Consider the following 113,995-nt stretch of genomic DNA (forward strand, 5'->3'; position numbering starts at 1 on the left):
GCAGCCGGTGAAGCGCCTGCTGACGTTGCGAAATCCGACGCGACCTATCTGACCGAGCAGGCAAGCGAGCAGATCGCCGCCAGCACCTATATCGGACAGAGCGTTTATAACGCGAGTGACGAGAGCATCGGCGAGATCAACGACCTGATCATCAAGAAGGATGGCGGTGTCGAAGCAGCGGTTATCGGTGTCGGTGGCTTCCTGGGTCTCGGTGAAAAGGACGTGGCCGTTCCGTTCGATCGCATCGCGATCGCCGAGCAGCCGAACACGGATGCCCTCAAGCTGACGACGACAGAGACGGTCGACACGCTGAAGGCGGCTCCGGAATTCAAGACCAAGTCGCAGAAGATCGCCGAGCAGAACGCCAACCAGCCGGTTGACACGTCGACGACCTCTTCGACCGGCACGGCACCGGCTCAGCCGCAGCAGTAATCGGTATCAGGTTCTAGCTGATTGCACAGGGAGCGGCGGTACATACCGCCGCTCTTGCCGTGTTCAGACGAGCACTTCATAGCGCAGGGCATCGTAGATGCCCGCATGAATGTTGCGGCTGGCGACGGTATCGCCATGCGGAACATGTCGAAGCTGCCAGCGGGATTTCTCTACCGGATCGGGTTTTCACCACGAAGCAGCGCCTTGTAATCGACCGCGCCCAGATTGCGCGAGAGCGGTTTCAGTTCACGATAGAGGTCGTCTATCGGCAAGGTGCCATGCTCGACCACCACTTGCGCCACACGCATCGCCTGCCCTTTCGGAGAAATCCGAGCCGGGTCTCAGGCGATAGGGTCCCGATCAGTACCGATCAGTACCAGGCATCCGCCATGCTCTCCTTGCGGCGCGTGACGTAGTCGACCAGGGCCTCGTCGATCGCCACATCCAAAGGCGGCGCTTCGTATTCGGCGAGCGTTTTCTTCCAGGCGCGGTTCGCCCGCGTCGCCATGTCCGTCTCGCCCTCCTCGACCCACTTCTCGAAGGGCTCGTTGTCGGAGAGTGCCGAATCCCAGAAGGCGGTCTGATAGTTGCGCATGGTGTGGTCGCAGCCGAGGAAGTGGCTGCCGGGACCGACCTGCAGGAAGGCGTCCATCGCCAGGGTGTTGTCATCGACGACGACGCCGGCGAGGTAGGAATGCAGCGCGCCGCAGAAGTCGGTGTCCATCACGAACTTCTCGTAGGACATGGCCAGCAGCCCATCGACGAAACCGGCCGAATGCAGGATGAAATTGGCGCCGCAATGCACCGCCGACAGCATCGACATCGCGCCTTCCTGCATCGCCTGCGCGTCCGGCCGCTTGGAGTTGGAAAAGTTGCCGGCGCAGCGCAACGGCAGGCCGAGCCGGCGCGCAAGCTGGCCGACGACCATGCTGCCGATCGCCGGTTCCGGCGTGCCGAAAGTCGGCGAGCCCGAGCGCAGCGACATGGACGACAAAAAGTTACCGAAGATAACCGGCGCGCCCTTGCGTTCGAGCTGTGTCAGCGCACAGCCGGCGAGTGTTTCGGCATAGGACTGGGCAATCGCGCCGGCATTGGTGACCGGCCCCATGGCGCCGCCGAGGATGAAGGGCACGATGACGGCGGCCTGGTTTGCCCGCGCATAGGCGCGCAGCGATTTCGTCATGGTTCCGTCCCAAACGAGCGGCGAGTTGACGTTGACGTTGCCGAGGATGACGCAATTTCGGTCGACGAAATCACGGCAGAAAAGAATGCGGGCCATCTCGATCGAATCTTCGGCCCGGTCTTCCGCCGTGATCGAGCCCATGAAGGCACGGTCGGAATACTTGATGTGGCTGTAGACCATGTCGAGGTGGCGCTTGTTGACGGGCACGTCGACCGGCTCGCAGATCGTGCCGCCGGAATGGTGCAGCCAGGGGCTCGACTGCGCCAGTTTGATCAGGTTGCGGAAGTCCTCGATCGTGCCGTAGCGCCGACCCTTGTCGAGGTCCATGACAAAGGGAGAGCCATAGGCCGGCGAGAAGACGACGTTGTTGCCGCCGATCTCAATGTTGCGCGCGGCATTGCGGGCATGCTGGGTGAACTGCCGTGGCGCCGAGGAGACGATCTCCTTGAGCATGCCCGGCTCGAAGGTCACCCGCACACCATCGACCTTTGCGCCGGCCGTTCGCCAGTGATCGAGCGAAACCGGGTCGTCGCGAAACTCGATGCCGACTTCCGAGAGGATGCGATCGGCGACGGCCTCGATGCGCAACAGGCTTTCCTCGCCGAGGATGTCGTAGGTCGGAATGTTTCTGATGATGTAGGGAACGCCGAGGCTGCGTCCTGCGCCCTCGCGCCGGTTCGGCCGTGCGCCGCGCGTCCGTCTCGGCGCCGCCTCGCCTGCTGCCAGTGCCGTATCCATGTCCGTTTCCTCCCATGATCTGAGATGATGCTATGGGCGAAAAATTACGCTGTAACGCTGGAAAAATTCGATCCATGCTATAAGCATGATTTATGGAAAATCTGCGCCGCCTGCTTCCTTCCGCCGCAAGCCTCATCGTGTTCGAGGCCGCCGGCCGCCACCAGAACTTCACCCGCGCCGCCAACGAGCTCGGCATGACCCAGGCGGCGGTCTCCTACGCCGTGCGCGGCCTCGAGGAGCAGCTGGGCGTGCCGCTGTTTCATCGCGTGCACCGGGCGGTGGAACTCACCGAAGCAGGTGAGAAATTTCATGCCGACGTGTCGGTGGGCCTGTCACGTATCCAGAAGTCGGCGGAGGACATTCGCGCCAAGGGTCGCGAAACCAATGTCACGCTAGCGGCGTCGACCGCCTTTGCCTCGATGTGGATGCTGCCACGGCTCAACCGCATGCGCGAGGACCTGCCGGAGATCGACCTCAGGATCCAGACCAGCGTGCGCGACCTCGATCTCGAGGAGGAGCCGATCCCGCTCGGCATTCGCGGCGGCGACCCCAGCCATTGGCCGCGCTACCATGCCGCCCTGCTCGCCGAGGAGGTGGTCAACGCGGTCGCCACGCCCGCCTATATCGCGCGGCACGGCCTGCCGAAAACAGCCGCCGACCTGCCGGGGCACAATCTCATCCACCTGGAAGAGCCGGTTCGCCGCGCCTGCGACTGGACCGAGTGGTTTTCAAGCGCCGGCCTTGCCTATCCGAAACAGGCGCGGCGGCTCTCGATCAACGACTATGTCCTGGTGATCCAGGCAGTGCTTTCCGGCGAAGGCGTGGCGCTCGGATGGGAACATCTGATCTATCCGCAGATCCGCTCGGGCACGCTGGTTCCGGTCGCCGAACACGTGCTGAGGACGGGTCTTGCCTTCTACGTCGTTTGGCCGCGATCGCGCGAACTGAATGCGCAGGCCAAAAGGGTGCGTGACTGGCTGCTGGATGAAGGACGGCGCGACCGCGCGGCAATGTCTGGAACCGAGGGTTAGCCCCAGTCAGGCCTGGGCGGGCAGATCGCGGTAGCGATCGGCGAGGTAGCGCATCGTCGCCACCGCATCGGCGGGCTTTCCATAGAAGTAACCCTGGCCCAGCCCGCAGCCGAGCGCCTTTAATTTCAAGGCTTCGGAAAAGTCCTCGATGCCTTCGGCCACGACCTCGAGCTCAAGTCCCTCGCACATCGACACGATCGCCTTGATGATGTGCTCCGAGGCGCGATCGGCAGAGATACGCGAGACGAAGGCGCGGTCGATCTTGACCTTGTCGAAGGAGAAGTCGCGCAGGCGGCCGAGGCTCGACTGGCCCGTGCCGAAGTCGTCGAGCGAGACGCGAACGCCGGCGGCGCGCAGTTCCGCGACGATCTTCTGGGCGATATCCGCGTCGGCCATGACGGCAGTCTCGGTGATCTCCAGCTCCAGGCGCCGCGGATCGAGGCCGATCTGGCTGATGATCGACAGAAGGCGCCGGCTGGTCGTCGGGTCCATCAGCTGCGCCGAGGAGAGATTGAAGGAGAGGAAGAGCTCCTTCGGCCAGGAAAGTGCTGCGTGGGCCGCCTTGCGCAGCAGCACCTCGGCGAGCGAATCGATAAAACCGCGCTCCTCGGCGAGCGGCACGAACACCGCCGGCGAGACATAGCCGAGATCGGCATCGCACCAGCGCGCCAGGGCCTCGAAGCCGACGACCGCGTCGTTGCGCAGATCGACGATCGGCTGGAAATGCACGTCGACCTCGTTGGCGATGATGGCATTGCGCAGCGCCTGCTCAAGCTGCGTCGCGCGCTTCATCTCCTGGGCGATCTCCTGCGAATAGACGGTGATCTGCCCGCGGCCGCGGCGCTTCGAACGATAGAGCGCGGTATCGGCGCTCTTGAGGAGATCCTCGAACACCTCGCCCGCGAAGGGATAAACGGCAAAACCGAAGGAGGCGGAAAGGCGAACGTGGCGGTCGCCGAGATCGAAGGGAGCCGACAGCACCTCCTTCAGCATCTGCCCGATCTTTTCCGCACCCTTGCGCTCGAAGATGAGCGGCAGCACGAAGGCAAATTCATCGCTGTCGAAACGGGTGATCGTGGCGCCCTCGGGCGCACAGGCTTTCAGGCGATACGCCACCTGGCAGAGGATCTCGTCGCCCGCCTCCGGCCCGAACAGGTCATTGATCGGCTTGAAACCGTCAATATTGGCAAGGCCGATGGTGAACGGGGCCGGATCGCTGGCCCGTTCCTCGGCAAGATCAAGCACGCTTTTGCGCAGGCAACGGGCGTTGCCGAGCCCGGTCAGCGGATCGACGTCGCCCCAGGCGGCGGGCACATCGCGGCCAATGCGATGGTAAGGCGTTTCCGCTGTCATCATCGCCATCCCCCATGCACTCGGCAGGAACGGCACCCGACGGCCCCTGCCGCCGACGCTTGTCCGCACCACGGCGCAGACCGGCTGTGCCTTTCCGACACGACCGGGGCTTGGGCAGCGAGGTGGATGCGATGCATACGGATGAGGCTCTACACTTTAGCGGCAATTCGGTGCAGACGATCGCAATCGGCGGTTAATAATCCGATATCGCGCCGCTCCAAGATTTGCCATAGGCCTCCCCAATTCTAGCGAGTTGACACGCTTCTCACTCAACCTGCCGTTCGTATCGCCTTCACGGGCATGAACTTGCGCAGCACCGCCTCGATCATGTCGGGGCTCACCGGCTTCATGATATGGTCGTCCATGCCGGATGTCTTGCATTGCTGCAGGTCGATGTCCAAAGCCTGAGCGGTAACCCCGATGATCGGCGTTTTCTGTCCGCGCCCCTTCTCGGCCGCCCGGATCGCGACGGTGGCGTCAAATCCGTTCATGACCGGCATCGACACATCCATCAGCACCAGGGCCGGCTGCAGCTCGTGCCAGAGTTCGACGGCCTCCCGGCCGTTGGCGGCGATCCGGTGCGAAACGCCGAGCCCTTCGAGGATCTGGGTGAAGACGAACTGGTTGATCTGGTTGTCCTCGGCGACGAGCACATCGACCTGGGGCGCCGGCGGCGGCGGCGCGATCTCCTCGGCCTCGAACGACAGCGACCACTCCGATTGCTGAGGCGAGGCTACGCCTGCCCGCTCGGAGCAGACGCGAAAGACGTCCGCAAGCACCGCGGCGCCGTCGTGTTCCACGGATACCGGCAGGATCGGACTATCGCGCCAGGCGTTGGCGATCTTCTGCCGCTCCGGAAAGGCCGTGTCGAGCAACAGGATATCGAGCTTCAGCCCCGCCTCGTCGATGGCAGCGCAGAAGGCCTGCAATTCGTCGGCATCGCGAACGGCGCAGGCGTCGAGCCCTGAGCCGCGCAGCCGGGCGACAAGCCGTTCCTCCAGTGACCGGTCGTCCGTCGCGAGAAGGACCCGAAGGCCGCGCGCGGGCAAGGTTTCGATCATCGAGCCCGCCTCGACCAGCTGCTGCACATTCAGCGCCCGGAAGGGATCGTAGAAATTCTGCGCCGCGGCGAAGATGCTGTAGTCGCGGATCTGCAGGCTGGCTGCGGCCGGAGGCTCCTCGCCGCTCTGGTACCAGACGGCGATATCGGTCACGTCGTTCATGCAGGTCACGACGAAATGGCGGCCGGGCATGCCGACGCGGTATTTGCGGGTCAGCACCCAGAGATCGCTGCCATCGGCGCGCACGATGTGCTCGGCCTGCGAATGCGGCTTGCCGCTTTCAAGCACCATCCGGTCGGACTGTTCGAACCGCTCCGCCAGCTCGCTTTCGACCAGATCCCAGGCCGACCGGCCGAGGATGGCGTCCTGCGCCAGGTCATGGATCAGGCAGAAGGCCTTGTTGACGGCGATATAGTTGAGGTTGCGGTCCTTGACGCAGATGGGATTGGGCTGGGCGTCGAGGATCTGTTCGGTCAGTTCGACCCGTTCCAGGTCCGTCTGCAGCTGTTCGTCACGCTTCTTCTGGTCGGAGACGTCGCTGATCGACAGGATGCCCATGCCGCTCGACAGCCGCCGCTTGCGCATCGAGACCCAGCGGGTGCGGCCGGCGCGCTCGACGCTCTCGTAGCGCTCGCGCCAGTGCAGCGCCATGTGTTCGGCAATCCAATCCTCTCGGTTGGTGCGCCGACGGCTGCTCTCCGGAACGGTGCCCGGACGCACACCGGTATCATAGACGGCACCGAGAAAATCTCTCAGCCGCGTGCCCGGCATCAAGGCCTCCGCCGGCACTGGGAAAAACTGCAGCATCGTGCGGCTGGCAAAGAGAATGGTATCGTCCCGACCGCAGACAAGCACAGCCATGCCGAGCGCGTCGCAACTCGACTCAAGAATGACCCTGTTGATGTCCGCGCCGCTCGGCGCCCCATCGCTCATCGCACTGTCCTCACTCGCCTAGCGCATGTATCCCTGGATCGCCTTGGATTTTTGGGGGGAACAGGCAGCCATTCAAAGTGCCGCAACGGCCTGCCGCGTCTTGACTGGACGCGCGGCGCTGCAGCGGCGGTTTCATTTCGGGACATGCTGGGGAGCCTTGGCAGGCGTCTCTTCGAGCGGTGAGAGTGCGGCGTCCAGCTACGCCGCAAGGCTCAAAAGACAAAACCCATGATCATTCAGGTTGTTGTGGAAAATCGCAGCAGAGTGTTAAGGGCTGATTAAACCCTTGCTCCTTTTTCAAGGACGACGGCCGCACGCGCTCGTGATCGGGGACGAGGTACCGTTCCCTCTTCCGTTTCCGTGGCGAATCCCGGAAAATGGGCCATGGCCATCAAGCAGCTTTCAGAAACCCTCATCAACCAGATCGCCGCCGGCGAAGTGATCGAACGTCCCGCCAGCGCCGCCAAGGAGCTGATCGAGAATGCGCTCGACGCCGGCGCGACCCGCATCGAGATCGCGACCGCCGGCGGCGGCAAGACGCTGCTGCGCGTCACCGACAACGGCTCGGGCATGACGCCTGGCGACCTTGAGCTTGCGGTCCGCCGGCATTGCACGTCGAAGCTCGACAACAGCCTGTTCGACATCCGCACCCTCGGCTTCCGCGGCGAGGCGCTGCCGTCGATCGGTTCGGTCGCCCGGCTGTCGATCACGACGCGCACGGCCGGCGCCGGCGAGGGCGCGGTCATTGCCGTCACCGGCGGCAAGACCGAGGCGGTCCGCCCGTCGCCGGCCAACACCGGCACGGTCGTCGAAGTGCGCGACCTCTTCTTCGCCACCCCTGCCCGACTGAAGTTCATGAAGACCGAGAAGGCGGAAGCGGCGGCCATTTCGGAAGTGGTGCGCCGCATGGCGATCGCCTTCCCGGCAGTCCGTTTCGTGATCTCCGGCAGCGACCGCTCGACGCTCGAATTCCCGGCGACCGGCGACGACCGGCTGGCGCGCATGGCGCAGGTGCTCGGCAAGGATTTCCGCGACAATGCGATCGAGATCGACGCGGCGCGGGAAGACGTGGAACTGACCGGCTTTGCCGGCGTGCCGACCTACAATCGCGGCAACTCGCTGCAGCAATACGTCTTCGTCAACGGCCGTCCGGTGCAGGACAAAATGCTGCTGTCGGCGATCCGGGCCGCCTATTCCGAGACGATCCCGAGCGGCCGCTACCCTGTCGCCGTGCTGTCGATCACCCTCGACCCGGCGCTCGTCGACGTCAACGTGCATCCGGCCAAGTCTGACGTGCGCTTCCGCGACCCCGGCCTCATCCGCGGGCTGATCATCGGCGCGATCCGCCAAGCCTTGACACGGGAAGGCGACCGGGCCGCGACCACGGGCGCGCGCGGCATGATGCAGGCCTTCCGTTCCGGCGATTACCGACCGCAGCCCTGGAGCGCCGAGACGTCCCCTTCGCGGCCGACACAGTTCGACACCATGCTGCGCCATCTCGGCGAACCCCCACAGGCGAGCTTTGCGGCGTTTTCCGCCCCTTCAGCGCGCGTCGCCACCCCGTTCGAGCGGGAGACGCCGGTGCCGGCACCGGAAGCCCCGCAACCGGCAGTGCCGCAATCCTTCCCGCTCGGCGCCGTGCGTGCGCAGCTGCATGAAAACTACATCGTCGCCCAGACCGACGACGGCCTCGTCATCGTCGACCAGCATGCCGCCCACGAGCGACTGGTGTTCGAGGCGATGCGCACGGCGCTGCATTCGCGGCCGGTTGCCGCCCAGGCGCTGCTGATCCCGGAGATCGTCGATCTTCCCGAGGACGACTGCGACCGGCTGATGGCGCACGCGGACGAGTTCTCCCGCCTTGGCCTGGCGATCGAGCGCTTCGGCCCCGGCGCGATCGCCGTGCGTGAAACGCCGGCGATGCTTGGCGAAATGGACGCCGTCGGCCTCGTGCGCCAGCTCGCCGACGAGCTTGCCGAATGGGATACGGCAAACGGACTGACGAGCCGGCTCGAATATCTCGCCGCGACCATGGCCTGCCACGGATCGGTGCGCTCTGGGCGCCGCATGCGCACAGAAGAGATGAACGCGCTTCTGAGGCAAATGGAGGCGACGCCCGGCTCCGGCCAGTGCAATCACGGCCGGCCAACCTATATCGAACTCAAGCTCTCCGATATCGAACGGCTGTTCGGCCGGAGCTGATCTTCCGCCGCCTGGCGAAATGCGACTGGCATTTTTCCGGATGGCAAGCTAGACCAGAGAACCATCCACGAAGACGGAAATAGGCGCCGAGCATGATGAACCGGTTTGAAGGAAGTGCTTCGCGCGAAGCGAAGATCCGTTATCTCGACGGCGACTTTCAGATCGTGCTTGCGGGCTCGCACGTGATCTGCGCGATGACCGGCAACACCATCCCTGTCGATGAGCTGCGCTACTGGAGCGTCGCCCGGCAGGAACCCTATGTCGACGCGGAAGCCTCGCTCGAGGCGGAAAAACGCGCAGGCGCCCTGCCCAACCAGCGTCGCTAGCCACACCCTTCGAACGCGAGCACCGGTCCACTCAACAGCACGGCGCGACTGGCGCCGCTACTTCCCTATGCCTTCGCGCAGCTTGCGAGCGCGCGCAGCGGCAAGCGCCGTCTCGATGATCTTGCGGGGCGCCATGGGGTCGTCGAAGCGCACGTCGATCTCGATCACCCGGCTGGCCTCAGCGAGCTCGGCGGCGCGGCCATGGCCAGGCTCCAGACGAACCAGATCCTTGGAGGTGGTGACGAGCCGGCAGCCGAGGGCCGCCGCCCGGTCGAGCAGATCGGCGATTTCGTCCTCGGAGAAATGGTGGTGATCGGGAAAGCTGCGGGTTTCTTCGATCACGGCACCCGTCTCCCTGACGGTGCGATAGAACTTCTCGGGATCGGCAATGCCCGCCCAGGCCAGCACCTTGACGCCGGCGAGCGATCCGTCGTCGCGTCTTTCAACCTCCGCTTCGTAGATCTGCTTGCCGGCGCGGGCGGCGCGCCGGATCAGGGCGTCGGCCTCGGTTCCGTCGCCGATCTTGAGCAGGGCCGTGGCGTGGCGGAGCTGGTTGGAAAGCGGCGCTCGCACCGGACCTGCCGGCACCAGATAGCCGTTGCCGATGCCGCGGCGAGAATCGATCACCAGCAGCGCAAAATCGAAAGCCAGCCGCGCGCTCTGGAAGCCGTCGTCCATGATGATGATGTCGACGCCTTCCTTCACCAGCCGGCGGGCACCATCGACGCGGCGGCGGCAGACGACGGTCAGTGCCTCCTTCGCCAGCAGCAACGGCTCGTCGCCGACATCGCGGGCGCGGTGATGTTCCAGATCGACGACGGTCGTCACGTCGAGCGAGCCGCCATAGCCGCGGCTCAGGAAGCCGGGCTTCAGCCCCTTCTCTCGGATGACGCGGGCAAGCGCGATGGAGGTCGGCGTCTTGCCGGCACCACCGACGGTGAAGTTGCCGATGCAGATGACCGGCACCGGCACCGAGACCCGTCGCGCGCGATCCATGCGCATGCCGGCAATCCGCCCGTAAACCCATGAGAACGGCCACAAGGCGCGCGCACGCCAATCCGCCTTGGTCCACCAGAATGGCGGCGCTTCCGATACCATCTTCGTTCCGTGGCCTCCCGGCCGCTCAGGTCCTTCCTTTTCCGGGAGGGACGGTTTGTTCGCCGGCCCCAGCCGACGGATTGCGACAAAAAACGTCAGAACGGAAAAAAACGCAAGCTATGGAGATGTCCCGGGCAAGCCAACGCCGAGCTTGGCCGCTGCAGCCTGCGAGCGCTGAGGCAAAATCCCTAGAGGACAGCCTCGAGTTCGGTGATATCAGAGAGGCAATGATCCGAGGCGGCCGCAAGCAACTGGCGCGAGCCGGTGCCCGTGAGGACCGCGACCGTCATGCCGACGCCGGCATTGCGCCCCATGTGCATGTCGTGATTGTTGTCGCCGACGACAACCACCTGCTGCGGCTCAAGACCGGTGGCGGCGCAAAAGCCAAGCACCATGCCCGGCTCCGGCTTGACGCCGTAACCGCTGTCATAGCCCGCCACATAGTGCAGGTAGGCTTCGAAACCGAAGCGCTTCGCCGTTTCGCGGATCGAACGCTCGTTGTCGCTGGAGGCGACACCGAGACGATAGCCCTTGGCGTGCAGCCCCGCGAAAAAGGCGCCGAGGTCGGTCACCGGAACGGCATATTCCGCCGAGCGCGCGAACAGACCGTCGAGCAGCGCCGTCAATTCGGCAATCGTGAAGGGCGCTCCTGCGCCAACGAAGCCGGTCGCGATCTCGACCGTGTTGCCGGCGGCAAGCAGGCTGTCGGGCAGTACGTGGCCGGAATCGGCATCCATGCCGCCGGCCGCAAGCAGCGTGCGCGCCAATGCCTCGTCACCCTTTGCCGCGATCCGCGCCAGTTCGTAGTTCACCGGCACCCAGCTCTTTGCGTAGTCGAGCAGGGTTCCATCCTTGTCGAACAGGATGCCGGCGATGGCTTTGGCTGCGGTCATGACGAGGCTTCGTCTCCTGCTGGATCAGTTATCGGTCGGCGGGTTGAGGCGCGCCTTGACGACGAGCGGATTGATGTAGGGCTCGAGCCCCTTCATCGTCGCCGACAGGGCGCCGCGCATCTCTTGCACGGTTTCAAGGCCGGCATCGATCATCGAGCGACGCATGTCGTCGTTGGCGAGCAGATAGTTGACGCCCTTGGCCAGCATCTCGACGTCGCGCACGATCTTGGCGCTGCCGTTCTTGGCCAGCGTCTGATAGGTCTCGCGAAAGTTCTGGACGTTGCCGCCCGAAAGGATGGCGCAGCCGAGCATCGCCGGCTCCAGCGGGTTCTGGCCGCCTTCGGCGAACAGCGAACGGCCGACAAAGGCTACCTCGGTCAGGCGAAGATAGAGGCCCATTTCGCCGATCGTGTCGCCGAGGAAGATATCGACGTCAGGGGTCAGCGCGTCGCGGCGCGTGCGCCGGGCGACCTTCAGTCCCTTGGCCGTCAGCGCCGCCTCGATGGCGTCGCTGCGATCGGGATGGCGCGGAACGATGATCGTCAGAAGGCCGGTACGCTCCTTGAGCGCACGGTGCACGACGCCGGCGGCTGCCTCTTCTCCGTCGAAGGTCGAGATCGCCGCCCAGGTTTTGCGCGCGCCGATCTGCTGGCGATACTCTTTCAGCGCCTGCGGATCGTGCGGCGGCGCGTCGGTGTCGACCTTGAGGTTGCCCGACACCATGACCGGCAAGGCCCCGAGCGTGCGGAAACGTTCGGCATCGACATCGGACTGGGCAATGACGAGCGCGAGATTTTCGAACAGCGCGTCGGCAAGCGCCGGCCGGCGCTTCCAGCGCGCGAAGGTCCGGTCGGACATGCGCCCGTTCACCAGGACCTGCGGGATATGGCGACGGCCGAGTTCCAGGATGGTCATCGGCCAGATTTCCGACTCGGCGATGATCGCCAGATCGGGCTCCCAGTAGTTCAGGAACCGGCTGACGGCCGGCTTGAAATCGAGCGGGACATACTGGTGGATGACCGCCGAACCCAGGCGCTCGGCAACGACCCGCGCCGAGGTCATCGTCCCTGTCGTCAGGACGACATGGATGCCGCGCCGCCTGATTTCCTTGATCATCGGGATGACGGCGTTGGTCTCGCCGACGCTTGCCGCGTGGAACCAGACGAGGGGGCCCTGCGGCCGCGGCTCGCTGGCATGGCCGTAACGCTCGCGACGGCGTGCAGGATCCTCCTTGCCCTTCGCGGCGCGGATGGCAAGGTAGGACCAAACGAGGGGATAGATGGCCGAGCCTATCCAGCGGTAGCTGGAGAGCGCCAGGCGCGCGCGAAAGCTGCTCATGACAGGCCACCTTCCCCAGCCGTTCCGGCCTGGAGAGACTTAAGGGCGACTGGCATGCGGGTAAGTACCGCGCATCCCGACCTCATCGGCATCAGCCGTTTTCCGGATCGAGCAGACGGTGCATGTGGACGATGAAGTAACGCATGTGGGCGTTGTCGACGGTCATCTGCGCCTTGGATTTCCAGGCAGTCAGGGCGCTTTCGTAGTCCGGGTAGATGCCGACGATATCGAGCTTGTCCAGGTCGCGGAAATGCACGTCAGTCAGCGTGGTGAGTTCGCCGCCGAAGACGAGGTGCAGACGTTGTTTTTTCTCGGTGTCGTGAGCCATCGGACTTCCATTTATTCTTGTTGGGTGTGGGCGTTGATTTGAGGCATTCAGCCTCAAAGGTCAATGGGGCTCCATGGACCGCGATGCGGCGATCAGGCCCGGCAAGAGCGGCTTTGCCGCCGCGCAGAGAACCCCGTGAACGACAGTGGATCGATTGTAAGAGAGCGGCTGCGCATCGAGATCGACCAGCGCGCCGCCGGCGCTCGCTAGAACGAGATCTACTGCAGCCAGGTCCCAGTCGTGGGAGTTCTTCTTCACCAGCGTGCCGTCGATCCGCCCGTCGGCAACCATGGCCAGCCGATAGGCAAGCGACGGCACATGCGGGATACGGGTAACGGCGCTGCGATAAGGCGCCGGAAGCTTGCCGATCGTGTCCTCGGCAGCCGCCAGATGCAGTGTTTCCCCGGGTTTTGCCTCGCGCACCGAGATTTGGGCACCGTTTTTCAGCGCACTGCCGCCTGCGACCGCCTCGAAGAGTTCATCGAGCGCCGGGGCATAGAGCACGCCGGCAACGGGCTGGCCACGGTGAACGACAGCGACACTGACACACCAGAGTTCCTTGCCGGCGATGAAGGCACGCGTACCATCGATCGGGTCGACGACGAAGACCGTTTCGCGCGAGAGCCGGCTCAGGTCGTCGTCCGTCTCCTCCGACAGCCAACCGTAACCGGGCCGAGCCGCAAGCAGGCGCGTCTTCAGCACGTCGTTTGCGGCAAGATCCGCCTCGCTGACCGGCGAGCGGCCTTCGTTCTTCCAGCGGACGTCCGGGCTCTTGCGGAAATAGCCGAGTGCCGTTTGCCCCGCGGCGACCGCGGCGGTCTTGATCAACTGAAGATCGGCCTCCCAATCCGCGATCAATCGTGCTTCATCAGACATTGAGAAACCTCTTCAGCCCGCTCCCATGACCATGGAAGCGGGGCGTGGACGCAAAGCCGCACGCTTCGTCTCGTTCCTTGAATACGCCGCCTCAGATGCCGGCGAGCGTCATGCCCTCGATGGCGATCGTCGGTGCTGCGACGCCAAACTTGCGGTCGATGTCGTCTGCCGGCGTCAGCGCCATGAACATGTCCTTGAGATTGGACGCGATCGTGACTTCAGAGACGGCAAAGGTCAGCTCGCCGTTCTCGATCCAGAAGCCGGAGGCGCCGCGGCTGTATTCGCCGGTCACCATGTTGACGCCCTGGCCGATGAGCTCGGTGACGTAGAAGCCGGTGCCGACGCTGCGGATCAGATCCTCGCGCGAAATCGCGCCGGGCTCGAGCGCAAGGTTCGTCGAGGCGGGGCTGACACTCGGGCCGCCACGCACGCCGCGGCCGTTGGTCTCGAGCCCGAGTTCGGCCGCTGCCGAGGTCGACAGGAACCAATGCTTCAGCATGCCATCCTCGACCATCACGAGCTTTTCGCCGCTGACGCCTTCGCCGTCGAAGGGACGCGAAGAGGAGCCGCGCACGATCAGCGGGTCGTCCGTCACCGAAAGGCCAGACTTCAGGATCTGCTTGCCCATCATGTCGCGCAGGAAACTCGTCTTGCGGGCGACGGCCGCGCCATTGATCGCGCCGGCCAGGTGGCCGACAAAACCGCGCGCCATGCGCGGATCGAAGACGACAGTGACGTTCTTGGCGGTTGGAACCTGACGCGGGTTAAGGCGCGCGACGGCTCGCTCGCCGGCCAGGCGGCCGATCTCATCAGAAGCGCGCAGGTCGGCGACGTAGAGGCGGCTGTCGTAATCGTAGTCGCGCTCCATCTTCGTGCCCCCACCGGCAATCGCGCTGACCGAACGGCCGAAGCGCGTCGCCATGTAGGAGCCGGAAAAACCATGCGAGGTGACGAGTACCAGCCCGCCCATGCCGGCCGAAGCACCGCCGCCACTGGAGTTCGTGACACCCGATACGCCAAGGGCGGCCTCTTCCGCCGCAAGGGCCTCCTCGGTCAGGCTTTCGGTTGAGACTTCGGTCGGATCGAAAAGATCAAGGTCCGGATAGGATTTCGCCAGCCGGCCGGCGTCCGCGAGCGATGCGAAGGGATCCTCCGGCGAAGCCTTGGCCATGGCGACGGCGCGCTCGGCGAGCAGCTTCAGGTCAAAACCAGGATTGGCCGAAACGCTGGCGACGCGCCGCCCGACGAAAACGCGAAGGGAGAAATCGTCACTTTCGGAGGCTTCCGTCGCCTCCACTTTGCCGAGGCGCACGGAGACGGAACGGGAGCGCCCGCGCACCACCACGGCGTCCGCCGCATCGGCGCCGGCCTTTCGGGCAAGATCCACGAGTTCGGAGGCGCGTTTTTCGAGGTCGGCGGAATCGATCGTGTCTGACATGATGTAGCCTTTCATTCCTGCCCCATTTATTGTGCAGTGACGCAGGCATCAAGGGCATCGGCCTGATTCCCGCCCACACACCGCAAATGACCGCTCTCGAAAACTCCCAAATCGGGGGCCGGGTGCCCAATAGTGAAAGCCTGAGGCATGGCAACGACACCGATCATCTATTCTCAAGCGCTGATGCTGCTTGGCGGCGCGGTGGTGGCCGCCCCGATCTTCAAGCGGCTCGGCCTCGGCACCATCCTCGGCTATCTCTCAGCCGGCGTGCTCATCGGTCCGGTCGCCCAGAGCATCACCGAGGGCGAGCAGATCCTGCATGTCTCCGAACTTGGCGTCGTCTTCCTTCTGTTCATCATCGGGCTCGAACTCAAACCCTCGCGTCTCTGGCAGATGCGGCGCGATATCTTCGGTCTCGGCACGGCACAGGTGGTGTTGACCGGCATCGTGCTTTCTTCCGTCATCTATGCCCTCGGGCTTCTCGGCCAGGGCGGCAGCATCATCGCCGGCTTCGGCCTGGCGCTCTCGTCGACCGCCTTTGCCATGCAGATCCTCGACGAAGGCAATGATCGCAATACGCGCTTCGGGCAACGATCCTTCTCGATCCTGCTTCTCCAGGATCTGGCGATCGTGCCGCTCCTGGCGCTGATCCCGCTTCTTGCAGCGCAGGCGCCGGAGGATACGACGCCGCCGCTCGAGGATTTCGCGATCGCCACCACGGCGATCGTCGTCCTCTTCGCCGCCGGCCGCTATCTCGTTAATCCGCTGTTCCAGATCATCGGCCGCACGGGCGCGCGCGACGTCATGATCGCGGCGGCGCTGCTCGTCGTCATGGGGGCTGCGACGATGATGCAGCTTGCCGGCCTGTCGATGGCCATGGGTGCCTTCCTCGCCGGCGTGCTCCTGGCGGAATCCTCCTATCGCCACGAACTCGAAGCGGATATCGAGCCGTTCCGCGGTATCCTGCAGGCGCTGTTCTTCATGGCGGTCGGCCTGTCGCTGGAGCTGGGCATCATCGTCGAGCGCTACCAGTTGATCATCATCGCCGTGCCGCTGCTGATGGCGGTGAAGAGCCTGATCCTCTACTGGCTTTGCCGGCTCACCGGCTCGCAGCACAACGACGCGGTCCGCATCAGCCTGCTCTTGCCGCAGGGCGGCGAATTCGGCTTCGTGCTGTTCACGGCGGCGGCTACTGCAGGCGTCTTTTCCGATGGGGACGCCTCCCTGCTCGTGGCGATCGTCACCTTGTCGATGGCGCTGACGCCGCTTGCCTCGATGCTGGCGCCGAGGCTGATGCGCGAACAGGACGAACTGGACGAGGAGATCGACGAGGATTTCGAGGGCGCCGGCGCCGATGTGCTGATGATCGGCTTCTCCCGCTTCGGCCAGATCGCCGCGCAGATCCTGCTTGCCGGCGGGCGCGACGTGACGATCATCGATCATTCCGCCGCGCGCGTGCGTCAGGCCGCGACCTTCGGGTTCCGCATCTATTTCGGCGACGGCAACCGTCTGGACGTGCTGCGCGCCGCCGGTATCGAACGCGCCAAGATCGTCGCCGTCTGCACGCAGAAGAAGGAAACCACCGACCACATCATCGACCTCGTGCAATCCGAATATCCGAACGCGCGTATCTACGCCCGCTCCTACGACCGTCTGCACACGCTGGAACTGCGCGCCAAGGGCGTCGACTACGAGCTGCGCGAGACATTCGAGTCCGGCCTGCTCTTCGGCCGCAAGACGCTGGAGGCGCTGGGGGTCGGCGACGACGAGGCGATCGCGATCATGGACGACATCCGCAAGCGCGACGAGGCCCGCCTCGTGCTGCAGGAGGCGGAAGGCATCACCGCCGGCCGCGACATGCTGCACTCGAGGCCGGTCCGTCCGGAGCCGCTGGTCAAGCCGAAGCGCGAGGTGGACCACTCCCAGGAAACGGGCGAACGAATCCTCCCGGGCCTGCCCGAGGACGAGCGCGAAAGCGCCTAATCTCTCATGCCGCCAAGGGGCGCGCTGTCACCGGCCAAGGTTCACATGAGCCTTGGCGCGGTCATCCGCTCTTCGAGCGCGCGCTTCAATTCGTCCTTGATGGCGGCCGTTCCGTTCAGCACGTCCTGGGCGCGCAGAAAATCCATCACGCGGTAGCGGCCGACATCCGGACGCAACAGGATATCCGGCGCCCCCTCCTTCAGCTTCATGGCGATAATCGACTGCATCATCAGCTGGCTCGCGCCAAACAGGCTGTCGATCCGGCTCGGGATCGCCTTGCCGTCGCCATCCGGTCCGCCGACGACATCGACCGCAATGACGATATCGGCAAGGCCGCGCAGGTGATCGAAGGGAATGGGATTGTAGATGCCGCCGTCGATCATGACCCGCCCGTCGATCCGGACCGGCGTGAAGATCGCCGGCAGCGCCGCGGAGGCCGCCAGGGCCTTGCGGAGGTCGCCCTTCTCGCAGATCTTCTCCGTCTGGCCGTAATAGTCGGTGGCGACGACCTTCAGCGGGATTTCGAGGTCGGAGAATTTTTGCGGGATGGCCTCAGGCAGGAAGGCCTTCAGCACCCGTTCGACATTGAACTGGCCAAAACGGAAGCCGCTCGCCATGGCTTCGGAAAGGCTCGACGGCCGCAATTGCCACAGGCGGTTGACCACTTCGCGCCGGTGGCCGACGGTCGAGAGCGTATGGGCCCGGATCTCTTCGCCGCGCAGGCCGGCCGCCATGCCGGCGCCCATGATCGCGCCGATCGACGAGCCCGCGATCGCGACCGGCCGAATGCCCAGTTCATCCAGCGCCTCGATGACGTGAATATGCGCAAGCCCGCGGGCGCCGCCACCGCCAAGCGCCAACGCCACGGTGGGCCGCGCGGGCGCTTCCGCCGATCCATGCGTCATCGAAAGGTCCTGCTTCATCGGCATGCCTCCGCGCTGGGCGGTTGAGAAAGTGGCGTCATCCGGCTGAGCCTATCCCGGCAAAGCAACCGAAATTACGGCATCAGGCTCCACGAAAGCGATAGAAGTGCATGCGCGTATCGCCGAACACCCGGACGTCGAGGTTTTCGAAGACGGCAGCCGGTGCCGGCTGGACGTCCGCCCGCTCTTCAAGGATCACCAGGGCACCGGCGACCAGCCAGTTGCCGGCGGCTGCCGACTGCAAGGCCCTTTCGCCGAGGCCCTTCGCGTAGGGCGGATCGGCAAAGACGAGGTGAAACGGCTCCATCGTGCCGACCGAGCCAAGACTGGTCGCATCGCGGCGGAAAACCTTCGCCCGCCCCTGAAGCGCGAGCGTCTCGATGTTGGTCTGCAGCAGTCCCCTGCCCTCGACGCTCTGTTCGACGAACAGCGCCTGCCGGCACCCGCGCGACAGCGCCTCGATGCCGACTGCGCCGGTGCCGGCAAAGAGGTCGAGCATACGGGTGCCGTCGAGCGCATCCGGATAGGAGTGGCTCAGGATGTTGAACAGGCTTTCGCGCGTCCGGTCCGTGGTCGGCCGGATATCGTTGGACCTGGGGGTCGCGAGACTGCGACCCCGAAACTCTCCGCCCACGATCCGCACGGCAGTTTAGTTTCCTCTGCCGCGTGGCTTGCCGCCGCCAGCCGGGCGCCCGCCACCACCGGGACGGCCAGCGCCACCGGGACGTCCACCGCCGGGCTTGCCGCCACCGGGCTTGCCGCCGCGCGGGCCGCCGGAGCGCTCACCGAACGATTTTCCGCCAGATGGCTTGCCGCCGAACGACTTGCCGCGAGGCTTGTCACCAAACGGACGGTCGCCGCCTTCGCGACGCTGAGGGCGATCGCCCTCAGCGCGTGGTGCTCTTGGCTTGTCGGAATAGCCGCGCGGCCCACCCTCGGCACGTGCGGGGCGATCGCCGAACGAACGATCGCCGCCTTCGCGACGCGGCGGACGGTCACCATCGGCGCGTGGAGTGCGCGGCTTGTCGAACCGGCGGTCGCCGCCCTCGCTGCGGGCCGGACGGTCGCCACGCGGACGATCACCTCCCTCGCGGCGCGGCGGGCGATCGCCATCCGCGCGGGGGAACCGAGGCTTGTCGGAGAAGCTGCGCTGTCCGCCTTCGGAACGGGCCGGACGGTCGCCGCCGTCACGGCGCGCAGGACGGTCACCGTGATCGCGCGACCTGCGGTCACCCGCATCGCCCGACTTGCGCCGGCCGAAACCGCCATCCCGGCCCTCGTCCTTGCCGCGACGGGCAGGCTCGCTGGCGCTGATCCATTCGCCCTCGTCGTCGCGACGCTTCACAGGCGCGACTGACGCCGGACGATCGGCGCGATCGAAGTCCCTGTGCGCGCCGCCCTTGCGGTCGGGGTCGAACTTGCTCGTGGTCTTCGTTGCAAACCCGTCCTTGTTGCGGCCGTAGCGCTTGGACTTCGGTGCGCCTTCCGGGCGTTCGCGACGGGCGAGCTTTTCGGTGGCGTCGCCTTCGGCGGGTTTCGCCTTCTTGTCGTTCAGCGGACGGGCGCCCGGCGCCATCCAGACGTTGGCCGTGCGGGCACGCTGCGCCGGCGCGCGCTTCGGCCGGTCCTCGAACTTGTCGCCGCGGTCTTCACGCGGAGCACCCTTGCCGCGAGGGCCTTCCTTGCGGCCGCCGTCACGGCGATCGTCGCGACGGGTGTCGAGCCGCGACAGCGCACGCTCGCGCTTGTCCTCGGGCTTTTCCCAGCGGTTGGCACGTTCAGGCCGGCGCGTGTCGCCGGCATCATCGTCCGACGCATCGCCGGCAACGGTCGCTGCCTGGTCGTTGTAGAGCGGCGCGTCGAAGTTCGCCTTGGCGTCCTCGATCAGGCGCGGTCCCAATTGGTCGCGCAGCGTGCGTCCGCGAATTTCCTGGACATGTCCCTCCGGCAGTTCGCCGAGCTGGAACGGGCCGTAGGAGATGCGGATCAGGCGGTTGACGTCGAGGCCGAGCGCGCCGAGCACGTTCTTGATTTCGCGGTTCTTGCCTTCGCGCAGCCCCATCGTGATCCAGACGTTCGAACCCTGGACGCGGTCGAGCGTCGCTTCGATGGCGCCGTAGAGCACGCCGTCGACGGCGATGCCGTCCTTCAGCTTGTCGAGCGCTTCCTGATCGATCTCGCCATGGGCGCGCACGCGGTAGCGGCGCAGCCAGCCGGTCGACGGCAGTTCGAGCACGCGGGCAAGGCCGCCGTCGTTGGTCAGGAGCAGCAGGCCCTCGGTGTTGATGTCGAGGCGGCCGATCGACAGAACCCGCGGCAGCTCGTCCGGCAGGTTCTCGAATACGGTCGGCCGTCCCTCCGGGTCGGCATTGGTGGTCACCAGACCGGCCGGCTTATGGTAGAGCCAGAGGCGCGTGCGCTCGATGCCGCGGATCGGCTGGCCATCGACCTCGATCGCATCGGCGAGCGTGGCGTTGACCACGGGCGTGTCGAGGATGACGCCGTTGAGCCTGATGCGGCCTTCCATGATCATGCGCTCGACGTCGCGACGCGAGGCAACGCCGGCGCGCGCCAGGATCTTCGAGATACGCTGCGGCTCGTCGCCCGCCGCTGCAGCCGCAGCCGGGCGCTCCCGGGCCGGACGCGAAGCGCCGGCCTTGGGATCAGACGCCTTTGCGTCGAAGCTCCTGCCGGGGCCCTTGGCGCCGAAAGACTTCGGGCCGGAAGCCTTGGCTCCTGCAGCCTTTTTCGGCGCAGCGCCCTTCTTGTCGGCGAAATGCGATTTCTTGTCCCGGCCGGCGGACTTGCCGCCAGGCCGCGTGGGCTTGTCTTTGGATGTCATTTGTGTTGCCTGCCTTTTGCGGCTGTCCTATCAGGTCGCGGCCCGTGGGTTAAGAGAAATTATTGTTTGAGCGATGGCTGAGACGACACGCTTCATGGATGTGGCCCTTGAAGAGGCCCGGATGGCGGCCGAACGCGGCGAAGTGCCGATCGGCGCCGTAGTGGTTTTCGACGGCCGGATCATTTCGCGCGCCGGCAACCGCACCCGCGAACTCAACGACGTGACCGCGCATGCCGAGATCGTCGCGATCCGTGAAGCCTCCGCTGTGCTCGACGACGAGCGGCTGACGGGCGCTGATCTCTACGTCACGCTCGAGCCCTGCACCATGTGCGCGGCGGCGATTTCGTTTGCGCGCATCCGTCGCCTCTACTATGGCGCCGACGATCCGAAAGGCGGTGCCGTCGACAGCGGCGTACGCTTCTTCGGCTCGCCCACCTGCCACCATGCGCCCGATGTCTATTCAGGCCTCGCCGAGCGGGAAGCCGCCGATATCCTCAGGGATTTCTTTGCCGGGAAACGGTGAGACGACCCTGGCGCCTGCGGCGGCGTGATTTCCTGAAATCGCTTCAGTCGGCGGCAAAGCTTTCGAGGGCCGCGCCGGAGAGACGGTAGCGCGTCCATTCGGACATTGGCTCGGCGCCGACGGATTCATAGACGCGGATCGCCGGCTCATTCCAGTCGAGCACGCTCCATTCGAAGCGGCCGCAGCCTTCTTCGACGGCAATCCTTGCCAGGTGCTTCAAGAGCATCTTGCCGGCGCCGGAGCCGCGGCAATCCGGGGTGACGTAAAGGTCCTCGAGGTAAAGACCCTTGCGCGCCTGCCAGGTCGAATAGTTGTAGAACCACATGGCAAAGCCCGCCGGCTTGCCATCCTTTTCGCAGATCACCGCGCGGGTGATCGCACCGGGACCGAAGAGCGAGGCCTGCAGCATCTCGACCGTCGCCTCGACGGCGTCGGGCTCCTTCTCGTAGATGGCAAGTTCGGTGATGAAGCGCAGAATGGTTTCGGCGTCTTGCGGGCGGGCGTCGCGAATGCTGATGGTCATGGCTAACGCGCTTCTCAAACAGTTCCAGCAGCCAAGCAAACGCGCTTTCGACCGGAACTGCATAGATCCAAGGGAGAGAGGCATTTCGCCGTTCAATGGAACGGCGAAAACGAGTTTAGAAAGGCCAATACCACTTGGAGCCGGAGTTCTTGATCTGCGCTTCCTTCTTGCGGCGGCGCTCCTTGTCCTTCTCCGGCTCGCCGAGATCGGTCTCGGTACCCTCGGGCAAGCGACGGTAGTCGAGCGGCGGGTCGCTCAGGAAGCGGCGCTTGTCGGAATAGGCGCCCATCTCGATCTTGCGCCCTTCGCGATAGGCTTCCTGCTGCTCCTTCGCGGAGAGCCGGCGGCCGTTGGCGCTCGCCTTGGCAAGCGGCGAAACATAGTTCGGGTTGTTCTTGTTGGCGTCGGCCTCTTCACGCAGGCGGTTGCGCACCTCTTCCGGAGATTCGACCCATTCCGGGTTCGCCTCGCGGCTGGCGAGCGACTTCTGCGGCTCGACGAGCGAGGCCTGCTGTGCCGACGGCGGCAGCACGAGGCCCGGACGCGGCTGGTACTTGACCGGATCCCGCTTCGGCGGGCCGAAGCTTGCGACGCTACCGAGGTCGTCCATGAGCTGTTCGCCGGCGGTCTTGTCCGTGCCATAGGTCGGGCCGCCGATGCAGCCCGAAAGCACCAGGCCGCTCGTCAAAATGGCGGCCACGCTGGCAAACACTCGCAACTCTCGCGTCATTTCCATGAGATTCCTTCCAGCCGGCCACTGGTCAGCGCGGCCACTCAAGCGCCCATGGCGGAGAAATCCGCCAAATTTCGGGCAGGTTTTACCGGATGAACGCAAGGAGTGCAATTCATCCGGTAACAATGCGTTAAGCCTTGAAACCAAGCTCGCGCAAGGCAGCGGCATCCCGGGCCGACACGTCCGGGTAGAGTGCGTCAGAACCGACATCGGTCGTGATCCGCCAGGAGCGGGCGCACTTCTGGCCCTCGGCAAGCTTCGGCACGACGCTGACCTTGGCGACCTCAGCCAGGCGGAACGCGTCGGCCGGACCATCGGTCGCCTCGACGGTGATCCCCGAGGTGATGCAGATCTCGGCGAAGTCCTGGCCTTCCAGCGCCTTCAGGAGCTCCGGATCGGCAACGTGGACGACCGGTGCGGCTTCCAGGGACGAACCGATGCGCTTGTCTTTGCGCTCGATCTCGAGCGCACCGGTGACGACGGTGCGCACAGCGCGGATCTTCTCCCACTTGGCTTCGAGCGCATCGTTCTTCCATTCTGCTGGGATCGCCGGGAACTGTTCGAGATGCACCGAGACCGCATCGGGCTTGCGCGACAGCCAGGCTTCTTCCGTCGTGAAGGGCAGCATCGGCGCCAGCCACAGCACGAGGCAATCGAACAGCTTGCGGATGACCGCAAGCGCCGCACGGCGACGCAGGCTCGACGGCGCGTCGCAGTAGAGCGCATCCTTGCGGACGTCGAAGTAGAAGGCCGAGAGCTCGACGTTCGAGAAATCGATCAGCGCACGGGCGATCTTCTTGAAGTCGAAGGCGTCGTAACCTTCGCGCACGAGCTGGTCGAGCTCGGCCAGCCGATGCAGCATCAGCTTTTCGAGTTCGGGCATCTCGGCATAGGCGATCTCCTCGCCCTTGTCGTGGGCGAGCGTGCCGAGCATCCAGCGGATCGTGTTGCGCAGCTTGCGATACGCGTCGATGTTGGTCTGGATGATCGTCTTGCCGAGGCGCTGGTCTTCCCAATAGTCCGTCGTCATGACCCACAGGCGCAGGATGTCGGCGCCGGCGTCCTTCATCACTTCCTGCGGGGTGACGGTGTTGCCCTTGGACTTCGACATCTTCTCGCCCTTCTCATCCATGGTGAAACCATGGGTGACAACGGCGTTGTAGGGCGCGCGGCCGCGCGTCGCACAAGCCTCGAGCAACGAGGAATGGAACCAGCCGCGGTGCTGGTCAGAGCCTTCGAGATAGACGTCGGCCGGCCACTTCAGGTCCGGACGGTCTTCGAGCGTGAAGGTGTGGGTCGAACCGCTGTCGAACCACACGTCGAGGATGTCCATGACCTGATGCCACTTGGCATGATCGTGGTCGTTGCCGAGGAAGCGGTCCTTGGCGCCTTCGGCGAACCAGGCATCGGCGCCTTCCAGTTCGAAAGCGTCGAGGATGCGGGCGTTGACGGCCTCGTCGATCAGGATCTCGCCTTGGTCGTCGGCAAAGATCGCGATCGGCACGCCCCAGGCGCGCTGGCGCGACAGCACCCAGTCCGGGCGTCCCTCGATCATGGCGCGCAGCCGGTTCTGGCCGGCGGCCGGCACGAAACGGGTGTCGTCGATCGCAGACAGCGCGCGCGAACGCAGGGTCGTGCCATCGCCGAACGCCTTGTCCATGGTGACGAACCATTGCGGCGTGTTGCGGAAGATCACCGGCTTCTTCGAGCGCCAGGAATGCGGATAGGAATGCTTCAGGCGGCCGCGGGCAAAGAGCGCGTGACGAGCGATCAGCGCCTTGATGACGCGATCATTGGCGTCGCCCTTCTTGCCCTTGTCGTCGAGCACGCGACCGGCGCCACCTTCGGCGTCCGGGCCGAAGCCATGGGCATCGGCGGTGAAGTAACCGGCGTCGTCGACGGTGAACGGGATCGCCGAGGAGATGCCGCGGGCTTCGAGCGCTCGGGCATTGTCCATCCAGGCATCAAAGTCCTCGCGGCCGTGGCTCGGTGCCGTGTGCACAAAACCGGTGCCGGCATCGTCGGTGACATGGTCGCCATCGAGCAGCGGCACCTTGAAGGCGTAGCCGCCGCCGAGACCATGCAGCGGATGAGCGCAGGTCACGGCTGCGAGTTCGTCACCCTCGATGTCGCGGACGAAATTGAAGGTGAGCTTGGCCTTGGCCGCGGACTCGTCTGCCAGTCGCTTGGCGAAGATCAGCTTCTCGCCCGGCTGCGGACCGAAGTCGTTCTCGGCGGTCGCCACTTCGTAGAGGCCATAGGCGTAGCGCGAGGAGAAGGCGATCGCCCGGTTGCCGGGGATGGTCCACGGCGTGGTCGTCCAGATCACGACGAAGGTGCCGGCAAGGCTTTCGGGGCCTTCCGTGACCGGGAACTTCACCCAGATCATGTCGCTTTCGACATCGGCATATTCGACTTCGGCTTCGGCGAGTGCCGTACGCTCGACCACCGACCACATGACCGGCTTCGAACCGCGATAGAGCTGGCCGAGCTTGGCGATCTTCATCAGTTCGCCGGCGATGCGGGCTTCGGCGTGGAAGTTCATCGTGGTGTAGGGATTGTCGAAGTCGCCCTCGATGCCGAGACGCTTGAACTCCTCGGCCTGGACCTGGATCCAGCCGGCGGCGAAGGCACGGCACTCCTGACGGAACTCGTTGACCGGAACCTCGTCCTTGTTCTGGCCCTTCTCGCGGTACTTCTCTTCGATCTTCCACTCGATCGGCAGGCCGTGGCAGTCCCAGCCGGGCACGTAGTTGGCGTCGAAGCCGCGCATCTGGAACGAGCGGTTGATGACGTCCTTGAGGATCTTGTTCAGCGCGTGGCCGATATGGATGTTGCCGTTGGCATAGGGCGGGCCGTCGTGCAGCACGAACTTGTCGCGGCCGGCAGCCGATGCGCGCAGCTTCTTGTAGAGGCCCATCTTCTGCCAGCGGGCCACCGTTTCCGGCTCCTTCTGCGGCAGGCCTGCGCGCATCGGAAATTCCGTCTGCGGCAGATAGAGGGTCGAGGAATAGTCGATCTTTTCAGCGGTGTCGGTCATGGTTTTTGCAATCGCTTCTTCGCGCGAACGGTCGCGCATACGAGATAGGCTCGATATCGAGAGATGACTGGGGCGTCGGAAACGCCGAAATCCCGGACCTTCCGGCTGACTAATGCGCGCGGAAGGCCGGGCCAATAATTCGCTGATCGATGATCAATCGACGGTGCCGGGTCATGGTGGGCGGTTGTTTAAGGCGTTTTCCGCCTTTTGAAAAGGTCCGCCACCGCGGTAACGCCGGATTCTTTTGTCAGGCGAAGTTGAGCTTACGGTCGATGTCGCCGAGCGGCATGACGCCGGAGAGCAGCGCGCGGGCCTCGGCCTCGTCCTGTCGGATCTGCGCCACGAGCGGATCGAGGCCGTCGAACTTCAGTTCGTCGCGCAGGTGACCGAAGAAGGTCACGGCGCAGACCTCGCCGTAGAGATCGCCCGAGAAATCGAAGACGAAGGTTTCGAGCAGCGGCTCGCCGTCGCTGTCGACCGTCGGCCGGCGCCCGAAGCTTGCGACGCCATCATGAAGCGAACCGTCGGGCCGGCGAAAGCGCACGGCGTAGATGCCGGGGCGCAGCTCCACTTCGGGCGCGAGCCGCATGTTGGCCGTGGGGAAGCCGAGTTCGCGGCCAAGCTTCTTGCCCCCGATCACCTCCGCTTCGACGAGATAGCGATAACCGAGCATGCCGGCCGCCTGCGAGACATCGCCTTCTGCGAGCAGAGAACGGACATAGCTCGACGAGATCACGGATGCGTTTTCGTCACGGAAGGCATCGACGAGCGTCACGCCAAAACCATTGTCGCCGCCGGCCGCCATCAAAAAGGCGGGGCCGCCCTCGCGCCCTTTGCCGAAATGAAAATCGAAGCCGGTCACGACATGCGAGGCATGCAGCCATTCGAGCAGGATGCGGTGGATGAAATCCGACGCGGAAAGCTGCGAGAAGGTCCGGTCGAACGGATACTCGATGACGGCGCCGAAGCCCATGCCTTCAAGGATGCGCGCCTTCAGCGGCGCCGGCGTCAGCCGGAACACCGGAGTTTCCGGGCGGAAGACGGTTCGCGGATGCGGCTCGAAGGTGAGCACGAGCGCCGGCACGCCGCGTGATTTCGCCTCTTCCAGCGCACGATTGAGCACAGATTGGTGGCCACGGTGAACGCCGTCGAAATTGCCGATGGCGACGACGCCGCCGCGTAAGTGCTCCGGAAGCGGGTCACGGGTCTCGTTGCGATGAAAAACCGTCATCTCCGTCTTCCCGTCAGGCGAGCCGTGGCATCCAGTATTTCGGCGAGGCGCCCTCCTTCTTCAGGAAGGCGGCAAGCTTCGCCTCGTCGGTCCGGCTTTCGTTCATGTATTCCTGGGCGTGGATGCCGGCGCTGATATAGAGCAGATCCAGTCCCGCATCTTGCGCACCCTTGACGTCGGTCGGCATGCCGTCGCCGACGGCGATGACACGGGTGAGGTCGATTGCACCACGGGCGGCCTTCGCCTCGCTGAGCGCGGCACGATAGATCGCGATGTAGGGCTTGCCGGCAATGCGCGCTTCGCCACCCAGCTCTTCATAGAGCTTGGCGATGGCGCCGGCGCAGGGGATCAGCCGGTGGCCGCGCTCGACGACGAGGTCCGGATTGGCGCAGATGAACGGGATCTTGCGCTTGGCGAGACCCGTCAGTGTGGCACGGTAATGCTCCGGCGTTTCGGTCTCGTCATCGTAGAAGCCGGCACAGACGACCGTCTCCGCATCCTCGGAGGAAACGATCTGCGTGCCGAGACCTTCGAGCAGCGGCAGGTCGCGCTCGGCGCCGATGAAGAAGATCTTCTTGTCCGCAGCGGCGATCAGCGCGCGCGTCACGTCGCCCGAGGTAACGATCCTGTCATAGGCTTCGTCGGGCACGCCGAGGCTGCGGATCTGGACCTTCACCATCGGGCTCGGCCGCGGCGAATTGGTAATGAGCACGACGGTCAGTCCGGCGGCGCGCGCCTCGGCCAACGCCTCACAGGCGGACGCAAAGGCCTGCACACCGTTGTGAAGAACGCCCCAGACATCACACAGGACGACATCATAGCGCTTGGCGATTTCGCGAAAACTGTTGATCCTTGCGGCCATCCTGGCTTCCTGCAAACACGGTTTCCGGCTTGCATGGCAAGGAAGGCACAAGAATACAAGTCTCGCCGCCTGAAAAAGGCGCGCCCTCCCACGGATTCCGGCATTGCCCATGCGCGCGCCGTGGAAGCGGCCCTGTGCCATCTACCAAAGTTTGCCACTGACAGGGCCAGTGCCTGGCGTCGCTGCGGTTATCACCCGCAAAACCCTGCACATGTCATTTCGCGATGCCGCGCGCCCACATTTCGCCAAGAATGGCGCTAGGCTGCCCTGCGCCCCCGCCCAATGCGCTCGCCACAGGCAACTGCCGCTGGCAAAAAATCTGGGCGCCGATCCTTGACTCACCCCATACCCAGGCTTATCTCGGCATCGCTAGCACTCGACAAGAGCGAGTGCTAACACCCATCCATCGGGTCGATCAGCGATCCGTAATGTCATTTGATCGAGGGATTAGACTAATGGCAAGCACCAATTTCCGCCCGCTGCACGATCGCGTCGTCGTTCGTCGCGTCGAGTCTGAAGAGAAGACCAAGGGCGGGATCATCATTCCGGACACCGCCAAGGAAAAGCCGCAGGAAGGCGAAATCGTCGCCGTCGGTTCGGGCGCCCGTGACGAAAGCGGCAAGGTTGTTGCTCTCGACGTCAAGGCTGGCGACCGCGTTCTGTTCGGCAAGTGGTCGGGCACCGAAGTCAAGATCAACGGCGAAGACCTTCTGATCATGAAGGAAGCCGACATCATGGGCATCATCGGCTAATCAGCCGTCACTCACCCCTTTTCATGACAACCAATGGGCAATGAGCCCGGGAGTTTTCTCTAATGGCTGCAAAAGAAATCAAGTTCGGCCGCACCGCGCGCGAAAAGATGCTGCGTGGCGTCGACATCCTCGCTGACGCCGTAAAGGTCACGCTCGGCCCGAAGGGTCGTAACGTCATCATCGACAAGTCCTTCGGCGCTCCGCGCATCACCAAGGACGGCGTATCGGTTGCCAAGGAAATCGAACTCGAAGACAAGTTCGAAAACATGGGCGCCCAGATGGTCCGCGAAGTCGCTTCGAAGACCAACGACATCGCCGGCGACGGCACGACGACTGCAACCGTTCTTGCCCAGGCGATCGTTCGCGAAGGCGCCAAGGCCGTTGCTGCCGGCATGAACCCGATGGACCTGAAGCGCGGCATCGACCTCGCTGTCACCGAAGTCGTCAAGGATCTCCAGGCCAAGGCCAAGAAGATCAACACTTCGGAAGAAGTCGCACAGGTCGGCACGATCTCGGCCAACGGCGAGCGTCAGATCGGCCTCGACATTGCTGAAGCAATGCAGAAGGTCGGCAACGAAGGCGTCATCACGGTTGAAGAAGCCAAGACCGCCGAAACCGAACTCGAAGTCGTCGAAGGCATGCAGTTCGACCGCGGCTACCTGTCGCCCTACTTCGTCACCAACCCGGAAAAGATGGTCGCTGACCTCGACGACGTCTTCGTTCTCCTCCACGAGAAGAAGCTCTCGAACCTCCAGGCCATGCTCCCGGTTCTCGAAGCTGTCGTCCAGACCGGCAAGCCGCTCCTCATCATCGCTGAAGACGTCGAAGGCGAAGCTCTTGCGACCCTCGTCGTCAACAAGCTGCGCGGCGGCCTGAAGATCGCTGCCGTCAAGGCTCCGGGCTTCGGCGACCGCCGCAAGGCCATGCTCGAAGACATCGCCATCCTGACGGGCGGCACCGTGATCTCCGAAGACCTCGGCATCAAGCTCGAAAACGTCACGCTCGACATGCTCGGCCGTGCGAAGAAGGTTTCGATCTCCAAGGAAAACACGACGATCGTCGACGGCGCCGGCCAGAAGGCCGACATCGAAGGCCGCGTCGCCCAGATCAAGGCCCAGATCGAAGACACCACGTCTGACTACGACCGCGAAAAGCTGCAGGAACGTCTTGCCAAGCTCGCTGGCGGCGTTGCCGTCATCCGCGTCGGCGGCTCGACGGAAGTCGAAGTGAAGGAAAAGAAGGACCGCATCGACGACGCTCTCAACGCGACGCGCGCTGCTGTTCAGGAAGGCATCGTACCGGGCGGCGGCGTTGCCCTGCTGCGTTCCTCCGTCAAGATCACCGTCAAGGGTGCAAACGACGACCAGGAAGCCGGCATCAACATCGTTCGTCGCGCTCTGCAGGCTCCGGCCCGCCAGATCGCTGAAAACGCTGGTGACGAAGCTTCGATCGTTGTTGGCAAGATCCTTGACAAGGACCAGGACAACTTCGGCTACAACGCCCAGACCGGCGAATACGGCGACATGATCTCCATGGGCATCATCGACCCGGTCAAGGTCGTTCGCACCGCCCTTCAGGACGCAGCTTCGGTTGCCGGCCTCCTCGTCACGACGGAAGCCATGATCGCCGAGCTGCCGAAGAAGGATGCACCTGCTGGCATGCCGGGCGGCATGGGCGGCATGGGCGGCATGGACATGATGTGATAAGGCGTTAGCCTTAATCGCAGCATCGTCCATAAAGCTTCGCCCATGCACCTAGAGCGGTTCAGCGCGTCAAGCGCGCTGAACCGGCGGCATGGACATGATGTGATAAGGCGTTAGCCTTAATCGCAGCATCGTCCATAAAGCTTCGCCCATGCACCTAGAGCGGTTCAGCGCGTCAAGCGCGCTGAACGGGCGGCATGGACATGATGTGATAAAGGCGTCAGCCTTTCATAACAGATGATCCATCCGGATCGGAAAGGCGGCCCTCGGGTCGCCTTTCTTGTTTTTTATCAACGCCATTCACCGCCGGTGAAGCATCTGCCGAACAGTCGGCGCAAAAAAATCCATCGGTTGTAGTCAGGCTTCAAAAAACCGTTGAAGTCGAAAAAAAACGAACTATAACAGCGCCCCAAGTGAGCGAAGATTCAGGGGAGACTGGGCGGCAGACTTAAGGCAGGCGGGCAATCGCCAGGGCTTTTTCGTATTCGCTGCGCATCCGGAAATTCTTCGAGACCATACCTAAAGAATAAAAGTATTTAATCGCAAATTAAGCCGACACTCTCCTTCGAAATCAGTTCGTCGGCGAGACCCACTACTATCTATCGACCTTTCTACTTGAGGAAACACCCATGTCATGTGGCGTGCGCTCTCGTATTGGTCATGTCGGGCCGGATTTGCACATTGGAACGCGTTTCCCTGGGGTGTCGAAGGCGGCTCCGGGAACTCTGCTGGGGTAGACCGTGTTTAAGATCACCAGAGCAAATTCCGTTCCCCTCGGCTCTCCGGGACAGCCACACCCCGGCCTTTCGCATCATGAATTCCTGGAGCAGTTTTGCGTCTCGGAGGGGTGGTCCGGCGACCTGTCGACAGGCCTGTTCCGGCTCGGCGAGAAGGCGGCTGCCATCCATGGCCTGCGCGACGGCGAATGCGGCCTTCTGAATTTCGTGCGCTGCTACGATCCGGCCGATCGCAACCACGTGCTCGAACTGTTCGAGCAGGCGGCAACAAGCTGCTCGTCCTTCTGTTTTTCGACGACGATCGCACTGGAGGAATCCGGCCAGAAGCAGCCGCTGTTCTGCATCGGTGAATCCTCCGGCCTCGAACAGCGCTATTCCGGCATGATCACCGGCATCTTTTTCTTTCCACGCTTCCTCGTGGAAGTCGCGGGCCGCGCACTGCTGCGCCAGTAGAGCCTGTCTACGATCGCCCGCCACAGGTATGGGCTCTCGACGACAGATATCGCCGTTGCGCAACCGTCCCCAAGGGCGATTGCGCTGAACGCTGTTGGTGAAGACTTGGGCGTCAGGCTCAGGCAGCCGCCACGTCGTCCTTGCCCGAGAAGAGAACCGTGATCGGCGCCGGGCGCCCGAGCAGATAGCCCTGCGCCTCGTCGCAGCCCTCGGCCAGCAGGATGTCGAGCTGCTTCTGCGTCTCGACGCCTTCGGCAAGAACCGGCACGGACAGGCTCTGGCCGAGCGCAAGAATAGCGCGCACGATCGCCTTGGCCTGGGGGCTGCCTTCCACTTCCCACATGAAGCTGCGGTCGAGCTTGATCTTGTCGAAGGGGAAGGAGCGCAGCGTCTCAAGCGACGAGTAGCCCGTACCGAAGTCGTCGATCGCGATCGTGACGCCGAGCTCCTTGATCTGCCGCAGCGTCAGCAGCGCCCGCTCCTTGTCGTCGATGATCGTCGATTCCGTGATTTCGAGTTCCAGCCGGTTCGGGTCGAGACCCGTTTCGGCAAGCACTTCCTGCACCAGGCTGACGATATCGCCATTGGCAAGCTGGACCGGCGAAAGATTGACGGCAATCTTGTGGCTGCTTTCCCACCCTGCAGCCTCGCGGCAGGCCTCGCGCAACACCCATTCGCCGATCGGCAGGATCGCGCCGCACTCCTCGGCAAGCGGGATAAACTCGCCCGGCGGCACCATGCCGCGGTCTGGATGGCGCCAGCGCAGGAGTACCTCGTAGCCGATGACAGCGCCGCTCATCACCGATTTCTGCACCTGATAGTGCAGGGCAAGTTGCTTCTTTTCAATCGCGTCCCAGAGATCGTTGGCAAGGGCGCGCCGCTGGCGGGCGGCCTCGTCCATCGACACCTCGTAGAAGCAGACGGTCTGGTTGAGCGCAGCCTTCGCCCGGTACATGGCAAGGTCCGCATTGTTGATCAGCGTATCGGCCGTCTCCGCATCCTGCGGATAGATAGCGACGCCCATGCTGCCGCCGGACTTGAGCTCGAAATCGCCAAAGCGCATTTCCTCGTGCAGGCTCTTCTCGATCCGGCGCAGGAAGTCGTTGAGCTCGGAAAGTTCCTCGAAGCGCTTGACCGCCGCGAACTCGTCGCCACCAAAGCGCGCCACGAACTCGCCTTCCTGCAGCAGGCCCTTCATGCGCTGGGCGATCGTCACCAGCACGAAATCGCCGGCGGCGTGGCCGTGCAGGTCGTTGACTTCCTTGAACTTGTTGAGGTCGATGCCGATGACCGCGACCTTGCGGTTGAACCAGGCAGCCGCGTCCAGTTCCTCTTCGAGGTAGCTGCTGAACTGCAACCGGTTCGGCAGCCCCGTCAGGCTGTCGTGGCGGGCAAGGAAGGTAATCTGCTCCTCGGTGTCCAGTCGCTCGGTGATGTCCTCGTAGGTGCTGACCCAGCCGCCGTCGGGCAGCGTGCGGTGCTTGGTCAGGATCGAGCGGCCGTTGACCAGCTTCTCGACGATATCGCCGCCGCCGTTGCCGACCATTTCGACCCGGTGCTTCTGATAGAGTTCCTCGGCCTTGGCCCGCGCCATCTCCGGATCGGTGTAGATGCGGGCAAAGACGATGTCGAGGATTTCGCGGAAGGTCAGCCCCTGGCCGGCGAGCGTCTCGGAGAAGCCGAAGATCTCGCGGCAGCGTCGGTTCGACAGCAACAGCCGGTCGCCGCTGTCGAACAGGCAGATACCCTGCGACATGTTTTCGAGCGCGACATCGAGATTGTTGCTGACCTCGGTGATGCGGTCGGCGTCCAGCTTCGCCTTGGTGATGTCCTTGACGATCTTGATGAAACCGGCGTGCTTGCCGTCGTCGTCCATGAACGGGTCGAGCACCACGTGAGCCCAGAAGCGCGACCCGTCCTTGCGGTAGCGCCAGCCTTCGTTTTCGAACTTTCCGTCTGCGAGCGCCACCTCGAGTGCCCGTTGCGGCACCCCGTCTCGCTGATCCTCCTGCGAGTAGAAGCAGGCGAAATTCTTGCCGACGATGTCCTCGGCGCTATAGCCCTTGTTGGCCTCGGCGCCGGCGTTCCAGCTCGCGACGCGGCCGTCGGTGTCGAGCATGTAGATCGCATAGTCCTTTACGCTGCGCACGAAGCGGGCGAATTCGCGTTCCGCCGCCGCGGCGGAAAGCTCGGCGTGATGAGCGAAGCCGGCGGCAATCAGCACCATCGACAGCAGGAAGAAGGCGGTCCCGGCAATGACGAAGGCAAGCAAGTGCGGCTGGATCATGCCGCTATCGGTCGTAGAGAGCAGGTCGGCCTCGATCGTTACTGCGCCCATGGCCGTGAAATGCAGCGCGACGATCCCGAGCGTCATCAGCAAGGTGGCCAGAACCTTCGCCTTCAGCGGTTTGCCGACGCGAGCGATCATGTGCAGGGCAGCGATATCGAACAACGAGCCGGCAACCACGGAGGTGACGACCAGCGTCGCATCCCAGCGGATGCTGCCGGGCACGTCGAGCGCCGCCATGCCAAGAAAATGCATGCAGGCGACGCCGCCGCCGAGAACGAACCCGCCAACAATCCAGCCGAGGCGGTCCTGGACATGGGTCGCGATCAACAGGGCTGTCGTGGTCAGGATGATGGCAACCGCCAGCGACAGGCCGGTGAGGTCCATCTGGTAACCGAGGACGACGCCGGGGTCATAGGCGAGCATGGCGATAAAGTGGGTCGCCCAGATGCCGAAGCCGCTGGCGATGCCCGCAGCCGTTGCCCAGATCGCCTTTGCCTTGCCGGAGGAACCGCGGGCACGCTGCAGAAGCGTAACCGCTCCGTAGCTCGCAAGGAAGCAGACAAGCGCTGCCAAAACGACCAGTCTGGGATTATGCTCCACCACCAGGCATGTAAGAACCTTGAACATCGCCAATCGCCTAAATAAAAACTGCCGGGAAACGAGACCTCTCGCCTCCAGTTAAGCGACCTGTGTTGGCGTCAGGTGACTTAAGGAAGTGATAAATCGTCGCTCCGCCGGGCAATTGCCCGGCAAGACAGTGATTTCGTCGTTAATGAATTTTGAAGCGGCGCCACCTGCAAGTTGCAGTGGGCACGCAGCGCTGCCAGGCGTGGGTCGGCGGCTTAAGGCTGCGCCAGCAACGCCTTGAGGTCTGATTGCGGGTCGGCAATGACGGTGCGATCGGGATTGATGCCGGTTTCGAGCAGCTTCTTGCCGGTGACATAGGCCTTGGCGTCATTGATCGCATCGACGGCCAGCAACCGCCCCTGCTTGAAGTACCAGACCGACACGCTGCCTTCGCGCTGCCCGGGCCTGACGATAGTTTCGTCATGACCGAGACCAAATCCGGCGATCTGCAGCTTGACGTCGTACTGGTCCGACCAGAACCACGGCTTGGGATCGTAAGGAGCGTCGCTGCCGGCAAGGATGGCGGCGACCGCTTCGGCCTGATCGACGGCATTCTGTACCGATTCCAGCCGGATGCGCAGGTCCCCCCAGGGAAGAACGGCACAATCGCCCATCGCGAAGACCGCCGGATCGGATGTGCGGCCATGCGCGTCGACGACGATCCCGCCGGCGGTATCCAGCCCGGCGTCGTGCGCAAGGCGATCATTGGCGGTGACGCCGATGCCGACGATGACAACGTCGACCGGCAGGCTCGAGCCGTCGGAAAGTTCCGCTGCGGTCACGCGGCCATTTTCACCGACGAGACGATTGAGGCCTGTGCCCTCGCGGATATCGACGCCGCGGCTGCTGTGAATGTCCCGTACAAGACCTGAGGTGGCGGCGGAGGCAACGCGCTGCAGGATGCGGTCGGCCATTTCGATGACCGTGACTTCGAGGCCGCAAGTGCGCGCGACGGCGGCTGCTTCGAGACCGATGTAACCGCCGCCGATGACGAGGGCACGGCGGTCGGGCTTCATCTCCTCGGCGAGGCGGTCGGCATCCCTAAAGTCGCGCACGACGAAGACGCCATTAAGATCGCCGCCGACGGAAGCCGGTAACCGCCGTGGCGTCGCGCCGGTGGCAAAGGCCAGCACCTCGTAATCGAGCGACGTGCCGTCGCTGAGCGAGACGCGCTTGCCGGCGCGATCAAGCCCGGTCACTGTCGTTTCGAGGCGCACATCGACATAGTGCTCGCCGTACCAGGCTTCGGGCCGGTAGAGCAGCCGGTCGAGGCTCATCTCGCGCAACAGGTACTTCTTCGAGAGCGGCGGGCGCTGGTATGGCAGGCTTGCCTCGGAGGCGACGATCGTGATCGGCCGCTCGTCCTTCAGCGCGCGCAGCTTCGCAACCAGAGCAAAGGCGGCCTGACCGCCTCCAACAACAACAAGCCTTCCCGACACGCTTCCCACCTGCTTTTAATCGTCTGTACAACAAGGCCTAGCCTTGCGCCTGCGCTTCGTCAACTCAGGCACAGGGCAACAAGGATTGCTATTCCTTGCACGGCACGTCCATGTCCTTTAGAGCCGCCGGACGCGACAGGCCGCGCTCGACCCAGGCCATCACGTTCGGAAAGCTCTTGTAGTCGAGCACCTCGGCGCCACCATAAAACCGGCGGGCGCCTTCGACCCAAGGGTAGGTGGCGATGTCGGCGATCGTGTAGTCGTCGCCCATCAGCCATTGCCGTCCTTCGAGGCGCGCTTCGAGTACGCCAAGCAGACGCCTCGCCTCGTCGCGGTAGCGCTCGACGGGATAGGAATTGTTGGCGACCTTGTCGGCGGCAAACTTGAAGAAATGGCCAAACTGGCCGAACATCGGGCCGACGCCGCCCATCTGGAACATAACCCAGGAGATCGTCTCGTAGCGAGCCGCCGCATCGACCGGCAGCAGCTTGCCGGTCTTTTCGGCCAGATAGATCAGGATCGCCCCGGACTCGAACAGACCGATCGGCTTTCCATCCGGACCGTTGGGGTCGATGATCGCGGGAATGCGACCGTTCGGGTTGAGCGAGACGAACTCCGGCGATTTCTGATCATTGGTGTCAAAGGCGATGCGGTGCGGTTCGTAGGGCAGGCCCAGCTCTTCGAGCGCGATCGAAACCTTCACGCCGTTCGGCGTCGGCAGCGAATACAGCTGGATGATGTCAGGGTTTTTCGCCGGCCAACGCTTGGTGATCGGAAAGGCGGACAGATCGGCCATGAAGGTCTCCTGGAACGGAACAGCGGGATACGGCAAGGACGCCGTGCGCATGACTTACATAGGAGCGGAGGGCTCGCCTTTTGAGGGCCCTACTTTATTTTTGTAACCGCATGGCCACCAGACACGCCGAAACCTGCCCTGCCCCGTTCGCAGCGTCAGACAACGCCACGAACGGCCGCGATAATCCTTGCCACGACCGGATCACCGTCATGGGCCGCCTTACGTGCCCGCACCAGGCAGGCCTCGGAACGCAGGATCACGCCGTCGGTCAGGATCTTCAGATGATTTGCCTTCAGTGTCGAACCGGTCGAAGTGATGTCGACGATGATGTCGGCCGACCCGGACGCCGGTGCTCCCTCGGTGGCGCCGAGGCTCTCGACGATGCGGTAGAGCTGGATGCCGTGGCTGCCCGAGAAATGGTTCTGCGTCAGCCGCCAGTATTTGGTGGCGATCGCCAGACGGCGGCCATGGCGGGCGCGGAAATCGGCGGCGACGTCGCCGAGGTCGGCCATGGTGTCGACGTCGTACCAGACCTCCGGCACGGCGACGACGACATCGGCATGGCCAAAGCCGAGGCGGGCACAGAACTCGACGCGGGCATCCGCATTGGCAAGCCCTTCACGCACCAGATCCTCGCCGGTAACGCCGAAATCGATCGAGCCGTTGCCGAGTTCGCGCGAAATTTCCGACGCCGAGAGGAACGCGATCTCCACATCGTCGGCGCCTTCGACCCGGCCGCGATAGGAACGGTCGTTGCCGACGGCGACGATCTTCATTCCGGCGCGTTCGAAAATCGCCGAAGCGTCATCCTTCATCCGCCCCTTGGACGGCAGCGCGATGGTGATGGTCATTGAGCGCCCCCTTCAGAGGCAATCGCCTTTTCGATGCGGTCGAGCCAGAGCGAGAAGCCGACGGCCGGGATATGCTCGCGGGCGCCGAGCAGGGTCAGCAGCCGGTCGAAGCGGCCGCCGCCGGCGAGAACAGCATGCGAGCCGGCAAGCTCGACCTCGAAAACGAGGCCGGTGTAATAGTCGAGCGGACGACCGAAAGCCGAACGATAGCGAATGGCGCCGATCTCGGCACCGGTCTTGGAAAGTGCCGAGACACGGGCATCGAAGCGGGTAAGCGCATCATCGATCTTGAGGCCGGATTTCTGCGCGAAGGCGAAGAGTGCGGCGGGTGCATCGGCAAGCGGTACGTCGAGCGCCAGGAACGCGGCGACGTGATCCAGCGTCCTGCGGTCGAGCCGCGTGTTCGCCAGTTCCATCTTCTCCTTCAGCCGGCGCGCGATGTCCTCAGGCGAGCGGCTGGCATTGGTCGAGTAGCCGGTCGCTTCCATCGTTGCGGCGACATGAGCGACGAGACGGTCCTCGTCCTCAAGCAGGCCATCCATCGACAGCCGTACCACTTCGGGACCGAAGACGCCGACCGTCCGCGGATGCGCCAGTTCGGTCAAGAGCTTCTGCAGATGCTTCTGGTCGCCGAAGGCGTGGATCAGCCGCTTCTGCCAGCCGGCGGGCAGACCGCAAGCGCCGACAACGGCTTCGAACACGGCTTGGTCGCCAAGCGTCACGCTGAGGTGCCGGCCCGGCAGCCGGTTGGCGACGATGCGCATCGCGTCTGAAACGGCGCGCGCATCGGCTGCCGCCGTGTCGGTATCGCCAAGGTCCTCGATGCCGGCCTGGTAGAACTCGTTGCCGCCTTCGCGGCGCTGGCGGAAGACCTCACCGAGATAGGCGTAGCGCTTGGGCGTGCCGGTGACCGCCTCGATATGGCGCAGGCAGACGGGAATGGTGAATTCGGGGCGCAGGCAGAGGCTCTCGCCGGTCTCGCTCTCGGTCATGAAGATCCGGCGCCGCAGATCCTCGCCGGCCATGGCGAGGAACGGCTCGGCCGGCTGGATCACCGGGGTGTCGACGCGCAGGGTGCCGAGGCTTTCGAAGTCGGCAAGCAGTTCGTCGGCAAAGACAGGCAGGTTGATGAGGGCCATGACCGTCAGCCCCTTGCCCGATCCTCGGCCTGTGCGGCCAGCATCTCACGCACCTTCTCGACCAGTTCGGCCGTGGGCACGGAAACCTGGGCCACACGCGCTTCGCGCCAGGCCGCATTGTCCTCGATCTCACCCGACAGGCGCTTGCCCTCGATCAGATCCTTGATCTGCACGAGGCCGGCAGCGCGCTCATCGCCGCCCTGGATGATGGCGAGCGGCGAGCCGCGGCGGTCGGCATATTTCAGCTGGTCGCCAAAGTTCTTCTTGTTGCCCTGGTACATTTCAGCGCGGATGCCGGCATGGCGCAGCTGCTGCACGAAACGCTGGTAGTGGCCCATGCTGTCGATGTCGCGGTCCATGACGCAGACGACAACAGGGGCGAGCACATCCGAGGCACCGAGCTTGCCGAGATTTTTCAGCGCCGTCATCAGGCGGGAAACGCCGATCGAGAAGCCGGTTGCCGGCACCGGCTGACCCATGAAGCGCGAAACGAGACCGTCGTAGCGTCCACCGCCGCCAACCGAACCGAAGACGACCTTCTCGCCCTTCTCGTTGGTGACGGCAAACTGCAGTTCGGCCTCGAAGACCGGGCCGGTGTAATACTCGAGACCACGAACGACCGAAGGATCGATCTTGATGCGGTCGGCCTCGTAGCCGGCGCTCAAGACGAGGCTGCGGATCGTGTTCAGTTCCTCGACGCCTTCGCCGCCCTTGGACGTACCGGTGACGAGGGCTGCGAGATCGGCGGCGCTTTCCGCATAGTCCTTGATGCCGACGAAGAAGAGCACCTTGTCGATCTGCTCGGGGCTGAGGCCAGCGCCCTTGGTGAAGTCGCCGCTCTCATCCTTGCGGCCTTCGCCGAGCAAGAGCCGGACGCCTTCTGGGCCGAACTTGTCGAGCTTGTCGATGGCGCGCAGCACCGTCAGGCGGGCATTGACCTTGTCGTCGCCGCCAAGGCCGATCGCCTCCATGACGCCGTCGAGAACCTTGCGGTTGTTAACGCGGATCACGTAGTCACCACGCGCGATGCCAAGGGCTTCCATGGTGTCGGCCATCATCATGCACATTTCGGCATCCGCCTGGACGCCGGCGGCACCGACCGTATCGGCATCGAACTGCATGAACTGGCGGAAGCGGCCCGGTCCCGGCTTCTCGTTGCGGAAGACATGGCCGGCGCGATAGGTGCGGAACGGCAGTTGGATCTCGTTGAAGTTCTCGGCGACGTGACGGGCGAGCGGCGCGGTCAGGTCGTAGCGCAGCGACATCCACTGGTCGTCGTCGTCCGTCAGCGAAAAGACGCCCTCGTTCGGCCGGTCGCTGTCGGGCAGGAACTTGCCGAGCGCGTCGGTATATTCGAACAGCGGCGTTTCGACCGGATCGAAACCATAGTGCTCGTAGACCGCCCGGATCTTGCCGATCATTTCGTCCGTCGCACGGATATCGGCGGCGGAGCGATCGACGAAGCCGCGCGGAAGACGCGCCTTGAGCTTCTGCGGTTTCTTCTGTTTCTCGGTCATGGGAGCATTCCGGACTGTCTCGTGTTGGCTGCTTTCCCTATCGGATCAAGTGGGGGGCGGCAAGGGTTTGCACCGTGCAAACCGTTCGCCCGGGCCATACGCAGGAGCTTTGCGCTCAAGCCGGACGCGGATGGACTTCACGTCGTCGGGATCTACGCATCGCATCGCGACGCACCAGCGAGGACTTGACCTCAACCATAAGACGCATTAGGCGATATACAATCACTAAAAGTTTATCACCTGCCCGATCGATGACGTTCCGCCCACACCGGTGATCGGCTATCTTCGCGGCTAAGGACCGAATACCCGCAAACGAGTTCTCAATGCAATGACTGCATCCGGAAGCACTCCAATGGCAAACAACGCATCGAACCGCCTTGCGGCAGTGACGGACTCCGCCGACGAGACATCGCGTCCGTGCGGCGAGAAGAAGGGCATCATGTTGAGGTTCATGACACCTGGCTCGGGAGCCATCCAACCCGGGCATCTCGGGGCGCATTCGGCCTGGATGGACCACCTCGATGAAAGCGACTATTTCGTCGAGACATGGCGCTGCGATCTGGCCAGCGGCGTCTTTCATCTCGGCCAGCGAACCGCCGCCCTGCTTGGCGCTTCCACCCAATCCTGCGGTATCGTCGATCTGGTGCGCGCCTATGACGGCCGGGATCGCGCGACCGTGCTCAACATCCTCGAGCAGGCAACCGCGTCGCCATCGTCGTTCTGCTTCACGGCGCTCGTGCGGTCGCCAGCCTTGAAGGCGGCACAGCTCTTCTGCGTCGGCCGGTCGCTGCTCGACGCGTCCACCGGCGAAAACATGCTGCAGGGCATTTTCGCCTTTCCGCGCGAGCGTCCGGCGCTTGACGCCTGAACGGACGGGTTGAATCCGCAGCCACCCCTTCCCTAGATTGATGGAGTGCCAAGGAGCCGGCCACGGCCGGCCTCTTGGCGCGAGACATCAGATAAGGAAGGAAACACCATGTCGCTGAAACCGCTGATCGCCGCACTCGCGCTTTCCGCCTGCCTCGGCTTTCCCGCAATGGCCGAAGACACCGGGCACGGCAGCATGCACCATGGGGCGACCGAGGCCGCGGCGCCGAAAGGCGACAGCTCGGCTTCGAGCAAGGCCTTTGCCGAAGCCAATGCCCGCATGCACAAGGACATGGACATCACCTACACCGGCAAGGCGGATATCGACTTCGTGCGCGGCATGATCGCCCACCATCAGGGCGCGATCGACATGGCCAAGGTGGAACTCGAATACGGCAAGGATGAAACCCTGCGCAAGCTGGCTGAGGACGTCATCAAGGCGCAGGAAGGCGAGATCAGGACGATGAAGGAGTGGCTCGCCAAGAACGGCGGCTAAACCGCAATCTCTCCGCCGCCAGGAAACACCGTCGCCAAGCCGGCGACGGATCGCCCATCAGGCAACGCGAGCCCGGGGCCTTGCAAGCTTGCCGCGCAGTTCCTCGACGACCGCCCGGCAATGGCAGCCTTCGATGTGATCGTTGACGAGGCCCATGGCCTGCATGAAGGCGTAGACCGTCGTCGGGCCGACGAAGGTCCAGCCGCGCTTCTTCAGATCCTTGGAGATGCGGGTCGAGGTCGGCGTCGTCGGATTGGCGACGATCGTCTCATAGGTCACCACATGCGGACGCTCGGCCGCCTGGGGCTCAAAGGACCAGAAATAGGCCGCCAGCGAACCGAACTCTTGCCTCAAGTCCTGGGCGCGACGGGCATTGTTGATCGTCGAGACGATCTTGCCGCAGTGGCGCACGATGCCGGTATCGGCAAGGCAGCGTTCGATATCCGCGTCGCCGAACTTTGCGACCGCGTCGAAATCGAAGCCGGCAAAGGCGGCGCGAAACGCCTCCCGCTTGCGCAGGATCGTCAGCCACGACAGGCCGGACTGGAAGCCTTCCAGGCAGATCTTCTCGAAGAGCCGGCGGTCGTCGGTGACGGGACGCCCCCATTCCTCGTCGTGATAGCGACGATAATCGTCGAGATTGCCCTGCCAGGCGCAGCGCAGAAATCCGTCCTCACCGATCACAATGCCCTTGGCCGTCATTGCCCTCTTTGCTCCATCCTGCTCATTTTCCTGCCTTTACCATTTGCAAACCAGATTCCTAAAGCAGCGGATAACCCTACCCAAAGCTTTATCGGCGCCGCCGCCTTTTAGCGAGGCGCCATTTACTATTCCGTCGCCCTCCAAATGACACGATCGCGCCATTGCCAAGGCGCAAACCGTCCGTTCGAGCGTTCCGCTCACCGGCAGACTGCGCCCCCTTCAGTGATTTTCGGCGAAAGGTAGCGAGTCCGTCCGATGTTGAAAAATTCTCTTCTTATAGCCGCCTCTCTTCTGACCCTCGTGGCCGGCCCGGCCGCAGCACAGGACCGGTATCAGAACAGGCCGCCCGTCGTCGTCAGTCCCGACCTCACCGCCCCCTGGGTGATGCAGCTCGGCGGGCAGCAGCCCCGGGCGCGGCAGGTGATCTACCGGCAGCAGATTCCGCAGGCCACCCGAAAACAGTATTATCAGCAGGGACAGGTCGCGAAACCCCAGGTCAAGCGCCGCGCCGTCAATCCGCTGATCCAGCCCGCCAATGCCATGCGCGCCCAGCGGCCGGTGAAATCGAAATTCGACCCGCAGTACCTGCCGCAGACGGTCGCCTATGAGAGCAAGGAAAAGCCGGGCACGATCGTCATCGATACCAACAACCGCTTCCTCTATCTGGTGACCGGCAACGGTGAGGCACGGCGCTATGGCGTCGGTGTCGGCAAGCCGGGCTTCGAATGGGCCGGCGCCCACAAGGTCACCCGCAAGGCGGAATGGCCGAGCTGGACGCCGCCGCAGGAGATGATCACCCGCGAGGCGGCCAAGGGCCATTACCTGCCGGCGCGCATGGACGGCGGCCCGGAAAATCCGCTCGGCGCACGCGCCATGTATCTCGGCTCGACGCTCTACCGCATCCACGGCACCAACGCGCCCTGGACGATCGGCTATGCCGTTTCCTCCGGCTGCATCCGCATGCGCAACGAAGACGTTGTCGATCTTTACGAGCGCGTGAAAGTGGGCACGAAGGTTATCGTCATCTAATTGCAGCACTGCATAGAATATTCCCCTCTCCTCACCCGTGTTGCTGTTGCCTATGCGTGATTTTCAGGCAACAGCAGCGTAAGGACAGGCAAGTTTTGTGATCACGTTTGATCTACCGGATGTATCGCGGGCTTGAACTTCGATGCGTTTTGCATAGCCTGCCTGCAACGAGGGTTTAGAGGGAATCGTAAATGAAGCGTCATGCCAGCAAAGTGGTCGCAATCGCGCTTGCGACCAGCACTATTCTTGTGGCCGCCAGCGCCTCGGCTTTCACGCCGGCACCGGTCGCAGGCCCCAAGGTCCAGTCGTCAGACATTGTACTCGTGGCCACTCCGAAGAAGCCGGCAAAACAATACTGGCGCACCAAGGTTCGCTTCCGCACCGACGAAGCCCCCGGCACGATCATCGTCGATACCAACAACAAGTTTCTCTACTACATCGACGGCCCGAACCGCGCGACGCGCTACGGCATCGGCGTCGGCCGTGACGGCTTCGGCTGGTCGGGTGTCGTGAAGGTTGGCCGCAAGGCCGAATGGCCGACCTGGACGCCGCCGGCGGAAATGCGCCGCCGCGAGGCCGCCAAGGGCCGCATCCTGCCGATCACCCAGGAAGGCGGCATCGACAACCCGCTCGGCGCCCGCGCCATGTATCTCTACAAGGGCGGCCGCGACACGATCTTCCGTATCCACGGCACCAACCAGCCCTGGACCATCGGCCAGAACATGTCGTCCGGCTGCATCCGCATGATGAACGAGGACGTGGAGCATCTCTACGACCGCGCCGACGTCGGCACCAAGGTCATCGTCATCGGCCCCGGCAGCAAGGCCGGCGATACCTATTTCGACGATCGCGGCGTCGATATTTTCCGCCAGATCTTTGGCGGCTGATACGCTGGAATACCGATCCAATGAAAAAGGCCGGCTCCCGAAAGGTGGCCGGCCTTTTCGTTTGCTTCAGAGCCCCTCAGGCTTCGCCCCGCCATAGGCCCAGTCGAGCAATTCGACCGTATGCAGGATGGGGATTTTGGTGCCGCTGGCGATCTGGGTGATGCAGCCGATATTGCCGGTCGCGATCGCATCGGGCTTGGTCGCCTCGATATTCCTGACCTTGCGGGCCTTCAGCTTCGCCGAGATTTCCGGCTGCAGGATGTTGTAGGTTCCGGCCGAACCGCAACAGAGGTGCCCTTCGGCCGGATCGCGGACAAGAAAACCGGCACGCTTCAGAAGCTGCTTCGGCGCTGTTGTGATCTTCTGGCCGTGCTGCATCGAGCAGGCGGAATGATAGGCGAGCGTCATGCCCCGCGCCTCCTGTTCGGGCAGGTCGAGGGTCGCCAGATACTCGGTGATGTCTTTTGCCAGTGCAGAGACCCGCGCAGCCTTTTCCGCATAGTCAGGATCGAGCCTGAGCATGTGGCCGTAGTCCTTGATCGTCGTGCCGCAGCCCGAAGCGGTAATGACGATGGCATCCAGCCCACCCTCGTCGGCAACCTTGAGCCAGGCATCGACATTGCGGCGGGCGGCTTCGAGCGCCTGGTTCTCGCGCCCCATGTGATGCACCAGGGCGCCACAGCAGCCTTCCCCGCTCGAGACGACCACCTCGACGCCGAAGCGCGTCAGCAGTCTGATCGTCGCCTCGTTGATCTCCGGCTTCAGCACCGGCTGGGCACAGCCGGAAAGAAGCGCCACCCGGCCGACACGTTTGTTCTTGGGCGAATGAACGCCGGGGATGGCCGAAGCCGAGGGCTCCGGCACCGAGCCCGGCGCCAGATCGAGCATCACGCCAAAGGTTTTCAGCAGCGGCATGCGCTTCATCAGCCCCGCGAAGGGCCGGGCAAGACCGGCCGCCTTCAGCGACAGGCGGAACCGCTGGGGATAGGGCAGCACTGCCGCGAGCACCGAACGCACCAGCCGGTCCTTGAACGGCCGCCTATAGGTCTTTTCGATATGCACGCGCGCATGGTCGACGAGGTGCATGTAATCGACCCCGGAGGGACAGGTGGTGGTGCAGGCCAGGCACGACAGACAGCGGTCGATATGGGTGACCGTTTCCTTGTCGGCCGCCCTGTCGTTCTCCAGCATGTCCTTGATGAGGTAGATGCGCCCGCGCGGGCTATCGAGCTCGTCGCCGAGCGTCACATAGGTGGGACAGGTCGCGGTGCAGAAGCCGCAATGCACGCACTTGCGCAGGATGGCCTCGGATTCGGCCACATGCGGATCGGCGAGCTGCGCGGGGGTGAAATTGGTCTGCAAGTGCGAACTCCACTCTTCGTCTGCGGAACCGGGCGCAGCGCGCCTCGGTCGATGCAACATTCTGATTTCGACTTCCGCCGTCTCCTGCTACCTGGCGGCCTAGACCATCCAGCTTTCAGGGTTGGTGATCGGCTCTTCGCGCGCCGCCCTCTGCAGGCCGACGACGCAGCGCACGACGATCCAGACGGCGGTGGCGATGAAGCCAAGGATGCCGACCAGCACCACCGTCAGCAACAGCGAGATCAACAGGAACAACAGCGAGATCCAAAAGGTCCGGATCGCCCAGACATAGTGCGTCTGGACCCAGGGCGCGCCCTTGCCGCGATTGAGATAGGCCATGACCACGCCGATGATCGGCGTGATCCCCACGGCAAAGCCGACGAGATAAAGGACATAGATCACCTGCACATTGATCTTGCCCGGTTCCAGCCAGCGATCGGTCTCCCGGGAGAACGGCGTCTGCGGACCTTTGTCGCTCATGCTTGTTTCTCCTGTTCCCTTGCGCAGGCGCTCAGGAAATCGCGGCCATGCGGCCGGGATTGAAGATCCGGTGCGGATCGAACTTCGCGCGGACGCGCTCGCTCAATTGTGCCACGGCCAAGGGTTGTGGTTCAAACGAAGGAATGGCGGCGCGATAGGCGTCCTCCGCCCTGACGAGGGTCGCGTGGCCGCCGCCGAGAACCTTGATGTAGCGGCGCACGAGCTCCGCTTCGGGATCGGCCTCCATGCGCAGCCAGACGAGGCCACCCTGCCAGTCGTAGAAGGCGTCGACCCCGGTCTGCAGCCGGAGCGCCGCCACCAGCTGATGGCCGAGCGACGGGGCGACGGACACGCGCCAGAGCGGCTTCTTCGTACCGTCGGCATAGGGTTTGACGTCGCGAATTTCAGCCCAGAGCGTCGATGTCTGCGACGCATCGAGCCGCGTCACCGCACCGAAGCGGCCGACCGCCTTCGCCAGCTTATCGGCCCGGAGCGCGACCGACGCCTCCAGCCCTTCGAGCCTGAGGACCGTCGCGGCGCCGTCCGGAAGACTGCCTTCGAGGAACCGTCCACGCACGCTTTCCGGCAGATGCGCGGCACCGGAAACTTCCACCGTCTGCGCCATCGCCTCGGCCATGACGGCCGCGGCTTCGGCATCGTTGAGGCCGGAGACCACAATGGTCTCGGCCGCCGGCGGCAGCGGCAGCACGCGGAAGGTGACTTCGGTGAGGATGCCGAGCGTGCCGTGCGAGCCGGCCAGAAGCTTGGCCAGATCGAGGCCGGTGACGTTCTTCATCACCCGACCGCCGGCCTTGATCGCCTCGCCCCCGCCGTTGACGAAGCGCACGCCGAGCAGGCTGTCGCGAGCGGCCCCTGAGACGTAGCGCCTGGGGCCGGACACATTGGCGGCAAAGACCCCGCCGATCGTCGGTTCTCCCGACGAGCCGAAAATCGGCCGATGGTCCATGGGTTCGAAGGCGAGCATCTGCCGGTTTTCGGCGAGCGCCGCCTCGATCTCGCGCAGCGGCGTCCCCGCAAGCGCGGTGATCGTCATCTCGGCGGGATTGTAGCTGACGATGCCCGACAAGCGGCGCGTCGACAGCACCCGGTCGGCGCGCACGGGATTGCCGAGGCCGGCGCGCGTGTTGCCGCCGATCACCGCGAGCGAGGCCCTGTCTGCCGCCATCGCGCGAACGACGGTCGCAATCCCCTCTTCGCTGGCCGGTTCGAAATGCACGATCATGCGGCGGGACGCCCTTCGAGCGGGAAGACCTTGGACGGGTTCAGGATCCATTGCGGATCGAAGGCGGCACGCGCCGCCATCTGCTGGTCGAGGTCGGTCTGTGTGTATTGATGCAGCATGAGGTCGCGCTTTTCGATACCGACGCCGTGTTCGCCGGTCAGGCAGCCGCCGGCATCGACGCAGAGCTTCAGGATATCGTTGCCGGCGGCCTCGGCGCGCGCCGCATCGTCGGGGTCGTTGATGTTGTAGAGGATCAGCGGATGCATGTTGCCGTCGCCAGCGTGGAACACATTGGCGACGCGAAGGCCGTAGCTGGCGACGATCTCGCCGGTGCGGGCGAGCACATGCGACAGCTGGCTGAGAGGCACGGTGCCATCCATGCAGATATAGTCGGCGATGCGACCGGTGGCGCCGAAGGCGGATTTCCGGCCCTTCCAGATCGCCGCCGCTTCCATGGCCGTCTGGCATTCCTTGATCGTCGCCACCCCATGGCGGCGTGCGACCGCGACGATGCTGGCGAGCATCGCATCCATCTCCGGCTCGGAGCCCTCGACCTCGACGATCAAGAGCGCCTCGACATCGAGCGGGTAGCCGGCATGGGCGAAGGCTTCGCAGATCTCGATCGCCGGCTTGTCCATGAACTCGATCGCGACCGGGATGATGCCGGAACCGATGACATCGGCGACGCAGGCGCCGGCCGCTTCCGAAGAGGAAAAACCGAAAAGCACCGGACGGGCTCCCTCCGGCTTGGCGATCAGCCGCACCGTCGCCTCGGCAACGATGCCGAGCTGGCCCTCGGAGCCGCAGACGAGACCGAGCAGATCATAGCCCGCCGCATCCAGCGCCTTGCCGCCGAGCTCGACGACGGTGCCGTCGAACAGCACCATCTTCACGCCGAGCAGATTGTTGGTGGTGACGCCATATTTCAGGCAATGGGCGCCGCCGGAATTCATGCCGATGTTGCCGCCGATCGTGCAGGCAAGCTGCGAGCTCGGGTCGGGCGCATAAAAGAAGCCGTCGGCGGAAACGGCCTCGGATATGTTGAGGTTGGTAACGCCCGCCTGGACGGTGGCCGTGCGGTTGAAAAGGTCGATGTCGAGAATGCGCGACATTTTCGAGAGACCGATGACGACCGCGTCCTCCTGCGGGATGGCTCCACCCGAAAGCGAGGTGCCGGCGCCGCGCGGCACGACCGGAACGCCGTAGCGGCTGCAATATCTGAGAAGGGCGGCCACCTGCTCTGTCGTCTCCGGCAGGGCGACGGCGAGCGGCATGCGGCGATAGGCGATGAAGGCATCGGTCTCGAAGGGCTTCAAGCCGCGCTCGTCGCTGATCAGGCAGCCCTCGGGCAAGAGGTCCGAGAGGTCGGCGACGATCTCGCGGCGCCGGGTGATAACAGCCTGTTTCGGTTGCAGAAAACCGATTGTCTCCGCCATCAGTCCCTCCCGCCGCGCATGGATTGGTTCATTTTCTTTACCACTAGGACAGAGCCCTCGCAAATGCTATTGAGCTTTTCCGTTTTGGAAACAATGGCAACGATTGATGACGAATTTAGGCGATCTTGAGATTTTTGCACGGGTCGTTTCCACCGGCAGTATGTCGGCAGCGGGGCGGGCGCTGGGGTTTTCCCCAGCTGTGATCTCCAAGCGTATCAAGAGGCTCGAAGATCGCCTCGGCACGCGGCTTTTGCAGCGCACGACACGCCAGATCTCGCTGACGGAAGCGGGTCAGGGCTTCTACGATCGGGTGCTCGGCATTCTGACCGGAATCGAGGAGGCCGAGGCCTATGCCTCGGGCCGGTCCTCCCATGCCATGGGGGTTTTGCGCATATCCGCCCCCACCTCCTTCGGCCGCATGCATATCGCACCGCATCTGACGAAATTCATGAAGGACCATCCGGACCTGAAGCTGCACATCGTGCTGACGGACGAGTTCACCGACATCGTCGCCGACGGGTTCGACATGGCGGTTCGGATCGGCGAACTGGTGGACTCGTCGCTCGTAGCAAGGAAGCTGGCACCCGTGCGCCGTCTGCTCTGCGCCTCGCCGGATTACATCGCCCGCAACGGCGCGCCGAAGGAGATCGGCGACCTCGCCAACCACCTCTGCCTGCCGGCGCACAACAACGACAACTGGAAGCTCGAAGGACCGGAGGGCGCACTGGTGTGGCACCCGGAGGGGCCGCTCGTTACCAACTCCTCGGAGATCGTGCGCGCCGCCGTCATCGCCGGGGCCGGCATTGCGCTGCGCTCCACCTGGGACATCGGCCCGGAACTGCGCAGCGGCCAACTGGTACAGGTGCTGCCGCAATGGGAGGGCTCCAAGCAGCTAACGCTTTCGGCGGTCTATCCGAGCCGCCAGTTCCTGCCGGCCAAGGTGCGCCTCTTCATCGACTACCTGGCCGGACTCTACGGGCCGATCCCCTACTGGGAGCAGTAGGCGGATCGAGATCCGCGCTCAGAGTTACTTGTGTTCGCCTTCCTCATGATGGCGGCGGATACGGCGCACGATCAACCACACGCCGGCAACGGCAAAGGGGACCGCGAGCCCGGTCAAAAGTCCTGGATCGATCGGCAGCTCATGGCTGACCGCCTTGGCGAGATAACCGAACAGTCCGACGACATAGTAGGAGATCGCCGCGACCGACAGGCCTTCGACCGTCTGCTGCAGGCGTAGCTGCAGCTTGGCGCGCCGGTCCATCGAATTCAAAAGCGCACTGTTCTGCCGCTCCAGTTCGACATCGACCCAGCTTCGAAGAAGTGCGGTGGCGCGAGCGAGCTTGCGCGACAGGTTGGCCTGGCGCTCCTCCACCGACTGGCAGGTGCGCATGGCCGGCGCCAGGCGCCGTTCGAGGAAGGTGCCGATGGTCTCGTAGCCCGGCTGCGGCGTTTCGGAGAGCGTGCGAATGCGCTCCTGGACGATGCCGTAATAGGCGCGGCTCGCGCCGAAGCGATAGAGGCTGAGCGCCGCACCGGCCTCGAGATCGGCGGCAAGCCGGGTGATTTCGGCCAGCATGTCGTCGGCTTCCTCGCGCACGTTCTCCTTCATGCGCTGCGTGATCCCTGTCAGGCCGTCCTCGGTCCGGCGGATTTCCGGCGACAGCGATTGCGCGAGCGGCAGGCCCATCATCGCCAGCGTGCGGTAGGTTTCGATATCGAGCAGGCGCTGGACGAGCGCGCCAGTACCGGCTTCGGTCATGCCGCGGTCGATCACCAGGATCTGGGTCAGGCCGTCGCCGTTCTGGCGGAAGTCGGTGACGATCACCGCCTGGCCGTTCTTGGTCTCGCTGTAACAGAGGCTGGTCGGGTCGAAGAGCTTGATCGCCTCGCGGGTGTCCGGCGTATCCGGCCTGATTTCGAGCCGGATGCCCGAGATCAGCGAGCCCGGCGGCGAGAAGCCGTCGCCGAAGGGATGGATCGGCACCTCGCCGCCGAACCGCTCCGGAGGCGGCGCGTCCCAGAAATAGGTGGAGAATTCGGTATGGCGCTCCCAACGCAGCGTACCCTGCCCCCAGGGCATGGCGTGATGGTTGGCGTCACGCCCGGGCGGGGCGATGCCGCGTGCGCGTGTCAGCTCCGACAGCACGGCGTGATCGACGATCGAGCCGCCGTCCGTCAGGAAGGCAAGCTGAAAGATCACCCGCGGCGTGGTCACCAGCGCGTAAGGGCGGGAATGGACCTCGCCCAAGGCCACGGCGCGCATCGGCGCCACCGGAAATGCAAAACTACCCTTTGCCACGAAGCGCTTGTCCCCCTCACGCGTTCATCACGACTTTCTTATCAACCGAAAGAGCAAAAGAACAAAGGACGCATTGCCGCAGTTTGACTTTTGTCAGTCGTATCCAATCGGGCGCCGCCGAGTGGACAATCAAATTGACCACTTGGCGCGACCTGCCTAGATTGCGGCCCTGATGGGATGAGACGCTGCGTTCGCTCCCCTTTCCACCGCTCTTGCCGCAGGCAACCCGACCACAGCGACGATTTCGGAGGAACCCGGCCGAAATCCTCGGGATCTGGAGACCAGACGTGACCGAAGACCAGATCGACCTTTTCGCCCGGATCAGCCACAGCCGCACGGCCGACGAGGTGGTGCAGCAGATCGAGCTTTTGATCCTCGAAGGCGTCTTGCGCGACGGCGACCGGCTGCCCGGCGAACGGGAACTCTCCAAGCGTTTCGACGTGTCGCGGCCGATTCTGCGCGAGGCGCTCAAGGAGCTTGAGGGGCGTGGCCTTGTCGAAAGCCGCCATGGCGGCGGGACCTTCGTTGCCGACGTCGTCGGGCAGATTTTTTCCAGGCCGCTGATCGATCTCATCGCCCGCCATCACAAGGCGACCCAGGATTATCTCGAGTACCGACGCGAGCTCGAGGGGCTGACCGCGGAACTGGCCGCCACCCGCGCCACGGATTACGACCGGGACATCCTGACGAGGATCATCGAGCGCATGCGCAAGGCGCATGCCGCCGGCGATTTCGACGCCGAACTCGAAGCCGATATCGAGCTGCACCAGGCGATCGGCGAAAGCGCCCACAACATCATTCTGCTGCACACGCTGCGCGCCTGCTACCGGCTGCTGCATCAGGGCATATTCTTCCATCGCAATTCGGTGTTCGACGCGCCGGGGGCCCGCGACCGGCTGCTTACCCAGCACGAAGCGATCTATGAGGCGATCATGGCAAGGGATCCGGCGCAGGCGAAGGCCGCTTCGCAGAGCCATATTGACTTCGTCGCCGCCGCTACCCGCGAGGCGGAACGCACCGGCGAATGGAACCGCATCGCCCGTTTGCGCATGCAGCAGCGCGACCGCGCGAGCTGACACGACGCGCCTGCGCCCCGCTGCGGCACCACTTCATAGCCGGCTCCCCGTCGCAACCGATCGCCTTTGTGATCTCGGTCTGTTCCAGGCGGCAACCAATCGTGATCTGAAACCAACGCACGGTTGTCATACGGTTTGTAAACGTGCCGCGAAAACACCATATCCTGTCGTATCCGGACCACAGTTCTGCCGAAAGCAGGCTGCATATCCGGCTGCCGCATGGCCGCGACATTTACACGCTACAGGACGCTGCCATACTGGCTTGAACAGCAAATAAGATCACTGATTCGCCGAGAGGAGCACAGACGACCTTGAACTTCTTGAACAGGCTCGCATCCGATGTCCAATTGATGCTGCGTCGCCCGGCGCGCATGCAGTATGCCGCACTCTGCTATCGGATCCGCAAGAAGACCAAGGCCCTCGAAATCCTCCTGATCACCAGCCGCGATACCGGCCGCTGGGTCATCCCCAAGGGATGGCCGATGCAGGGCAAGCGCGCCCATGAAGTGGCGGAGCGCGAAGCCTACGAGGAAGCCGGCGTCAAGGGGCATGTGCAGAAGGCGACTGCCGGCTACTATCTCTATCAGAAACGCATGGACCACGGCCTCAAGATTTCGGTCAAGGTGCAGGTCCACGCGCTGGAAGTCGACGATCTCTGCAAGCACTTCCCCGAGGAAGGGCGCCGGCAGCTCGAATGGGTCGACTACAAGGAAGCGGCCTCGCGGGTCGACGAGCCTTCGCTGAAAGACCTCATCATGGCCTTCGGCGAGCGCATGAATGTGCCGTCGGGTCCGATGCCAAAGGCCGCGAACGGCTAGTCTTCCCAAGCAATTGTCGATGCCATCGGGAGCCTGAACGCGAGTTCCCGCCACGTTCGGCACCGATGCTCATCAAATCCCCTTGAATGCGTGTTGCTGTGGCCTTAGTGGCCGTGGTGACAATGGAGTTCCCGGCAGTGGCCAATCCGCGCGCACGCCTCGCGAAGCAAACGATCGACAAAGACCTCGACAAGCTCAGCCTTGCCGAGGAAGCCTCGCAGCATGTGCGGCGGAGCCTCGCGGCACCGGCGCTTGCCGGGTTGTTCCTGCTTTTGAGCATGGCCTTTGCCGCGAGCTTCGTGACGAGTTCCGCAAGCGCGCCGATCATCATCGCCGCAGCTGCAATCGCCGGCTACATGGCCATGAACATCGGCGCCAACGACGTGACCAACAACGTTGGCGCGGCCGTCGGCGCCAAGGCGATGTCGATGGCAACCGCGCTTGCGATTGCGGCGGTCTTCGAGATTGCCGGCGCGATGCTTGCCGGCCGGCAGGTCGCATTGACCATCGAAGCGGGCATCGTCTACGGCGAAGACGTGCTCGGTCCGCAGGCAATCGTCTGGATCATGATGTCGGCCCTCGCCTCCGCTGCCGCCTGGATCAATATCGCCACCTATTCCGGCGCGCCGGTCTCGACCACGCACTCGATCATTGGTGGCATCGTCGGCGCCGGCATCGCCGCCGCCGGCTTTTCCAGCGTCCAATGGTGGTCGCTCGCCGGCATCACGCTCAGCTGGTCGGTCTCGCCGCTGCTCGGCGGCGCTATCGCCGCCGCCTTCCTCGCCTTCCTCAAGGAATTCATCATCTACCGCGAGGACAAGATCGCCGCCGCAAGACGATGGATGCCTGTCATTCTCGGAGTGACCGCCGGTTGTTTTACCGCCTACCTCGCCGTTATCGGACTGGTGCAGGTGGCCGCGATCAGCCTGCCGACGAGTCTTGCGGCCGGCCTTGTCGCTGGCGTGGCAGTCTATCTGCAGGCGAAACCATGGATCTACCGGCAATCGGAAGGTCTCGACAACCGCAACCAGTCGCTGCGCAAGCTCTTCCGGCTGCCGTTGATCGTGGCCGCCGCCCTGCTCTCTTTCGCGCACGGCGCCAACGACGTCTCGAACGCGATCGGTCCCCTGTCGGCGATCGTTTCGGCACTCGACGGGGTGATCACGACGGAAAAGTCACCGGCCCCGCTCTGGGAACTGGCGATCGGTGCGCTCGGCATTTCGATCGGCCTTCTGCTCTACGGTCCGAAGCTCATCCGCGTCGTCGGCCAGGAGATCACCAAGCTCAATCCGATGCGCGCCTTCTGCGTGGCGCTCGCAACCGCGGTCACCGTGCTGCTCGCATCGGCGCTCGGCCTGCCGATCAGCTCGACGCACACGGCCGTGGGCGCCGTCTTCGGCGTCGGCTTCTTCCGCGAATGGTACATCCGCAATTCCAAGCGGCGGCTCGAATATGTCCGGCAACGGACAGGACAAACCGATTTCATGGAATCGGCGGAAACGAATTTTGCCGAGGTGCGCCGTCGGCGCCTCGTCCGCCGCTCGCATTTCCTGACGATCGTCGGCGCCTGGGTCATCACCGTCCCGGCCTCGGCGGCGCTGTCGGCCGTGCTCTATTTCATCCTCTCCGGCATTTTCATGTGAAGGTTTCTCTGTGCGCGCCAATTTTCGCATGCAGCGACTGTTTGTCGAACATCCCCTCAAGACGGGCTTGGCTCACGAAGCGAGCAAGGAACAGTTCAATTACCTGGTGAACGTGCTGCGCTACGAAGAGGGTGCCTCGATCCTCGTCTTCAACGGGCGCGACGGCGAGTGGCGGGCCGAGCTTTCCTTCGCAGCCAAGAAGAAGCTGGTTCTGACATCCGTCGAGCAGACGCGCCCGCAGCCGCAGCCCTGCGATCTCGTCTATCTCTTTGCGCCGCTCAAGGTCGGGCGGCTCGACTATCTGGTGCAGAAGGCCGTCGAGATGGGCGCCGGCGTGCTGCAGCCGGTCATGACCCAGCATGTACAGGGCAAGCTCGGCAACATCGAGCGGGTTCGGGCCAACGTCATCGAGGCCGCCGAACAATGCGGCGTGCTCGGCATTCCCGATGTCGAGGAACCGCGCCGGCTCGAGGACGTGCTTGCGACCTGGCAGGGCGACCGGCGCATCATCTTCTGCGACGAAGGCAGCGACAGCCAGAATCCTCTTCCGATCCTTGCCGGCATCAAGGAAAAGAAACTCGCTCTGCTGATCGGCCCGGAAGGCGGCTTTTCCGAAGCCGAGCGCACGCTGCTCGGCAGCCTCGATTTCGTCACCGCCATTCCGCTCGGGCCCCGTATCCTCAGGGCCGACACCGCAGCCGTCGCCGCCATGGCGGTCATCCAGGCCACTGTCGGCGACTGGCGATAGCCGGTCGCTCCGGGGCAAATCAAGCGTCGCGCGCTCCCCTAGAAGAAGAGAACCGGTGAAACAAGGCAGGGTTGGGTCGACGATAGCCACTTCCACGGTGCTTGCTCCAACGCAAGCAAATGTCCTACTTTTTTTGATGAGATCTTGAAAGAAATTGACTTGCACCGCACCTGATTACGGTTCAAGCAGCCTCCATCAACTCCCGCTGACCTGCGGGAGCCGCCCAAACAAAAGAAGACGCTCATGGCCCGAGATACCACCGACCAGACGCCGGTAACCTCTGTCGCTGACCTGACCGCCTACCTGGCAGAAGGTTCGAAACCGGAGGAGCGGTTCCGGATCGGCACGGAGCACGAAAAGTTCGCCTTCTTTAAGGCGGACAACAGCCCCGTCCCCTATTTCGGCGAGGCGAGCATCCAGGCGCTTCTGAACGGCATGGCGGCGAAAAGCGGCTGGGAACCGATCGTCGACGAAGGCAACATCATCGGCCTTGCCGAGCAGTCGGGCAACGGCGCAATCTCGCTGGAACCGGGTGGACAGTTCGAGCTTTCCGGCGCGCCACTCGAAAACCTGCACCAGACCTGCAAGGAATCGAACCAGCACCTGGCTGTGCTGCGCGAAGTCGCCGAGCCGCTCGGCATCCGTTTCCTCGGCATCGGCGGCAGCCCCAAGTGGACCTTTGATGAAACCCCGCGCATGCCGAAATCGCGCTACGGCATCATGAGCCGCTACATGCCCAAGGTCGGCACCCGGGGCCTCGACATGATGTATCGCACCTGCACAATCCAGGTGAACCTCGACTTCTCCTCGGAAGAGGACATGCGTCGCAAGATGCAGGTGTCGTTGAAGCTGCAGCCGCTCTCGACCGCGCTGTTTGCAAGCTCGCCCTTTACCGACGGCAAGCCGAACGGGCTGCTCTCCTGGCGCGGCGACATCTGGCGCGACACCGACAACCAGCGCGCCGGCCTGCTGCCCTCCGCCTTCCGTCCGGATTTCGGCTTTGCCGACTACGTGGAATGGGCGCTTGACGTGCCGATGTACTTCGTCGTGCGCGACGGCCACTACCACGACTGCACCCACATCACCTTCCGCCAGTTCATGGGCGGCGCGCTCAAGGGCGAGATCGCCGACTGGCAGCCGAACATGGGCGACTGGACCAACCATCTCTCGACGCTGTTCCCGGACGTGCGGCTGAAGCGCTTCCTCGAAATGCGCGGCGCCGATGGCGGCCCGTGGCGGCGGATCTGCGCGCTGCCGGCCTTCTGGGTCGGCCTGCTCTACGACCGCGAGGCGCTCGACGCCGCCGACGCGCTGACGCGCGACTGGACCTTCGAAGAGGTGAGCGCCATGCGCGATCAGGTGCCCGTGCAGGCGCTTGCGACCAAGTTCCGCACTGGCACGCTTTACGACGTCGCCCGCGAGGTCATCGCCATTTCCCGTGGCGGCCTGAAGCGCCGCAACCGGTTGAACGGCGACGGCATCGACGAGAGCCAGTTCCTGGCGCCGCTCGACGAGGTGCTCGCCAAGAAGGCGACGCTCGCGGAAGACCTCTTGGCGCTCTACAATGGCCGCTGGAAAGGCTCTGTGGATCCAGTCTTCGCCGAATACCAGTACTAAGGCCGGACAGGCGCGCGGCGGCTGTCGCGGCCCTCTCAAAAAGCGGTTCCCAGGTCCCGATTTCCCGTTATAGTGCAAGGATATGCGTCGCATTGAGCGCCGCGCGTCCATAAAGGGGAACTGGGATGGCACCGCTTTTCGACATGTTCGCGCAGGCGCAGAACGGCAAGGCCATCGAGTTGATGGCGCAACAGTTCGGCATCGCCCAGGAGCAGATGACGAAGGCGACGGCGGCACTGCTGCCGGCCTTCTCGGCAGCCTTCAAGCGTAATACCGCCAACCCTTACGATTTCGGCGCCTTGCTGACGGCGCTCGGCAGCGGCAACTACGCCAAATACTTCGAAGACATGAGGCAGGCCTTCACGCCACAAGGCATGGCCGACGGCAACGGCGTTCTCGGGCAACTCTTCGGCTCGAAGGAAATGTCGCGCGCGATCGCCGCGCAGGCGGCCCAGGTCACCGGCATCAGCCAGGAAATCTACAAGCAGATGCTGCCTGTCATGGCCGATACGCTGATGGGCGGGCTGTTCAAGCAGACGACCGGGCAGTTTGCAGCGGCAGGCGATGCCTTCGCCAACAATCCGATGGCTGCGGCCATGCGGCAGTGGATGGAGGCCGCCGGCTTTGCCAAGAAGCCGGAACCGCAGCCCAACCCATTCGACAATCCTTTCACCCAGGCGATGCAGGGCTTTTTCGGCATGGCTCCGAAGAAGGAAGAGAAGCCGAAGACAGCAGACGTCTTTGCCGACAACCCCTTCGTCAAGGCATTCCAGGACATGATGCAGGCGGGTGCTGCCGGCGCGCAGAAGCCGCCAGCCGACAATCCAGCGACCGCCCAGTTTTCGCAGGTGATGAACAGCCTGTTCGACACCGGGCTGGAGATGCAGAAGGAATACCAGAAGAACGTCGAGGCGCTGTTCGACATGTATAAGACGGGACCCGGCACGAAGGGCTGAGGCTGCGGCCGACGGTCAATCCCCGCTCACACTGTCCCGCGCCCTCGGCGGCGGCAGCAACGCCTGAGTGCGAGAGCTGCACGGTCTCTTTACCGTCTCTTCCGAAAAGAAAAAGGCCCGGTACATGTCTTGGTCATGCACCGGGCCAAGCGGCAGGGTCTATTGGCTCTACCCTGCGGGGAACGTTTGGGCGCGCGACGCGCTGGTCAGCAGCACCAAAACTCCGGATTTCGCAGCATGATCCGCGGCGGCGGCTGGCTTTCGCGGATCATGCTCGACTGGCACATCTCAAGCGGCGGGATGCGCCATTGGGGGACGATCAATCGTGGCGGGCCCCTTTGAAGAAGAGGCTCGCCCGGTTCCGCGACGCGCGCGTCAGGTAGCTCGCCGGATTGTCGAAGAAGGGCGAGGTGATCGCCTCGCGCACGTCTTCTCGCTTCAGCCCCATGTCGAGGAGCTGGCGGTCATCCAGATCATTCAGACGGCCGATCGCGTAGCGATTGCGGAGTTGCTGCCATACGGACGTCAGCGTGCCTGTCACGCCGACGGCACGGGAGGCATAGGACTGCTTTCCTGCAACGAGGTCGAGATCGAGGGCGGGCTGGGTCGTGCGCATGACAATTCTCCTTTCAGGCACGAAGAGGCCCATCCCCTGCGGGGGAGGTCAAACGCAGGGGCGGGCCAAAGAGTTTGGGATTCGCCGGCGAATTGCCGGCCGGGATCGATGAATTTGCCCCCAATTGATCGCAAATCCTTATTGATCAGTCCAACGAATGTTTTTAATGATATTCATCAAACAATCTTATGGATGCATCACGGCCATGTCCGCACCCCTTGATATCGACCAGCTCCAGACCTTTGTCGCGATCGCCGACACGGGCAGCTTCACCAAGGCGGCCGACCGGGTCTTCAAGACTCAATCCGCCGTTTCCATGCAGATGCGTCGCCTGGAAGAGCGCATCGGCAAGGCGCTCTTTATGAAGGACGGCCGCGGCAACCGGCTGACGGTCGAAGGCGACCGGCTACTCAATTTCGCCCGCCGCATGATCCGGCTCAACAACGAGGCGATCGCCTCCTTCGACGACAATCGCCTCGAAGGCACGCTCAGGATCGGCACGCCCGACGACTATGCCGACCGCTACATGCCAGAGATCATCATGCGGTTCGCGAAGACCCATCCGAACGTCGAGCTTTACATCGTCTGCGAGCCCTCCGTGGATCTCGCCGAGAAGATGGCCAAGGGCGACCTCGACATCGCGCTCGTCACCCATAATCCGCGTGCCCGCGCTTCGGACGTGGTGCGCACCGAGCCGCTCTGCTGGGTGGGCTCGATCAACCATCCGCTGCCCGAGAACGCGCCGATCCCGCTCGCCGTCGGCCGGCGCGACTGTCTGTGGCGGCAGGCGGCCTGCGCCGCCCTCGACGCCACCGGGCGCGAATACCAGATCCTGTTCACCAGCTGGTCGTCGACGGTCGTCGCGGCTGCCGTTCTTGCCGGCATGGCCGTGTCCGTCCTGCCGGAATCGGCTCTTCGTCCGGGCATGAAGGTACTGACGCTTGCCGACGGGTTCCCGGCGCTGGCGCCGGTGCAGATCGGCATCATGAAGCGGCCGGGGCTTTCGCCGTCGCTGTCGAATGCGATCAGCAACCACATCACCGCCTGCCTCGACAACATCACGCCGATCAGCGCCAATGACGACCTCGAGGCCGACATCAAGGGCTTCCCGCGTTATCCGCGCCTGAGGCAAAGCCACATGTTGCCGGGCTGGTAAGAGCGAGATGCAGAGACCATAGAGGCCACGCACCGTGAGGTCCGTGGCCTTTTTCTTTTCCGGGGGCGGGACGAGTACCCTCCCCGCCTATTCGGCAGCGGTGCTGACGGTCTCCGCCTCGTAGCCGTACGCCGCCTGAAGCGCCGCACGCACGCCGGCTTCATAATCCGGGTGGACGAGCTTGAAGTGCGCAAGCTGGCGCTCGACGATCAGGCCCGGTACGCCGCCCATCGCAGATGCGATGTTGGAAAACAGCCGCGCCTTCTGCCCGGCGTCGAACAGGTTGAACAACGCCCGCGGCTGGCTGTAGTCGTCGTTGCCGTCACGGTGATCAAAGCGGCCCATGTCGCCGCTGATGCGCAGCGGCGGCTCCATCGCGGACGGCTGCTCGACCGGACCGTTGAACGAATTCGGCTCGTAGTAGGCGTCCGGACTACCAGTCTGGATGCCGCCGAACGTGTTCATCTGGCCATCACGGTGATAGTGATGCACCGGGCATTTCGGCCGGTTGACCGGGATGTGCTCGTAGTGTGTGCCGAGCCGGTAGCGGTGAGCGTCGGCATAGGAGAAGAGCCGCGCCTGCAGCATCTTGTCCGGCGAAAAGCCGATGCCCGGCACGATGTTGGATGGCGAGAAGGCGGCGTTCTCGACCTCGGCAAAGTAGTTCTCCGGATTGCGGTTGAGTTCCAATACGCCGACCTCAATCGGCGGATAGTCCGCATGCGGCCACACCTTGGTGACGTCGAAGGGATTGTAGGGGGTCTTTTCCGCCTCGAGTTCGGGCATGATCTGCACCTGAAGCGTCCAGCGCGGATAGTTGCCCTCCTCGATCGCGCCGTAGAGCGCTTCCTGATAGCTCTCGCGCGTCCGGCCGATCACGTCCGCAGCCTCGGCGTTCGTATAGTGCTTGTGGCCATGCTGGGTCTTGAAATGGAACTTGACCCAATAGCGCTCGCCGGCATCTTTCCAGAGCGAGAAGGTGTGCGAGCCGTAGCCGTTCATGTGCAAGGGCGATACCGGACATCCGCGATCGGACATCAGGATCGTGACCTGATGCAGGCTCTCCGGCGAGAGCGACCAGAAATCCCACATGGCGGTTGCCGAGCGCAGGTTGGTCTTCGGGTGCCGTTTCTGGGTGTGGATGAAGTCCGGGAACTTGTAGGCATCGCGGACGAAGAAGATCGGTGTGTTGTTACCCACGAGGTCCCAGTTGCCCTCAGGCGTATAGAACTTCAGCGCGAAGCCGCGCACGTCGCGTTCGGCGTCGGCAGCGCCCAGTTCACCGGCAACGGTCGAGAAACGCGCCAGCATCGGCGTTTCGGCCCCCGGCTGCAAAACCTTGGCCTTGGTGTATTTCGAGATATCGCCTGTTATCTTCAGCGTGCCATAGGCGCCCCAGCCCTTGGCGTGCACGGCGCGCTCGGGAATGCGCTCGCGGTTTTGATGCGACAGCTTCTCGATAAGCTGGTAGTCCTGCATCATGACGCCGCCGCGCGGGCCGGCCGTCAGCGAGTTCTGGTTGTCCGGCACCGGCGCACCGGCGCTCGTCGTCAATATGGGTCGATCAGACATCGTGTCCTCCTGTCAAAAGATTTCGCGCCCGGGAGATCGGACAGGGCTGCCCGATCGCAGCTTGAGGCGCTGCCGGCCGCAAACTGCGCGGCGATCAAAGCCCGAACGCTCTGGCAAGAGGTTTTTCCCACAGCGCCTCGATAATCTCCAATTGCATAAAAATTAAAAATCGATAGGATTTTCCTATTATGCTTACACTTCGACAGATGCGCTATTTCGAGGCGCTTGCCTCCGCTCGCCACTTCGGCAAGGCGGCCGAACTCGTCCATGTCAGCCAGCCGGCGCTCTCCGCCCAGATCATGGAAATGGAGAACCACCTGGGCGTAAAGCTCGTCGAGCGCAGCCGCAGCGGCATCTTCCTCACGCGCAAGGGCGAGGAAGTGCTGGCCCGGACCCGCGCCATCCTCGCCGAGGTGGATCAACTGGAGCTCAGCGCACGCGCCAGTTCCGGCACGCTCGAAGGGCGGATCCGCATCGGCGTCATCCCGACACTCGCCCCCTATCTCGTACCGCGGCTGGTGCCGCACCTGCGCCGCGTTTATCCGGCGATCGAGATCGAACTGAAGGAGTCGGTGACGTCAAGACTGGTCGCCGATCTCGGCGAGGGCCTGCTCGATGCCGTCGTCGCCGCCTTGCCGATCGAAACCGACGGGCTTTCGACGAAACCGCTCTTCTCCGACCGCTTCTACATGGCAATGGCGGATGACGAGCGAAACATCCTGATGTCGCCGCTGACCGAAGATCAGGTGGATGTCGAACAGTTGCTGCTGCTCGAGGAAGGCCATTGCTTGCGCGACCAGGCGCTCGCCGTCTGCAGCACCGCGGGCAAACGACGCCTCGTTTCGTTCGGCGCCACCTCGATGACGACGCTGCTGCAGATGGTCGCCAACGGCATGGGCATGACGCTCATCCCCGAAATCGCCATTCCAACCGAGGCGGCCCGCAACTCCATCCGCATCGTGCCCTTCGCCGCACCCGAGCCGGCGCGCGAAATCGGCCTCGTCTGGCGGCGCAGCAGCGCGCGCGAGCGCGACATGGAAGCGCTCGCCGCGGCGATCAGCGGCTGCGCCGACGACATTCTCCAGGCAGCCGCGGCCTGAGCTCAGGCGAGTTTGGTCTTCAGGAACTCCACCGTCCGGCTCCAGGCGAGGTCCGCTGCGGCCTTGTCGTAACGGGCAGCCGACGTGTCGTTGTTGAAGGCGTGGTTGACGCCGTCATAAACATAGATGGTCGCGTCCTTGCCATCGTCCTTCAACGCCTTCTGGTAGGCCTCGATACCGGCGTTGATGCGCTCGTCGAGCCCGGCATAGTGCAGCAGCAAGGCGGCCTTGATCTTTGGCACATCCTCGGCCTTGGGCTGGGCGCCGTAATAGGCAACGCCCGCCTTCAGGTCCGGCGAGCCGACTGCCAGCCGGTTGACGAGACCACCGCCCCAGCAGAAGCCGATGGCGCCGACCTTGCCGGTCGATTGCGCGTGTCCTTCGAGAAACGCCACAGTCGCAGCCGCATTCGCCGTCGTTGCGGCGGCATCGAGCGCGCCGATCATCTCGCGTGCCTTATCCTCGTCCGTCGGTGTTCCGCCCGCAGGCGACAGGAAATCCGGGGCCAGCGCCAGGAAGCCTTCCAGCGCCATGCGCCGCGCGACGTCGCGGATATGCGGGTTCAGCCCGCGGTTCTCGTGAATGACGATGACGGCCGGTAGCTTGCCGCCCGCCTCGGCCGGGCGGACGAGATAACCTTTCATGTCGCCGCCGGCGCCGGGATAAGAGATATCCTCGCCCGTGACGCGGCTATCGGTCGGGGCGACGATTTCCGCCTTGGCGCCGTTGGCGGCCAGCAGTGGCGCGATCGCGGCGGCTGCAGCAGCCGAACCGGCCAGTCCGGTGAGCTTTTCCATGAAACGACGGCGGTCGAGGGTCAGATGCGTGTATTCGTCATAGGCATCGACCATCGCCTGGGTGATTTTCGGTTCCTGCATGTCGGCCTCCTTCGGTTCTTATCTCCCGCGGCGGCAGACAGAACCGCCCGCGACAGAATAAGTCGGCGGGCGGGATCGAACAGACAAACTTGCGTTACCGCTTCGTGTTTCCTCCTGAACGGTCAGCCGTTGAGGTCGAGCACGATGCGACCGTCGATCTTGCCCTCCTCCATACGTTTGAAGATCGCGTTGATGTTTTCGATCTTGTCCCAGGTGAAGTGCGAGGCGACCTTGCCCTCGCCGGCAAATTCCAGCGATTCCTCGAGATCCTGGCGCGTGCCGACGATCGAGCCGCGGATGGTGATGCGCTTCAGCACCGTGTCGAAGATCGGCAGGCACATCTGACCCGGCGGCAGGCCGACCAGCGCCATCGTCCCCTTGGAGCGCAGCATGTTGAAGGCCTGCTCCATCGCCTTCGGTGCAACGGCCGTGACCAATGCGCCATGGACGCCGCCGGTCGCATCTCGCACCTGTTCGACCGCGTCCTTGTCGCGCGCGTCGACGACGAGGTCCGCGCCGAGTTTTCTTGCGAGTTCCAGCTTGTCCGGGAAGATGTCGACGGCGGCGACATGCATGCCCATCGCCTTGGCATATTGCACGGCCATGTGGCCGAGGCCGCCGATACCGGAAACCAATGCCCATTCGCCCGGACGTACCTCGGTTTCCTTCAGGCCCTTATAGACGGTGACGCCGGCGCAGAGGATCGGGGCAGCCGGTCCAAATTCGAGTTTGTCCGGCAGGCGGCCGACGAAGTCCGGATCGGCGAGCCCGTACTGGGCAAAGGTACCGTTGACCGAATAGCCGGTATTCTGCTGGCTGCCGCAGAGCGTCTCCCAGCCGGTGCGGCAAGGCGTGCAGCCGCCGCAGGCCGTGTGCAGCCACGGCACGCCGACGCGGTCGCCTTCCTTCAGCCGCGCAACGCCGCTGCCGAGCTTGGCGACATAGCCGACACCTTCGTGTCCGGGAATGAATGGCGGCTTCGGCTTGACCGGCCAATCGCCGTTGGCGGCGTGCAGGTCCGTGTGGCACACGCCCGTCGCCTCGTATTTGATCAGCACCTGGCCGGGACCCGGCTCCGGTATCGGCACATCCTCGATTACCAGCGGCTTGCCGAATTCGCGCACCACGGCGGCTTTCATCGTTGCGGTCATCTCGTCCTCCGATGCGTTGTTGCCCAACGTCGACGCAAGACCGCCGCCTCGTTGCGAGGCCCACGGTCACGCTAACGGCAGCAAGATTACTCCCAAAAGCGATGGAGGGCATTTGACACGCATCAAGGCGCGACGATCGATGTGAAAATTGTCTCAGATTTGAGTCAGATAGCGGGCCGCAACAGCTCAGCTCATCACCATCCAGACGGCAAGCCACACCCACATGGCAAACAGCGTCGCGACGCCGCCCATGAACAGCGGCCGACGATAGCGGATGCGGTTGCTGGTGACATGCACGAAGGCGTGCGCATAGCGCAAGAGGACGAAGAGCCAGGCGAGCGCAAGCGAGGCGATGTTGTCCGCTTCGGTGATATAGAGCAGCACGCAGCAGACGTAGAACAGAACCGGCAGCTCGAACTGGTTGGCGATGCTGTTCTTCACCACCAGGCTTTCGCCCGGTTCGTCGCGGTTTTCGCGAAACTGGGCGGCGTTCGCCTTACCGGCGCGCACCAGCCCCATCCGGCGGAAGGAGAGAAGGGCGTAAAGGCAGAAGACGAGAAACACGTGGGCCACGATCGGCCAGAAGATCTCGAAACCCGTCATTACGCCTACTCCCTCAAATATGCCTACGCTAAAAAGACAGAGGGCGCCGCGAGATCACGCGGCGCCCTTCGAAATGCAAGCGCGATCAGTGCGCGCCCGGATAGTTCGGGCTTTCGCGGGTGATCGTCACGTCATGGGCGTGGCTTTCACGCAAGCCCGCGCCGGAGATGCGCACGAACTGGGCGCGCTCCTGGTATTCCTTGATCGTCGGGCCGCCGACATAGCCCATGGAGGCCTTGAGGCCGCCGGCGAGCTGGTGCAGCACGCCCGCAACCGGCCCCTTGTAGGGAACCTGGCCTTCGATGCCCTCGGGAACCAGCTTCAGGGTGTCGCGCACTTCCGCCTGGAAGTAGCGGTCTGCCGAGCCGCGGGCCATGGCGCCGACGGAGCCCATGCCGCGATAGGCCTTGAACGAGCGGCCCTGGTAAAGGAATACTTCGCCCGGGCTTTCGTCGGTGCCCGCGAGCAGCGAGCCGATCATGACGGCCGACGCGCCGGCAGCGATCGCCTTGGCAAGGTCGCCGGAGAACTTGATGCCACCATCGGCGATCACGGGAATGCCGGCCGCCTGTGCGGCTTCGACGGCGCCCATGATCGCGGCCAGCTGCGGCACGCCGACGCCGGCGACGATGCGGGTGGTGCAGATCGAGCCCGGACCGATACCGACCTTGACCGCATCCGCGCCGGCATCGATCAGCGCCTTGGTGCCGGCGGCGGTGGCAACGTTGCCGGCCATGATGCGAACCGAGTTCGAGAGCTTCTTGACGCGGGCGACGGCATCGAGAACGCGCTGCGAATGGCCGTGAGCGGTATCGACGACGATCAGGTCGACGCCGGCATCGATCAGCCGCTCGGCACGTTCGAAGCCGTCATCGCCGACCGAGATGGCGGCGGCGGCGCGAAGGCGGCCCTGCGCATCCTTCGAGGCGTTCGGGTTCAGCTGCGCCTTTTCGATGTCCTTGACGGTGATGAGACCGACGCAACGGCCGTCGCCATCGACGACGAGCAGCTTCTCGATGCGATGGGCGTGCAGCAGGCGCTTGGCCTCCTGCTGGTCGACGCTTTCCTTGACCGTGACGAGGTTCTCATGGGTCATCAGCTCGTGGATCTTCTGGTTCGGATCCGAGGCGAAGCGGACGTCGCGGTTGGTGAGAATGCCAACGAGGCGGCCCTGCTTCTGGCCACCGGCGCCGCCGTTTTCAACAACCGGAATGCCGGAGATGCCGTGCTGCTTCATCAGGCCCAGCGCATCGGCGAGCTTGGCGTCGGGGCCGATCGTCACCGGATTGACGACCATGCCGCTTTCGAACTTCTTGACCTGGCGAACCTCTTCGGCCTGCTCGGCCGGCGTCAGGTTGCGGTGGATGACGCCGATGCCGCCGGCCTGTGCCATGGCAATCGCGAGGCGCCCTTCGGTGACCGTGTCCATTGCGGAAGAGAGGATCGGCAGGTTGAGGTCGATGTCCTGCGCGATGGTGGTCGCGATATTGGTCTGACCCGGCATGACTTCGGAATGTCCGGGCAGGAGCAGGACGTCGTCGAAGGTCAGAGCCTCCAGACCAGTTGCCGTTTCGATGATGCGCGCCATGGCCAATTCCCTTCAAATAGCGAAAACCCCCGGGGACGGGCTGCGATTTGTCCACCGGGCGACTTCAAAGCGTGTCTTGGAAGTTGGCGAGGGCTCGTAACACGGATATGTCAGGATGAAAATAGCCAAAGCCGGGAAATGTCCCGCCTTCGGCCGATATTTGTTGCAGAGCAGCATTTTCGCACGATTGGACCGGGAACCGTTCAGATATCGAGCTGGTAGCTGACGGGCACGAAGCGGTAACCCTCGCCCTGCTTCTCGACGAAACCGACGGCCGGAAACGGCATGTGGTAGCCGATGAAGGGCAACCGTTCGCTGGCGATCATGTCGAACACCCGACGGCGCGTTTCCGCGGCCTTCGCCTTGTCCATGTCGAAGCGCACTTCCCAGTCGGGGCGCTGCAGCGACAGCACATAATGGTTGGCGGTATCGGCCGTCAGCATCAGCGCCTTGCCGTCGGAATCCAGACGAAATACCATGTGCCCCGGCGAATGGCCGAAGGCGGCAATGGCTGATATGCCGGGCACGACCGCGGCGCCGTCGCCGATGAAGGTGGTCTTTTCCGCCAGTGGCACGACCTTTTCCAGCACGGCCTTGTGGCCGTTTTCCGCCGGCGTTCCGGCGCGCGCCGGATCCTTCCAGAAGGCGTATTCGACTTCGCCCATCACAAAGCGGGCATTGGCGAAAGCCGGCTGACCGGCCTCCATGAGGCCGCCGATGTGATCGCCATGCATATGGGTCACCACGACAACGGACACCTGTTCCGGCGAATAGCCGGCGGCGCGGATGCCGTCGAGCAGACGGCCAGCGCCAGCTTCGCGACCGCCCTCACCCATGCCCGTGTCGAAGAGCACGAGGTCCGATCCGGTATCGACGAGGACAGGCGAATAGCTGTTGAGCAGGACATCCGTCGGCAAAAAATTCTGCTGCAGCAGGTCGGCCACCGCCTGCTGCGGCTGGTTGGTGCCGTAGGTCTCGTGCGGCTTGTCGCTGACGCGCGTGCCGTCATTGATGGCGATGACCTTGAAGGCGCCAAGCTTGAGAGATCGGATCGGGGGAGCGTTTATCATTTCGCTGTTTTCCATTTTTTCCTGGGCCACCGCAACGCCCGTCAGCAGCGACGGCGCCGCAAGCACGCCAAGCGTGCCCGCCCCCATCAAGGTCCGACGCTTCATCGACATCTCACTCATGGTCCAATCCCTTTTCCCTGTTGGATCCGTTGCCGGGACAGGCAACTGGGCCAGAACTAGCGTCTTGACAGCAAAGGCCAGTCGGGATCACAGGCTTTTGATCCGCAATCACCGGTTTCGCCCCGACAAAAGCCATCACCGGCACTATTAGCTTCTGCCTATCGCCGACCGTCCGAAGCATCGATTCATGAACCGTATCGTCCCGATGATCCTCGCCGTCGCTCTTTTCATGGAGCAGATGGATTCGACCGTGATTTCCACGTCGCTGCCGGCGATCGCCCGCGACATCGGCGTCGGGCCGATTACGCTGAAGCTGGCGCTGACCGCTTACATGGTGGCGCTGGCGATCTTCATCCCCTTGAGCGGCTGGATGGCCGACCGCTTCGGCGCCAAGAAGATTTTTCGCGCCGCGATCCTGGTCTTCATTGCCGGCTCTGTTCTCTGTGCCATGTCGAACAGCCTGCTCGCCTTCGTCTTCTCGCGCTTCCTGCAGGGCATGGGCGGAGCGATGATGACGCCGGTCGCCCGCCTCGTGCTGGTGCGCGGCACGCCGCGCAGCGAACTCGTCTCGGCCATGGCGCTGCTGACGATCCCGGCGCTCGTCGGGCCGCTCGCCGGACCGCCGCTCGGCGGCTTCATCACCACCTATTTCTCCTGGCACTGGATCTTCCTGATCAACGTGCCCGTCGGCATCGCCGGCTATATCCTCTCCGGCATCTACCTGCCGAAGATGGAGCCGCTCAACCCGCCGCCGGTCGACGCTATCGGCTTCCTGCTCGGCGGTATCGCTGCCTCCGGCATCGTCTTCGGCCTGTCGGTGATCAGCCTGCCGGCGCTGCCCCCCATCGTCGGCATCGCCTCGGTATCGATCGGCCTCGTATCGGCGCTGCTCTACATCCGCCATGCGCGGCGGCATCCGGCCCCGGTTCTCGACCTCAAGCTCTTCCGCGACAACGCCTTTCGCGCCGCCTCGATCGGCGGCACGATCTTCCGCATTTCGGTCGGCGCCGTTCCTTTCCTGATGCCGCTGATGCTGCAGGTGGGCTTCGGGCTCAACCCGTTCCAGTCGGGCCTCATCACCTTCATCGGCGCCGTCGGCGCCATCACCACCAAGTTCTATGCCCGGCGCGTGCTCGCCTTTGCCGGCTTCCGAACCACGCTGATCATCGCCGCCATCATTGCGGCGATCACCACGTTTGCCAACGGCTTCTTCACCCCGGAGACGCCCTATCTGGTGCTGATCACCATTCTGCTGATCGCCGGCTTCGCGCGGTCGTTCTTCTTCACCAGCGTCAACGCGCTGTCCTTCGCCGATATCGACGATGCCGACGCCAGCAAGGCGACCTCGATGAGCGCGGTGCTGCAGCAGATCAGCCTTGCCCTCGGCGTCGCGGTCGCCGGCGCAATCCTCGAGATCGAGACCAAGCTCAGCGGCGGGCCGCTGCAGCTCGACGATTTCCACATGGCCTTCATGATCATCGCCGGCGCCAATCTGATCGCGGCGATCCCGTTCCTCACCATGGCGAAGAATGCCGGATCGTCCGTATCGGGGCACCGGCTGCCGGCGCGCGAAGTCGAGACGGCGGCGGGCAAGTAGTTCGCGCGGGCAGCTCCTGCCCGCCGCGGCGCGCCGTTCGAAGAGCTTCCGTGGCTCGAAGACGCCCGGGGCGCGTCGCGCTCTTTCACCTTCTGATATGTCGCGCGGCGGCGGCGCAAGACAGCCGCGCACCCTTGCACGACTAGCTCAGTAGTTGGCCAGCCACTGTTCGGCGCCCAGATCCCCGAACCGCGGCTTCACCCCGAGTAGGGGGGCTGCGCGACCGATGATCGCCTTGACCATCGGGGCGGCATTGGCGGCGGCCGTCCGCCCGCCGTTTTCTCCGGTTTTCGGCGCATCGATGATCGAGAGCACGATGTATTTGGGCTTGTCCATCGGGAAGGCGGCAAGGAAGGCGTTGAAGTTGATGTCCTTGGCATACTTGCCGTTGATGACCTTGTCGGCCGTGCCGGTCTTGCCGCCGACATGGAAGCCTTCCACCTGCGCTCGCCTGCCGGAACCCTTCACGCCGTTCCAGTTGTAGAGGAAGCGCATGTCGGCGCTGGTCGTTTCCTTGATCACGCGTTGAGAAACGAACTTCGTTTCCTCCGGCGTGCGCGGCAGGAAGGTCGGCGGGAGCAGGTGACCGCCATTCATCAGCGCCGCGGCGGCGACGGCCGTCTGCAGAGGCGTGGTCGCCACGCCGTGCCCGAAGGAAATCGTCACCGAGTTGATCTTCTTCCAGGTGCGCGGCTGGGTCGGGATGGCGACCCCCGGCATTTCGGTTTGCATTTTCGACAGCAGGCCCAGTTTCGTCAGGAACTGCTGATGGCCCTCGATCCCGACCATATCGGCGACCGCTGCCGTGCCTATGTTGGAGGAGAACTGGAACACCTCGGGGATCGACAGCGGCCGGTTCTTGCCCTTGAAGTCCTTGATGGTGAAGCCGCCCATGCGGATCGGCCGCGAGGCGTCGACCACCGAATTCAGGTTGACCTTGCCCGCATCCAGCCCCATCGCCAGCGTGAAGCTCTTGAAGGTCGAGCCCATTTCGAAGGTGGCATTGCTCATCCGGTTGAACCAGCCCTTCTCGTACTCCTTGTCGACGCCGCCGCCGGGCAAGGTTCGCGAGGGTTCGTTCGGATCGTAGTCAGGCACGGACGCCATGGCGAGCACCTCGCCGGTTTCGGCATCGAGAACCACCGCGCCGGCCGCTTCGGCCTCGTAGGCGGTCATCGCGTTCGCCACCACCTCGCGCACGATGTTCTGCACGCGCAGATCGATCGACAGCCGCACGGGCTCGAGCGAGGCATTGCTGGTGAGGCCGACCGCCCGCAGATCGGCAAAGCCCTGCTGGTCGAGATAGCGCTCTATGCCCGCCAGCCCCTGATTGTCGACATTGACGTGACCGAGAATGTGCGAAGCGGTGACACCGCCGGGATAGAAACGACGCTTTTCCGGGCGGAAACCGATGCCGGGAATGCCGAGCGCCAGAATGTCGGACTGCTGCTTCGGGGTGAGCTGGCGCCGCAGCCACTGGAACGCCGAACCGGACTGAAGCTTGCGGTGCGTGTCGCGCCAGTCGAGATTGGGGATCACCGTCGCGAGCTTCTCCACGACCTCGTCGGCGTCGACGATCTTGCGCGGCTCCGCATAGAGCGACATCGTGTTGAGATCGGTCGCCAGCAGGTGGCCGTTGCGGTCGACGATATCGGGCCGCGAGGCGATGACATGGCCGCTGCCACCGATCGATGCAGTATCGGCCGGTTCGGCAAAACCATATTGCACGAGACGCCCGCCGACCACGAGGAAGACGACGGCAAAACCGGCGATCAAGATTCCCACGCGCTGCCGCGCCTGGTTCCGGCGGCCGGCGCTGGTGCCGATGATGACCCCCGGCTTGCCGGCACCATTCCTCTTTACAGAAAAATGCGCCCGGCTTCTGAGCCGAACGGCAAGCGAAATCATCGACATAAAGGTACTTCCACATGCAGGCCAACCGAGCACGTGCTCGACCCGTCGCCAATCGTCGATCGGCAGCCAGCGCTCGGTGGAATTTAAAACCTTAGGAGGTCCTAATGGACCAGAGAGTACCACCAGAGTTGCACCCAACTGGTTAATGGCCGATTAACCACGATGCGCCGTCTTTTGGGGGGACGGGGTTTCGGAAGGCGATCAAAGGTGCGGCCGATCGGCACAGGCCGACCCGGCCCCGTCCTTCATCATCAGGAAATCGCTGGAAACTCGGCGCCCGCGAGGGCAGTTACTCCGGCCGCTCGCAGACGGCGGCGATCTTGTTGCCGTCGTGATCGCGAACCCAGGCACCATAAAAACTTGCGTGAAACGGGCGCAGGCCCGGCGCACCCTCGTCCGTACCGCCATGGGCAAGGGCTGCCGCATGAAAAGCGTCGACAGCGGCGCGCGTCTCGGCTGCAAGCGCGATGCTCACGCCATTGCCATAGGTGGCGGGAGCGCGGTCGAAGGGCGTCACCACCCAGAAGCGGATGCGGTCGCCCTCAGCACCATAGCCGATCTCGGTCTCATCCTGCCGCTGCCGATAGTAGCCGAGCGCCGGCATTACCGCATCATAGAACGCGCCGGCGCGTGTCAGATCGTTACTGCCGACGGTGACGTAAAGCAGCATGTTACTCGGCCGCCTCGTCTTCGGTTTCCGTCTCGCTGCCGGCCTTCTGACGTCCCTTGAAGCCCTTGGCGAGCAGGAACATCTCGACCGATTCGGCGCGCGACGAGGCCGGCTTCACGTGGATGACCTGGCGGAAATTCTGCTTGAGCATGTTGAGCAGGTCACGCTCGGTGCCGCCCTGGAAGGTCTTCGCCAGGAAGTGACCGCCCTCGGCAAGCACGTCGACGGCAAAGTAGGCAGCAACCTCGCAAAGATGCATGGTGCGCAGGTGATCGGTCTGGCGGTGGCCGGTCGTCGGCGCCGCCATGTCCGAAATCACCAGGTCGGGCGTCCCCCCGATCGCTTCCATCAGCTTGCCCGGCGCCTCAGGATCAAGAAAGTCCATCTGCAGGATGCGCACGCCCGGGAGGGGGTCGACCTCAAGGAAGTCGATGGCCGCGACCCGCGGGTCGGCGTCAGTCGAATTGGTGACCTTGGCGGCGATCTGCGACCAGCTTCCGGGGGCAGCGCCCAAGTCGATGATGCGGCGCGCGCCGTTGAGAATCTTGTGCTTCTCGTCGATCTCAAGAAGCTTGAACGCCGCGCGGGCGCGGTAGCCCTCGAGCTGCGCACGCTGCACATAGGGATCGTTGATGTGACGCTCGATCCAGCGGCGGGAGGATGCCTTGAGCTTGCCCTTCTTCACCTTCTGGCCAAGCTTGCGGCCGCTGCGATTGCCGCCAACAGGGGGTTTCGTCATGGCTTGTTTCCTTCCTGGCTGCCGGAGGCGTTGGAGCCACGCAGGTGGCGGCGCGGCCGCGAGCGGCGCCAGGCACCGTCGTCCGCCATCATATCGGTGAGCAGGCCTTCACGCAGGCCACGATCGGCAACGCGCATGCGCGTCGACGGCCAGCGCCGGCGGATCGCTTCGAGGATGGCGCAGCCAGCAAGCACCAGATCGGCGCGATCCGGGCCGATGCAGGGATTGGCGGCGCGCGCGTCGAAATCCCAGGAGAGAAGCCGCGCCTGCATGGCCGAGACTTCATCGTCGGTCAGCCACAGGCCATCGACACGGCGGCGATCATAGCGCGGCAGGTCGAGATGTACGCCGGCAAGGGTCGTCACCGTGCCTGAGGTGCCGATCAGGTGGAAACCACTGCCGGACGTGCCGTTCGCCAGAGCTTCGACAGGCGGGCTGTCGAAGCGGGAAAGCATGCCTTCCACTTCCTGCACCATCGCCTCGAAGCTTGTCGGCGTCACGTGCTGGCCGCCATGGCGCTCCGACAGCGTGACGACGCCGACCGGCAGCGAGGTCCAGTGGGTGATGTGGTTGGCGAGCCGGTTCGAGCGCGAATCACCGATGCGGATGACGGCGATCTCGGACGAACCACCGCCGATATCGAAGAGCACGACCGAGCGAGTCTCGCGGTCGACCAGCGACGAGCAGCCGGAGACGGCAAGCCGGGCCTCGGTTTCGCGGTTGATGATTTCGAGTTCGAGACCGGTTTCGCTCGCAACCCGCTGAAGGAAGCTTTCGCCGTTTTCAGCGGCACGCGCGGCCTCGGTCGCGATCAGGCGACTACGGCGGATCGTGCGGGCGCCGAGCTTCAAGGCGCAGACCCTCAGTGCCTCGACGGCGCGCTCCATCGCCTCGTCCGACAGCCGGCCGCTGGCGCCGAGCCCTTCGCCCAGGCGAACGATGCGCGAGAAGGCATCAACCACTCGGAACTGGCCGGGACGCGTCGGCTGCGCGATCAGCAGACGGCAATTGTTGGTGCCGAGGTCGAGTGCCGCATAGAGCGGCGCCGGCGGCTCGCTGGCGGCGACATAGGGCGCGCGCGGCTGTTCGCGTTCGGAGCGGTTGCCCGGCCGTGGCTGCCCAGCCGCCTGGCTACCGCCGGCGGGAGAAGCCTGCCGTGCATGGCCGCCGCCATCGGCGACGCGCTGCGGCGCAGACTGGCGTTCGCCGCTGGTGAGCGGACGTCCCTGAAGCCCGCGGCGATGCCTGGCCTTCTTGCTGCGCTTGTGGCCCTTGCGTTCGCCAAGAGACGGATCGACGACCTGAACGCCGCCCTGCGCTGCGGATCCGGCCTGAGCCTGCTGTTTTGCTGATTTCGAACGCCGCCGCCGCTTGCGCTTGTGCGCCTGCTCCGGTTCGTTCGCTCCTGCGGGACGCCCTGCCTGGCCGGCTGCGCCGGGCTGGCTGGCAATTGCAGACGGCGAAGCAGACGACTTGCGTCGTTTGCGCTTGCCCTTGCCGTTGCGCGGACCGAGCTTCGATCCATCACCGCGGCCTGCTGCCGACGCCCCGGATTCGGACGGCTTATCGCCGTGATCGGGGTCTTTCACTTGTTTCAACCATGGCGCCGCGCAAGCCCTTAAGGCCGCTCAAGGCGCTCTCTCGATTTTTCGTTGGCGCGACTGTACCAGCGCCAGCCCCAATCGCCAAACTGTTTTTGACAGCGCCGCCAAGGGCTAAGGCGACAGGCGCCGCACCTTCGCCTATCACGTTCCCCGCCTCCCCGCCGAGCCCACCCTCGCCGACTCGCCGCGGTCCCGCCTCACAGCCTCCGCCCCACAGCCCCCCCGCCTCACAGCAATGAAATCCGCAAACCGGTGCATAAAGCCCGGCCGCCACAACGAGATCGCATTTTTTTGCCAAAAGGTATTTGCATTGGCCGCGCTTTTGTTTATAAGCCCGCCAACCGACGCGACGGGCAGCGCCCGACAGCGACCTTGGGGAATAGGTTAACGGTAGACCAGCGGACTCTGACTCCGTTAGTCCTGGTTCGAATCCAGGTTCCCCAGCCAATTCTCTCGGCAAGTTTCGATAAAAACCCCAGCGATATGCGGAACACGCGCCGCCGGGCAGCTGCCAATACGATGTTCTGCCTGACGATCCAGATGGTCGAACCGGCAAGCGATTCGTCCGGGCGAGATTTCCGTTGCCCAACCGGCCACGATGGCCTCCCGGCGGTAAAATCAGCTACAATACGGCCATAAAGACTGCCGCTTCCGTGTTTGCGGATATTCAGATCCCTTCGAGAGGCGCATAATCGTCGCTGCCCACAATCGATCAGGCGGAGACAGGCCGATGCTTGAGACAAAAGCGGATGCGGCATATGCGATCGAGTACTTCCAGGAACATCCGGAAGCCGGGCTGTGCCGGGAAGGGCGGCGCTGGTGGATCACGCCCAACGCAAACGAGACCGATCGACGGGTTCTGAGCCTCGACACCGCCGAAGCGGAACGGCTGAAGGAGGACGCCCGCCTTCAGGCAGTCGCTGATATCGCCCATGCAGGCCGATCCCTTTGGGTCATGAGAGACATGACTTAGCGGACGCGTGCCGCCGGCAAGCGAACATTTCTAGAGCAGTCCCCTCCCCGCAAGGTTGCGCATCAGCGCAGCCGCGCCAAAACTCCAGGGCGCACATTCCGTCGAAAGCCTGACGGTATTGGTCAGCGAGCCGAGTTCGACATTGGTGATCGTCACCTTGTCGCCGAGCTTGTGGGTGAAGCCCTGGCCCGGTTCGTCGCGGTCCTCGACGGGCGCAAAGAGCGTACCCAAGAACAACATCAGACCATCGGGATACTGATGATGCGGGCCGATCGTCTGGGCGACGAGATCGAGCGGATCGCGGCTGATTTCGGCCATCGAACTGCGGCCTGCCAGCCGGTAGCCGTCTTCGCCTTCGACCAACAGGCTGAGCTCGGCCCGGCGGACGTCGTCGATCGTGTAGCTTTCGTCGAAGAGCCGGATGAAGGGGCCGATGGCGCAGGAGGCGTTGTTGTCCTTGGCCTTGCCGAGAAGCAGCGCCGAGCGCCCCTCGATGTCGCGCAGGTTGACGTCGTTGCCGAGGGTGGCACCCCTCACCTGGCCGTCCGATGCAACCGCAAGCACGATCTCCGGCTCCGGATTGTTCCAGCGCGAGGCCGGGTGCAGGCCGACATCGGCGCCCGGGCCAACCGCCGAGAGCGCTTGCGCCTTGGTGAAGACTTCCGCGTCCGGGCCGATGCCGACTTCCAGATATTGCGACCAGACGCCCTCCTCGACCAGCGCGGCCTTGACGCGGGCTGCTTCCGGCGAGCCCGGCTTCAGGTTCCGCAGGCTGTCGCCAAAGACATCGGTGACACGGGCGCGGATCGCTTCGGCGCGGGACGCATCGCCCGCCGCCCGCTCCTCGATCACCCGCTCGATCATGGAGCGGGCGAAGGTGACGCCGCAGGCCTTCACCGCCTGGAGGTCGCAGGGCGCGATGAGATGGATATGCGCCGGATCCGTCTCTTGCGCATGGATATCCTCAAGCGAGAGGAGGTGTTCACCCGGTGCGGCGCGGGCATGATGAACCGGATCCGAAAGTTCGAGCAGGTCGCGCATGGTCGGCGTCACCCTGGAGGTGATGTCGTAGAGCGCGCCGTCCCGCAGGACGACAAGCGACGGCCCCGCGACATCCGGCCGCCAGACACGGCCGACAAAGGTGCCAGTGCGAAATGCCGGATCGGTCATGCCTTCCATCCTCCCGTAAGCGCCTATTTCTTGCAGCGGAAGGCGGGGCTGTAAAGCCGGCGGCGGCGCTCGGGCTTCCCCAGGGTTGCAGCGGCCGGAACATTGCAAATCCTCATACGTTTATGCTTATGCCACGCGCCCTCCGGGCGCCCTTGTCGCACGTTGTCGCGACGGCGCGAAATCCGGTGCCTCGACTGCCGGGAAGGTTCAGGAGCAGTCGCATCGAGGCCAGGAGGACGCCAGGAAAAGGATGAACGCAATGAACCAGCACGAAGAGTTCAAGGAAAAGCCCGTGATCGATCCGGTGACCGGGCAGCCCTTGCCGCAGACGCAAACGCAGATGAGCGACGTGCCGCCTCCCGCCCGATCGGGGCGCAGCAACTGGCCGATCGTCATCATCCTGCTCGCCGGCCTGGTGCTGGCGCTGATCGCCTGGCTGCCGGCCGAACTCAGCCGCGACACAGCCGACACGGCAGCGCCGCCGGCGACCACTGACCAGCCGGCGACCGGCACGACCACGGCGCCCGCAGACACGGGCACGGCTCCCGCCGGTGGGACCACGACCCAGCCGGCACCCGAAGCGACACCGCAGGCTCCTGAGACGCAGGGTTCCGCCCCGAATTCAACTCCGGGCACGACGCCCGGCATGACGCAGCCGGCGCAGTAAACGGAGCGAGTGTCGTTCCAGTGGGCCGGAGCTTCGCTCCGGCCTTCCGACCTTCCCATTTTCGTGACGCATCGCGAGCGACGAAGCAGCGGGTTCCGTCGAGCGTCCGGTCAGTGCGGCCGGACGGTTGCTGCGATCATCGTATCCCAGCCGCCGGCGGCGCAGTCGGCGATCGCGAGCAAGGTCTCCCGTGTGGCGCCGTCGCGCGCGCCTATCGACATGCCGTGCTGCAGCGAGGCGACATAGGCGGCGATCGCCGCGCAATCGACGCCCGCAGGCATGTCGCCTTCATCGACCGCGCGCTCGAAACGCCGCTCGAGCGCTGTCTGCTTCTCCAGCCGACGCCGTTTCAGGGCGCCGCAGACCTCCGGATCCCCACCTGCCATTTGCGGTGCCGACAGGACCACCATGCAGCCTCTCGGCTCGCCACGCCGGGTAAAATTCTCGGCGGTACGCCGCAAAAGGTCGTGCACTGCCGCCTTTGCCGTCGGAACGGTTTCAAGCTCATCCCAGATGCCGGCGCCATCGGTGCGGCCATAGAGGTCCACGGCCTCGATGAAGAGCTCGGCCTTGCTGCCGAAAGCCGCGTAGAGGCTCGGCGGGTTCAGCCCCATGGCCCGGGTGAGATCGGAGAGCGAGGTGTTGTCATAGCCTTTGTCCCAGAAGAGCTGCATGGCGCTCGCAAGCGCTTCGTCCCTGGAGAAGTTGCGTGGCCGCCCGCGGCTCATCGTGGCTGATCCTTTTTGTATCAATCAATACATAAATCGCTTGACAGCAGGTGGCAAGTTGTTTCTCCATATATGTATCAATCACTACAAATATGGAGAAACCAGTGACGAATTTGAAGGACAAGGTGGCCCTGGTGACAGGCGGCAGCCGCGGCATCGGCGCGGCAATCGCAAAGCGGCTGGCGGCCGACGGCGCGACGGTTGCGGTGACCTACAGCCAGTCGAAAGAAAAGGCCGAGGCACTGGTGGCAGAGATCAAGAGGGATGGCGGCAGCGCGCTGGCGATAAAGGCGGACAACCGCGATCCGGGGGCGGTCGAGGCTGCCGTCAAGACGGTCGCGGATAAACACGGCCGCATCGACATTCTCGTCAACAATGCCGGCGTCTTCGACGCCGGAACGGTGAACGAAGTGACCTCCGACGATTTCGACCGAACGATCGACGTCAATGTAAAGGCAGTGTTCCTGGCGACCCGGGCGGCAGCCGCGCATATGCCCGAGGGCGGACGCGTCATCTCGATCGGCAGCAATCTCGCCGCCCGCGTGCCCTGGCCGGGCATGAGCCTCTATGTGCTGAGCAAGAGCGCGCTGATCGGTTTCACCAAGGCGGTGGCGCGCGATCTCGGGCCGAAGGGCATTACCGTCAACATCGTCCATCCGGGCTCCACGGACACGGACATGAACCCCGCCAACGGCGAACTCGCGGATCCCCAGCGCGGCCTGATGGCGATCCCCCGTTTCAACGAGGCGGGCGATGTGGCGGGCGTCGTCGCGTGGCTTGCGGGGCCTGACGGGCGCAGCGTGACGGGCGCCGAGTTCACCATCGACGGCGGCACCAACGCCTGATCAAGCAAAAAAACAGGGCCGGAAACACAGCTTTCGGCCTTGTTCTTTCGTGATGCGACGGCTGCGGACCTCGTCAGGCCAGGAAGCGCTCCGGCCGGTAGGGCGCGATATCGATGACCGTCTTTTCTCCGGTCATTGCTTCCGCCAAAGCCCGGCCGGTCACCGGCCCGAGCGTCATGCCGTGATGCGCGTGGCCGAAGGCAAACCACAGGCCCTCGTGGCGCGGCGCCTTGCCGATAAGCGGCATCATGTCCGGCGTGCAGGGGCGCGCGCCCATCCACGGCTCTTCGTCGCGGCGTTCGGCAAGCGGGAAGAATTCGCGCGCCACCCGCTCGGCCCGCGTCAGCTGCACCGGCGTTTTCGGCGCGTCGCGCCACGCAAATTCCGCACCGGTCGTCAAACGGATGCCACGCAGCATCGGCGCCAGGAAATAGCCCTTCTCGGCATCAAGTACCCAGTTGTTGAGCTGCGCGCCCTCCTCAGTGCCGTAGTGCATGTGGTAGCCGCGCTTGACCGCAAGCGGGAAATGATAGCCGAGCTTGCGGGTGACCGTGTCGGCCCAGGGGCCGAGCGCCACAACCACTTCGCGGGTCTCCAGCGGGCCCTCCGGGGTGGCGACGCGCCAACCGGGGCCTTCAAGAATATGTTCCGTCGTCGCCGCATCGCCGGAAACGAGCCGGCCGCCCAGCGACTGGAAGTAGGCGAGATAGGCCTTGTTGAGGCTGTGCGGATCGCGGATCGACCAGGGATCGCTCCAGCGCAGACCGCCGACGAGATCGGCCTTGATCGAGGGTTCCAGCGTCTTCAGTTCGCTCGTCGAAAGCTTCTGGTGGTTGACGCCGAAGCCGGCGGAAAGCTTTTCCGCCTCCTTGTAGGCAGCGTCGCGTTCCTTCTCCGTGCGGAACACCTTCATCCAGCCGTCCTTGCGGATGAGATCGCCGGCGCCGGAGGCCTCGATCAGATCCTGGTGCTCGGTGATCGAGTGCTCGATCAGCGGCGCATAGAGCTGGGCGATGCGTCGGTGCTGGGTAAAACCGGAGTGCCACCAGTAGCGCGCGAGGAACGGCACCAGGCCCGGAAGGGCGCGGAAATGGTAATGGGCGTCGATGGTGTTGTTGAGCGCATAGCGAAAGAGCGCGCCGAAATCATGCGGGAAGCCATAGGGAAAGACGCCTTCGCGCTGGATCAGGCCGGCGTTACCGTAGGAGGTTTCCTCGCCGGGACCGCGGCGGTCGAGTAGCACCACCGACTTGCCGCGGCGGGCGAGATGGATGGCGGTGGAAATGCCTACGATGCCGGCGCCCAGAACCACTACGTCAGTCTTCATCTCAGGCTGCCCCATTGCTCGATCAAGACAAACCGCGGCTTTGCGTGAAGCCGCGGCACCAATATCACTTCTTCTTCAGCGCATTCATGATCTGCTCGAGATAGCCGAGCAGTAAGGCCGAGACGACAAAGGCAAGATGTATGATCGTCGCCCACATCAACTGCTCGCTCGAATATTGCTGCGCGTTTAAGAAGATCTGCAGCAGGTGGATCGAGGAAATGGCCACGATCGACGACGCAACCTTGATCTTCAGGCTACCGGAATCGAGCTTGCCGAGGAAGGAGACCTCCGCATCGCCCTCGTCGAAGCGGCTGACGAAGTTCTCGTAACCGGAAATCATCACCATCACGATCAGGCTGGCCACGAGCGCTGCATCGATCAGGCCGAGCATTGCCAGAATCATCTGGGCATCGTCATAGACGAACACCATGCTGGCGATCTTCAGCAGCTTGAAGGCGAACGAGATGCCGTAGAGGGCAAGTGCCGCGACCAGGCCTAGGTAGAAGATGACGAGAAGCCAGCGGCTGGACAGGATGATCCGCTCGACGAGCAGTTCCAGCGATTTCATGATGTTCGATACCCCGGGGCGAAAACGACAATTGCGGCATCAATAGCCAAGCGGGCCAGCAAGGGCAAGCAAGACGATCCTGCCACCAAACACACCGAGGGCGGCTGTGACGCCGCCCGTTTCCTGTTTATGCCTATCAACTCAAATAGGGTCCGGTCAGCCGCGGCGCACCAGGCCAGCGACGAGCGAAATCACCAGGAAGACCAGGAACAGGAAGAAGAGGATCTGCGCGATGCCCGCGGACGTCCCGGCAATACCCCCAAACCCAAGTACACCCGCTATGATTGCCACAACGAGGAAGACAAGCGCGTAGTATAGCATAGCAATTCTCCTTGCTTAAATCACTGCAATGCAAACGCCAGAACTTTCACTTTGTTCCAGTTATCGATCAAAAACCGCAGCGTAGAAATCCAGAGCTCCGCTCGACATTAGTATTTTGTTTACGATGAAAGACGAAAGAGTCCCAAATCGGCACGGTTTGCACCGGAAATGCCCGGAACCTTCGCAATACTCTGACGTTCTCCATCCATGCAACACGCAGGGTCGAAATGAAGATGCCGACAGCACATATCTGGAAAACGGCGGTTGAGGCCGGACGGGAGCGGACGCATCTCTCCGATAGAAATCTTCATATCGGGAAGACGATGCGCGACCTATACACCGACGGCGAAGAACAAAGCGCCAAGCTCCAGTCTCTGCTTGAAGAGCTTCGCAAGCGCGAGGCGATGGCAAAGAAGAAGTAAGCGCAATGTGCATTGCAGACAAAAGCCGCGGGCACATGCCACGCGGCTTTTGTTTTTTGGTATCGCCATTGACGGAAGGAAGACCTTCCTTCCGTGAGCCGTCTAGCGGCGGGACATCCAGTCTTCGATCTGCCGCTCCGCTTCATCCTGCGCAACGCCATATCGCGCCTGGATCCGGCCGGCGAGTTCTTCCCTGCGGCCATCGATGACGTCGAGGTCGTCATTGGTCAGCTTGCCCCATTGCGCCTGGACCTTACCCTTCAGCTCGTGCCATTTGCCTTCAACAATGTCCCAGTTCATTTGATACCCTTTCCGTAGATGCGGTCGCCTTGGGCAACCGTGAAATCAGTTGCGAGCCTTGGCGCCGCTGTCATGACGCGCAGCAACGGCGTAGCTGCCATCATCGACCTTGACCTCGACATGCAGCCGGCCGGGTGCCGTCACCTGCCACTCGATGATCGCGTCTTCCACGAACAGGGCCGGATCGACTTCCGCACAGGCACCATAGGCATGCTTGAAGGTCTCAGCCGTCGCCTCGATCGCGGGCGAGAGCAGTTCGCGACATTCGTCTGCGGTCTCGAAAGCCACAGTCGGCGCCGGGACTTCGCGGCAGGCCTCTGTCGTCTGCATGCAGCCGACCAGGACCATGATGGCGGCAATGTGTTCCATTCGCATGCTCCCTCTTCAGTCAAACTCCAACTGCAAACGGCAATGCATGACCTGAGGTTCCGCGAGCGGACGCGAAATATTTCCTGGAACCTTGGTGCCGGCTTGCGCGTTTGCGCCGCCCACCTGCAGATGTAGATCGGTCGGGAACCTGCGTTCGTCGGAAGCGTTTGGCGGGCATCCACAACGCACAACCGCAGCCGCCATGAGACGCCAACCTCTCAGGCGATGGAACAAAAACGCCCCGTTGTCGTTTTCGCAACGATAACAAGCGCTGCGACCGCGGCCGAGCGACGGAGGAGATACTCGCCAGGCAAGGACACACCACAGGGGCTCGCTCGATGCGAGCGCTGAAGCTGGTTAAGGTAACATCGAAGATCGATCAGGATCGCATGGCATCGGGCAAGGGCTATGCCTCATTGTCGTCATTCTGTTCGTCACCAGTCGCGGGCAAATCGATTTCACCGAAAATTGATTCTCAGTTCAACAAAGCAACCTTCGGATAGGAACGCGTCATGAAGAAGATACTTATCGTAGCAAGCCTGATCCTCCCCCTCGCGGCATGCACGCAGACAGAAAAGGGCGCCGCGATCGGCGCAACCGGCGGTGCCATCGTCGGCGGTGCGGCGACGGGCAACGTCAGGGGTGCGGCCGTGGGCGCGGCCATCGGCGGCGTCGCCGGTGCGCTCATCGGCAACGCCAACGAACCGGGCCGCTGCATCTATCGCGACCGTTACGGCCGCCGCTACGAAGCCGCCTGCTGATCGGCCAATCTATGAGGAAACGGGCAACCGCCCGTTTCCTTCCTTCCCTCAGAGCGGACCTCGCCCCTTCGACGAGCCTTCGGCCGCAGCTTCCGCTTGATCCAGTTTTTCAAGAAGATTGAGAAAGAGTTCCGGGACGGGCTCCTGCTCCAGCGACCGATAGAGCGCCTTCAAGCTGGCGCCGATCGAGCCGCCGAAATCGAGCGCTTCGGCAGTGCCTCCGCGCTGTTGGCCTACGCCGCCGTGCTTTCCGGTTTCTTCATCCATGCTGCGTCCCACCACCGCTTAGTCCTTCACGGCTTTTGCTGCCCTTGCGAAATCGCCGGCACACCGTTTCGAACACGTCCCCCATTTGCTCTAAGCCGAAAAACGTGTTCAAAACATCCATCTATTCCGCCCCATACCCCCTATCCTCAGAAATCAAACGAATCGCATTGCACGTAAGGAAGTCGTTGATGTCACTTTCGACCCGGATTGCGCCACACCTGCCCTTTCTGCGCCGCTACGCGCGGGCCGTTACCGGCTCGCAGGCCGCAGGCGACGGTTATGTGGCCGCTGTTCTCGAGGCCCTGATCGAGGATATCAGCCTCTTTCCAGAGGCCTCGAACGACCGGATCAGCCTCTACAAGCTGTTCTGCTCGCAGTTCGAGAAGGTCTCGATCGATCGCGGCGAAAACGCCTCGCCGTTCGCATGGGAGCAGCAGGCGGCCGCCAATCTCTCGCTGATCGCGCCGGCCCCGCGCCAGGCCTTTCTGCTCGTCTCGGTCGAAGGCTTCTCGATCGCCGATGCGGCCGAGGTCATGGGCCAGAGCCAGGCCGAATTTTCGAAGCTGCTGACGCTCGCGTCGGAGGACATTTCGCGCCAGGTCGCAACCGACGTCCTGATCATCGAGGACGAGCCGCTGATCGCGCTCGATATCGAGGACATGGTGACAAGTCTCGGCCACCGCGTCACGGGGATTGCGCGTACCCATGGCGAGGCGCTAGATCTCTACCGCAAGACCTCTCCGAAGATGGTTCTGGCCGACATCCAGCTTGCCGACGGCAGTTCGGGGATCGATGCCGTCAACGAGATCCTCACGCAGGCTGCCGTGCCGGTGATCTTCATCACCGCCTTCCCCGAGCGGCTCCTGACCGGCAAACGGCCGGAACCGGCCTTCCTCGTGACCAAGCCTTTCAATCCGGACATGGTGAAAGCGCTGATCAGCCAGGCGCTGTTCTTCGACGAGCACGCGCGCTCGGCCCGCCGCTAGGCAGGCACAGCTATCCGGGTAGCTGGCGTTCCGGCGGCTGCTCGCTGATTTCCTCGACGATGGCAAGAACGATGAGGGAGAGCGGCAGCGCCAGCATGGCGCCGACCGCACCCCACATCCAGGTCCAGAAGACGATGGCGATGAACACCAGGAACGGGTTGACTTCCAGCTCGTTGCCGAGGATGGCCGGAATGGCGAGGTTCTCCATCGCCAGGTGGACGACGAAGAAGGCAATAGCCGGCGCCAGGGCCAGCCACAGGACCTCATGCGTCATCAGCCCGCCCACGAGCAGGCTGAAGGTCATGACCGTCACGCCGAGATAGGGAATGAAGCTCGAGACGAAGGCGAACAACCCCCAGAGCGGGGGCATGGCGAGCCCGCCAACGAGCGCAATGATCATGGTCATGGTTCCGAGCGCCAGATAGATCAGGCTGGCGATCGAGAAGTATCGCGCCAACGCGTCCTCGATGCCGTTCATGATGCGAATGGCGCTGAGCCGCCGCTCACGGCTGCCAAAGGCAAGGATGACCGCCTTGCGCAGTTGCAGCCGCCCGAGCAGGAACAGGCCGAGCGCCGCCAGAAAAATCAGCGTCTGCACCAGGGCGGGCGTCAGCCCGGCTGCGGTGGCGGCGAGCATCGGGCCGGCATTCTTCATGACGGAGTCGGCGATCGCGTCATTGCCGACGCTGCGCGCGACCGCCAGCCGTAACCACTCATACCGCTCGATAAACGGCATGACGCGGGCCACCACGCTTTCAGCGAGTTTCGGCGCCTCGGAGGCGAGCGCCGTCAGGGGACCGAGCAACGCGTTGACGAGCCATGACAGCCCGGTGACGAAAATCATCGCCAGCAGCAGCCCCCCGAAAATCGGCGGCAGACCATAGCGTGCCAGTCCGTCGGCCGTTCGGCCGAGCACGACGCCGACGACGATCGCAAACGTGATCGGCAGAAGGATCGTTTCCATGGCGTAGATCGCCGCGCATGCGGCAATGGCAAAGAGGCCGATGATGCTCCAGGCGACCATGAGGTCGATGCCGTCACGCCGCGGTGTGGACGATGGCGCTGCCGTCGCGACCGCCGCCTCCTCCTCGACGATCCGCCTTGCGCGCTTGCGCTGCTGGGCGACACTGGCCCGCTTTAGCGTAGCCGCGATCACGCCCCGCTTCCCTTCAGAAAGGGCCGCGTGCGTTTCGTCCGTGTTTCCTTTTAGCAAGTCAGGCCGCCCTGCCGTCTGCTCCGGTCCGGCTTGCGGCGCATCGCGTGGATGATCATGCACGGTCAGTGGTGTTCCGGCGGGAAGATGTGCAGCGTCAGCGACAAGAGGCCGAGACCCAGGATGATGACGAGCAAGGTATGGGCGACACCTGCGGCGGTGTAGGGAACGAGACCGAAACCGATCATGACACCCGCCAGAAGAAGGACGCAGACCCGGGGCAGCCAGTAAAGCATAACAGTCCTCCCAATCGTGGCGGCCGGTTTTGGCCATTTTATTTGGATCGGACAATTAACGGCCCAAGCGCCGTTTGGTTCCGCGCAGGGAGCTCAAATGCGAAATGAAAACGCCGCCGGACGACCAGGTCCGGCGGCGTTGAAGTAAGCAACGGAAAAACTCGTGGCGCCGGCCTTAGGCGGCAGCGGCGACGACGATGACCTCGACGAGGTATTCCGGGGTCGCGAGCTTGGCTTCGCCGGTGGCGCGCGCCGGGGTGTTGCCCTGCGGTGCCCAGGCGTCCCAGACCGAGTTCATCTTCGGGAAGTCAGCCATGTCGGCGAGCCAGATGGTGGCCGAGAGGATGCGGGTCTTGTCGGTGCCGGCGAGCGCCAGAAGACGGTCGACTTCGGCAAGCGCCTGCTTCGTCTGCGTCACGACATCGTCACCGGCATTGCCGACCTGGCCGGCGAGGTAAACGGTGTTGTTGTAGACCACGGCCTGGCTCATACGGGGGCCGGTTTCGAAACGCTTGATTTCCATGAACGTGTTCCTGAGGTTGGGCCGAACGGTCGTCCGGCCAAAAAGCGGCTGCCCGCCGCCCAGAGGCGAGAAAAGAAGACGGCGCGACACCTCTACACCATCATGTCTCCGAGTCAAAGAAGCCGGGCATTGGCTGCCCGGCTTCTTCTGTTTCTTCAGCAAAAATCAGCGGTGACGGATCAGGCCGCCTGCTTCTTCCTGGCAAGGCGCGCCTTGATGCTTTCGACGTCGGCGCGCGGCGTCGCCGCAAACAGCGTCTTGGTATAGCTGTGTTTCGGGTCGGCGAAGACCTCGTCACGGCTACCGTATTCGACGGCCTCGCCGAAATACATCACCATGACGTCGTCGGCGATGTAGCGCACGACCGAGAGGTCGTGGCTGATGAAGACGTAGGTGAGCTTCAGTTCGTCCTGCAGGTCGGCGAGCAGGTTCAACACCTGTGCCTGAACCGACAGGTCGAGCGCCGATACCGGCTCGTCCAGCACCAGGAGCTTCGGGTTCAGCATCAGCGCGCGCGCAATGGCGATACGCTGGCGCTGGCCGCCGGAGAACATGTGCGGGTAGCGATTGAAGTGCAGCTCGGTGAGACCGACCTTCTTCAGCATCGTCATCGCCCGGTCGCGACGCTCGTCGGCGGGGGTATTGGTGTTGATGATCAGCGGCTCCATCAGGATGTCGCCGATCTTCTGGCGCGGGTTGAGCGAGCCATAGGGGTTCTGGAAGACAATCTGCACCTTGCGGCGCATCTCCGGCGTCATGTCGCCCTTGGCGATGTCGATCTTCTTGCCTTCGATCAGCAGTTCGCCCGAGGTCGCCGGGTCGATCAGAGTGAGGATGCGGCCAAGCGTTGACTTGCCGCAGCCGCTTTCGCCGACGATCGCCAGCGTTTTGCCCTCTTCGACGTTGAAGCTCACGCCTTTCAGGGCGTGAACGGTCTTCGCCTTTTTGATGAGGCCGCCGGGGATATGGTAGTCACGCACCAGATTGCGCGCTTCGAGGATCACGCTCATTGGGCCGCTCCTTCATCGACGAAGAGTTCGGAGATCGTCGGCAGACGATCGCCGGTCGCGTTGTCAGGCAGCGCGGCCAGAAGTGCGCGCGTGTAGTTGCTCTTCGGGTTTTCAAAGAGCGTCAGCACGTCGGCCTCTTCCATCTTGCGGCCCTTGTACTGCACGACCACCCGGTCGGCGGTTTCGGCGACCACGCCCATGTTGTGCGTGATCATGATCAGGCCCATCTTGTGCTCGGCCTGCAGCTTCATCAGCAGGTCGAGGATTTGCTTCTGGATCGTTACGTCAAGCGCCGTCGTCGGCTCATCGGCGATGAGCAGCTTCGGATTGCAGGCGATCGCGATCGCGATCATCACGCGCTGGCACTGGCCGCCCGACATCTGGTGCGGGAAGTGGCCGAGCCGCTCGGCCGGATCGGGGATGCCGACCGCCTCGAACAGTTCGATCGCCCGCTTGCGACGACCGGCCTTGTCGAGACCCATGTGGATGCGCAGCACTTCCTCGATCTGGAAGCCGACCGTAAAGCACGGGTTGAGGCTGGCGATCGGCTCCTGGAAGATCATGGCAATGTCCTTGCCGACGATCTTGCGACGTTCGTTCGCCGACATGCCGAGCAGGTCGCGGCCGTTGAAGGCGAGCTTGTCGGCGGTGACCTTGGCCGTCCATGGCAGAAGCCCCATGGCAGCCAGCATCGACACGGACTTGCCCGAGCCGCTTTCGCCGACGATCGCGAGCACTTCGCCTTCATGGACCTTCATCGACACGCCGTTGACGGCGCGGAAGGGACCGGAGGCCGTCTGGAATTCGACGACCAGGTTTTCGATTTCGAGAAGCGCCATGATCAGGACCTCTTCAGCTTGGGATCGAGAGCATCGCGCAGGCCATCACCCATCAGGTTGATTGCCAGCACCGTGATCAGGATCGCGATGCCCGGGAGCGTGACCACCCACCAGTGGCTGCTGATGAACTCGCGGGCTTCGGCGAGCATCGTGCCCCATTCCGGTGTCGGCGGCTGGGCCCCCATGCCGAGGAAGCCGAGGGCCGCAGCGTCGAGAATGGCGCTCGAGAAGGAGAGCGTCGCCTGGACGATCAGCGGCGCCATGCAGTTCGGCAGGATCGTCTTGAACATCAGGCGACCATGGCCGGCACCGGCAACCTTGGCGGCGACGACATAGTCACGGGTCTTTTCGCTCATGACGGCGGCGCGCGTCAGGCGCACGAAGTGCGGCTGGAAGACGAGCGCGATCGCGATCATGGCGTTGACGAGGCCCGGGCCGAGGACTGCGACGAGCACGAGGGCGAGCAGCAGCGACGGGAAGGCAAGGATGATGTCCATCACGCGCATGATGACGGTATCGACCCAGCCACGGAAATAGCCGGCGATAACGCCGAGCGCGATGCCGCCGACGAGCGACAGCGTGGTGACGATGACGCCGACGAACAGCGAGAAGCGCGTGCCGTAGATCAGGCGCGAAAGCATGTCGCGACCGACGGCGTCGGTGCCGAGCAGGAAGCCGGCGCGGCCGCCCTCCTGCCAGACCGGCGGAACCAGAACCGCATCGCGGTACTGTGCCACCGGATCATGCGGCGCGATCCACGGCGCGAAGACCGCGAGCAGAACGAGGAACAGGAAGAACACGAGGCCGATGACGGCTCCACGGTTCTCGGAGAAGTAATACCAGAACTCGGCCAGCCGCGCCCGACGGGACGGATCTGTCGAAACGGTGCTTGTTGCAGCAGCTTGAGACATGACGCCCTCCTTAGTGCCGGATGCGCGGATTGATGAGACCGTAGAGCAGGTCGACGATGAGGTTGACCAGCATGATCACCGCAGCGATGACCAGGAGGCCGCCCTGGATGACGGCGTAGTCGCGACGCGAGACCGAATCCACCATCCACTTGCCGATGCCCGGCCAGGAGAAGATCGTTTCGGTGAGGATCGCGCCGGCGAGCATGACGCCCACCTGCAGGCCGATGGTGGTGACCACCGGGATCATCGCATTGCGCAGCGCATGGACGCCGACGACCCGGAAGGTCGAAAGACCCTTGGCGCGTGCGGTGCGTACGTAGTCTTCGGAGAGAACCTCAAGCATGGCCGAGCGCGTCTGCCGCGCGATGACCGCGAGCGGAATGGTACCGAGCACGATCGTCGGCAGGATCAGGTGGCTGACCGCAGACTTGAAGGCGCCGGCCTGACCAGACAGCAGCGAGTCCACCAGCATGAAGCCGGTGACCGGCGGGAAGAAGTACATCAGCGAGATGCGACCGGAAACCGGCGTCCACTGCAGCATGCCGGAAACCAGCATGATCAGCAGCAGGCCCCACCAGAAGATCGGCATCGAGAAGCCAACGAGTGCGGTACCCATCATCGCCTGGTCGACGGCCGAACCGCGCTTGATCGCCGCGATCACGCCGGCGGGAATGCCGAGGATGACAGCAAACAGGATCGCGCAGAGCGAAAGCTCGACGGTTGCCGGGAACAGATCGAAGAACTGGTCGATGACCGGCTTCTTGGTCACGATCGACGTGCCGAAATCACCGTGGAGCACGCCCCAGAGGTAATCGAGGTACTGGACCACGATCGGCCGGTCGAAACCAAGCGCATGTGAAATTTCCGCATGTCGCTCCGGCGACATGACGCGCTCGCCCGAAAGCAGCGCAACCGGATCGCCCGGAAGCAGGCGAATGAAGGAGAAGGCGATGATGGAGACGCCGACGAATGTCGGTATCAGGACAGCCAATCGCCCCAAGAGAAATCGGAACATTTTAAACCCCGCGCCATGTTGCCGCGGCATTGTATCCCGCCGCTGGCACCACTGCATGCTTTCCCACTTGTCGGCGAAGCATACAGCAAGTCGAAATGCCACAGCGACCTTTTGCGCTCCAGGAGGAACGCGGGTCGCTATAGTGGATGCAAAGAGGGGCGCTTGCCCTTGGCAAACGCCCCCTTAAGGATCAGTTAACTAAATTACTCGGTGATGTCCACGCCGTCGAAGGCAAAATCGCCGAGCGGGCTCTGAACGAAGCCTTCAACGTTCTTGCGCATCGGCACGACCGAGAGCGAGTGGTCGATCGTGGCCCACGGTGCTTCGCGCTTGAAGACGGCCTGAGCTTCTTCGTAGAGCTTGGTGCGCTCTGCCAGATCGGAGGTTTCCTTCGCCTTCTTCACGAGGGCGTCGAATTCCTGGTTGCACCACTGTGCGCGGTTGTTGCCGCCGACGGCATTGCAACCGAGCAGCGTGTCGAGGAAGTTGTCCGGGTCGCCATTGTCGCCGGTCCAGCCGAGGATGACGGCACCGTCACGATCCTTGGCCTTGGACTTGTCGAGGTATTCGGCCCATTCGTAGGACACGATCTCGACCTTGACGCCGACCTTGGCGAAGTCCGACTGCATCAGTTCAGCCGCACGACGAGCGTTCAGCATGTACGGACGCGATACCGGCATTGCCCAGAGCTTCATCGACAGGTCCTTGACGCCTGCGTCCTCAAGCATCTTCTTGGCGACTTCCGGCTCGTAGGTATCGTCTTCGAGCTTGTCGTTGTAGGACCACATCGTCGGCGGGATCGGGTTGACGGCCGGCTGGGCAGCGCCCTGGAAGACGGCGTCGACGATTGCCTGCTTGTTGATCGCCTTGTTCAGCGCCTTGCGCACTTCCGGCTTGTCGAACGGAGCCTGGGTCGTGTTGTAGGCGAGGTAGGAGACGTTGAGGCCAGCCTGTTCCATGACCTTCAGGTTCGGGTCAGCCTTCATCTTTGCGACGTCGGCAGCGTTCGGGAACGGCATCAGGTGGCATTCGCCGGCCTGCAGCTTCTGGTAGCGGACCGAAGCGTCTGACGTGATCGCGAAGACGAGGTCGTCGATCTTCTGCTTGCCACCCCAGTAGTCCGGGTTCGCCTTGTAGCGGATGACGGCGTCCTGCTGGTAGGCGACGAAAGCGAACGGACCGGTGCCGAGCGGCATCTGGTTCATCTGTTCCATCTTGCCGTCAGCCTGCAGCTTGTCGGCGTATTCCTTCGACAGGATCGAAGCGAACGGCATCGCGATGTTGGCGAGGAACGGAGCTTCCTTGCGCGTCAGGGTGAACTTGACCGTCAGGTCGTCAACCTTCTCAACCGACTTGATGACTTCCGGGAAGCCCATGCCGGCTGCATATTCCCACGAAGTGCCGGCGATGTACTTGTTCCAGGGGTTATCAGCCTTCAGCTGGCGCTCATAGGAGAACACCACGTCATCTGCGGTGAGCTCGCGGGTCGGCGTGAAGAACTCGGTCGTCTGGAACTTGACGCCCGGACGCAGCTTGAACGTGTACTCGAGACCGTCGTCGGAGATCGTCCAGCTTTCGGCGAGGCCCGGCTCGACTTCGGTCGTGCCCTTCTTGAACTCGAGCAGGCGGTTGTAGACCGTGTGCGCAGCCGCGTCGAAGGTCGTGCCGGCGGTGTACAGGCCCGGGTCAAAACCCTCTGGCGAACCTTCCGAGCAATAAACGAACGTCTTCGACCAGGCGGAACCGGCCATCAGCGTGGCAAGCGCCGTCGCTGCAAAGAGAGTAGTGAGCTTTTTCATGAGCTTTGCTTCCCAGATTTGTTTTTGTTCTCGTGTTTTCCTGACGCGGAATGCCGTTGCCCCCCGTCAAGGCCGGATGGAACGACATTTGGCGTCGCATTGCAATAAGTCGCCGCAGAAATTTGTCTATGCGAAAAATTCGTCCGCAGGTAGAGCCGGGATGTTCGTCCACTGTTTTAGAATCGACTGACAAATCAACGCGGCGCGACACATTGAAGCAAGGCTTCCCGGCCGCTTGCGCAGGGATTGCGGCGCGCCATGCCCGCGCCTTGATCCACGCAATTTCGACCCGGGCGCTCGCCCCTATTATCGCGCGAAAACCCGTGCGGAGAAAGACGCGATCATTGGCCCGCATGACCGCGCGATTCGATTTCGGCAGGTTTCCGTCAATCCCAAGATACTATGGTAGAAATCCCGAACAGGATTGTGCAATAAAATGTATACAAAACTCGGGGGAGACATTCGACGTGCCCAGTCGTCCTTGGGAGGGACCGGCAGCCGCCTTTTGCAGCTTTCAGTCGTTCGGTGAACTTGCCGAGGGACGGGCATGACGCTGCCTGTCGGCAATACCGGCGATGCAGTTTGCCGATTGATCGCTGCGGCTCGCGGGATAAACTGCCGCAGGACGATAAGGGGATAGCCATTCCGTGGCGGCTTTGCTGGAAAATCACAGGCGATACGACCTTCGCGACGAGCTAGAGAAAGCGCTGAACCGCGTCGATTTCTTCCGCATTTTTCATACCATGGCGCTCCGGTTCGGCTTCAGCCATTTCGGCATTCTTCAGCTCGGCAACGAGAACGACGCCTGCATGCTGTCCACCCGCCTAGTGTTGCACGATCTTCCCTCGGGGCTTGCGGAAGAATACGACAAGCGCCACCGCTTCGGCGACTCCGTGTTCTACAAGACCCTGCACCGGTCGGCGATTTCATCGGTCTGGCGGACGGACGATCCCGGCTGCGACGCCAATCAGAACCTGCTGGTGCAACTCGGCTTCGAACTGCTCGTCAGCGTACCGGTGCACGCGGCCTCCACGGGCGCACGCTATGCCGTGCTCTTTCTCGGAGATGGGGAGGATATCGACAGGGCCGAGCATGTCGCGCTTGCCTATGACGCGATTGCCGCCTTCGACTACTTCTATCGCGTTGCGCTCGCCAACAAGGCCGGGATGGGGTTGACGCCGCGCGAAACTGAAATCCTCAAGTGGATCTCGCACGGCAAGACCGCAAGCGAGATTGCGCTCATCGTTTCGGTGTCGGAGCACACTGTGAACTCGCACACCGCAACGATCCTCAAGAAACTCGACGTCGTCAATCGCACCCAGATGGTGGCGAAGGCGATCCGGGAACAGATCATCCAATGAAAGCCGATGTGCGGGCTTTGTTTTTCAGCATCGCTCGACCAACGAACGGGACGCCCGCCATCAGCAAGGGTATTCGGTCATGACGCGAAAAGCACACATCCTGCTTGTTGACGACGACCCGGCAGAAAACCTGATCCTGCGCGCGCTCATCCGCAAGATGAGCAACATCGATATCGAGCTGCATTATTGCCAGACGATGGACGACGCGCTTGCATTCCTGCGCTCGGGTAAGCCGGTGTCGATGATCCTCCTCGACAACCGCCTGCAACCGCAGCTGGATTTCCGCGAAACGGTGCCGGCACTGCGGCACCAGGGCTATATCGGGCCCATCGGCGTGATCTCGGCGTCGCTCGCCGATGCCTATTTTCAGAACTTGGAGGAGTACGGCGCCGATTTCCGCATCGACAAGGCCGAGATCGACGCCACCGCAATCGACTTCATATTGCGGGAGTATCTGCCGCAAGAGTGACACCCGGCGGCACGCCTGCCGCCAGGTCCGGCCGCGCGATTTGGCGGCGAAACTCGGGAACGTCAGGCAGCCGACGTCTGCGGACGCTTCGTTTCCTCAAGGCCAAGCAGGAAGTTGATCTGCGGGCGGGCCTTGACGAGGTCGTCGATCGTGTAGCCCTGCAGCACTTCGAAGAACGCATTCAGTGCCTTGCGCAGCGCCGAGTTCAGGCCGCAGCTGTCGACGAGCGGGCATTCGATCTCACCGGCTTCGAAGCATTCCGCCATGGCGAAACTATCTTCGGTGACCTTGACGACGTCGAACAGGGTAATGGCCGAGGCGGGCTTCGGCAGACGCACGCCCCCGTTACGGCCGCGCACGGTTTCAACGAGGCCAGCCTTGGTCAGCGGCTGCAAGATCTTGAAGAGAAACAACTCAGAAACGCCATAGGCCCTGGCGATTTCGGGAATGCGGCTGAGCTTTTCTCCGTTGGCGGCGCAGTACATCAACATGCGAACCGCGTAGTTCGTTTGCTTCGTCAGACGCATCATTCACTCCGGCATTCGAGAGGTTCACGAGTTCTTCATATAGGACGGATCGTAGTTTGGAACAATTCCAAAAAGCTTGAAAAATCACTTCTTGTTGAGTGTTAACCGTTTCCCGATTGACTGTTTCGGGCGCCGAGGTCAGAAAGATGAGCGATTTTGTTAACTTAGCTCAAACAAGAAAATGGAGGAAGCGATGTCCGTTTCAAGAGCAGCAATGGGCGTTCTGTCCCTGACGGCAACCCTCTTCGCCACGACCGCCGCCTGGGCCGACGGCGAGGTCAATATCTACTCCTACCGGCAGCCCGACCTGATCAAGCCGCTGCTCGACGCCTTCACCAAGGAAACCGGCATCACCACCAATGTGCTCTTCCTCGACAAGGGCCTCGTCGAGCGCATCCAGGCCGAAGGCGCCAACTCGCCGGCTGACGTGATCCTGACCGTCGACATCAGCCGCCTGACCGAGGCCAAGGACGCCGGCGTCACACAGCCGGTCGTCAACGAGACGATCAACAAGGACATCCCGGCGCATTTCCGCGATCCTGACGGCAATTGGTTCGGCCTGACCACCCGCGGCCGCGTCGTCTACGCGTCCAAGGAGCGCGTCGCCCAGGACGACATCACCTATGAAGAGCTTGCCGACCCGAAGTGGAAGGGCAAGATCTGCACCCGCGATGGCCAGCACTCCTACAATATCGGCCTGTTCGCCTCGATGATCGCCCGCCATGGCGAAGCCGAGACCGAGAAGTGGCTGACCGGCCTCAAGAACAACCTCGCCAAGAAGCCCGACGGCGGCGACCGCGACCAGGCCAAGGCTATCCTCGCCGGCGAATGCGATCTGGCGCTCGGCAACACCTACTATGTCGGTCTGATGATGACCAACGAGAAGGAACCGGTACAGAAGGATTGGGCGGCGGCCATCAAGGTGCTCTTCCCCAACGCCAAGGACCGCGGCACGCACGTCAACATCTCCGGCATGGCGCTCGCCAAGAATTCGCCGAACAAGGACAACGCGCTGAAGCTGATGGAATTCCTGTCGGAAGGCGAAGCCCAGAAGATCTACGCCGAGCAGGTGTTCGAATATCCGGTCCTGCCGGGCGCCGAACCGTCTGATGTCGTGAAGTCCTTCGGTACGATCAAGCCGGACGAACTGCCGCTCGCCGACATCGCGTCGAACCGCAAGAAGGCATCCGAGCTGGTCGACAAGGTCGGCTACAACGACGGTCCGCAGGACTGATCGCAAGCAGATCGCAAGACAGAACAGCGGGCCATGGCCCGCTGTTTTCGTTTCGGAGGCATGAGCGGGCCAAACGCCTACCCCGGGAACTTTGTTTGGCCTGGGCGCGCAACTCGACAGCCTCGTCGAAGATTGCCTTGCGCCGCTGCGACGCCCCCTCCCCCGCATCTCCGAATGCAACAAAAAAGGGCCTCCCGAAGGAGGCCCCGAGGCGGGAGGATATCTTTTCCCGTTACTTCATCGTCGGTATGACGAATTCGGCACCACCCTTGATGCCCGAGGGCCAGCGCTCGGTGATCGTCTTCGTCCTGGTCCAGAACCTGATCGAGTCCGTGCCATGCTGGTTGAGGTCGCCGAAAGACGAGGACTTCCAGCCACCGAAGGAGTGATAGGCGAGCGGAACCGGGATCGGCACGTTGACGCCGACCATGCCGATGTTGATGCGCGAGGCGAAGTCGCGGGCGGCATCACCATCGCGGGTGTAGATCGCGACGCCGTTGCCGTATTCGTGCTTCATCGGCAGGTCGAGGGCCTCCTCGTAGTTCTTGGCGCGAACAACCGAGAGAACCGGTCCGAAGATTTCCGTCTTGTAGATGTCCATGTCGGGCGTGACGTGGTCGAACAGGCAGCCGCCGATGAAATGGCCCTGTTCATAGCCCTGCAGCTTGAAGTCGCGGCCATCGACCACGAGCTTGGCGCCCTGCTCGACACCGCTGTCGATCAGGCTTCTGATGCGCTGTTCGGCTTCCTTGGTGACGACGGGGCCCATGTCGGCCTTCTCGTCGGTGTAGGGGCCAATGCGCAGGCTTTCGACCATCGGCGTCAACTTCTCGATCAGGCGGTTGGCGGTTTCCTCGCCGACCGGTACGGCGACCGAGATCGCCATGCAGCGCTCGCCGGCCGAGCCGTAGCCGGCGCCCATCAGGGCGTTGGCGGCCTGGTCCATGTCGGCGTCGGGCATGATGATCATGTGGTTCTTGGCGCCGCCGAAGCATTGGGCGCGCTTGCCGTTCATCGCGGCCGTGCCATAGACGTAGCGGGCGATCGGCGTCGAGCCGACGAAGGAGACAGCTGCGATATCCGGGTGGGTGAGGATCGCATCGACCGCGCCCTTGTCGCCGTTGACGACATTGAGGATGCCTGCCGGCAGGCCAGCTTCAATCATCAGTTCGGCAAGGCGGATCGGAATGGACGGGTCACGCTCGGACGGCTTCAGGATGAAGGCGTTGCCGCAGGCGATCGCCGGCGCAAACATCCACATCGGGATCATCGCCGGGAAGTTGAAGGGCGTGATGCCGGCGCCGATGCCGACGGCCTGGCGGATCGAGTACATGTCGATGCCGGGGCCGGCACCTTCGGTGAACTCGCTCTTCTGCAGATGCGGAATGCCGATGACGAATTCGCAGACTTCGAGGCCGCGGATCAGGTCACCCTTGGCGTCTTCGATCGTCTTGCCGTGTTCGCGCGAGAGGATCTCGGCAAGCTCGTTCATGTTGGCGTTCAGAAGCTCGACGAACTTCATGAAGACGCGGGCGCGGCGCTGCGGGTTGGTGGCCGCCCACTTCGGCTGCGCCGCCTTGGCGCTTTCGACAGCTGCTGCAAGTTCCGCGTCGCTTGCCAGCGCCACGGTGCCCTGCACTTCGCCGGTTGCCGGATTGAAGATGTTGCTGACGCGACCGCTCTTGCCGGCAACGCGCTTGCCGTCGATGAAATGACCCAATTCGTACATGGATGGTTCCTCCAGACCTTGATTGTGGCGGCATGATCGCACTACGATTTCAACAAATCAATTTCCGATATTCAGCAACCGTTGTGCAAAAATTAAAGTCCGCGGCTTGCGGACCGGGGTCTTGAGACTATGAACTGGGACGATGTCAGAATGTTTCTAGCGGTCGCGCGCACGGGCCAGATCCTGGCGGCGTCGAAACGGCTGAGTGTCAACCACGCGACGCTCAGCCGCCGCGTGACGGCACTCGAAGAATCCCTGAAGACGCGGCTGCTCGTGCGCCGGCCGAACGGCTGCGAGCTGACGGCCGAGGGCGAGATCTTTCTGGCAGCAGCCGAGCGGATGGAAACGGAGATGCTGGCGGCGCAATCGCAGATCGGCCGGATCGACACGGCGATTGCCGGAACGGTGCGGATCGGCGCGCCCGACGGTTTCGGCGTCTCCTTTCTCGCTCCGCGTCTCGGGCGGCTGACCGCCCGCTATCCGGAATTGAAGCTGCAACTGGTGCCGGTGCCGCGCTCCTTTTCGCTGTCGCAACGCGAGGCCGATATCGCGATCACCATCGAGCGGCCGGAACAGGGTCGCCTCGTGTCTTCGAAGCTTACCGACTACACCCTCGGTCTCTATGCCTCGGCGGACTACCTCGAAAGGCACGGCACGCCGCGAACGATCGACGACCTGAGAGAGCACCGCCGCATCGGCTATGTGGAAGACCTGATCTTCACGCCGTCCTTGAACTTCTCCGCCGAGATCATGCGCAGCTGGGATGCGTCCTTCGAGATCTCCAGCGCCACGGGCCAGACGGAAGCGGTCCGCTCCAGCGCCGGCATCGGCATCCTGCACAATTACATCGCCCGCCACGTGCCGGAGCTCACGCGCATCCTGCCGGAGACGACCATCCGCCGCGCCTACTGGACCACCTATCACGAAAGCGCCCGCGATCTCGTGCGCGTGCGCACCGTCGTCGCCTTCCTGCAGGAACTGGTGACGGCAGAGCACCAGATTTTCGTTTGATGTGAGGCCTCGCCGGCGGCTCATCACCTAAAGCGAAACACCGGCTTCGCGCAGCCCATCGACCAAGCGGCCAAGAACGCCTGGATCCTTGTAGGGCATGGCCCTTCTGAGATGGGCGATGGAAAAGTTGGGATTGACCTCAAACACCTCATGCCAGTAGCGGCGCGCTTCTTCGTGACGGCCGGTGCGGCCGTAGAGGCAGGCAAGATAGAAGCGCGTCATATCGGACCTGGGGGCGAGCGCCAGCCGACGCTTGAAGGCGATTTCCGCTTCGTCGTAGCGCCCGAGATTAAGCAGGGTCCGCCCCAGGAAATGTAGAGAAAGATCGAATTGCGGATCGAGCCTGTGGGCGCGCGTGTAGTAGGGCAGCGCTTCCTCGAACTGACTCTGGAAGTCGCGGATCGTGCCGAGCGCGGTATGACCGCCGGCAGAATTGGGATCGAGCCTGAGCATATGCTGTGCGGCACGTTCCGCCTCGTCATAACGCCGCCCCCAGCAAAGCGCGAGCGAAAGGGCATGGTGACCGTGGGCCTCGTTCTCGTCGGTGGCGACCGCCTTTTCGGCGAGCTCGAGCGCGCGCGAGACATTGTCGAACGTTCCGCCGTTCCACCGATTGATGTAGTCGGTCAGAGAAACGATGGAGAGCGAAGCATAGGCCGCCGCCAGCCCGGGATCGATGGCGATCGCACGTTCGAGCATGCTGCGTGCCTCCGCCGACGATACCGCATCGAACCGCAGGATCGCCTGGCGCGACCGCACCAAGAGGTCATAGGCCTCCGGATCGACCTTGCCGCGCCCCTCGCGCCTCTCTGTTTCGCCTGCCGTCAGTTTTACCTTGAGCGCCGTCACGATGGTGCGGGTCACCTCGTCCTGGACCTCGAAGATATCCTCGATGCCGCGGTCGTAGCGCTCGGCCCAGAGATGGCCTCCTGTCGTGCCGTCGATCATCTGGGCGTTGATGCGGATGCGATTGGCGGCGCGGCGCACGCTGCCTTCGAGCACGTAGCGGACGCCGAGATCACGGCTGACCTGGCGGATATCCGGTGATCTGCCCTTGTAGGCAAAGGAGGAATTGCGGGCGATGACGAAGAGACCGGAAACCTTGGAGAGATCGGTGATGATGTCCTCGGTGATGCCGTCGGCAAAGTATCCCTGTTCCGGGTCGCCGGACAGGTTGTCGAACGGCAGCACGGCGATCGACGGCCGGGTAGGCAGCTGCGGCGGGGATTCGGCGACCACCTTCACGGGCGCATCGGCATACTCGTCCGGCGACCAGTTCCAGATGTGCACCGGGCGTTCGATGTTCTTGACCTCGTGATGGCCGCTGTCGACGAAGTTAAGATCGGTGCGGCCCTGCACATATTCATGCACGCCATCGGAAATCGCGACGCCGCCAGGTCTGGCGAGCGCTTCTATGCGCGCCGCCACGTTGACGCCGTCACCATAGAGATCGCTGTCGGCAACCATGATGTCGCCCATGTTGATGCCGACGCGCAGCACGATGTGCTGATCCGACGGCACGTCCGCATTGGCCAGGACCATCGCCCTCTGCAGGGCTGCGGCACATTCGACGGCGTTGACCGCACTCGAAAACTCGACCAGAACGCCGTCGCCCGTTCTCTTGAACACCCTGCCCTGGTGGGTTTCGACAAGCGGTTCCAGCACGTCTTTCCAGCGCGCCATGAGCTGCACGTAGGTGGATTTCTCGTCACGCTCCATCAACCGGCTGTAGCCGACGACGTCGGCAGCCAGAATAGCGGCAAGCCGCCGTGTGATGGATTCCTTGGCCATGGGGAGCGACGCCTTACTTGAACCCGTTGTGGAATTTTACCGGCGGATGAGGCCTATGTCCATTCGAACCGGGATCCCGCGGTGGCCCGGCATTAGCCCGAATTGGGTATCGCCGTGACAGGAACCGGACGAGGTGCCTCAACGTTGCTTTCACGGGAGGAGAGTTGGTTGCGTTAGGCTCGAACCGATGGCCAAAGGCATGCCAGCCGCAATCGGCTCGCGCTCCTGTTTCGACGAAGGAGTGTGCAAGGATGCTTGTGTCTGTCCCAGGCCGGCCGATCCTGCCGGGTGAACTCACGAAGATCGAAGACGTCTTTACCGAAGCGCTGAGAGACCGAGAGCTGTCGCGCCAATCGCCCGAAGCCTCGGCGCTCGCTGCGCGGCTGATCGAACTCTATCAGAACGGCGTACAGGACGTGATGGCTCTGAGAGCGATGGCGAAGCTGTTTTGAGAACGTGCAAACCTGCACTCGGAAAAGGCTTCAACATCCACGATGTTTGAAGAAAATGGTACGGTTGGTGGGAATCGAACCTACGACCTCAGGTGCCACAAACCTGCGCTCTAACCAACTGAGCTACAACCGCACATCAAGCGACATCAGTCGCTTGGCGGCTCACATACGGAGACTTCCGCCGCTTTGCAAGCCTAAACTTGAGATTATCCTGCAAAAAATCCGGATGGCAAGCCATCCGGATTCTTGGATTTCGGCGCGCTGGCAGGATTAGGCGACAGCAGTCCGTCGCCACCGTTCAGCCCGCGCAGTCGGCTGACTTAGACCTTCTTGAAGGACGACATCGCCTTTTCGGCGGCGTCCTTGCCGGGCTTGGCGACGTTTTCGGCAACCTTCTTGGTGGCTTCCTGCATCGACTTCGCCTGCTCGACGGCGAGTTCGGCCTGCTTGCGGACAAAGCTCGTCTGCAGTTCGACGAATTCGGACAGCGACTTCACGCCGAGCAGCGCTTCCATGTGCGAAAGCGAGTTTTCAGCGTTGGTGCGCAGTGCGTCGATGGCCTTGAGACCGAGTTCGACGGTGCCGGTCTGGGCGCTTTCAAGCGTCGCTTCGACGGTCTTCGTTGCCTCTTCGGCAGCGGTCTTCATCTTGGAATAGGCTTCCTTCGACTGGACGGCACCCTTTTCCGCGAAATCGCGGAAGCTGTCGGTGAACTTCGCCGGGTCGAAAGAGGAAAGGGAAAATACGTCGTCGGTCTTCTTGGTAGCCATGAAAGCGCTCCTTGGTGTCAGGCCCTCTTCAGAGGCGCCGTTGATTGATGCGCACTATATAATCCATTCCCTTGTGCATTGCAATAAAATTGTGCAGCGCACAAAATCCGTAGCATTAACCTTTCGCGCTGAAAGCCGTGACGAAGCGCCGGCCCTCGCTGGACCCTCGCGGGCCTGCCGGGTATTAATAGAGTGTTAACCCGCAAGCGATCCGTCAATAGGCCCCTTTAATGCCCGCGAGACAGTATCCCTTCATCGATATCGCCGTGCATGCGCGGGTGCGGGAGCATTTTGCCCGCGGTGACGCGGCGATCCTGTTTTCGCGGGATTTCGCACGCATCCTCTGGGCCAACGACCAGGGGGCTGCCTTTTTCGGCGCCGGGTCGATCTACGATTTCATCGATGCGGGGCCGGACCAGGGCGACCTGGCGGTGCGTCAGCTCAGGGCCGCGGCCGCGCAGCTCGTGCGCGCCGGCGACCGGCGCCAGCTTTCGATCCGGAAGTTTTCGGGCTTTCGCGGCACGCCGCTCAATGTGAGCGTGGAGATGATCCGCGTGCGCCCGGACGAGGATGCGATACTCTTTACCGCGCCGCATTCGGGCGCGCCGCTGTCGCTTGAAGACCGCGCCGCGCGCATGATTGCCGGTCTCGACGGACCGGACACGCACATGGCCGTTCTCGACGGCAACGGCGGCATCATCGCCCACTCGCCGGGCTTCGTCGATCTCGGCATGTCGGACGAGACGCGCAAGCTGCTCGTCGATGCGGTCGGCCGGGACCATGACTGGCTGATCAAGCGCCCGGTCGCCACCCGGAGGGGGCATCTGCCGGCCGCGGTTGGCAAGATCGCCGACGATCCGTCCTTGCACCTGCTGTTCGCTGTCGAGACCATTCTCGGCACGCTCGATCCGGACGAAGACGCGCCGGCTGCGCAGATGTTGCCGATCTTGCCACTGGCCGAGGATCTGGCGCCAGCCGCAGAGACAACGGCTGCCGACGCACCGGACACGGCCGAACCGGCCGAAGCGTTGACCGAGGCCGCGGCTCCCACCGAAGCCTTCGAACAGGCGGAACCACCGGAAACGGATGCCGCGCCGCAGGACGATGGCGACGTCGAAAGCGCAGACACCGGGATTGCCGTGGATCAGGCCGCCCTGCCGGAGGAACCGGACGCTGCGAATATCCTGGACCCGGTCGACGCTGCGGATATCGACGCTTCGGTGCAGACCGTGGAGCCGACGCAGGATGGCGGCGAGCAGGCGCCTGCTGCCAAGACCGCCGCCGACGAAATCGAGACGCCGGCGGCCGCAACCCCTGTCACGACAGAGGACGCGGTCGATAAGGGCGAAACGATCGAGGCGACCGACGCCGGCGCGGGTCAGGCGGAACAGTCCGACTTTGCGTTCGCGCCCGGCGGCCGTGCGGTCCGCTTCGTCTGGAAGATCGACGCCGAAGGCCGCTTCAGCGAAATCTCCGAAGAATTCGCCACCGCCGTCGGCCCGCGCGCCGCCGATGTGATCGGCAACACCTTTACCAACGTAGCCGCACGCTACGGCCTTGATCCCGACCAGAAGATCGGCGCGCTGCTGCAGCGCCGCGACACCTGGTCGGGCAAGACGATTTTCTGGCCGGTTCAGGGCACGAGCCTCAAGGTTCCGGTCGATCTGGCGGCGCTGCCCACCTATTCGCGCTCCCGCGAATTCGATGGCTTCCGCGGCTTCGGCATCGTCCGCCTTGCCGATGCCATCGAAGACGAAGACGCCAACGGCCTGACGTTCGGCGCCACGCCCGACGCGACGGAAGAATATGTCGGAGCACACGGAGAGGCCGAGGCAACACGATCGGAAGACGGCGCGCACGTCTCTGCAATCGGCTCCGAGATCGAAGAGCTGCCTTCGCACGAAGAGCAGGCCCTCGCACAGCGATCTGCCGACGCCGAAGCTGGGCCTGTCGCGTTGGCGCAGGATAGCAACGCGACCGACGACCAGCCGCTTTTTCCCGGCACCGAGGACGCAGGCCAGGACGATGCCGCCGAGGCTGCTCCGGGCGAAGCAGTCGAGGCGAGTGAGTATCCCTTCCAGAAAGAACGTCCCGCGCTGCAGGTCGTCGACACCGCTGAGCCCCCCGTTTCCGACAAGATCGTCGAACTCGAGAAACACCGCGCGGCAACCGCACTGACGCGCGGCGAACAGGCGGCGTTTCGCGAGATCGCGCGGCAACTGGGCGAGCACTTCGGCCAGCCGGCGTCAGATGCCCCGCCTACAGAGGAAAGCGACGCGGCGGACGATGCGGACACCCCCTTCCTGGCGGGCGCGCACGGCGCCGTCTCCTCACCAGCAGACGAAGACGCAGGCGCGGAAGAAACGGGCGCGGGGACCGACGGCGACGCGCGAGAAGACGAACAGCCGGATGAGCATCTCCAGCCGCACGCGGCCGATATCGGCCTTGGCGGCGAGATCCTCGACAGCCTGCCGATCGGCATGCTCGTCCATCGCGGTGAAGAGCTGCTGCATGCCAACCCGGAATTCCTGCGGCTGACCGCCTATGGCGACCTTGGCGAATTTGCCCGGGAAGGCGGCATCGATGCGCTCTTTGCCAACGGCGAAGAGGCGACCGACCAGGAACCCGACGGTACGATGACGCTGATCCGCAAGGACGGCCAGATGCGGCCGGTCACCGCGCGCCTGCACACGATCCGCTGGGACGGCCGGAGCGCGCTGATGCTGGCGCTGACGCCGGCGGCCGCGAACATGCCGTCGGCCGGGCTTGACGAGGCGCTCTCCGGTGACGACGTCGACCACCTGAAGACGGAAATCGACGAGCTCAAGTCCATCCTGGAAACCGCGACCGACGGCGTCGTCATTCTCGGCCATGACGGCGACATCCGCTCGATGAACCGTTCGGCAAGCGCGCTCTTCAACTATGACGAGGGCGAGATCCGCGGCAAACCCTTCGCCGCGCTCTTCGCCCACGAGAGCCAGAAGGCCGTCATCGACTACCTGCACGGGCTTTCCGGCCACGGCGTTGCCAGTGTTCTGAACGACGGGCGAGAGGTGATCGGCCGCGAGGCGAACGGCGGGTTCATCCCGCTGTTCATGACCATCGGTCGGCTTTCGGCCTCCAACGGCTTTTGCGCCGTCATCCGCGACATCACGCAGTGGAAGCGCACGGAAGAGGAGCTTCGCAACGCCAAGCGCGCGGCGGAAACGGCGAACGCCCACAAGACCGAATTCCTCGCCCGCGTCAGCCATGAGATCCGCACGCCGCTCAACGCAATCATCGGCTTTTCCGACATGATGGCGAGCGAGCATTTCGGTCCGGTCGGCCACCCGCGCTACATCGAATACGCCGGCGATATCGGCCGTTCGGGCCGCCACGTGCTCGACATCGTCAACGATCTGCTCGACATCTCGAAGATCGAGGCCGGTGAGATGGAGCTTGATTTCGGCGCCGTCGAGATCAACGAGGCGGTGTCTGAGGCCGTTTCGCTCGTTCAGCCGCAGGCCAACAGCCAGCGCGTCATCATCCGCACCTCACTGTCCGCCGCCGTGCCCAACGTCGTTGCCGACGGCCGATCGATCAAGCAGATCGCGCTGAACATCCTGGCGAACGCCATCCGCTTCACGCCGTCTGGCGGCCAGATCGTCGTGTCGACCTCCTACGAGGCGAACGGCAGCGTCATGCTGCGCATCCGCGACACCGGCGTCGGCATGACCCGCGGCGAACTCGACCAGGCGATGAAGCCCTTCCGGCAGGTGACGACAGGCGCGCGCAAGCGCGGCGACGGCACCGGGCTCGGCCTGCCGCTGACCAAGGCGATGGCGGAAGCGAACCGCGCCCAGTTCTCGATCACCTCGGCACCGAACGAGGGAACGCTGGTGGAAATCTCCTTCCCGTCACAACGCGTCTTGGCGAACTGAGGCCGGATGTTATAAGGAAATGTTGACTTGTGGCGGCCAGTTTGCTGGCCGCCATCGGCCATTTCCTGCCGTCATGCCGCGGAATCGATCGATTGCAGTCCACATCTCAGAGCATCAAGCGCCGCCATGCACGCGCGGGAACCGGTCTTTCCCATCCCCTGCTGGCGACCTGGGCCGGATTGACATCGGCCATCGTGCTGATGCCGATCATTGCTATCGCCTGGCTCGCGATCTCCGGCGGCGGCGGCAACTGGCCGCATCTCATGGAAAACGTCGTTCCGCGCGCCACCGGGCGAACGCTGCTCTTGATCTCGCTGACGGGCGCTGCGACCGCCTTCGTCGGCATCCTGACCGCGTGGCTGGTCGCGAGCTGCGAGTTTCCGCTGCGGCGTTTTCTCTCGGCCGCTCTGGTCTTGCCGCTTGCGATCCCCGCTTACCTTGCGGCCTATGCGTTCGGCGAGCTTTTCACCTTTACCGGGCCGGTGCAGGGGCTGATCCGCGCCATCTTCGGCTTCAAGACGAGCCGCGACTACTGGTTTCCGGATATCCGTTCGCTCGGCGGCGCCGTGCTGGTGCTCAGTTCGGTTCTCTATCCCTATATCTATCTCGCCTGCCGATCGATGTTCCTGATGCAGGGACGCGCGGCCGCCGACGTCGCCCGCACGCTCGGCGCCGGGCCGCTGAAGGTGTTCTTCCGCATCCAGATACCGATGGCCCGCCCGGCCATCATGATCGGCCTGACGCTGGTGGCGATGGAGACACTGAACGACATCGGCGCGGTTGAATTCCTCGGCGTGCAGACGCTCACCTTTTCGATCTTCGACACGTGGCTGAACCGCGGCAGCCTTGCGGGCGCCGCGCAGATCGCCTGCATCATGCTGGTTTTCGTCATCGGCCTGATGATGATCGAGCGGGCCGCGCGGCGGCGCCAGCGCTTCTCCAGCCAGAAGACGACATCGGCCGTCCATGACGCCGCCAGGCTTGTGCTAACCGGCTGGAAGAAGTGGGCCGCGATGCTCGCCTGCCTGTTGCCCGTGCTCTCGGGCTTTGCCGTTCCCTTCCTGATCCTCGGCAATTTCGCGCTCAAGCGCATCGACCAGTTCATCGAGCCGCGGCTGCTGAGCGCCCTCTTCCACAGCATCCTGGTTTCGGGCGCGGCCGCAACGGTTACCGTTCTGCTCGGCTTCGTGCTCGCCTATGCGGCACGCACCGGGCACTCGCGGGTGACTGACCTCGCCGGGCGGCTCGCTTCCTTCGGCTATGGCGTGCCCGGTACCGTGCTTGCCATCGGCGTGCTCTTTCCGCTTGCGGCGCTCGACAACCTGATCGACGCCGGCATGCGCGATACGTTCGGCGTCTCCACCGGCCTGATGATGACCGGCACCGGCTTTGCGATCATCTATGCCTGCAGCGTGCGCTTCCTCACCATGGCCGAGGGTTCGCTCGAGGCCGGGTTCCAGAAGCTTTCTCCGCATCTCGACATGGCCTCGCGCGCGCTTGGCCGCACCGGCGGACAGACCTTGCGCACCGTGCTCCTGCCGATGATGCGTCCGGCGGTGCTCACCGCCGCCCTGCTCGTCTTCATCGAAACCATGAAGGAACTTTCGGCAACGATCATGCTGAGGCCCTTCAACTTCAATACGCTGGCGACGCTCGTCTACGAAGACGCGTCGCGGGCAAAGGTCGAAGACGCTTCGGTCGCGGCGATGATCATCGTCGTCGCCGGCATGATCCCGGTCATCCTCGTTTCCCGATCGCTCGAACGCCGATCCTGAGCCTTTGCGGGTCGCAGGCATAAAAAAGAGGTGGCTGGGAGGCCACCTCGATAGTTGAATGCTAAACCAACAATCGCTCGAGAAGTAACCAAGTCATGTCCGCGACGGCAGCTCTGCCGAACGCCGATCCAACATCGATCAGCCTCAAGTTGGCATGACCATGCGCCCCCAAACCTTAACAGAACCTTACTCGCCACATCCGCAATTTTAGGGATTTTTCAGCAAGTCTGAAGCCTTGGTTAATTCCAATCACGCGAATCCGTTAACGCGCCCTCAATTTTTAAGGGCATCCAGTCCGGCGTAGAGATCAAGCGCCTCGGGGTTGGCGAGCGCCTCCTTGTTCTTGACAGGACGGCCATGCACCACATCGCGAACCGCAAGCTCGACGATCTTGCCGGATTTCGTGCGGGGAATGTCGGCAACCGCAATCACCTTCGCCGGCACGTGCCGCGGCGAGGCGCCGACCCGGATACGGTTCTTGATCGCCTTGGTCAGGTCGTCGGTCATTTGAACCCCAGGGGCGAGGCGAACGAAGAGAACCACGCGCACGTCGTCTTCCCAGTCCTGCCCGATACAAAGCGCCTCGGCCACCTCCTCCATCTGCTCGACCTGATTGTAGATCTCAGCCGTGCCGATGCGCACCCCGCCGGGGTTCAGTGTGGCATCCGAACGCCCGTGAATGATGATGCCGCCATGTTCGGTCCATTCGGCAAAATCGCCGTGGCACCAGACATTGTCGAAGCGCTCGAAATAGGCAGCCCGATACTTGGCGCCTTCCGGGTCGTTCCAGAACATCACCGGCATAGACGGAAAGGCCTTGGTGCAGACGAGTTCCCCCTTCTCGCGGCGCACCGATTGCCCCTCGTCGTTCCAGACGTCGATCGCCAGGCCCAGACCCGGCCCCTGGATTTCGCCGCGCCAGACGGGCTTCAGGGGATTGCCGAGCACGAAGCAGGAGACGATGTCGGTGCCGCCGGAAATCGATGCAAGCTGGACGTCCGGCTTGATGCCTTCGTAGACAAAGGAGAAGCCCTCGGGCGACAGCGGCGAACCGGTCGAAGTCAGCAGACGGAGAGTGGAGAGGTCATGCGTGTTGGCCGGGACGAAACCGCCCTTGCGCACGGCGTCGATGTATTTCGCCGAGGTACCGAACACCGCGAATTTCTCGGCCGCGGCATAGTCGAAGAGCACGTTGCCATCGGGATAGAAGGGCGAGCCGTCGAACAGGCAGAGGGTTGCACCGATCGCAAGGCCCGAGACCAGCCAGTTCCACATCATCCAGCCGCAGGTGGTGAAATAGAAGAGCTTTTCGCCGCGGCGAAGGCCGCAATGGAAACGATGCTCCTTCAGGTGCTGCAGCAGAGTGCCGCCGGCCGAATGCACGATGCATTTGGGAACGCCTGTCGTGCCGGATGAAAACAGCACGTAGAGCGGATGGCTGAAGGGCAGGCGTTCGAAGGTCAGCGCCGTCGCCGGAAACGGCGCGATGAAATCTCCGAGTGTCGCGCCACCCTCGATCGTGGCTGCGAGTGCTGCACCGTCGCCGGCATAAGGGACGATCAGCGCCGGGACAGCAAGGGTCTTGGAGACCGCGCGAACCTTGGCGTCGACGTCCTGGCGCTTGCCATTGTACCAATAGCCGTCACAGGCGATGAACAGCTTCGGCGTGATCTGGCCGAAACGGTCGAGAACGCCCTGCTCGCCGAAATCGGGAGAGCAGGAAGACCAGATCGCGCCGATCGAAGCGGTTGCCAGCATCAATGCGATGGTTTCGGGCATGTTCGGCATCATCGCCGCGACGCGATCCCCGGGACCGATGCCCTGAGCCTTCAGCGCCTGCTGCAGGCGCGATATAAGCGCGCGAAGATCGTCCCACGACAGGCGGCCCTCGACCTTGTCTTCACCACGGAAGACGAGCGCGTCGCCATTCCCGGTTTCACGCAGAAGATTCTCGGCAAAGTTCAGCTTCGCCTCAGGGAAGAAGCGGGCATCGAGCATGCGGTCGCCGTTGACAAGGGCGTTGCCGCCGCGTTCGCCGATGACGCCGCAATGCTCCCAGACCCCGGTCCAGAAGTCGCCGCGCTCGGCCACCGACCAGGCGTGAAAAGCGTCATAATCCGCAAAGGTTCTGCCGAAGCGTTCACTGCTCCAGGCGATGAATTCGGCCATGGGGCTATGTGCAAGGATTTCCGGGCCCGGAACCCACAACGGCTGCTCTGCTTGCATGCTTTCCTCCACTCCTGCTCCATGCCCTCTATACCATGCTGCATCGCAAAATAAACAGCAGCGGCAGGGGCCTCGTCATCGCGTGGACGACATTTACCTGTCTGTTGCCTGTCCGTCGCATTTGATTTCTGAGAACCGAAGGCCTATCCAAGCTCACGTGACCCAAGCGACGGCGACCAGGCGGACATGAGACGGAAATTTCTGCATATGATGCGCGACGTACGCCTGTTGTCGCGTTTACGGCGCCGCCATTTCCTTTGGCCTGCCGCAATCGGCGTCGGGCTTGCTGCCGGCTACAACGCCGTACTGCCCTTGCTGATTTCGACGACGGACGTGCGCCCGACCGTGGAACACATGCTGGATGCATGGTCCGGTGGCAAGAGCCGGATAGCGGGCAATCCCGAAATCAGCTTCTGGCCGGAACCGACGCTTACCCTCCGCTCGGCGACGATCGAAACCGCCGACGGATCGTCCCGCAAGCTCGCGCATATCGGCAGCATCACCGCCACCTTCAGCCTGCTCTCGGCGATCGACGGCACGCCGGCCCTTCGCGACGTCCGGCTGGTCGAGCCCGTCGTCACGCTCGAGCGGCGTACGGACGGCACGCTCAACTGGCAACGGCCGCATTGGCTGAGCACACCGGATATGCGAGCCGCCGACAGGGATACGCCATTCGGCGATGTCGCGGTGGAAAACGGCCGCCTGCAGATCATCGACCTCGTGACCAACCAGACCCGGGAGTTTTCCGGTATATCGGGAACCATCGCCTGGCCGTCTTACTCCAAGCAGCTCAGCGCCCGGCTTTCGGGCAGCCTTGGCGGGCAGATGGTGGCCTGGACGCTCGAGTGCAACGAACCGCTGAGCCTGCTTACCGGCCGCGATGTGGCGCTCAAGACATCGCTGACCTCCGCGGCGCTCAATCTCTCATTCGAAGGTAACGGCAATCTCTCGTCGGTGCCGACCGCCGCGGGTCGGCTGCAGGTTTCGACGGCCTCGCTGCAGGCCCTTTCCGCATGGTATCAGGGCAAGGCGGCGCGCGCGCTTCCGGACAGCGGTTTCAGCCTCAGCGCCAACGTCACGAGCGGCAAGGCATCGCTGAAGCTCGACGAGCTTCATCTGACGCTCGGTGGCGCCAATGCGACCGGCATTCTCGACATCTCCACGTCCCTCGACAATACGCACCGCCTCGAGGGTACGCTCGCGTTCGACCGCATCGATCTCAACGGCCTGCAGCCCTTCATCGATCCGCTGGAGCCCGACGAACTCACGCAGCAACTGGGCGACGCTTTCGCGCGCGGCTGGCGTGCCGATGTGCGACTGTCGGCGCAGGAGGCGCTGGTGGGCCCGCTGCGGCTGGAAGATCTCGCCGCCGGCGTCATCATCGATCACGGGCGCGCGTCGATCGACGTGGCCGACAGCACCTATGCCAATGGCCGGCTCAGCGGACGGCTCGAAGCTTCGGAAAAGGGGCTCGCCGGCGGCGGCAAGCTGGAGCTGGTGCTGAAGAATGCCGACCTCTCCGCCGCCCTCGCCGGCCTTGGCTTCACCGGGCCTGTCCCCACCGGCCGGGGCAACGTCAATTTCGACCTTGCGACGGAGCATCCGTTCTGGGCCGCACAGGCGGCCGAGGCTTCCGGCCGCATCCGGCTTTCGCTCGCCAATGGCAACCTGTCCGGCTTCGACGCAACCACCTTCGCGAATCTCGTCAGAGCCGGCGAGTTCTTTTCGCTGGCGCAGGCGAGCGACGGCAACTTCGCCTTCCAGACGGCCGACATCGAAGCCAGTTTCGGCGAAGGGTCGGCGCGGCTGAACCGGGCGACTTTCGCCGGCGAAACCGGCAATCTTTCAGTCAACGGCGTCATTCCCTATCGCAGCGGCAGCCTGGCGCTCGCCGGCACCTACACCGATACCTTGAACGCAGGACAAAGGCTGCGCTTCTTCGTCGGCGGCTCCTGGCCGAATGCGGTGATCTCGCCTTTGTCGGTTCTCGGCGAACCCAACTGAAACGACCGGTGTAAGGCACGCCGGCCGTTCGTTTCGTAAGGGGCCTCTTCGCGCTGTTCGCGAAACCGCACCGTTCAGGATTGAAAGGCGTTTCATCAACGCCCCGTATCGACTTCCGGTTGTTGAGGTGATTAAACCGCGGCTCGCCAAGATAGCGGCGCCTGCCTCCCTCGACGCGCATTCAACTGCAGCATTTTTTAGAGAAACAACTATGAAGTACCCGACCTACGGCCTGATACTGGCATCGATGCTGACCGCCTGCACAGCAGTAAACCGCATTCCTGAAGAACACAGAATGGACAAGCACTACGGCGAAGCCAGCTACTTTATGTCCAGATGCCCGCAATACAAATCGCTCGAACTTAAGGGCGCCGTATTTGCCTATTGCTTGGCCAACAAGGCCTACAATACCGGATGCAACCCAAAGCAAATGGCCAATGCCTTCCTTGATGGAGCGCTTGCTTCGGAAAAAACCACCAAGGCTCGCTACGAAAACGTGCCGACAGAGAAGGTCTGCTCAGTCGCAGAGGCGCGTTACGGCAAGAACGGCTCAGTCTTTAAGCAGCTAATGATCCGCTGATCAGACATCGCCTCTGCTCAACTCGGAGCCTGCCGGCAACTCCTCGGAACAGGCCGGCAAGATGCGAGATGATGACCGGCCGGTGTCGAGCACCACCGGCCGCTTCGAAACCGATTTCCGCACGGTAGCGGCTCAGGACTGGGCGAAGGCCGCCCGCTCGTCCCTCTCGCGTTGCGCCTCGCGCTGCTTCGTCACGATCGAGGCAACGACCACGCCAATGGCGACGACGCCGATGAGGATCGTGCAGATCGCGTTGATTTCCGGCGTCACGCCGAGCCGCACCTGGCTGTAGATCTTCATCGGCAGCGTGGTGGCGCCAGGCCCCGTGGTGAAGCTCGATATCACCAGGTCATCCAGCGACAGCGTGAAGGCGAGGACCCAGCCGGAGAACACCGCCGGCGCGATCACCGGCAGGGTGATGGCGAAGAAGGTCCGGACCGGCGTGGCGCCGAGATCGAGGGCCGCTTCTTCGATCGACTGGTCGAAGCTCAGGAGCCGCGACTGCACGACCACGGCGACGAAGCACATGGTGAACGTGATGTGGGCCAGCGTGATCGTCCAGAAGCCGCGATCGAGACCGATGGCGACGAAGAGCAACAGCAGCGACAGGCCGGTAATGACCTCCGGCATGACCAGCGGCGCGTAGACCATGCCGGAAAACAGCATGCGGCCGCGAAAGCGCGTGTAGCGAACCAGCGCCAGCGCGGCGAGCGTGCCAAGGACGGTGGCGCAGGTCGCCGAGATCAGCGCGACGCGGATCGTTACCCAGGCGGCATCGAGCAGCGCCTGATTGTGCCAAAGCTGCGTGTACCATTTGGTCGAAAAGCCCGCCCAGACCGTGACGAGCTTCGATTCGTTGAAGGAAAAGATCACCAGAAGCACGATCGGCAGGTAGAGGAAGCCGAAGCCGAGCACGATCGAGGCGATGTTGAAGCGTGACCAGTTGCCCATCGCGTTACCTCCCCTCGCCGTCGGCCTTGGCCTGGGCGTTCTGGAAGTAGACGATCGGCAGCACCAGGATCAGAAGCAGGATCGTCGCCACCGCCGAAGACACCGGCCAGTCGCGGTTGGCGTTGAACTCGTTCCAGAGCGTCTTGCCGATCATCAGCGTTTCCGAGCCGCCGAGCAGATCGGGGATGACGAATTCGCCGACGGCGGGGATGAAGACGAGCAGGCAGCCGGCCACCACGCCCGCCAGCGACAGCGGGAAGGTCACGCGCCAGAAGGCCGTGAACGGCGTGCAGCCGAGATCGAGTGCGGCTTCGGTCAGCGTGTGGTCCATCTTTTCGAGCGACGAATAGATCGGAAGCACCATGAAGGGCAGATAGGAATAGACGATGCCGATATAGATCGCCCAATTGGTGTTGAGGATGATCAGCGGCTGGTCGATGACGTTGATGCTCATCAGGAACTGGTTGAGCAGCCCCTCGGGCTTGAGGATCGCGATCCAGGCATAGACGCGGATCAGGAAGCTTGTCCAGAACGGCAGGATCACCAGCATCAGCAGCGTCGGGCGAATGGTCTTCGGCGCCTTCGCCATGCCGTAGGCGACCGGATAGGCGATCAGCAGCGTCAGGACCGTCGAGACCCCCGCGATGATGACACTCGACACATAGGCGTTGAAGTAGAGGACGTCTTCCGTCAGCCAGACATAGTTGTCGAACGAGAACTCCCGCGCCTTGTCGAGGATTCCGGTCAGGCCGCCGAAGAGATCGAAGACCGGCGTATAGGGCGGCATGGCCACCGCCGTCTGCGACAGCGAGATGCGGAAGACGATGAAGAACGGAATGAGGAAGAAGAACAGCAGCCAGGCATAGGGGATGATGATGACGAGGCGGCTGAAGAGAGCGGATGCGACGCGTGTCATGGCCTCAATCCTTCAGAACGACGCCGGCATCTTCGCCGAAGGAAACCCAGACCTCCTGGTCGTAACCAAGCGGATCCTCGACAGCGCGCACCGCATTCAGCGACGACGCCTTGATCACGCGCCCGTCCTTCAGGCGCACGTGGAAGACGGTCATGTCGCCGAGATAGCCGATGTCCCAGATCTCGCCCTGAACGGCGTTGACCGGCGCATGAGCCGGCGGCTGGCGGCTGACGCGGATCTTTTCCGGACGGACGGCGACGGCGGACTTGCCGCCGGTCGCCGGCGTTTCGGGGGACGCCATGCGGATGGGAAAGCCGTTGGTGCCTTCAAGGCGCACATAGCCGCCTTCGGCTCCGGAAACCGCGCCCTCGAAAATGTTGACGTCGCCGATGAAGTCCGCGACGAAGCGCGAATTCGGCGCCTCGTAGATTTCAGCCGGCGTCGCCACCTGAACGACCTTGCCGTGGCTCATGACCGCGATGCGGTCGGCCATCGTCATCGCCTCTTCCTGATCGTGGGTGACGACGACGAAGGTGAGGCCGAGCTCCTGCTGCAGGTCCATAAGCTCGAATTGAGTTTCCTCGCGCAGCTTCTTGTCGAGCGCGCCGAGCGGTTCGTCGAGCAAAAGCACCTTCGGCCGCTTGGCGAGCGAGCGGGCGAGCGCGACACGCTGGCGCTGGCCGCCCGAGAGCTGGTGGGGCTTGCGCTGCGAGAATTTTTCGAGCTTGACGAGCTTCAGCATCTGGGCGACGCGCGCTGCGATATCCGCCTTCGGCATGCCATCCTGCTTCAGGC

General features: G+C 63.5%; 102 protein-coding genes, 2 tRNA genes and 1 pseudogene (2 of these 105 cut by a window edge). 39 read left to right on the top strand and 66 right to left on the bottom strand.

Annotated elements, in window-relative coordinates:
• Positions 1-432, top strand: the 3' portion of a protein-coding gene (locus XB14_RS14030) for a PRC-barrel domain-containing protein (RefSeq protein WP_077962914.1). 174 nt of this gene lie to the left of the window's left edge; only the last 432 of its 606 coding nucleotides appear in the window; the start codon falls outside the window, past its left edge; its stop codon occupies positions 430-432.
• A 63-nt stretch (positions 433-495) separates the two neighbouring features.
• Here the strand turns inward: XB14_RS14030 and XB14_RS33930 are convergent.
• A pseudogene (locus XB14_RS33930) lies at positions 496-737 on the bottom strand (N-methylproline demethylase); the annotation flags it as partial.
• Between the two features lie 65 nt (positions 738-802).
• Positions 803-2,353 carry a trimethylamine methyltransferase family protein gene (locus tag XB14_RS14040; RefSeq protein ID WP_077962225.1) on the bottom strand — a complete coding sequence of 517 codons (1,551 nt, stop codon included), beginning with the start codon at positions 2,351-2,353 and terminating at the stop codon, positions 803-805.
• A 92-nt stretch (positions 2,354-2,445) separates the two neighbouring features.
• On the opposite strand from XB14_RS14040, the gene XB14_RS14045 reads away from it, so the two are divergent.
• Positions 2,446-3,384: a LysR substrate-binding domain-containing protein gene (locus XB14_RS14045; RefSeq protein ID WP_077962226.1), complete on the top strand. Its 939-nt coding sequence runs from the start codon at positions 2,446-2,448 to the stop codon at positions 3,382-3,384.
• A 6-nt stretch (positions 3,385-3,390) separates the two neighbouring features.
• Here the strand turns inward: XB14_RS14045 and XB14_RS14050 are convergent, their stop codons facing one another.
• On the bottom strand, positions 3,391-4,737 hold the full coding sequence (locus XB14_RS14050) for a putative bifunctional diguanylate cyclase/phosphodiesterase (RefSeq protein ID WP_234804068.1): 1,347 nt from the start codon (positions 4,735-4,737) through the stop codon (positions 3,391-3,393).
• 269 nt (positions 4,738-5,006) lie between these two features.
• Positions 5,007-6,731, bottom strand: a complete 1,725-nt coding sequence (locus tag XB14_RS14055) for a response regulator (protein WP_077962227.1) — start codon at positions 6,729-6,731, stop codon at positions 5,007-5,009.
• Positions 6,732-7,115: 384 nt separating this feature from the next.
• Between XB14_RS14055 and mutL the strand changes: the two genes are divergently transcribed.
• Together mutL and XB14_RS14065 are read left to right on the top strand one after the other, a co-directional pair.
• Positions 7,116-8,933, top strand: a complete 1,818-nt coding sequence (mutL, locus tag XB14_RS14060; protein ID WP_077962228.1) for a DNA mismatch repair endonuclease MutL — start codon at positions 7,116-7,118, stop codon at positions 8,931-8,933.
• Positions 8,934-9,025: 92 nt separating this feature from the next.
• The gene (locus XB14_RS14065) at positions 9,026-9,259 is read left to right on the top strand and encodes a DUF2093 domain-containing protein (RefSeq protein WP_077962229.1); all 234 of its coding nucleotides are present in this window, start codon (positions 9,026-9,028) and stop codon (positions 9,257-9,259) included.
• Between the two features lie 57 nt (positions 9,260-9,316).
• Here the strand turns inward: XB14_RS14065 and lpxK are convergent, their stop codons facing one another.
• The 6 genes from lpxK to XB14_RS14095 form a co-directional block, all read right to left on the bottom strand.
• On the bottom strand, positions 9,317-10,357 hold the full coding sequence (gene lpxK, locus XB14_RS14070; protein WP_077962230.1) for a tetraacyldisaccharide 4'-kinase: 1,041 nt from the start codon (positions 10,355-10,357) through the stop codon (positions 9,317-9,319).
• Between the two features lie 188 nt (positions 10,358-10,545).
• Entirely contained in the window at positions 10,546-11,250 is a 705-nt protein-coding gene (locus XB14_RS14075) for an HAD family hydrolase (protein WP_077962231.1), read from the bottom strand.
• A gap of 24 nt (positions 11,251-11,274) precedes the next feature.
• Positions 11,275-12,588, bottom strand: coding sequence for a lipid IV(A) 3-deoxy-D-manno-octulosonic acid transferase (gene waaA / locus XB14_RS14080; RefSeq protein WP_077962232.1), 1,314 nt, complete (start codon positions 12,586-12,588; stop codon positions 11,275-11,277).
• Positions 12,589-12,679: 91 nt separating this feature from the next.
• The gene (locus XB14_RS14085; protein WP_034800996.1) at positions 12,680-12,916 is read right to left on the bottom strand and encodes a DUF4170 domain-containing protein; all 237 of its coding nucleotides are present in this window, start codon (positions 12,914-12,916) and stop codon (positions 12,680-12,682) included.
• Positions 12,917-12,976: 60 nt separating this feature from the next.
• Positions 12,977-13,792: a 3'(2'),5'-bisphosphate nucleotidase CysQ gene (locus XB14_RS14090; RefSeq protein WP_077962233.1), complete on the bottom strand. Its 816-nt coding sequence runs from the start codon at positions 13,790-13,792 to the stop codon at positions 12,977-12,979.
• 91 nt (positions 13,793-13,883) lie between these two features.
• Positions 13,884-15,230: a TldD/PmbA family protein gene (locus XB14_RS14095; protein ID WP_077962916.1), complete on the bottom strand. Its 1,347-nt coding sequence runs from the start codon at positions 15,228-15,230 to the stop codon at positions 13,884-13,886.
• A 147-nt stretch (positions 15,231-15,377) separates the two neighbouring features.
• Here XB14_RS14095 and XB14_RS14100 point away from each other — a divergent pair, with 147 nt between their 5' ends.
• Entirely contained in the window at positions 15,378-17,213 is a 1,836-nt protein-coding gene (locus XB14_RS14100; protein WP_077962234.1) for a monovalent cation:proton antiporter-2 (CPA2) family protein, read from the top strand.
• A 41-nt stretch (positions 17,214-17,254) separates the two neighbouring features.
• Here the strand turns inward: XB14_RS14100 and XB14_RS14105 are convergent, their stop codons facing one another.
• The 3 genes from XB14_RS14105 to XB14_RS14115 all read right to left on the bottom strand — a co-directional run bounded on the left by XB14_RS14105 (position 17,255) and on the right by XB14_RS14115 (position 20,978).
• Complete coding sequence (locus XB14_RS14105) at positions 17,255-18,136, bottom strand: patatin-like phospholipase family protein (protein ID WP_077962235.1); 882 nt, start codon at positions 18,134-18,136, stop codon at positions 17,255-17,257.
• An 82-nt stretch (positions 18,137-18,218) separates the two neighbouring features.
• The gene (gene rsmD, locus XB14_RS14110) at positions 18,219-18,779 is read right to left on the bottom strand and encodes a 16S rRNA (guanine(966)-N(2))-methyltransferase RsmD (protein WP_077962236.1); all 561 of its coding nucleotides are present in this window, start codon (positions 18,777-18,779) and stop codon (positions 18,219-18,221) included.
• Between the two features lie 6 nt (positions 18,780-18,785).
• Positions 18,786-20,978, bottom strand: a complete 2,193-nt coding sequence (locus XB14_RS14115; protein WP_077962237.1) for a pseudouridine synthase — start codon at positions 20,976-20,978, stop codon at positions 18,786-18,788.
• Positions 20,979-21,051: 73 nt separating this feature from the next.
• On the opposite strand from XB14_RS14115, the gene XB14_RS14120 reads away from it, so the two are divergent.
• The gene (locus XB14_RS14120; RefSeq protein ID WP_077962238.1) at positions 21,052-21,501 is read left to right on the top strand and encodes a nucleoside deaminase; all 450 of its coding nucleotides are present in this window, start codon (positions 21,052-21,054) and stop codon (positions 21,499-21,501) included.
• Between the two features lie 43 nt (positions 21,502-21,544).
• Here XB14_RS14120 and XB14_RS14125 read toward each other — a convergent pair whose 3' ends face one another.
• The 5 genes from XB14_RS14125 to XB14_RS14145 all read right to left on the bottom strand — a co-directional run bounded on the left by XB14_RS14125 (position 21,545) and on the right by XB14_RS14145 (position 27,890).
• Complete coding sequence (locus XB14_RS14125) at positions 21,545-22,024, bottom strand: GNAT family N-acetyltransferase (protein ID WP_077962239.1); 480 nt, start codon at positions 22,022-22,024, stop codon at positions 21,545-21,547.
• A 115-nt stretch (positions 22,025-22,139) separates the two neighbouring features.
• Positions 22,140-22,760, bottom strand: coding sequence for a hypothetical protein (locus XB14_RS14130; protein ID WP_077962240.1), 621 nt, complete (start codon positions 22,758-22,760; stop codon positions 22,140-22,142).
• Between the two features lie 127 nt (positions 22,761-22,887).
• Complete coding sequence (ileS, locus tag XB14_RS14135) at positions 22,888-25,797, bottom strand: isoleucine--tRNA ligase (RefSeq protein ID WP_077962917.1); 2,910 nt, start codon at positions 25,795-25,797, stop codon at positions 22,888-22,890.
• Positions 25,798-26,044: 247 nt separating this feature from the next.
• Positions 26,045-27,028: a bifunctional riboflavin kinase/FAD synthetase gene (locus tag XB14_RS14140; RefSeq protein WP_077962241.1), complete on the bottom strand. Its 984-nt coding sequence runs from the start codon at positions 27,026-27,028 to the stop codon at positions 26,045-26,047.
• Positions 27,029-27,041: 13 nt separating this feature from the next.
• On the bottom strand, positions 27,042-27,890 hold the full coding sequence (locus XB14_RS14145; protein WP_077962242.1) for a TIGR01459 family HAD-type hydrolase: 849 nt from the start codon (positions 27,888-27,890) through the stop codon (positions 27,042-27,044).
• A 455-nt stretch (positions 27,891-28,345) separates the two neighbouring features.
• On the opposite strand from XB14_RS14145, the gene groES reads away from it, so the two are divergent.
• From groES to XB14_RS14160, 3 genes are all read left to right on the top strand, one after another.
• Positions 28,346-28,642, top strand: coding sequence for a co-chaperone GroES (gene groES, locus XB14_RS14150; protein ID WP_004675403.1), 297 nt, complete (start codon positions 28,346-28,348; stop codon positions 28,640-28,642).
• A gap of 62 nt (positions 28,643-28,704) precedes the next feature.
• On the top strand, positions 28,705-30,345 hold the full coding sequence (gene groL, locus XB14_RS14155) for a chaperonin GroEL (RefSeq protein ID WP_034800965.1): 1,641 nt from the start codon (positions 28,705-28,707) through the stop codon (positions 30,343-30,345).
• Between the two features lie 740 nt (positions 30,346-31,085).
• Positions 31,086-31,535, top strand: a complete 450-nt coding sequence (locus XB14_RS14160) for a hypothetical protein (protein ID WP_077962243.1) — start codon at positions 31,086-31,088, stop codon at positions 31,533-31,535.
• A gap of 118 nt (positions 31,536-31,653) precedes the next feature.
• Here XB14_RS14160 and XB14_RS14165 read toward each other — a convergent pair whose 3' ends face one another.
• The 6 genes from XB14_RS14165 to hisS all read right to left on the bottom strand — a co-directional run bounded on the left by XB14_RS14165 (position 31,654) and on the right by hisS (position 40,194).
• Positions 31,654-34,452 (bottom strand): EAL domain-containing protein, encoded by a 2,799-nt coding sequence (locus XB14_RS14165; protein WP_077962244.1) that lies wholly within the window; start codon positions 34,450-34,452, stop codon positions 31,654-31,656.
• 215 nt (positions 34,453-34,667) lie between these two features.
• Positions 34,668-35,891 carry an NAD(P)/FAD-dependent oxidoreductase gene (locus tag XB14_RS14170; protein WP_077962245.1) on the bottom strand — a complete coding sequence of 408 codons (1,224 nt, stop codon included), beginning with the start codon at positions 35,889-35,891 and terminating at the stop codon, positions 34,668-34,670.
• A gap of 88 nt (positions 35,892-35,979) precedes the next feature.
• On the bottom strand, positions 35,980-36,687 hold the full coding sequence (locus tag XB14_RS14175; protein ID WP_077962246.1) for a glutathione binding-like protein: 708 nt from the start codon (positions 36,685-36,687) through the stop codon (positions 35,980-35,982).
• 155 nt (positions 36,688-36,842) lie between these two features.
• Positions 36,843-37,538: an ATP phosphoribosyltransferase gene (gene hisG, locus XB14_RS14180; RefSeq protein ID WP_077962247.1), complete on the bottom strand. Its 696-nt coding sequence runs from the start codon at positions 37,536-37,538 to the stop codon at positions 36,843-36,845.
• Positions 37,535-38,677: an ATP phosphoribosyltransferase regulatory subunit gene (locus XB14_RS14185; protein ID WP_077962248.1), complete on the bottom strand. Its 1,143-nt coding sequence runs from the start codon at positions 38,675-38,677 to the stop codon at positions 37,535-37,537. The genes hisG and XB14_RS14185 overlap by 4 nt, the downstream gene beginning before the upstream one ends.
• A gap of 5 nt (positions 38,678-38,682) precedes the next feature.
• Complete coding sequence (gene hisS, locus XB14_RS14190; RefSeq protein ID WP_077962249.1) at positions 38,683-40,194, bottom strand: histidine--tRNA ligase; 1,512 nt, start codon at positions 40,192-40,194, stop codon at positions 38,683-38,685.
• Between the two features lie 439 nt (positions 40,195-40,633).
• On the opposite strand from hisS, the gene XB14_RS14195 reads away from it, so the two are divergent.
• Together XB14_RS14195 and XB14_RS14200 are read left to right on the top strand one after the other, a co-directional pair.
• The gene (locus tag XB14_RS14195; RefSeq protein ID WP_077962918.1) at positions 40,634-41,062 is read left to right on the top strand and encodes a hypothetical protein; all 429 of its coding nucleotides are present in this window, start codon (positions 40,634-40,636) and stop codon (positions 41,060-41,062) included.
• A 108-nt stretch (positions 41,063-41,170) separates the two neighbouring features.
• The gene (locus tag XB14_RS14200; RefSeq protein ID WP_077962250.1) at positions 41,171-41,557 is read left to right on the top strand and encodes a DUF305 domain-containing protein; all 387 of its coding nucleotides are present in this window, start codon (positions 41,171-41,173) and stop codon (positions 41,555-41,557) included.
• Between the two features lie 57 nt (positions 41,558-41,614).
• Here the strand turns inward: XB14_RS14200 and XB14_RS14205 are convergent, their stop codons facing one another.
• Complete coding sequence (locus XB14_RS14205) at positions 41,615-42,259, bottom strand: DNA-3-methyladenine glycosylase I (protein WP_077962251.1); 645 nt, start codon at positions 42,257-42,259, stop codon at positions 41,615-41,617.
• Positions 42,260-42,514: 255 nt separating this feature from the next.
• Here XB14_RS14205 and XB14_RS14210 point away from each other — a divergent pair, with 255 nt between their 5' ends.
• Both XB14_RS14210 and XB14_RS14215 read left to right on the top strand, forming a co-directional pair.
• A complete protein-coding gene (locus XB14_RS14210) occupies positions 42,515-43,288 on the top strand; it encodes a L,D-transpeptidase (protein ID WP_077962252.1) in 774 nt (257 codons plus the stop codon).
• 191 nt (positions 43,289-43,479) lie between these two features.
• Positions 43,480-44,175: a L,D-transpeptidase gene (locus tag XB14_RS14215; protein ID WP_077962253.1), complete on the top strand. Its 696-nt coding sequence runs from the start codon at positions 43,480-43,482 to the stop codon at positions 44,173-44,175.
• A 66-nt stretch (positions 44,176-44,241) separates the two neighbouring features.
• Here XB14_RS14215 and glcF read toward each other — a convergent pair whose 3' ends face one another.
• The 4 genes from glcF to XB14_RS14235 are packed head-to-tail and all read right to left on the bottom strand — an operon-like array spanning position 44,242 to position 48,696.
• A complete protein-coding gene (gene glcF / locus XB14_RS14220; RefSeq protein WP_077962254.1) occupies positions 44,242-45,597 on the bottom strand; it encodes a glycolate oxidase subunit GlcF in 1,356 nt (451 codons plus the stop codon).
• 39 nt (positions 45,598-45,636) lie between these two features.
• On the bottom strand, positions 45,637-46,017 hold the full coding sequence (locus tag XB14_RS14225; protein WP_077962255.1) for a DUF4870 family protein: 381 nt from the start codon (positions 46,015-46,017) through the stop codon (positions 45,637-45,639).
• Between the two features lie 31 nt (positions 46,018-46,048).
• Positions 46,049-47,260: a glycolate oxidase subunit GlcE gene (gene glcE / locus XB14_RS14230; RefSeq protein WP_077962256.1), complete on the bottom strand. Its 1,212-nt coding sequence runs from the start codon at positions 47,258-47,260 to the stop codon at positions 46,049-46,051.
• A complete protein-coding gene (locus tag XB14_RS14235; RefSeq protein WP_077962257.1) occupies positions 47,257-48,696 on the bottom strand; it encodes an FAD-linked oxidase C-terminal domain-containing protein in 1,440 nt (479 codons plus the stop codon). The genes glcE and XB14_RS14235 overlap by 4 nt, the downstream gene beginning before the upstream one ends.
• Positions 48,697-48,802: 106 nt before the next feature.
• On the opposite strand from XB14_RS14235, the gene XB14_RS14240 reads away from it, so the two are divergent.
• Positions 48,803-49,699: a LysR family transcriptional regulator gene (locus tag XB14_RS14240; protein WP_077962258.1), complete on the top strand. Its 897-nt coding sequence runs from the start codon at positions 48,803-48,805 to the stop codon at positions 49,697-49,699.
• 24 nt (positions 49,700-49,723) lie between these two features.
• Here XB14_RS14240 and XB14_RS14245 read toward each other — a convergent pair whose 3' ends face one another.
• Positions 49,724-50,962: a DUF3422 family protein gene (locus XB14_RS14245; protein WP_419178596.1), complete on the bottom strand. Its 1,239-nt coding sequence runs from the start codon at positions 50,960-50,962 to the stop codon at positions 49,724-49,726.
• Between the two features lie 323 nt (positions 50,963-51,285).
• On the opposite strand from XB14_RS14245, the gene XB14_RS14250 reads away from it, so the two are divergent.
• From XB14_RS14250 to XB14_RS14275, 6 genes are all read left to right on the top strand, one after another.
• On the top strand, positions 51,286-52,074 hold the full coding sequence (locus tag XB14_RS14250; protein ID WP_077962260.1) for a FadR/GntR family transcriptional regulator: 789 nt from the start codon (positions 51,286-51,288) through the stop codon (positions 52,072-52,074).
• 311 nt (positions 52,075-52,385) lie between these two features.
• Positions 52,386-52,892 (top strand): NUDIX hydrolase, encoded by a 507-nt coding sequence (locus XB14_RS14255; protein WP_077962261.1) that lies wholly within the window; start codon positions 52,386-52,388, stop codon positions 52,890-52,892.
• Between the two features lie 137 nt (positions 52,893-53,029).
• The gene (locus XB14_RS14260; protein WP_077962919.1) at positions 53,030-54,535 is read left to right on the top strand and encodes an inorganic phosphate transporter; all 1,506 of its coding nucleotides are present in this window, start codon (positions 53,030-53,032) and stop codon (positions 54,533-54,535) included.
• Positions 54,536-54,545: 10 nt separating this feature from the next.
• Positions 54,546-55,283: a 16S rRNA (uracil(1498)-N(3))-methyltransferase gene (locus tag XB14_RS14265; protein ID WP_077962262.1), complete on the top strand. Its 738-nt coding sequence runs from the start codon at positions 54,546-54,548 to the stop codon at positions 55,281-55,283.
• Between the two features lie 243 nt (positions 55,284-55,526).
• Entirely contained in the window at positions 55,527-56,900 is a 1,374-nt protein-coding gene (locus XB14_RS14270) for a glutamate--cysteine ligase (protein ID WP_077962263.1), read from the top strand.
• 125 nt (positions 56,901-57,025) lie between these two features.
• On the top strand, positions 57,026-57,856 hold the full coding sequence (locus XB14_RS14275) for a DUF937 domain-containing protein (protein WP_077962264.1): 831 nt from the start codon (positions 57,026-57,028) through the stop codon (positions 57,854-57,856).
• Positions 57,857-58,175: 319 nt separating this feature from the next.
• Here the strand turns inward: XB14_RS14275 and XB14_RS14280 are convergent, their stop codons facing one another.
• Complete coding sequence (locus tag XB14_RS14280) at positions 58,176-58,472, bottom strand: DUF1127 domain-containing protein (protein WP_077962265.1); 297 nt, start codon at positions 58,470-58,472, stop codon at positions 58,176-58,178.
• Positions 58,473-58,677: 205 nt separating this feature from the next.
• Between XB14_RS14280 and XB14_RS14285 the strand changes: the two genes are divergently transcribed.
• A complete protein-coding gene (locus XB14_RS14285; protein ID WP_077962266.1) occupies positions 58,678-59,628 on the top strand; it encodes a LysR substrate-binding domain-containing protein in 951 nt (316 codons plus the stop codon).
• An 87-nt stretch (positions 59,629-59,715) separates the two neighbouring features.
• Here the strand turns inward: XB14_RS14285 and katA are convergent, their stop codons facing one another.
• Positions 59,716-61,200: a catalase KatA gene (katA, locus tag XB14_RS14290; RefSeq protein ID WP_077962267.1), complete on the bottom strand. Its 1,485-nt coding sequence runs from the start codon at positions 61,198-61,200 to the stop codon at positions 59,716-59,718.
• A 188-nt stretch (positions 61,201-61,388) separates the two neighbouring features.
• Here katA and XB14_RS14295 point away from each other — a divergent pair, with 188 nt between their 5' ends.
• Entirely contained in the window at positions 61,389-62,300 is a 912-nt protein-coding gene (locus tag XB14_RS14295; RefSeq protein WP_077962268.1) for a hydrogen peroxide-inducible genes activator, read from the top strand.
• Positions 62,301-62,302: 2 nt separating this feature from the next.
• Here the strand turns inward: XB14_RS14295 and XB14_RS14300 are convergent, their stop codons facing one another.
• The 5 genes from XB14_RS14300 to XB14_RS14320 form a co-directional block, all read right to left on the bottom strand.
• The gene (locus XB14_RS14300) at positions 62,303-63,178 is read right to left on the bottom strand and encodes a dienelactone hydrolase family protein (protein WP_077962269.1); all 876 of its coding nucleotides are present in this window, start codon (positions 63,176-63,178) and stop codon (positions 62,303-62,305) included.
• A gap of 122 nt (positions 63,179-63,300) precedes the next feature.
• A complete protein-coding gene (gene adhP / locus XB14_RS14305) occupies positions 63,301-64,329 on the bottom strand; it encodes an alcohol dehydrogenase AdhP (RefSeq protein ID WP_077962270.1) in 1,029 nt (342 codons plus the stop codon).
• A 186-nt stretch (positions 64,330-64,515) separates the two neighbouring features.
• Positions 64,516-64,932, bottom strand: coding sequence for an MAPEG family protein (locus XB14_RS14310; RefSeq protein WP_077962271.1), 417 nt, complete (start codon positions 64,930-64,932; stop codon positions 64,516-64,518).
• A gap of 85 nt (positions 64,933-65,017) precedes the next feature.
• Positions 65,018-66,520, bottom strand: coding sequence for an IMP dehydrogenase (gene guaB, locus XB14_RS14315; protein ID WP_077962272.1), 1,503 nt, complete (start codon positions 66,518-66,520; stop codon positions 65,018-65,020).
• 203 nt (positions 66,521-66,723) lie between these two features.
• On the bottom strand, positions 66,724-67,710 hold the full coding sequence (locus XB14_RS14320) for an MBL fold metallo-hydrolase (protein ID WP_143348381.1): 987 nt from the start codon (positions 67,708-67,710) through the stop codon (positions 66,724-66,726).
• 187 nt (positions 67,711-67,897) lie between these two features.
• Between XB14_RS14320 and XB14_RS14325 the strand changes: the two genes are divergently transcribed.
• Entirely contained in the window at positions 67,898-69,307 is a 1,410-nt protein-coding gene (locus XB14_RS14325) for a DHA2 family efflux MFS transporter permease subunit (protein WP_077962273.1), read from the top strand.
• Positions 69,308-69,454: 147 nt separating this feature from the next.
• Here the strand turns inward: XB14_RS14325 and XB14_RS14330 are convergent, their stop codons facing one another.
• The 4 genes from XB14_RS14330 to XB14_RS14345 form a co-directional block, all read right to left on the bottom strand.
• Positions 69,455-71,221 (bottom strand): peptidoglycan D,D-transpeptidase FtsI family protein, encoded by a 1,767-nt coding sequence (locus XB14_RS14330; protein ID WP_179119591.1) that lies wholly within the window; start codon positions 71,219-71,221, stop codon positions 69,455-69,457.
• 289 nt (positions 71,222-71,510) lie between these two features.
• Positions 71,511-71,891 carry a VOC family protein gene (locus XB14_RS14335; RefSeq protein ID WP_077962274.1) on the bottom strand — a complete coding sequence of 127 codons (381 nt, stop codon included), beginning with the start codon at positions 71,889-71,891 and terminating at the stop codon, positions 71,511-71,513.
• A 1-nt stretch (position 71,892) separates the two neighbouring features.
• Positions 71,893-72,630 (bottom strand): RlmE family RNA methyltransferase, encoded by a 738-nt coding sequence (locus XB14_RS14340; protein WP_077962275.1) that lies wholly within the window; start codon positions 72,628-72,630, stop codon positions 71,893-71,895.
• Complete coding sequence (locus tag XB14_RS14345; protein ID WP_077962276.1) at positions 72,627-74,219, bottom strand: Ppx/GppA phosphatase family protein; 1,593 nt, start codon at positions 74,217-74,219, stop codon at positions 72,627-72,629. Before XB14_RS14345 ends, XB14_RS14340 begins: the two co-directional genes overlap by 4 nt.
• A gap of 388 nt (positions 74,220-74,607) precedes the next feature.
• On the opposite strand from XB14_RS14345, the gene XB14_RS14350 reads away from it, so the two are divergent.
• Both XB14_RS14350 and XB14_RS14355 read left to right on the top strand, forming a co-directional pair.
• A tRNA-Gln gene (locus XB14_RS14350) sits at positions 74,608-74,681 on the top strand.
• 283 nt (positions 74,682-74,964) lie between these two features.
• Positions 74,965-75,207, top strand: coding sequence for a hypothetical protein (locus XB14_RS14355; RefSeq protein ID WP_077962277.1), 243 nt, complete (start codon positions 74,965-74,967; stop codon positions 75,205-75,207).
• A 30-nt stretch (positions 75,208-75,237) separates the two neighbouring features.
• Here the strand turns inward: XB14_RS14355 and XB14_RS14360 are convergent, their stop codons facing one another.
• Positions 75,238-76,377, bottom strand: coding sequence for a fumarylacetoacetate hydrolase family protein (locus XB14_RS14360; protein WP_077962278.1), 1,140 nt, complete (start codon positions 76,375-76,377; stop codon positions 75,238-75,240).
• Positions 76,378-76,627: 250 nt separating this feature from the next.
• Here XB14_RS14360 and XB14_RS14365 point away from each other — a divergent pair, with 250 nt between their 5' ends.
• Positions 76,628-77,044 carry a hypothetical protein gene (locus tag XB14_RS14365; RefSeq protein ID WP_077962279.1) on the top strand — a complete coding sequence of 139 codons (417 nt, stop codon included), beginning with the start codon at positions 76,628-76,630 and terminating at the stop codon, positions 77,042-77,044.
• Between the two features lie 110 nt (positions 77,045-77,154).
• On the opposite strand, the gene XB14_RS14370 is transcribed toward XB14_RS14365, so the two are convergent.
• A complete protein-coding gene (locus XB14_RS14370) occupies positions 77,155-77,772 on the bottom strand; it encodes a TetR/AcrR family transcriptional regulator (protein ID WP_077962280.1) in 618 nt (205 codons plus the stop codon).
• Between the two features lie 92 nt (positions 77,773-77,864).
• Between XB14_RS14370 and XB14_RS14375 the strand changes: the two genes are divergently transcribed.
• Complete coding sequence (locus XB14_RS14375) at positions 77,865-78,617, top strand: SDR family NAD(P)-dependent oxidoreductase (protein ID WP_077962281.1); 753 nt, start codon at positions 77,865-77,867, stop codon at positions 78,615-78,617.
• A 73-nt stretch (positions 78,618-78,690) separates the two neighbouring features.
• Here the strand turns inward: XB14_RS14375 and XB14_RS14380 are convergent, their stop codons facing one another.
• The 3 genes from XB14_RS14380 to XB14_RS14390 form a co-directional block, all read right to left on the bottom strand.
• A complete protein-coding gene (locus tag XB14_RS14380; protein ID WP_077962282.1) occupies positions 78,691-79,944 on the bottom strand; it encodes an NAD(P)/FAD-dependent oxidoreductase in 1,254 nt (417 codons plus the stop codon).
• A gap of 64 nt (positions 79,945-80,008) precedes the next feature.
• Positions 80,009-80,512, bottom strand: coding sequence for a TIGR00645 family protein (locus XB14_RS14385; protein ID WP_077962283.1), 504 nt, complete (start codon positions 80,510-80,512; stop codon positions 80,009-80,011).
• A 156-nt stretch (positions 80,513-80,668) separates the two neighbouring features.
• Positions 80,669-80,833, bottom strand: a complete 165-nt coding sequence (locus tag XB14_RS14390; RefSeq protein ID WP_034800864.1) for a DUF1328 domain-containing protein — start codon at positions 80,831-80,833, stop codon at positions 80,669-80,671.
• Between the two features lie 227 nt (positions 80,834-81,060).
• On the opposite strand from XB14_RS14390, the gene XB14_RS14395 reads away from it, so the two are divergent.
• Positions 81,061-81,255 carry a hypothetical protein gene (locus tag XB14_RS14395; RefSeq protein WP_077962284.1) on the top strand — a complete coding sequence of 65 codons (195 nt, stop codon included), beginning with the start codon at positions 81,061-81,063 and terminating at the stop codon, positions 81,253-81,255.
• Between the two features lie 102 nt (positions 81,256-81,357).
• Here the strand turns inward: XB14_RS14395 and XB14_RS14400 are convergent, their stop codons facing one another.
• Entirely contained in the window at positions 81,358-81,555 is a 198-nt protein-coding gene (locus tag XB14_RS14400; RefSeq protein ID WP_077962285.1) for a CsbD family protein, read from the bottom strand.
• A 45-nt stretch (positions 81,556-81,600) separates the two neighbouring features.
• The gene (locus XB14_RS14405) at positions 81,601-81,924 is read right to left on the bottom strand and encodes a hypothetical protein (protein WP_077962286.1); all 324 of its coding nucleotides are present in this window, start codon (positions 81,922-81,924) and stop codon (positions 81,601-81,603) included.
• Positions 81,925-82,436: 512 nt separating this feature from the next.
• Between XB14_RS14405 and XB14_RS14410 the strand changes: the two genes are divergently transcribed.
• Positions 82,437-82,685 carry a glycine zipper domain-containing protein gene (locus tag XB14_RS14410; RefSeq protein WP_034800856.1) on the top strand — a complete coding sequence of 83 codons (249 nt, stop codon included), beginning with the start codon at positions 82,437-82,439 and terminating at the stop codon, positions 82,683-82,685.
• Positions 82,686-82,733: 48 nt separating this feature from the next.
• Here the strand turns inward: XB14_RS14410 and XB14_RS14415 are convergent, their stop codons facing one another.
• Positions 82,734-82,952 carry a NepR family anti-sigma factor gene (locus XB14_RS14415; protein ID WP_077962287.1) on the bottom strand — a complete coding sequence of 73 codons (219 nt, stop codon included), beginning with the start codon at positions 82,950-82,952 and terminating at the stop codon, positions 82,734-82,736.
• 188 nt (positions 82,953-83,140) lie between these two features.
• Here XB14_RS14415 and XB14_RS14420 point away from each other — a divergent pair, with 188 nt between their 5' ends.
• Positions 83,141-83,938 (top strand): response regulator, encoded by a 798-nt coding sequence (locus XB14_RS14420; RefSeq protein WP_077962288.1) that lies wholly within the window; start codon positions 83,141-83,143, stop codon positions 83,936-83,938.
• Between the two features lie 10 nt (positions 83,939-83,948).
• Here XB14_RS14420 and XB14_RS14425 read toward each other — a convergent pair whose 3' ends face one another.
• The 8 genes from XB14_RS14425 to XB14_RS14455 all read right to left on the bottom strand — a co-directional run bounded on the left by XB14_RS14425 (position 83,949) and on the right by XB14_RS14455 (position 91,484).
• On the bottom strand, positions 83,949-85,094 hold the full coding sequence (locus XB14_RS14425; RefSeq protein ID WP_234804045.1) for an AI-2E family transporter: 1,146 nt from the start codon (positions 85,092-85,094) through the stop codon (positions 83,949-83,951).
• 122 nt (positions 85,095-85,216) lie between these two features.
• Entirely contained in the window at positions 85,217-85,387 is a 171-nt protein-coding gene (locus XB14_RS33250) for a hypothetical protein (protein ID WP_179119593.1), read from the bottom strand.
• Between the two features lie 175 nt (positions 85,388-85,562).
• Complete coding sequence (locus XB14_RS14430) at positions 85,563-85,910, bottom strand: RidA family protein (RefSeq protein ID WP_025426006.1); 348 nt, start codon at positions 85,908-85,910, stop codon at positions 85,563-85,565.
• A gap of 179 nt (positions 85,911-86,089) precedes the next feature.
• On the bottom strand, positions 86,090-86,920 hold the full coding sequence (locus tag XB14_RS14435; RefSeq protein ID WP_077962289.1) for an ABC transporter ATP-binding protein: 831 nt from the start codon (positions 86,918-86,920) through the stop codon (positions 86,090-86,092).
• Positions 86,917-87,759, bottom strand: a complete 843-nt coding sequence (locus XB14_RS14440) for an ABC transporter ATP-binding protein (RefSeq protein WP_077962290.1) — start codon at positions 87,757-87,759, stop codon at positions 86,917-86,919. Before XB14_RS14440 ends, XB14_RS14435 begins: the two co-directional genes overlap by 4 nt.
• A 2-nt stretch (positions 87,760-87,761) precedes the next feature.
• Positions 87,762-88,670 (bottom strand): ABC transporter permease subunit, encoded by a 909-nt coding sequence (locus XB14_RS14445; RefSeq protein WP_077962291.1) that lies wholly within the window; start codon positions 88,668-88,670, stop codon positions 87,762-87,764.
• 10 nt (positions 88,671-88,680) lie between these two features.
• Positions 88,681-89,685, bottom strand: coding sequence for an ABC transporter permease subunit (locus tag XB14_RS14450; RefSeq protein WP_077962292.1), 1,005 nt, complete (start codon positions 89,683-89,685; stop codon positions 88,681-88,683).
• Positions 89,686-89,888: 203 nt separating this feature from the next.
• Complete coding sequence (locus XB14_RS14455) at positions 89,889-91,484, bottom strand: ABC transporter substrate-binding protein (RefSeq protein WP_077962293.1); 1,596 nt, start codon at positions 91,482-91,484, stop codon at positions 89,889-89,891.
• Between the two features lie 647 nt (positions 91,485-92,131).
• Between XB14_RS14455 and XB14_RS14460 the strand changes: the two genes are divergently transcribed.
• Both XB14_RS14460 and XB14_RS14465 read left to right on the top strand, forming a co-directional pair.
• Entirely contained in the window at positions 92,132-92,845 is a 714-nt protein-coding gene (locus XB14_RS14460) for a helix-turn-helix transcriptional regulator (RefSeq protein ID WP_077962294.1), read from the top strand.
• Between the two features lie 79 nt (positions 92,846-92,924).
• Positions 92,925-93,314, top strand: coding sequence for a response regulator (locus XB14_RS14465; protein ID WP_077962295.1), 390 nt, complete (start codon positions 92,925-92,927; stop codon positions 93,312-93,314).
• Between the two features lie 62 nt (positions 93,315-93,376).
• Here XB14_RS14465 and rirA read toward each other — a convergent pair whose 3' ends face one another.
• Positions 93,377-93,841, bottom strand: a complete 465-nt coding sequence (rirA, locus tag XB14_RS14470; RefSeq protein WP_034801384.1) for an iron-responsive transcriptional regulator RirA — start codon at positions 93,839-93,841, stop codon at positions 93,377-93,379.
• Between the two features lie 193 nt (positions 93,842-94,034).
• Between rirA and XB14_RS14475 the strand changes: the two genes are divergently transcribed.
• Positions 94,035-95,075, top strand: coding sequence for a Fe(3+) ABC transporter substrate-binding protein (locus XB14_RS14475; RefSeq protein WP_077962296.1), 1,041 nt, complete (start codon positions 94,035-94,037; stop codon positions 95,073-95,075).
• Positions 95,076-95,307: 232 nt separating this feature from the next.
• Here XB14_RS14475 and XB14_RS14480 read toward each other — a convergent pair whose 3' ends face one another.
• The gene (locus XB14_RS14480; RefSeq protein WP_077962297.1) at positions 95,308-96,804 is read right to left on the bottom strand and encodes a CoA-acylating methylmalonate-semialdehyde dehydrogenase; all 1,497 of its coding nucleotides are present in this window, start codon (positions 96,802-96,804) and stop codon (positions 95,308-95,310) included.
• A gap of 129 nt (positions 96,805-96,933) precedes the next feature.
• Here XB14_RS14480 and XB14_RS14485 point away from each other — a divergent pair, with 129 nt between their 5' ends.
• Positions 96,934-97,815, top strand: coding sequence for a LysR family transcriptional regulator (locus XB14_RS14485; protein ID WP_077962298.1), 882 nt, complete (start codon positions 96,934-96,936; stop codon positions 97,813-97,815).
• Positions 97,816-97,842: 27 nt separating this feature from the next.
• On the opposite strand, the gene XB14_RS14490 is transcribed toward XB14_RS14485, so the two are convergent.
• A complete protein-coding gene (locus tag XB14_RS14490) occupies positions 97,843-99,606 on the bottom strand; it encodes an adenylate/guanylate cyclase domain-containing protein (protein WP_077962299.1) in 1,764 nt (587 codons plus the stop codon).
• A 251-nt stretch (positions 99,607-99,857) separates the two neighbouring features.
• Between XB14_RS14490 and XB14_RS14495 the strand changes: the two genes are divergently transcribed.
• Positions 99,858-100,058 carry a hypothetical protein gene (locus XB14_RS14495; protein WP_077962300.1) on the top strand — a complete coding sequence of 67 codons (201 nt, stop codon included), beginning with the start codon at positions 99,858-99,860 and terminating at the stop codon, positions 100,056-100,058.
• 56 nt (positions 100,059-100,114) lie between these two features.
• On the opposite strand, the gene XB14_RS14500 is transcribed toward XB14_RS14495, so the two are convergent.
• Together XB14_RS14500 and XB14_RS14505 are read right to left on the bottom strand one after the other, a co-directional pair.
• Positions 100,115-100,191: transfer RNA gene (locus tag XB14_RS14500), tRNA-His, on the bottom strand.
• A gap of 187 nt (positions 100,192-100,378) precedes the next feature.
• Positions 100,379-100,828, bottom strand: coding sequence for a phasin (locus tag XB14_RS14505; RefSeq protein ID WP_077962301.1), 450 nt, complete (start codon positions 100,826-100,828; stop codon positions 100,379-100,381).
• Between the two features lie 230 nt (positions 100,829-101,058).
• Here XB14_RS14505 and XB14_RS14510 point away from each other — a divergent pair, with 230 nt between their 5' ends.
• Both XB14_RS14510 and XB14_RS14515 read left to right on the top strand, forming a co-directional pair.
• The gene (locus XB14_RS14510; RefSeq protein ID WP_077962302.1) at positions 101,059-104,748 is read left to right on the top strand and encodes an ATP-binding protein; all 3,690 of its coding nucleotides are present in this window, start codon (positions 101,059-101,061) and stop codon (positions 104,746-104,748) included.
• A 92-nt stretch (positions 104,749-104,840) separates the two neighbouring features.
• Positions 104,841-106,523: an ABC transporter permease gene (locus tag XB14_RS14515; protein ID WP_077962923.1), complete on the top strand. Its 1,683-nt coding sequence runs from the start codon at positions 104,841-104,843 to the stop codon at positions 106,521-106,523.
• A gap of 273 nt (positions 106,524-106,796) precedes the next feature.
• On the opposite strand, the gene XB14_RS14520 is transcribed toward XB14_RS14515, so the two are convergent.
• Positions 106,797-108,749: an acetoacetate--CoA ligase gene (locus tag XB14_RS14520; RefSeq protein ID WP_077962303.1), complete on the bottom strand. Its 1,953-nt coding sequence runs from the start codon at positions 108,747-108,749 to the stop codon at positions 106,797-106,799.
• Positions 108,750-108,935: 186 nt separating this feature from the next.
• On the opposite strand from XB14_RS14520, the gene XB14_RS14525 reads away from it, so the two are divergent.
• Both XB14_RS14525 and XB14_RS14530 read left to right on the top strand, forming a co-directional pair.
• Positions 108,936-110,753 (top strand): AsmA-like C-terminal region-containing protein, encoded by a 1,818-nt coding sequence (locus XB14_RS14525; RefSeq protein WP_077962304.1) that lies wholly within the window; start codon positions 108,936-108,938, stop codon positions 110,751-110,753.
• Between the two features lie 211 nt (positions 110,754-110,964).
• A complete protein-coding gene (locus XB14_RS14530; RefSeq protein WP_143348384.1) occupies positions 110,965-111,333 on the top strand; it encodes a hypothetical protein in 369 nt (122 codons plus the stop codon).
• A gap of 132 nt (positions 111,334-111,465) precedes the next feature.
• Here XB14_RS14530 and XB14_RS14535 read toward each other — a convergent pair whose 3' ends face one another.
• The 3 genes in view from XB14_RS14535 to XB14_RS14545 are tightly spaced (at most 4 nt apart) and all read right to left on the bottom strand, a layout consistent with a single transcriptional unit that may run on beyond the window.
• A complete protein-coding gene (locus XB14_RS14535; protein WP_077962306.1) occupies positions 111,466-112,284 on the bottom strand; it encodes an ABC transporter permease subunit in 819 nt (272 codons plus the stop codon).
• A 4-nt stretch (positions 112,285-112,288) separates the two neighbouring features.
• Positions 112,289-113,200, bottom strand: a complete 912-nt coding sequence (locus tag XB14_RS14540; protein ID WP_077962307.1) for an ABC transporter permease subunit — start codon at positions 113,198-113,200, stop codon at positions 112,289-112,291.
• 4 nt (positions 113,201-113,204) lie between these two features.
• On the bottom strand, positions 113,205-113,995 hold the 3' portion of the coding sequence (locus tag XB14_RS14545) for an ABC transporter ATP-binding protein (RefSeq protein WP_077962924.1). 352 nt of this gene lie beyond the right edge of the window; only the last 791 of its 1,143 coding nucleotides appear in the window; its start codon lies beyond the right edge, outside the window — the gene reads right to left on this strand; it ends in the stop codon at positions 113,205-113,207.

Origin of the sequence: Ensifer adhaerens, from assembly GCF_002007205.1 — a bacterium.
GTDB classification, from domain to species: domain Bacteria; phylum Pseudomonadota; class Alphaproteobacteria; order Rhizobiales; family Rhizobiaceae; genus Ensifer; species Ensifer adhaerens_D.

Excerpts from the sequence above, each read along its gene's own strand:
- XB14_RS14040 (WP_077962225.1), bottom strand. The coding sequence starts at position 2,353 with ATGGATACGGCACTGGCAGCAGGCGAGGCGGCGCCGAGACGGACGCGC.
- XB14_RS14045 (WP_077962226.1), top strand. The coding sequence starts at position 2,446 with ATGGAAAATCTGCGCCGCCTGCTTCCTTCCGCCGCAAGCCTCATCGTG.
- XB14_RS14050 (WP_234804068.1), bottom strand. The coding sequence starts at position 4,737 with ATGACAGCGGAAACGCCTTACCATCGCATTGGCCGCGATGTGCCCGCC.
- XB14_RS14055 (WP_077962227.1), bottom strand. The coding sequence starts at position 6,731 with ATGAGCGATGGGGCGCCGAGCGGCGCGGACATCAACAGGGTCATTCTT.
- mutL (WP_077962228.1), top strand. The coding sequence starts at position 7,116 with ATGGCCATCAAGCAGCTTTCAGAAACCCTCATCAACCAGATCGCCGCC.
- XB14_RS14065 (WP_077962229.1), top strand. The coding sequence starts at position 9,026 with ATGATGAACCGGTTTGAAGGAAGTGCTTCGCGCGAAGCGAAGATCCGT.
- lpxK (WP_077962230.1), bottom strand. The coding sequence starts at position 10,357 with ATGGTATCGGAAGCGCCGCCATTCTGGTGGACCAAGGCGGATTGGCGT.
- XB14_RS14075 (WP_077962231.1), bottom strand. The coding sequence starts at position 11,250 with ATGACCGCAGCCAAAGCCATCGCCGGCATCCTGTTCGACAAGGATGGA.
- waaA (WP_077962232.1), bottom strand. The coding sequence starts at position 12,588 with ATGAGCAGCTTTCGCGCGCGCCTGGCGCTCTCCAGCTACCGCTGGATA.
- XB14_RS14085 (WP_034800996.1), bottom strand. The coding sequence starts at position 12,916 with ATGGCTCACGACACCGAGAAAAAACAACGTCTGCACCTCGTCTTCGGC.
- XB14_RS14090 (WP_077962233.1), bottom strand. The coding sequence starts at position 13,792 with ATGTCTGATGAAGCACGATTGATCGCGGATTGGGAGGCCGATCTTCAG.
- XB14_RS14095 (WP_077962916.1), bottom strand. The coding sequence starts at position 15,230 with ATGTCAGACACGATCGATTCCGCCGACCTCGAAAAACGCGCCTCCGAA.
- XB14_RS14100 (WP_077962234.1), top strand. The coding sequence starts at position 15,378 with ATGGCAACGACACCGATCATCTATTCTCAAGCGCTGATGCTGCTTGGC.
- XB14_RS14105 (WP_077962235.1), bottom strand. The coding sequence starts at position 18,136 with ATGAAGCAGGACCTTTCGATGACGCATGGATCGGCGGAAGCGCCCGCG.
- XB14_RS14115 (WP_077962237.1), bottom strand. The coding sequence starts at position 20,978 with ATGACATCCAAAGACAAGCCCACGCGGCCTGGCGGCAAGTCCGCCGGC.
- XB14_RS14120 (WP_077962238.1), top strand. The coding sequence starts at position 21,052 with ATGGCTGAGACGACACGCTTCATGGATGTGGCCCTTGAAGAGGCCCGG.
- XB14_RS14125 (WP_077962239.1), bottom strand. The coding sequence starts at position 22,024 with ATGACCATCAGCATTCGCGACGCCCGCCCGCAAGACGCCGAAACCATT.
- XB14_RS14130 (WP_077962240.1), bottom strand. The coding sequence starts at position 22,760 with ATGGAAATGACGCGAGAGTTGCGAGTGTTTGCCAGCGTGGCCGCCATT.
- ileS (WP_077962917.1), bottom strand. The coding sequence starts at position 25,797 with ATGACCGACACCGCTGAAAAGATCGACTATTCCTCGACCCTCTATCTG.
- XB14_RS14140 (WP_077962241.1), bottom strand. The coding sequence starts at position 27,028 with ATGACGGTTTTTCATCGCAACGAGACCCGTGACCCGCTTCCGGAGCAC.
- XB14_RS14145 (WP_077962242.1), bottom strand. The coding sequence starts at position 27,890 with ATGGCCGCAAGGATCAACAGTTTTCGCGAAATCGCCAAGCGCTATGAT.
- groES (WP_004675403.1), top strand. The coding sequence starts at position 28,346 with ATGGCAAGCACCAATTTCCGCCCGCTGCACGATCGCGTCGTCGTTCGT.
- groL (WP_034800965.1), top strand. The coding sequence starts at position 28,705 with ATGGCTGCAAAAGAAATCAAGTTCGGCCGCACCGCGCGCGAAAAGATG.
- XB14_RS14165 (WP_077962244.1), bottom strand. The coding sequence starts at position 34,452 with ATGTTCAAGGTTCTTACATGCCTGGTGGTGGAGCATAATCCCAGACTG.
- XB14_RS14175 (WP_077962246.1), bottom strand. The coding sequence starts at position 36,687 with ATGGCCGATCTGTCCGCCTTTCCGATCACCAAGCGTTGGCCGGCGAAA.
- hisG (WP_077962247.1), bottom strand. The coding sequence starts at position 37,538 with ATGACCATCACCATCGCGCTGCCGTCCAAGGGGCGGATGAAGGATGAC.
- XB14_RS14185 (WP_077962248.1), bottom strand. The coding sequence starts at position 38,677 with ATGGCCCTCATCAACCTGCCTGTCTTTGCCGACGAACTGCTTGCCGAC.
- hisS (WP_077962249.1), bottom strand. The coding sequence starts at position 40,194 with ATGACCGAGAAACAGAAGAAACCGCAGAAGCTCAAGGCGCGTCTTCCG.
- XB14_RS14195 (WP_077962918.1), top strand. The coding sequence starts at position 40,634 with ATGTTGAGGTTCATGACACCTGGCTCGGGAGCCATCCAACCCGGGCAT.
- XB14_RS14200 (WP_077962250.1), top strand. The coding sequence starts at position 41,171 with ATGTCGCTGAAACCGCTGATCGCCGCACTCGCGCTTTCCGCCTGCCTC.
- XB14_RS14205 (WP_077962251.1), bottom strand. The coding sequence starts at position 42,259 with ATGACGGCCAAGGGCATTGTGATCGGTGAGGACGGATTTCTGCGCTGC.
- XB14_RS14210 (WP_077962252.1), top strand. The coding sequence starts at position 42,515 with ATGTTGAAAAATTCTCTTCTTATAGCCGCCTCTCTTCTGACCCTCGTG.
- XB14_RS14215 (WP_077962253.1), top strand. The coding sequence starts at position 43,480 with ATGAAGCGTCATGCCAGCAAAGTGGTCGCAATCGCGCTTGCGACCAGC.
- glcF (WP_077962254.1), bottom strand. The coding sequence starts at position 45,597 with ATGTTGCATCGACCGAGGCGCGCTGCGCCCGGTTCCGCAGACGAAGAG.
- XB14_RS14225 (WP_077962255.1), bottom strand. The coding sequence starts at position 46,017 with ATGAGCGACAAAGGTCCGCAGACGCCGTTCTCCCGGGAGACCGATCGC.
- glcE (WP_077962256.1), bottom strand. The coding sequence starts at position 47,260 with ATGATCGTGCATTTCGAACCGGCCAGCGAAGAGGGGATTGCGACCGTC.
- XB14_RS14235 (WP_077962257.1), bottom strand. The coding sequence starts at position 48,696 with ATGGCGGAGACAATCGGTTTTCTGCAACCGAAACAGGCTGTTATCACC.
- XB14_RS14240 (WP_077962258.1), top strand. The coding sequence starts at position 48,803 with ATGACGAATTTAGGCGATCTTGAGATTTTTGCACGGGTCGTTTCCACC.
- XB14_RS14245 (WP_419178596.1), bottom strand. The coding sequence starts at position 50,962 with ATGCGCGCCGTGGCCTTGGGCGAGGTCCATTCCCGCCCTTACGCGCTG.
- XB14_RS14270 (WP_077962263.1), top strand. The coding sequence starts at position 55,527 with ATGGCCCGAGATACCACCGACCAGACGCCGGTAACCTCTGTCGCTGAC.
- XB14_RS14275 (WP_077962264.1), top strand. The coding sequence starts at position 57,026 with ATGGCACCGCTTTTCGACATGTTCGCGCAGGCGCAGAACGGCAAGGCC.
- XB14_RS14280 (WP_077962265.1), bottom strand. The coding sequence starts at position 58,472 with ATGCGCACGACCCAGCCCGCCCTCGATCTCGACCTCGTTGCAGGAAAG.
- XB14_RS14285 (WP_077962266.1), top strand. The coding sequence starts at position 58,678 with ATGTCCGCACCCCTTGATATCGACCAGCTCCAGACCTTTGTCGCGATC.
- katA (WP_077962267.1), bottom strand. The coding sequence starts at position 61,200 with ATGTCTGATCGACCCATATTGACGACGAGCGCCGGTGCGCCGGTGCCG.
- XB14_RS14295 (WP_077962268.1), top strand. The coding sequence starts at position 61,389 with ATGCTTACACTTCGACAGATGCGCTATTTCGAGGCGCTTGCCTCCGCT.
- XB14_RS14300 (WP_077962269.1), bottom strand. The coding sequence starts at position 63,178 with ATGCAGGAACCGAAAATCACCCAGGCGATGGTCGATGCCTATGACGAA.
- adhP (WP_077962270.1), bottom strand. The coding sequence starts at position 64,329 with ATGACCGCAACGATGAAAGCCGCCGTGGTGCGCGAATTCGGCAAGCCG.
- XB14_RS14310 (WP_077962271.1), bottom strand. The coding sequence starts at position 64,932 with ATGACGGGTTTCGAGATCTTCTGGCCGATCGTGGCCCACGTGTTTCTC.
- guaB (WP_077962272.1), bottom strand. The coding sequence starts at position 66,520 with ATGGCGCGCATCATCGAAACGGCAACTGGTCTGGAGGCTCTGACCTTC.
- XB14_RS14320 (WP_143348381.1), bottom strand. The coding sequence starts at position 67,710 with ATGAGTGAGATGTCGATGAAGCGTCGGACCTTGATGGGGGCGGGCACG.
- XB14_RS14325 (WP_077962273.1), top strand. The coding sequence starts at position 67,898 with ATGAACCGTATCGTCCCGATGATCCTCGCCGTCGCTCTTTTCATGGAG.
- XB14_RS14330 (WP_179119591.1), bottom strand. The coding sequence starts at position 71,221 with ATGTCGATGATTTCGCTTGCCGTTCGGCTCAGAAGCCGGGCGCATTTT.
- XB14_RS14335 (WP_077962274.1), bottom strand. The coding sequence starts at position 71,891 with ATGCTGCTTTACGTCACCGTCGGCAGTAACGATCTGACACGCGCCGGC.
- XB14_RS14340 (WP_077962275.1), bottom strand. The coding sequence starts at position 72,630 with ATGACGAAACCCCCTGTTGGCGGCAATCGCAGCGGCCGCAAGCTTGGC.
- XB14_RS14355 (WP_077962277.1), top strand. The coding sequence starts at position 74,965 with ATGCTTGAGACAAAAGCGGATGCGGCATATGCGATCGAGTACTTCCAG.
- XB14_RS14360 (WP_077962278.1), bottom strand. The coding sequence starts at position 76,377 with ATGACCGATCCGGCATTTCGCACTGGCACCTTTGTCGGCCGTGTCTGG.
- XB14_RS14365 (WP_077962279.1), top strand. The coding sequence starts at position 76,628 with ATGAACGCAATGAACCAGCACGAAGAGTTCAAGGAAAAGCCCGTGATC.
- XB14_RS14370 (WP_077962280.1), bottom strand. The coding sequence starts at position 77,772 with ATGAGCCGCGGGCGGCCACGCAACTTCTCCAGGGACGAAGCGCTTGCG.
- XB14_RS14375 (WP_077962281.1), top strand. The coding sequence starts at position 77,865 with ATGGAGAAACCAGTGACGAATTTGAAGGACAAGGTGGCCCTGGTGACA.
- XB14_RS14380 (WP_077962282.1), bottom strand. The coding sequence starts at position 79,944 with ATGAAGACTGACGTAGTGGTTCTGGGCGCCGGCATCGTAGGCATTTCC.
- XB14_RS14385 (WP_077962283.1), bottom strand. The coding sequence starts at position 80,512 with ATGAAATCGCTGGAACTGCTCGTCGAGCGGATCATCCTGTCCAGCCGC.
- XB14_RS14390 (WP_034800864.1), bottom strand. The coding sequence starts at position 80,833 with ATGCTATACTACGCGCTTGTCTTCCTCGTTGTGGCAATCATAGCGGGT.
- XB14_RS14395 (WP_077962284.1), top strand. The coding sequence starts at position 81,061 with ATGAAGATGCCGACAGCACATATCTGGAAAACGGCGGTTGAGGCCGGA.
- XB14_RS14400 (WP_077962285.1), bottom strand. The coding sequence starts at position 81,555 with ATGAACTGGGACATTGTTGAAGGCAAATGGCACGAGCTGAAGGGTAAG.
- XB14_RS14405 (WP_077962286.1), bottom strand. The coding sequence starts at position 81,924 with ATGGAACACATTGCCGCCATCATGGTCCTGGTCGGCTGCATGCAGACG.
- XB14_RS14410 (WP_034800856.1), top strand. The coding sequence starts at position 82,437 with ATGAAGAAGATACTTATCGTAGCAAGCCTGATCCTCCCCCTCGCGGCA.
- XB14_RS14415 (WP_077962287.1), bottom strand. The coding sequence starts at position 82,952 with ATGGATGAAGAAACCGGAAAGCACGGCGGCGTAGGCCAACAGCGCGGA.
- XB14_RS14420 (WP_077962288.1), top strand. The coding sequence starts at position 83,141 with ATGTCACTTTCGACCCGGATTGCGCCACACCTGCCCTTTCTGCGCCGC.
- XB14_RS33250 (WP_179119593.1), bottom strand. The coding sequence starts at position 85,387 with ATGCTTTACTGGCTGCCCCGGGTCTGCGTCCTTCTTCTGGCGGGTGTC.
- XB14_RS14430 (WP_025426006.1), bottom strand. The coding sequence starts at position 85,910 with ATGGAAATCAAGCGTTTCGAAACCGGCCCCCGTATGAGCCAGGCCGTG.
- XB14_RS14435 (WP_077962289.1), bottom strand. The coding sequence starts at position 86,920 with ATGAGCGTGATCCTCGAAGCGCGCAATCTGGTGCGTGACTACCATATC.
- XB14_RS14440 (WP_077962290.1), bottom strand. The coding sequence starts at position 87,759 with ATGGCGCTTCTCGAAATCGAAAACCTGGTCGTCGAATTCCAGACGGCC.
- XB14_RS14445 (WP_077962291.1), bottom strand. The coding sequence starts at position 88,670 with ATGTCTCAAGCTGCTGCAACAAGCACCGTTTCGACAGATCCGTCCCGT.
- XB14_RS14450 (WP_077962292.1), bottom strand. The coding sequence starts at position 89,685 with ATGTTCCGATTTCTCTTGGGGCGATTGGCTGTCCTGATACCGACATTC.
- XB14_RS14455 (WP_077962293.1), bottom strand. The coding sequence starts at position 91,484 with ATGAAAAAGCTCACTACTCTCTTTGCAGCGACGGCGCTTGCCACGCTG.
- XB14_RS14465 (WP_077962295.1), top strand. The coding sequence starts at position 92,925 with ATGACGCGAAAAGCACACATCCTGCTTGTTGACGACGACCCGGCAGAA.
- rirA (WP_034801384.1), bottom strand. The coding sequence starts at position 93,841 with ATGCGTCTGACGAAGCAAACGAACTACGCGGTTCGCATGTTGATGTAC.
- XB14_RS14475 (WP_077962296.1), top strand. The coding sequence starts at position 94,035 with ATGTCCGTTTCAAGAGCAGCAATGGGCGTTCTGTCCCTGACGGCAACC.
- XB14_RS14480 (WP_077962297.1), bottom strand. The coding sequence starts at position 96,804 with ATGTACGAATTGGGTCATTTCATCGACGGCAAGCGCGTTGCCGGCAAG.
- XB14_RS14485 (WP_077962298.1), top strand. The coding sequence starts at position 96,934 with ATGAACTGGGACGATGTCAGAATGTTTCTAGCGGTCGCGCGCACGGGC.
- XB14_RS14490 (WP_077962299.1), bottom strand. The coding sequence starts at position 99,606 with ATGGCCAAGGAATCCATCACACGGCGGCTTGCCGCTATTCTGGCTGCC.
- XB14_RS14495 (WP_077962300.1), top strand. The coding sequence starts at position 99,858 with ATGCTTGTGTCTGTCCCAGGCCGGCCGATCCTGCCGGGTGAACTCACG.
- XB14_RS14505 (WP_077962301.1), bottom strand. The coding sequence starts at position 100,828 with ATGGCTACCAAGAAGACCGACGACGTATTTTCCCTTTCCTCTTTCGAC.
- XB14_RS14510 (WP_077962302.1), top strand. The coding sequence starts at position 101,059 with ATGCCCGCGAGACAGTATCCCTTCATCGATATCGCCGTGCATGCGCGG.
- XB14_RS14520 (WP_077962303.1), bottom strand. The coding sequence starts at position 108,749 with ATGCAAGCAGAGCAGCCGTTGTGGGTTCCGGGCCCGGAAATCCTTGCA.
- XB14_RS14525 (WP_077962304.1), top strand. The coding sequence starts at position 108,936 with ATGAGACGGAAATTTCTGCATATGATGCGCGACGTACGCCTGTTGTCG.
- XB14_RS14530 (WP_143348384.1), top strand. The coding sequence starts at position 110,965 with ATGAAGTACCCGACCTACGGCCTGATACTGGCATCGATGCTGACCGCC.
- XB14_RS14535 (WP_077962306.1), bottom strand. The coding sequence starts at position 112,284 with ATGGGCAACTGGTCACGCTTCAACATCGCCTCGATCGTGCTCGGCTTC.
- XB14_RS14540 (WP_077962307.1), bottom strand. The coding sequence starts at position 113,200 with ATGACACGCGTCGCATCCGCTCTCTTCAGCCGCCTCGTCATCATCATC.